The sequence below is a fragment of the Pseudomonas sp. AP3_22 TE3818 genome (assembly GCF_053628995.1).
In genome coordinates this window covers 1,402,674-1,516,880 of record NZ_JBRJHL010000001.1, presented here as the reverse complement: position 1 = coordinate 1,516,880, position 114,207 = coordinate 1,402,674, and the positions used below count along the sequence as shown (strand labels likewise).

General features: G+C 60.0%; 106 protein-coding genes, 1 tRNA gene and 4 pseudogenes (2 of these 111 running past the window's edge). 46 read left to right on the top strand and 65 right to left on the bottom strand.

Features of this window, described 5'->3' with window-relative positions; genetic code table 11:
- Positions 1-128, top strand: the 3' portion of a protein-coding gene (locus AB7M25_RS07080) for a radical SAM protein (RefSeq protein ID WP_429386221.1). Its footprint begins 1,009 nt before the window's first position; only the last 128 of its 1,137 coding nucleotides appear in the window; the start codon falls outside the window, past its left edge; it ends in the stop codon at positions 126-128.
- Positions 125-811 (top strand): dTMP kinase, encoded by a 687-nt coding sequence (locus AB7M25_RS07075; RefSeq protein WP_007997778.1) that lies wholly within the window; start codon positions 125-127, stop codon positions 809-811. Before AB7M25_RS07080 ends, AB7M25_RS07075 begins: the two co-directional genes overlap by 4 nt.
- A gap of 241 nt (positions 812-1,052) precedes the next feature.
- On the opposite strand, the gene AB7M25_RS07070 is transcribed toward AB7M25_RS07075, so the two are convergent.
- From AB7M25_RS07070 to AB7M25_RS07060, 3 genes are all read right to left on the bottom strand, one after another.
- Positions 1,053-1,541: a GNAT family N-acetyltransferase gene (locus AB7M25_RS07070; protein ID WP_217836180.1), complete on the bottom strand. Its 489-nt coding sequence runs from the start codon at positions 1,539-1,541 to the stop codon at positions 1,053-1,055.
- Positions 1,542-1,639: 98 nt separating this feature from the next.
- Positions 1,640-2,125 carry a GyrI-like domain-containing protein gene (locus AB7M25_RS07065; protein ID WP_218500670.1) on the bottom strand — a complete coding sequence of 162 codons (486 nt, stop codon included), beginning with the start codon at positions 2,123-2,125 and terminating at the stop codon, positions 1,640-1,642.
- Positions 2,126-2,191: 66 nt separating this feature from the next.
- A complete protein-coding gene (locus tag AB7M25_RS07060; protein ID WP_429386216.1) occupies positions 2,192-2,854 on the bottom strand; it encodes a LysE family translocator in 663 nt (220 codons plus the stop codon).
- A gap of 137 nt (positions 2,855-2,991) precedes the next feature.
- On the opposite strand from AB7M25_RS07060, the gene alaC reads away from it, so the two are divergent.
- Complete coding sequence (gene alaC / locus AB7M25_RS07055; protein WP_258682287.1) at positions 2,992-4,209, top strand: alanine transaminase; 1,218 nt, start codon at positions 2,992-2,994, stop codon at positions 4,207-4,209.
- A 113-nt stretch (positions 4,210-4,322) separates the two neighbouring features.
- Here the strand turns inward: alaC and AB7M25_RS07050 are convergent, their stop codons facing one another.
- Together AB7M25_RS07050 and AB7M25_RS07045 are read right to left on the bottom strand one after the other, a co-directional pair.
- The gene (locus AB7M25_RS07050; protein ID WP_007974485.1) at positions 4,323-5,675 is read right to left on the bottom strand and encodes a GntP family permease; all 1,353 of its coding nucleotides are present in this window, start codon (positions 5,673-5,675) and stop codon (positions 4,323-4,325) included.
- Between the two features lie 81 nt (positions 5,676-5,756).
- A complete protein-coding gene (locus AB7M25_RS07045; RefSeq protein WP_104449166.1) occupies positions 5,757-6,290 on the bottom strand; it encodes a gluconokinase in 534 nt (177 codons plus the stop codon).
- Positions 6,291-6,505: 215 nt separating this feature from the next.
- Here AB7M25_RS07045 and AB7M25_RS07040 point away from each other — a divergent pair, with 215 nt between their 5' ends.
- Complete coding sequence (locus AB7M25_RS07040) at positions 6,506-7,537, top strand: HTH-type transcriptional regulator GntR (RefSeq protein WP_015096546.1); 1,032 nt, start codon at positions 6,506-6,508, stop codon at positions 7,535-7,537.
- 189 nt (positions 7,538-7,726) lie between these two features.
- On the opposite strand, the gene AB7M25_RS07035 is transcribed toward AB7M25_RS07040, so the two are convergent.
- Entirely contained in the window at positions 7,727-7,975 is a 249-nt protein-coding gene (locus AB7M25_RS07035) for a DUF6124 family protein (protein ID WP_007974480.1), read from the bottom strand.
- 399 nt (positions 7,976-8,374) lie between these two features.
- On the opposite strand from AB7M25_RS07035, the gene AB7M25_RS07030 reads away from it, so the two are divergent.
- Positions 8,375-9,013, top strand: coding sequence for a glutathione S-transferase family protein (locus AB7M25_RS07030; RefSeq protein ID WP_429386213.1), 639 nt, complete (start codon positions 8,375-8,377; stop codon positions 9,011-9,013).
- A gap of 133 nt (positions 9,014-9,146) precedes the next feature.
- Here the strand turns inward: AB7M25_RS07030 and AB7M25_RS07025 are convergent, their stop codons facing one another.
- From AB7M25_RS07025 to AB7M25_RS06995, 7 genes and pseudogenes are all read right to left on the bottom strand, one after another.
- Positions 9,147-9,806: a peptidase inhibitor family I36 protein gene (locus tag AB7M25_RS07025; RefSeq protein WP_454237108.1), complete on the bottom strand. Its 660-nt coding sequence runs from the start codon at positions 9,804-9,806 to the stop codon at positions 9,147-9,149.
- 510 nt (positions 9,807-10,316) lie between these two features.
- Positions 10,317-10,724: pseudogene (locus tag AB7M25_RS07020) on the bottom strand (methyl-accepting chemotaxis protein); the annotation flags it as partial.
- A 138-nt stretch (positions 10,725-10,862) separates the two neighbouring features.
- A pseudogene (locus AB7M25_RS07015) lies at positions 10,863-11,531 on the bottom strand (PAS domain-containing protein); the annotation flags it as partial.
- A gap of 742 nt (positions 11,532-12,273) precedes the next feature.
- Positions 12,274-13,287, bottom strand: coding sequence for an ABC transporter substrate-binding protein (locus tag AB7M25_RS07010; protein WP_429386210.1), 1,014 nt, complete (start codon positions 13,285-13,287; stop codon positions 12,274-12,276).
- Positions 13,284-13,832 carry a sigma-70 family RNA polymerase sigma factor gene (locus AB7M25_RS07005; protein WP_429516550.1) on the bottom strand — a complete coding sequence of 183 codons (549 nt, stop codon included), beginning with the start codon at positions 13,830-13,832 and terminating at the stop codon, positions 13,284-13,286. Before AB7M25_RS07005 ends, AB7M25_RS07010 begins: the two co-directional genes overlap by 4 nt.
- A gap of 237 nt (positions 13,833-14,069) precedes the next feature.
- The gene (locus AB7M25_RS07000) at positions 14,070-14,861 is read right to left on the bottom strand and encodes a phosphate/phosphite/phosphonate ABC transporter substrate-binding protein (RefSeq protein WP_454238337.1); all 792 of its coding nucleotides are present in this window, start codon (positions 14,859-14,861) and stop codon (positions 14,070-14,072) included.
- Positions 14,862-15,002: 141 nt separating this feature from the next.
- Positions 15,003-15,944 carry a fatty acid desaturase gene (locus AB7M25_RS06995; protein ID WP_454237107.1) on the bottom strand — a complete coding sequence of 314 codons (942 nt, stop codon included), beginning with the start codon at positions 15,942-15,944 and terminating at the stop codon, positions 15,003-15,005.
- 328 nt (positions 15,945-16,272) lie between these two features.
- On the opposite strand from AB7M25_RS06995, the gene AB7M25_RS06990 reads away from it, so the two are divergent.
- On the top strand, positions 16,273-16,689 hold the full coding sequence (locus AB7M25_RS06990) for a GNAT family N-acetyltransferase (RefSeq protein WP_429561076.1): 417 nt from the start codon (positions 16,273-16,275) through the stop codon (positions 16,687-16,689).
- Positions 16,690-16,820: 131 nt separating this feature from the next.
- On the opposite strand, the gene def is transcribed toward AB7M25_RS06990, so the two are convergent.
- The 3 genes from def to AB7M25_RS06975 all read right to left on the bottom strand — a co-directional run bounded on the left by def (position 16,821) and on the right by AB7M25_RS06975 (position 18,687).
- Positions 16,821-17,360 carry a peptide deformylase gene (gene def / locus AB7M25_RS06985; RefSeq protein WP_015096556.1) on the bottom strand — a complete coding sequence of 180 codons (540 nt, stop codon included), beginning with the start codon at positions 17,358-17,360 and terminating at the stop codon, positions 16,821-16,823.
- 2 nt (positions 17,361-17,362) lie between these two features.
- A complete protein-coding gene (locus tag AB7M25_RS06980; protein WP_218500679.1) occupies positions 17,363-18,319 on the bottom strand; it encodes a YihY/virulence factor BrkB family protein in 957 nt (318 codons plus the stop codon).
- 176 nt (positions 18,320-18,495) lie between these two features.
- On the bottom strand, positions 18,496-18,687 hold the full coding sequence (locus tag AB7M25_RS06975; protein ID WP_419708831.1) for a CsbD family protein: 192 nt from the start codon (positions 18,685-18,687) through the stop codon (positions 18,496-18,498).
- A 202-nt stretch (positions 18,688-18,889) separates the two neighbouring features.
- Here AB7M25_RS06975 and AB7M25_RS06970 point away from each other — a divergent pair, with 202 nt between their 5' ends.
- Positions 18,890-19,267 (top strand): hypothetical protein, encoded by a 378-nt coding sequence (locus AB7M25_RS06970; RefSeq protein ID WP_008054262.1) that lies wholly within the window; start codon positions 18,890-18,892, stop codon positions 19,265-19,267.
- 208 nt (positions 19,268-19,475) lie between these two features.
- Here the strand turns inward: AB7M25_RS06970 and fadD1 are convergent, their stop codons facing one another.
- Both fadD1 and fadD2 read right to left on the bottom strand, forming a co-directional pair.
- Positions 19,476-21,176, bottom strand: a complete 1,701-nt coding sequence (gene fadD1, locus AB7M25_RS06965) for a long-chain-fatty-acid--CoA ligase FadD1 (RefSeq protein ID WP_104449177.1) — start codon at positions 21,174-21,176, stop codon at positions 19,476-19,478.
- A gap of 382 nt (positions 21,177-21,558) precedes the next feature.
- Positions 21,559-23,247, bottom strand: a complete 1,689-nt coding sequence (gene fadD2, locus AB7M25_RS06960) for a long-chain-fatty-acid--CoA ligase FadD2 (RefSeq protein WP_454237106.1) — start codon at positions 23,245-23,247, stop codon at positions 21,559-21,561.
- Between the two features lie 239 nt (positions 23,248-23,486).
- Here fadD2 and AB7M25_RS06955 point away from each other — a divergent pair, with 239 nt between their 5' ends.
- Entirely contained in the window at positions 23,487-24,431 is a 945-nt protein-coding gene (locus AB7M25_RS06955; protein WP_104449179.1) for an alpha/beta hydrolase, read from the top strand.
- Between the two features lie 42 nt (positions 24,432-24,473).
- On the top strand, positions 24,474-24,944 hold the full coding sequence (locus AB7M25_RS06950) for a MaoC family dehydratase (RefSeq protein WP_007974451.1): 471 nt from the start codon (positions 24,474-24,476) through the stop codon (positions 24,942-24,944).
- A gap of 125 nt (positions 24,945-25,069) precedes the next feature.
- On the opposite strand, the gene AB7M25_RS06945 is transcribed toward AB7M25_RS06950, so the two are convergent.
- The gene (locus AB7M25_RS06945; protein WP_429386196.1) at positions 25,070-25,537 is read right to left on the bottom strand and encodes a ferritin-like domain-containing protein; all 468 of its coding nucleotides are present in this window, start codon (positions 25,535-25,537) and stop codon (positions 25,070-25,072) included.
- 202 nt (positions 25,538-25,739) lie between these two features.
- On the opposite strand from AB7M25_RS06945, the gene AB7M25_RS06940 reads away from it, so the two are divergent.
- A complete protein-coding gene (locus AB7M25_RS06940) occupies positions 25,740-25,976 on the top strand; it encodes a DUF3820 family protein (protein ID WP_454237105.1) in 237 nt (78 codons plus the stop codon).
- A 20-nt stretch (positions 25,977-25,996) separates the two neighbouring features.
- Positions 25,997-27,178 carry an aminotransferase class V-fold PLP-dependent enzyme gene (locus AB7M25_RS06935; RefSeq protein ID WP_429561074.1) on the top strand — a complete coding sequence of 394 codons (1,182 nt, stop codon included), beginning with the start codon at positions 25,997-25,999 and terminating at the stop codon, positions 27,176-27,178.
- Positions 27,179-27,441: 263 nt separating this feature from the next.
- Here AB7M25_RS06935 and AB7M25_RS06930 read toward each other — a convergent pair whose 3' ends face one another.
- From AB7M25_RS06930 to zwf, 3 genes are read right to left on the bottom strand one after another with little or no spacing between them, the layout of a single operon-like run.
- Complete coding sequence (locus AB7M25_RS06930; RefSeq protein ID WP_007974446.1) at positions 27,442-28,107, bottom strand: bifunctional 4-hydroxy-2-oxoglutarate aldolase/2-dehydro-3-deoxy-phosphogluconate aldolase; 666 nt, start codon at positions 28,105-28,107, stop codon at positions 27,442-27,444.
- A gap of 17 nt (positions 28,108-28,124) precedes the next feature.
- Positions 28,125-28,838 carry a 6-phosphogluconolactonase gene (gene pgl / locus AB7M25_RS06925; protein WP_429386191.1) on the bottom strand — a complete coding sequence of 238 codons (714 nt, stop codon included), beginning with the start codon at positions 28,836-28,838 and terminating at the stop codon, positions 28,125-28,127.
- Positions 28,825-30,294 (bottom strand): glucose-6-phosphate dehydrogenase, encoded by a 1,470-nt coding sequence (zwf, locus tag AB7M25_RS06920; protein ID WP_104449183.1) that lies wholly within the window; start codon positions 30,292-30,294, stop codon positions 28,825-28,827. The genes pgl and zwf overlap by 14 nt, the downstream gene beginning before the upstream one ends.
- A gap of 226 nt (positions 30,295-30,520) precedes the next feature.
- Here zwf and AB7M25_RS06915 point away from each other — a divergent pair, with 226 nt between their 5' ends.
- Complete coding sequence (locus AB7M25_RS06915) at positions 30,521-31,381, top strand: MurR/RpiR family transcriptional regulator (protein ID WP_170948639.1); 861 nt, start codon at positions 30,521-30,523, stop codon at positions 31,379-31,381.
- A gap of 150 nt (positions 31,382-31,531) precedes the next feature.
- Here the strand turns inward: AB7M25_RS06915 and AB7M25_RS06910 are convergent, their stop codons facing one another.
- From AB7M25_RS06910 to edd, 11 genes are all read right to left on the bottom strand, one after another.
- Positions 31,532-32,386, bottom strand: coding sequence for a D-hexose-6-phosphate mutarotase (locus AB7M25_RS06910; protein ID WP_218478018.1), 855 nt, complete (start codon positions 32,384-32,386; stop codon positions 31,532-31,534).
- A gap of 292 nt (positions 32,387-32,678) precedes the next feature.
- Positions 32,679-34,025, bottom strand: coding sequence for a carbohydrate porin (locus AB7M25_RS06905; protein WP_429386187.1), 1,347 nt, complete (start codon positions 34,023-34,025; stop codon positions 32,679-32,681).
- 188 nt (positions 34,026-34,213) lie between these two features.
- A complete protein-coding gene (locus tag AB7M25_RS06900; protein WP_429516542.1) occupies positions 34,214-35,374 on the bottom strand; it encodes an ABC transporter ATP-binding protein in 1,161 nt (386 codons plus the stop codon).
- Between the two features lie 4 nt (positions 35,375-35,378).
- The gene (locus AB7M25_RS06895) at positions 35,379-36,224 is read right to left on the bottom strand and encodes a carbohydrate ABC transporter permease (RefSeq protein ID WP_429386183.1); all 846 of its coding nucleotides are present in this window, start codon (positions 36,222-36,224) and stop codon (positions 35,379-35,381) included.
- Complete coding sequence (locus tag AB7M25_RS06890) at positions 36,217-37,125, bottom strand: carbohydrate ABC transporter permease (RefSeq protein ID WP_007974433.1); 909 nt, start codon at positions 37,123-37,125, stop codon at positions 36,217-36,219. The genes AB7M25_RS06895 and AB7M25_RS06890 overlap by 8 nt, the downstream gene beginning before the upstream one ends.
- Before the next feature lie 184 nt (positions 37,126-37,309).
- A complete protein-coding gene (locus AB7M25_RS06885) occupies positions 37,310-38,608 on the bottom strand; it encodes an ABC transporter substrate-binding protein (protein ID WP_429386181.1) in 1,299 nt (432 codons plus the stop codon).
- Between the two features lie 117 nt (positions 38,609-38,725).
- A complete protein-coding gene (locus AB7M25_RS06880; protein ID WP_429386179.1) occupies positions 38,726-39,985 on the bottom strand; it encodes a D-mannose isomerase in 1,260 nt (419 codons plus the stop codon).
- A gap of 185 nt (positions 39,986-40,170) precedes the next feature.
- Positions 40,171-41,598, bottom strand: coding sequence for an ATP-binding protein (locus AB7M25_RS06875; RefSeq protein ID WP_429386342.1), 1,428 nt, complete (start codon positions 41,596-41,598; stop codon positions 40,171-40,173).
- A gap of 31 nt (positions 41,599-41,629) precedes the next feature.
- Positions 41,630-42,361, bottom strand: coding sequence for a response regulator (locus tag AB7M25_RS06870; RefSeq protein ID WP_429386177.1), 732 nt, complete (start codon positions 42,359-42,361; stop codon positions 41,630-41,632).
- Between the two features lie 164 nt (positions 42,362-42,525).
- A complete protein-coding gene (locus tag AB7M25_RS06865) occupies positions 42,526-43,476 on the bottom strand; it encodes a glucokinase (RefSeq protein ID WP_454237104.1) in 951 nt (316 codons plus the stop codon).
- The gene (gene edd, locus AB7M25_RS06860) at positions 43,473-45,299 is read right to left on the bottom strand and encodes a phosphogluconate dehydratase (RefSeq protein ID WP_095967940.1); all 1,827 of its coding nucleotides are present in this window, start codon (positions 45,297-45,299) and stop codon (positions 43,473-43,475) included. Before edd ends, AB7M25_RS06865 begins: the two co-directional genes overlap by 4 nt.
- Before the next feature lie 220 nt (positions 45,300-45,519).
- Between edd and gap the strand changes: the two genes are divergently transcribed.
- The 10 genes and pseudogenes from gap to AB7M25_RS06810 all read left to right on the top strand — a co-directional run bounded on the left by gap (position 45,520) and on the right by AB7M25_RS06810 (position 56,625).
- Positions 45,520-46,521: a type I glyceraldehyde-3-phosphate dehydrogenase gene (gap, locus tag AB7M25_RS06855; RefSeq protein WP_429386173.1), complete on the top strand. Its 1,002-nt coding sequence runs from the start codon at positions 45,520-45,522 to the stop codon at positions 46,519-46,521.
- A gap of 139 nt (positions 46,522-46,660) precedes the next feature.
- A complete protein-coding gene (locus tag AB7M25_RS06850) occupies positions 46,661-47,125 on the top strand; it encodes a methylglyoxal synthase (RefSeq protein WP_104449192.1) in 465 nt (154 codons plus the stop codon).
- A 77-nt stretch (positions 47,126-47,202) separates the two neighbouring features.
- The gene (locus tag AB7M25_RS06845) at positions 47,203-47,721 is read left to right on the top strand and encodes an RNA polymerase sigma factor (protein ID WP_429386171.1); all 519 of its coding nucleotides are present in this window, start codon (positions 47,203-47,205) and stop codon (positions 47,719-47,721) included.
- 122 nt (positions 47,722-47,843) lie between these two features.
- The gene (locus AB7M25_RS06840) at positions 47,844-48,809 is read left to right on the top strand and encodes a FecR family protein (RefSeq protein WP_429386169.1); all 966 of its coding nucleotides are present in this window, start codon (positions 47,844-47,846) and stop codon (positions 48,807-48,809) included.
- A 122-nt stretch (positions 48,810-48,931) separates the two neighbouring features.
- Entirely contained in the window at positions 48,932-51,496 is a 2,565-nt protein-coding gene (locus tag AB7M25_RS06835) for a TonB-dependent receptor (RefSeq protein WP_454237103.1), read from the top strand.
- 114 nt (positions 51,497-51,610) lie between these two features.
- Positions 51,611-52,219 carry a biliverdin-producing heme oxygenase gene (locus AB7M25_RS06830; RefSeq protein ID WP_454237102.1) on the top strand — a complete coding sequence of 203 codons (609 nt, stop codon included), beginning with the start codon at positions 51,611-51,613 and terminating at the stop codon, positions 52,217-52,219.
- A 158-nt stretch (positions 52,220-52,377) separates the two neighbouring features.
- Positions 52,378-52,767: a YbaN family protein gene (locus AB7M25_RS06825; protein ID WP_429386164.1), complete on the top strand. Its 390-nt coding sequence runs from the start codon at positions 52,378-52,380 to the stop codon at positions 52,765-52,767.
- Between the two features lie 201 nt (positions 52,768-52,968).
- A pseudogene (locus tag AB7M25_RS06820) lies at positions 52,969-54,249 on the top strand (PDC sensor domain-containing protein); the annotation flags it as partial.
- Between the two features lie 102 nt (positions 54,250-54,351).
- Positions 54,352-55,107 (top strand): methyl-accepting chemotaxis protein, encoded by a 756-nt coding sequence (locus tag AB7M25_RS06815; RefSeq protein ID WP_376739137.1) that lies wholly within the window; start codon positions 54,352-54,354, stop codon positions 55,105-55,107.
- Positions 55,108-55,275: 168 nt separating this feature from the next.
- The gene (locus AB7M25_RS06810; RefSeq protein ID WP_454237101.1) at positions 55,276-56,625 is read left to right on the top strand and encodes a CoA transferase; all 1,350 of its coding nucleotides are present in this window, start codon (positions 55,276-55,278) and stop codon (positions 56,623-56,625) included.
- A 112-nt stretch (positions 56,626-56,737) separates the two neighbouring features.
- Here AB7M25_RS06810 and AB7M25_RS06805 read toward each other — a convergent pair whose 3' ends face one another.
- Positions 56,738-57,601: a DNA-3-methyladenine glycosylase family protein gene (locus AB7M25_RS06805; protein ID WP_429386162.1), complete on the bottom strand. Its 864-nt coding sequence runs from the start codon at positions 57,599-57,601 to the stop codon at positions 56,738-56,740.
- A complete protein-coding gene (gene arcD, locus AB7M25_RS06800; RefSeq protein WP_429386160.1) occupies positions 57,598-59,025 on the bottom strand; it encodes an arginine-ornithine antiporter in 1,428 nt (475 codons plus the stop codon). Before arcD (AB7M25_RS06800) ends, AB7M25_RS06805 begins: the two co-directional genes overlap by 4 nt.
- Before the next feature lie 444 nt (positions 59,026-59,469).
- Between arcD (AB7M25_RS06800) and arcD (AB7M25_RS06795) the strand changes: the two genes are divergently transcribed.
- The 12 genes from arcD (AB7M25_RS06795) (at position 59,470) to AB7M25_RS06740 (ending at position 74,070) form a co-directional block, all read left to right on the top strand.
- Complete coding sequence (gene arcD / locus AB7M25_RS06795) at positions 59,470-60,897, top strand: arginine-ornithine antiporter (protein ID WP_454237100.1); 1,428 nt, start codon at positions 59,470-59,472, stop codon at positions 60,895-60,897.
- Between the two features lie 33 nt (positions 60,898-60,930).
- Positions 60,931-62,187, top strand: a complete 1,257-nt coding sequence (gene arcA, locus AB7M25_RS06790) for an arginine deiminase (protein ID WP_454237099.1) — start codon at positions 60,931-60,933, stop codon at positions 62,185-62,187.
- Positions 62,188-62,268: 81 nt separating this feature from the next.
- Positions 62,269-63,279 (top strand): ornithine carbamoyltransferase, encoded by a 1,011-nt coding sequence (locus AB7M25_RS06785; RefSeq protein WP_007974406.1) that lies wholly within the window; start codon positions 62,269-62,271, stop codon positions 63,277-63,279.
- Between the two features lie 150 nt (positions 63,280-63,429).
- Complete coding sequence (arcC, locus tag AB7M25_RS06780) at positions 63,430-64,359, top strand: carbamate kinase (RefSeq protein ID WP_104449203.1); 930 nt, start codon at positions 63,430-63,432, stop codon at positions 64,357-64,359.
- Positions 64,360-64,371: 12 nt separating this feature from the next.
- Positions 64,372-64,734, top strand: coding sequence for a DUF5064 family protein (locus AB7M25_RS06775; RefSeq protein WP_429386156.1), 363 nt, complete (start codon positions 64,372-64,374; stop codon positions 64,732-64,734).
- A 200-nt stretch (positions 64,735-64,934) separates the two neighbouring features.
- Positions 64,935-66,443, top strand: coding sequence for a sigma-54-dependent transcriptional regulator (locus AB7M25_RS06770; protein WP_454237098.1), 1,509 nt, complete (start codon positions 64,935-64,937; stop codon positions 66,441-66,443).
- 439 nt (positions 66,444-66,882) lie between these two features.
- Entirely contained in the window at positions 66,883-67,266 is a 384-nt protein-coding gene (gcvH, locus tag AB7M25_RS06765) for a glycine cleavage system protein GcvH (protein ID WP_454237097.1), read from the top strand.
- Between the two features lie 11 nt (positions 67,267-67,277).
- Entirely contained in the window at positions 67,278-70,130 is a 2,853-nt protein-coding gene (gcvP, locus tag AB7M25_RS06760; protein ID WP_454237096.1) for an aminomethyl-transferring glycine dehydrogenase, read from the top strand.
- Positions 70,131-70,334: 204 nt separating this feature from the next.
- Positions 70,335-71,711 (top strand): L-serine ammonia-lyase, encoded by a 1,377-nt coding sequence (locus AB7M25_RS06755; protein ID WP_454237095.1) that lies wholly within the window; start codon positions 70,335-70,337, stop codon positions 71,709-71,711.
- 36 nt (positions 71,712-71,747) lie between these two features.
- A complete protein-coding gene (gene gcvT, locus AB7M25_RS06750; RefSeq protein ID WP_429519747.1) occupies positions 71,748-72,872 on the top strand; it encodes a glycine cleavage system aminomethyltransferase GcvT in 1,125 nt (374 codons plus the stop codon).
- A gap of 402 nt (positions 72,873-73,274) precedes the next feature.
- On the top strand, positions 73,275-73,487 hold the full coding sequence (locus AB7M25_RS06745; RefSeq protein ID WP_007977299.1) for a cold-shock protein: 213 nt from the start codon (positions 73,275-73,277) through the stop codon (positions 73,485-73,487).
- A gap of 94 nt (positions 73,488-73,581) precedes the next feature.
- Positions 73,582-74,070 carry an RDD family protein gene (locus AB7M25_RS06740; protein ID WP_218500701.1) on the top strand — a complete coding sequence of 163 codons (489 nt, stop codon included), beginning with the start codon at positions 73,582-73,584 and terminating at the stop codon, positions 74,068-74,070.
- Between the two features lie 136 nt (positions 74,071-74,206).
- Here the strand turns inward: AB7M25_RS06740 and nadA are convergent, their stop codons facing one another.
- The 18 genes from nadA to AB7M25_RS06650 all read right to left on the bottom strand — a co-directional run bounded on the left by nadA (position 74,207) and on the right by AB7M25_RS06650 (position 88,646).
- Positions 74,207-75,265, bottom strand: coding sequence for a quinolinate synthase NadA (gene nadA / locus AB7M25_RS06735; RefSeq protein WP_007995624.1), 1,059 nt, complete (start codon positions 75,263-75,265; stop codon positions 74,207-74,209).
- A gap of 270 nt (positions 75,266-75,535) precedes the next feature.
- Positions 75,536-75,611, bottom strand: a tRNA-Lys gene (locus tag AB7M25_RS06730).
- Positions 75,612-75,674: 63 nt separating this feature from the next.
- Positions 75,675-76,367 (bottom strand): 7-cyano-7-deazaguanine synthase QueC, encoded by a 693-nt coding sequence (gene queC, locus AB7M25_RS06725; RefSeq protein WP_429389459.1) that lies wholly within the window; start codon positions 76,365-76,367, stop codon positions 75,675-75,677.
- A 1-nt stretch (position 76,368) separates the two neighbouring features.
- Positions 76,369-77,016, bottom strand: a complete 648-nt coding sequence (queE, locus tag AB7M25_RS06720) for a 7-carboxy-7-deazaguanine synthase QueE (RefSeq protein ID WP_007977310.1) — start codon at positions 77,014-77,016, stop codon at positions 76,369-76,371.
- Positions 77,017-77,183: 167 nt separating this feature from the next.
- Positions 77,184-78,023: a tol-pal system protein YbgF gene (ybgF, locus tag AB7M25_RS06715; protein ID WP_102698372.1), complete on the bottom strand. Its 840-nt coding sequence runs from the start codon at positions 78,021-78,023 to the stop codon at positions 77,184-77,186.
- A 6-nt stretch (positions 78,024-78,029) separates the two neighbouring features.
- Positions 78,030-78,527: a peptidoglycan-associated lipoprotein Pal gene (gene pal / locus AB7M25_RS06710; RefSeq protein WP_003178634.1), complete on the bottom strand. Its 498-nt coding sequence runs from the start codon at positions 78,525-78,527 to the stop codon at positions 78,030-78,032.
- Between the two features lie 52 nt (positions 78,528-78,579).
- Entirely contained in the window at positions 78,580-79,860 is a 1,281-nt protein-coding gene (gene tolB / locus AB7M25_RS06705; RefSeq protein ID WP_429389463.1) for a Tol-Pal system beta propeller repeat protein TolB, read from the bottom strand.
- A gap of 17 nt (positions 79,861-79,877) precedes the next feature.
- Positions 79,878-80,957 (bottom strand): cell envelope integrity protein TolA, encoded by a 1,080-nt coding sequence (gene tolA / locus AB7M25_RS06700; protein WP_085714504.1) that lies wholly within the window; start codon positions 80,955-80,957, stop codon positions 79,878-79,880.
- Positions 80,957-81,409 (bottom strand): protein TolR, encoded by a 453-nt coding sequence (gene tolR / locus AB7M25_RS06695; protein ID WP_162130292.1) that lies wholly within the window; start codon positions 81,407-81,409, stop codon positions 80,957-80,959. Before tolR ends, tolA begins: the two co-directional genes overlap by 1 nt.
- A 23-nt stretch (positions 81,410-81,432) precedes the next feature.
- Positions 81,433-82,128, bottom strand: a complete 696-nt coding sequence (gene tolQ, locus AB7M25_RS06690; RefSeq protein ID WP_007995636.1) for a protein TolQ — start codon at positions 82,126-82,128, stop codon at positions 81,433-81,435.
- Entirely contained in the window at positions 82,118-82,585 is a 468-nt protein-coding gene (gene ybgC / locus AB7M25_RS06685) for a tol-pal system-associated acyl-CoA thioesterase (RefSeq protein ID WP_007990726.1), read from the bottom strand. Before ybgC ends, tolQ begins: the two co-directional genes overlap by 11 nt.
- 127 nt (positions 82,586-82,712) lie before the next feature.
- On the bottom strand, positions 82,713-83,774 hold the full coding sequence (gene ruvB / locus AB7M25_RS06680) for a Holliday junction branch migration DNA helicase RuvB (protein ID WP_429389456.1): 1,062 nt from the start codon (positions 83,772-83,774) through the stop codon (positions 82,713-82,715).
- Positions 83,775-84,383, bottom strand: a complete 609-nt coding sequence (gene ruvA, locus AB7M25_RS06675; protein ID WP_007995640.1) for a Holliday junction branch migration protein RuvA — start codon at positions 84,381-84,383, stop codon at positions 83,775-83,777.
- 114 nt (positions 84,384-84,497) lie between these two features.
- A complete protein-coding gene (gene ruvC, locus AB7M25_RS06670) occupies positions 84,498-85,022 on the bottom strand; it encodes a crossover junction endodeoxyribonuclease RuvC (protein ID WP_429389454.1) in 525 nt (174 codons plus the stop codon).
- 158 nt (positions 85,023-85,180) lie between these two features.
- Entirely contained in the window at positions 85,181-85,927 is a 747-nt protein-coding gene (locus AB7M25_RS06665) for a YebC/PmpR family DNA-binding transcriptional regulator (RefSeq protein ID WP_007995641.1), read from the bottom strand.
- Positions 85,928-86,055: 128 nt separating this feature from the next.
- Entirely contained in the window at positions 86,056-87,831 is a 1,776-nt protein-coding gene (gene aspS, locus AB7M25_RS06660; protein WP_104449215.1) for an aspartate--tRNA ligase, read from the bottom strand.
- Between the two features lie 121 nt (positions 87,832-87,952).
- The gene (locus AB7M25_RS06655) at positions 87,953-88,174 is read right to left on the bottom strand and encodes an FmdB family zinc ribbon protein (protein WP_007977333.1); all 222 of its coding nucleotides are present in this window, start codon (positions 88,172-88,174) and stop codon (positions 87,953-87,955) included.
- A gap of 136 nt (positions 88,175-88,310) precedes the next feature.
- A complete protein-coding gene (locus AB7M25_RS06650; RefSeq protein WP_429389452.1) occupies positions 88,311-88,646 on the bottom strand; it encodes a ribbon-helix-helix domain-containing protein in 336 nt (111 codons plus the stop codon).
- A gap of 449 nt (positions 88,647-89,095) precedes the next feature.
- Here AB7M25_RS06650 and AB7M25_RS06645 point away from each other — a divergent pair, with 449 nt between their 5' ends.
- Positions 89,096-89,698 carry a cold-shock protein gene (locus AB7M25_RS06645; protein ID WP_095965394.1) on the top strand — a complete coding sequence of 201 codons (603 nt, stop codon included), beginning with the start codon at positions 89,096-89,098 and terminating at the stop codon, positions 89,696-89,698.
- Positions 89,699-89,776: 78 nt separating this feature from the next.
- Here AB7M25_RS06645 and AB7M25_RS06640 read toward each other — a convergent pair whose 3' ends face one another.
- Both AB7M25_RS06640 and AB7M25_RS06635 read right to left on the bottom strand, forming a co-directional pair.
- Positions 89,777-89,983 (bottom strand): SlyX family protein, encoded by a 207-nt coding sequence (locus AB7M25_RS06640; RefSeq protein ID WP_007977339.1) that lies wholly within the window; start codon positions 89,981-89,983, stop codon positions 89,777-89,779.
- Positions 89,984-89,986: 3 nt separating this feature from the next.
- Positions 89,987-90,412, bottom strand: a complete 426-nt coding sequence (locus AB7M25_RS06635) for an HIT domain-containing protein (RefSeq protein WP_454238336.1) — start codon at positions 90,410-90,412, stop codon at positions 89,987-89,989.
- 910 nt (positions 90,413-91,322) lie between these two features.
- Here AB7M25_RS06635 and AB7M25_RS06630 point away from each other — a divergent pair.
- On the top strand, positions 91,323-92,651 hold the full coding sequence (locus AB7M25_RS06630) for an OprD family porin (protein ID WP_258682385.1): 1,329 nt from the start codon (positions 91,323-91,325) through the stop codon (positions 92,649-92,651).
- 138 nt (positions 92,652-92,789) lie between these two features.
- Here AB7M25_RS06630 and AB7M25_RS06625 read toward each other — a convergent pair whose 3' ends face one another.
- Both AB7M25_RS06625 and AB7M25_RS06620 read right to left on the bottom strand, forming a co-directional pair.
- Positions 92,790-93,632 carry a mechanosensitive ion channel family protein gene (locus AB7M25_RS06625; RefSeq protein ID WP_429389449.1) on the bottom strand — a complete coding sequence of 281 codons (843 nt, stop codon included), beginning with the start codon at positions 93,630-93,632 and terminating at the stop codon, positions 92,790-92,792.
- A 138-nt stretch (positions 93,633-93,770) separates the two neighbouring features.
- Entirely contained in the window at positions 93,771-94,256 is a 486-nt protein-coding gene (locus AB7M25_RS06620; protein WP_007977344.1) for a YajQ family cyclic di-GMP-binding protein, read from the bottom strand.
- 135 nt (positions 94,257-94,391) lie between these two features.
- Between AB7M25_RS06620 and AB7M25_RS06615 the strand changes: the two genes are divergently transcribed.
- The 3 genes from AB7M25_RS06615 to AB7M25_RS06605 are packed head-to-tail and all read left to right on the top strand — an operon-like array spanning position 94,392 to position 97,975.
- The gene (locus AB7M25_RS06615; RefSeq protein ID WP_429389447.1) at positions 94,392-95,309 is read left to right on the top strand and encodes a putative 2-dehydropantoate 2-reductase; all 918 of its coding nucleotides are present in this window, start codon (positions 94,392-94,394) and stop codon (positions 95,307-95,309) included.
- 45 nt (positions 95,310-95,354) lie between these two features.
- A complete protein-coding gene (locus AB7M25_RS06610; RefSeq protein WP_454238335.1) occupies positions 95,355-97,391 on the top strand; it encodes a sensor histidine kinase in 2,037 nt (678 codons plus the stop codon).
- A 2-nt stretch (positions 97,392-97,393) separates the two neighbouring features.
- Positions 97,394-97,975, top strand: a complete 582-nt coding sequence (locus AB7M25_RS06605) for a cob(I)yrinic acid a,c-diamide adenosyltransferase (RefSeq protein WP_429518989.1) — start codon at positions 97,394-97,396, stop codon at positions 97,973-97,975.
- A gap of 128 nt (positions 97,976-98,103) precedes the next feature.
- On the opposite strand, the gene AB7M25_RS06600 is transcribed toward AB7M25_RS06605, so the two are convergent.
- From AB7M25_RS06600 to secA, 4 genes are all read right to left on the bottom strand, one after another.
- Positions 98,104-99,048: a Nudix family hydrolase gene (locus tag AB7M25_RS06600; RefSeq protein ID WP_454237094.1), complete on the bottom strand. Its 945-nt coding sequence runs from the start codon at positions 99,046-99,048 to the stop codon at positions 98,104-98,106.
- Complete coding sequence (locus AB7M25_RS06595; protein WP_429389441.1) at positions 99,045-99,677, bottom strand: glutathione S-transferase family protein; 633 nt, start codon at positions 99,675-99,677, stop codon at positions 99,045-99,047. The genes AB7M25_RS06600 and AB7M25_RS06595 overlap by 4 nt, the downstream gene beginning before the upstream one ends.
- A gap of 140 nt (positions 99,678-99,817) precedes the next feature.
- The gene (gene argJ, locus AB7M25_RS06590) at positions 99,818-101,035 is read right to left on the bottom strand and encodes a bifunctional glutamate N-acetyltransferase/amino-acid acetyltransferase ArgJ (protein WP_429389440.1); all 1,218 of its coding nucleotides are present in this window, start codon (positions 101,033-101,035) and stop codon (positions 99,818-99,820) included.
- A gap of 120 nt (positions 101,036-101,155) precedes the next feature.
- Positions 101,156-103,891, bottom strand: a complete 2,736-nt coding sequence (gene secA / locus AB7M25_RS06585) for a preprotein translocase subunit SecA (RefSeq protein WP_429389439.1) — start codon at positions 103,889-103,891, stop codon at positions 101,156-101,158.
- 307 nt (positions 103,892-104,198) lie between these two features.
- Between secA and AB7M25_RS06580 the strand changes: the two genes are divergently transcribed.
- Positions 104,199-104,654, top strand: a complete 456-nt coding sequence (locus AB7M25_RS06580; RefSeq protein ID WP_007977359.1) for a DUF721 domain-containing protein — start codon at positions 104,199-104,201, stop codon at positions 104,652-104,654.
- A 125-nt stretch (positions 104,655-104,779) separates the two neighbouring features.
- Here the strand turns inward: AB7M25_RS06580 and AB7M25_RS06575 are convergent, their stop codons facing one another.
- A complete protein-coding gene (locus tag AB7M25_RS06575) occupies positions 104,780-106,258 on the bottom strand; it encodes a helicase HerA-like domain-containing protein (protein ID WP_429518982.1) in 1,479 nt (492 codons plus the stop codon).
- Between the two features lie 188 nt (positions 106,259-106,446).
- On the opposite strand from AB7M25_RS06575, the pseudogene AB7M25_RS06570 reads away from it, so the two are divergent.
- The 5 genes and pseudogenes from AB7M25_RS06570 to AB7M25_RS06550 form a co-directional block, all read left to right on the top strand.
- Positions 106,447-107,478 (top strand): annotated as a pseudogene (locus AB7M25_RS06570) (HAMP domain-containing protein); the annotation flags it as partial.
- 93 nt (positions 107,479-107,571) lie between these two features.
- The gene (locus tag AB7M25_RS06565) at positions 107,572-108,336 is read left to right on the top strand and encodes a methyl-accepting chemotaxis protein (RefSeq protein ID WP_428608872.1); all 765 of its coding nucleotides are present in this window, start codon (positions 107,572-107,574) and stop codon (positions 108,334-108,336) included.
- A gap of 195 nt (positions 108,337-108,531) precedes the next feature.
- Positions 108,532-109,644: a glycosyltransferase family 4 protein gene (locus tag AB7M25_RS06560; RefSeq protein WP_429518980.1), complete on the top strand. Its 1,113-nt coding sequence runs from the start codon at positions 108,532-108,534 to the stop codon at positions 109,642-109,644.
- Complete coding sequence (locus tag AB7M25_RS06555) at positions 109,637-110,413, top strand: DUF2334 domain-containing protein (protein ID WP_429389434.1); 777 nt, start codon at positions 109,637-109,639, stop codon at positions 110,411-110,413. Before AB7M25_RS06560 ends, AB7M25_RS06555 begins: the two co-directional genes overlap by 8 nt.
- Positions 110,410-111,405 carry a lysylphosphatidylglycerol synthase transmembrane domain-containing protein gene (locus AB7M25_RS06550; RefSeq protein WP_454237093.1) on the top strand — a complete coding sequence of 332 codons (996 nt, stop codon included), beginning with the start codon at positions 110,410-110,412 and terminating at the stop codon, positions 111,403-111,405. Before AB7M25_RS06555 ends, AB7M25_RS06550 begins: the two co-directional genes overlap by 4 nt.
- On the opposite strand, the gene AB7M25_RS06545 is transcribed toward AB7M25_RS06550, so the two are convergent.
- Positions 111,386-111,625, bottom strand: coding sequence for a hypothetical protein (locus AB7M25_RS06545; RefSeq protein WP_429394413.1), 240 nt, complete (start codon positions 111,623-111,625; stop codon positions 111,386-111,388). The two genes, AB7M25_RS06550 and AB7M25_RS06545, sit on opposite strands and share 20 nt — an antisense overlap.
- 86 nt (positions 111,626-111,711) lie before the next feature.
- On the bottom strand, positions 111,712-112,560 hold the full coding sequence (gene purU, locus AB7M25_RS06540; RefSeq protein ID WP_007977367.1) for a formyltetrahydrofolate deformylase: 849 nt from the start codon (positions 112,558-112,560) through the stop codon (positions 111,712-111,714).
- Between the two features lie 336 nt (positions 112,561-112,896).
- Here purU and mvaT point away from each other — a divergent pair, with 336 nt between their 5' ends.
- The gene (mvaT, locus tag AB7M25_RS06535) at positions 112,897-113,274 is read left to right on the top strand and encodes a histone-like nucleoid-structuring protein MvaT (RefSeq protein WP_007933316.1); all 378 of its coding nucleotides are present in this window, start codon (positions 112,897-112,899) and stop codon (positions 113,272-113,274) included.
- 99 nt (positions 113,275-113,373) lie between these two features.
- Here mvaT and sbcB read toward each other — a convergent pair whose 3' ends face one another.
- Positions 113,374-114,207 carry the 3' portion of an exodeoxyribonuclease I gene (gene sbcB / locus AB7M25_RS06530; RefSeq protein ID WP_454237092.1) on the bottom strand. The gene runs 597 nt beyond the window's last position, so 834 of the gene's 1,431 nt are visible here — the last part of the coding sequence; its start codon lies beyond the right edge, outside the window — the gene reads right to left on this strand; its stop codon occupies positions 113,374-113,376.

Below are 114,207 nucleotides of genomic sequence, written 5' to 3'. Positions count from 1 at the left end.
TGAATTACCTGAATACACTCGGTAAAAAAATGTCAGAGATATATCGCAGAGAAGGATTTCAGCCTTTAATAGAAGGAAGTGGAAGAAACTCTCTGGACACCGAGGCTTACTTGGGAGGTTTCGCATGAAAGACACGTCTCAGCAGGCAGTATTTATCGCATTTGAAGGCACGGATGGTGCCGGAAAATCCACTGTTGCAAGGGCCACATTTGACAACATCCTTGAGTCCCATGCGGCGCTTCATTACATAGACAAAAACCGCCCACCAGTATCATCAGGTTATTCCGAGTTTCATATGTCCCGACTTCGTGAAGTTCTTTGGGATTATCCCGACCAAGCACCACTTGAACAATTAGGTGACAGACATTGGTTGGCCCTGATAACCGCATGGTTTCAGGCCACGAACTATGCGGCCGTAAGACCACTGCTTGATTCCGGCATGAGTTGCATCGCCGATGGTTGGTACTATAAGTACCTTGCTCGCTTCCTACTTAAAAATGAAGACTTGGCTGAAGAGGCATTAGCAGTATTCTCCACAATTAGAAAACCTGATTTCGTCATTTTTTTAGATGTGGACCCAGTTCTCGCAGCACAGCGAAAAGAATCATTCCGCCTGAGCGAGAGTGGAGCCTATGATGGAGGTAATGAAGACCGCATCAAGAGCTTCATTGAGTATCAAAATCGCGTCCGGTCCAGCTACGAGCGATGCGGCTTGGAAAGTTGGGTGCGAATTGATACAACCGATCTCAGTGAGGAGGCTGTACTTGATAAGGCGGTAAGCGCCGTACGGAACATACTCAACGGAGTATAGTATTCACAAATCCACCTGCCGTGCGTCGGTGCGCCTCAAAAGTGTTTAAATGACGGCCAGTTCGATACAGAGACCTACTACCACTGGCTCCGGCTCCGGACCGGGAAAGTATTTACTAACCCTGAAACTAAGGACCACCACTAGCTCCTGCTTGCGATAGCGGACTATTCAGTCGACATCCCTGTTGAAAGTTACGCCGCCATCGCGGGCAAGCCCGCTCCCACAGGGTCCAGTGTTGAGCTCAGAGCTTGAGCACCATCTCATGCCAGGCCATGCCGCCATGGTCCGACGCCGACGGCTTGACGTAGGCAAAGCCGAACCCGGCATACAACGGAATATGCCGCTCCTTGCACATCAGGTTGATGCTGACCTTGCCCATCGCACGCATACGCTCGATGAACTCGCCCATCAAAAGCTTTGCCAGGCCCTGCCCCTGATAATCCGGGTGCACCACCACCGACATGATCACCACGTGCGGCCCGGCCGGGTCGTGGCCGATCAGCTCCTTGAACGCCTCGTCCGACATTTCCACCTGAAACGCCGCGCCGGAGTTGATGAAACCGGCGACGACCCCGTCCACTTCAGCCACGATAAACCCCTCGGGCCAGGTGGCGATGCGGGTGGCGATCTTCTCGCGGGTCGCGGCTTCGTCACCTTCATAGGCAAGGGTTTCGATGGCAAAGCAGCGGTCCAGATCGGCGGGGGTGACGTTGCGGATGACGGTGTTCATGGCGGCTCGGGATCAGCATGGGAAAGGCTGGGGATGATAAATCAGCCGCCGCGGGACATCGAGAGACGAATCGGCTGATCCGCCTCTCGCGGCAGGTGTCATGCCTTGATCGGCAGCCAGAGTTCCAGCTTGCCGGTGTTGAGCTTGGGGTTGAAGTCTTCGCTGTAACGCTCGAACTCCGGGGCCGCCAATAGTTCGTGGCCGGACTGCGGCAGCCACGTGCCATGGATGTACTGGAAGGTTTGCGGCAGGGTGTCCAGCGGTCCCTTGTGTTCGAACACCGCGTACAGCTGCGGCTGAACTTCCACCCAGCGGTAGGTTTCCGGCAAGTCATCGAGCTTGCTGATCTCGACCCCGGCGATGTAATCGAAGCCGCCCTTGCCGTCGAAATTGCAGCAGACGCCGTAGGTGACTTCGCCTTTCTGGCCCGGAACTTTACCGATGTGGGGAATGAATTTATCCCAGAGTTCGGGAATGCCTTTTACTGTCTCTTGGGTAAATCGTTCGCCAAGTCCTGCGATCAGCAGAAAGTGTCCGTGTTCGAAACGGGGCTCCGTCACCTCGACGCGTGTTTGCTCATCCATGACTCGACTCCTGCGCTTAAAAGTGGGTTCGGCTGGGAGTATAGAAGCCAAACCCGATTCGCCCAGTTACAGGGCGTTCAACTGCTCGACCGCACCGGCGCCAACGAACTCGTTGTAACCCGATAGGATCACGTAAACCGCGAAATAGCAGAAGATCGCCGCCGATGCCATGTAGGAATAACGCAGCAACTTGTCGCCGAGCAATTTGCCGCCGTGGCTCGCGGCAAAGCACAGCCCGACACACCAGAGAATCCCCGCGCAAAGAAAACCGCCGAGAAACAGCGCGGAGCTGAGGACGCCGCCGCCACCGGAACGGGCGATCAGCGTGCCACCCACGGCGGCGAACCAGAGAATCGCACTGGGCGACGACATGGCCAGGAAGATCCCGCGAAAGAACTCCTTGCGATGGGAGTTGTGCCCCACCTCGGCCGATTGCGCCAGCACGGCTTCGTGGTGAATCGCCGAATAGATCATCTTCGCCGCGAAATACACCAGCAGCGCCGAGCCACCGATCCACAACACCCAGCGCACGGTTTCGTACTGCAGCAACACGGTCATGCCGGCCAGCGCCAGTACCGCGTAGATCAGGTCGCCGACGCAGGTCCCGAGGCCCAGGGCAAAGCCCTGGAAATAGCCGCGCTGCATGGCCAGGGTGATCATCGCGATGTTGGCCACGCCGATATCCAGGCACAGCGAAAGGCTCAGCAAGAAGCCGCTGGTAAATTCCATCGAACCCTATCCTTCGGAAAAATTTGTTTACTTTGAGGCTGGACAGTCTGCCACAGCTGCCCTTACATTCCGCCACAGGTCACCGCTGACCTGCGTCGCTCGGACGGTTCCGGGCGCTTACGTTATCCGAGGCAACAATGGCCGAACAAGGTTCGCCGCGCCGCTTTGCGCGCATCGATCGACTCCCCCCTTACGTTTTCAACATCACCGCCGAGCTGAAGATGGCCGCCCGTCGTCGTGGCGAAGACATCATCGACTTGAGCATGGGCAACCCCGACGGCGCCACGCCGCCGCACATCGTCGAAAAACTCGTCACGGTGGCCCAGCGCGAAGACACCCACGGCTACTCCACCTCCAAGGGCATTCCGCGCCTGCGCCGGGCGATTTCCAACTGGTACAAGGACCGCTACGAGGTCGACATCGACCCGGAAAGCGAAGCCATCGTCACCATTGGCTCCAAGGAAGGCCTGGCACACCTGATGCTGGCCACCCTGGATCAGGGCGACACCGTGCTGGTGCCCAACCCGAGTTACCCGATTCACATCTACGGTGCCGTGATTGCCGGCGCCCAGGTGCGATCGGTGCCGCTGGTGCCGGGCGTGGATTTCTTCGCGGAGCTGGAGCGAGCCATTCGCGGCTCGATCCCGAAACCGAAGATGATGATCCTCGGTTTCCCGTCCAACCCGACCGCCCAGTGCGTGGAGCTGGACTTCTTCGAGCGCGTCATCGCCCTCGCCAAGCAGTACGACGTGCTGGTGGTGCACGACCTGGCCTACGCCGACATCGTCTACGACGGCTGGAAAGCCCCGTCGATCATGCAGGTGCCGGGGGCCAAGGACATTGCGGTGGAGTTCTTCACCCTGTCCAAGAGCTACAACATGGCCGGCTGGCGCATCGGCTTCATGGTCGGTAACCCGGAACTGGTCAACGCCCTGGCGCGGATCAAGAGCTACCACGACTACGGCACCTTCACCCCGCTGCAAGTGGCGGCGATTGCTGCCCTGGAAGGCGATCAGCAATGCGTGCGCGACATCGCCGAGCAGTATCGGCAGCGTCGCAACGTACTGGTCAAGGGCCTGCATGAACTGGGCTGGATGGTGGAAAACCCGAAAGCGTCGATGTACGTCTGGGCCAAAATCCCTGAGGCTTACGCGCACCTGGGTTCGCTGGAGTTCGCCAAGAAACTGCTGGCCGAGGCCAAGGTGTGTGTCTCGCCGGGCGTCGGTTTTGGCGAGTACGGCGATGATCACGTGCGCTTTGCCCTGATCGAAAACCAGGACCGGATTCGCCAGGCCGTACGCGGGATTCGCGGGATGTTCCGGGCGGATGGGCTAGTCACCAAATCCAACGCCTGACCCAAAACCTGTAGGAGCCGGCTTGCCGGCGATGCCATCGACCCGGTTCAACGTTAAACCGAGTCGCCTGCATCGCTGGCAAGCCAGCTCCTACATTGGTTTTGCGGTGTTGCTTAGACGAACAGCGACAGCAACAGGATAAAGCCCAGGCCCACCACCGACAGGATGGTTTCCATCGCCGTCCAGGTCTTGAAGGTTTCAGCCACGGTCATGTTGAAGTACTGCTTGACCAGCCAGAAACCGGCGTCGTTGACGTGCGACAGGATCAACGAACCGGCACCGGTGGCCAGCACCAGCAGCTCACGGTTCACACCCGGAATCATCCCCACCACCGGCACCACGATGCCCGCGCCAGTGATGGTCGCCACAGTCGCCGAACCGGTGGCGATACGAATCACCGCCGCCACCAGCCAGGCCAGCAGGATCGGCGAGATCTGTGCGTTCACCGCCATGTGGCCGATCACGTCACCCACACCGCTGGTCACCAGCATCTGCTTGAAGCCACCGCCGGCACCGATGATCAGGATGATCGCGGCGGTCGGCGCGAGGCTGGCATCGAGCCATTTCATCATTTGGCTGGAACCGATGCCCTGCTTGTAGCCGAAGGTATACAGCGACAGCAGCAAAGCCAGCAGCAACGCCGAGATCGGGTGACCGATCAGGTCCATGAAGGCGCGGAAGATGTTGCCATCGGGCAGCACCACGTCGGCAAAGGTCTTGAGCAGCATCAAGAACACCGGCAGCAGCACGGTCACCAGCGTGATGCCGAAGCTCGGCAGTTCGGCCGAATCCGTTTCGCGCGCCAGTTGATCCACCAGCTCCTGGTTCGGATGACCGGGAATGTGCTTGGCAATGAACGTACCGAAGATCGGGCCGGCGATGATGGCGGTTGGCAGCGCAACGATCAGGCCGTAGAGAATGGTTTTGCCGATGTCGGCACCGAACACGCCAATGGCCAGCAGCGGACCCGGGTGCGGCGGCACCAGGCCGTGTACCGCAGACAGACCCGCCAGCAGCGGGATACCGATCTTGATGATCGACACGCCAGTGCGGCGAGCGACGATGAACACCAGCGGGATCAGCAACACGAAGCCGATTTCGAAGAACAGCGGAATACCGACCAGGAACGCCGCGAACATCATCGCCCACTGCACCTTGTCCTTGCCGAAGGCGCGGATCAACGTCTGAGCAATCTGATCCGCACCGCCCGATTCGGCCATCATCTTGCCGAGCATCGTGCCCAGCGCGAGGATGATGCCGACAAAACCAAGCACGCCACCGAAGCCGTCCTGGAACGCCTTGATGATGGTGCCGATCGGCATGCCGGAGGTCAGCCCGAGGAAGGCTGCGGCGATGATCAAGGCGAGGAAGGGGTGCAATTTGAACTTGGTGATCAGGACGATAAGCCCGATCACCGTGACCACTGCATCGAGCAGCAGGAACGTCTCGTGGGACATGCCAAACATTAGGGGTGTCTCCTGGTTGTTGTTGTTATTAAAGCGGGTTAATCAGAAGCCGCGAGGACAGCGCTGTCTTTACAAGCACAGTCATACCGCCTGCTTCAGGCCGTGCGCCTGCCACCAGACATGAGCCTGCGCAGCCAGTTGCTCGACGCTATGGGTCGAAGCATCCAGCGCCAGGGTCAACGGCTCGCCGACGGGCGATTCGAGGGTGGCGAACTGGCTGTCGATCAGGGTCGACGGCATGAAGTGGCCCGGCCGATGGGACACACGGTCGGCGGCCACTTCGGGGGTCAGCTCAAGGAACACGAAGCCCAGGCCCGGCAAGGCGCTGCGCAGACGTTCGCGATAGATGTGTTTGAGCGCCGAACAGGTCAGCACCGGGCGCTCACCCTTGGCGTCGACACGGCGCAGCTCATCGCACAGGCTGTCGAGCCAGCCGGCGCGGTCTTCATCGTTCAGGGGGATCCCCGCGCTCATCTTTTCGATATTGGCGGCAGGGTGAAAAGAGTCGCCTTCAATGGCCGTGGCGCCGCTCAGTTGGCACAGGGCCTCGCTGACGCACGTCTTGCCGCAACCGGCAACGCCCATGATGACCAGGGCGGTGATGGGATGGTTCATGTAACACCTCAGCGCGCAGACAGCGCTACCTTTGCCAGTTATGACACTAGATCAAAAGCAGAAGTTGCCGACGCCTTTCTTGTCATTTTGTGGGTTGCAGCAGGTTAGGTCCCAACACCAAAAAGCGAGGATCAGGCGAACCCTCGCTCACGCATTTGCAGCTGCATCGAGACAGCGCTACCTTAGTGCCTTGAATTTTGTTTGGCAAGCCGTCGATGAACACAACCAAGAACGATAAAAATACCCGCACCACTGGCCGCCCTACCCTGAACGAAGTTGCCCGACTGGCCGGCGTCAGCCCGATCACCGCCTCCCGCGCCCTGCGTGGCGTCAGCACCGTGGCCACCGAACTGGTGGAAAAAGTGCAGAAAGCGGCGCTGGAACTCAACTATGTCGTCAACCCTGCCGCCCGCGCCCTGGCCTCGGCCCAGAGCCATTCAGTCGTGGTGCTGGTGCCGTCGCTGTCCAACCTGCTGTTCATCGACACCCTGGAAGCCATTCACCAGGTCTTGCGCCCCAAGGGCTTCGAAGTGCTGATCGGCAACTTCCACTATTCACGTGATGAAGAAGAAAACCTGCTGCGCAACTACATGGCCTATCAGCCACGCGGCTTGCTGCTGACCGGGTTCGACCGCACCGAAAGCTCGCGACGGATGATCGAAGCCAGCAACATTCCCTGCGTGTACATGATGGAGCTGGACAGCGCCGCCGGACTCAATTGCGTGGGCTTCTCGCAACTGGCGGCCGGCGAAACGGCGGCCGAACACTTGCTGTCCCGCGGCCGCAAGCGCCTGGCCTACATCGGCGCGCAACTGGACCAGCGCACCTTGCTGCGCGGCGAAGGTTTCCGCAAAGCCCTGCAAAAAGCCGGTTTGTACGACCCGGCGCTGGAAGTGCTGACGCCCCGCCCGTCGTCGGTCGGCCTGGGCGGCGAATTGTTCCTGCAGATGATCGCCAGCCACCCGGATGTCGATGCGATCTTCTTCGGCAACGACGACCTGGCCCAGGGCGCACTGCTCGAAGCGATGCGACACGGGATCAAGATCCCCGAGCAAGTGGCGATCCTCGGCTTCAACGACCTGCCCATGTCCGAACACATGGTCCCGCGCCTGAGCAGCATCAACACCCCACGCGAAGCCATCGGCCGCCGCGCGGCCGAGCAGATGCTGACGCTGATGGCCGGCAACACCGTGGCCAGGCCGGTGCAGGACATGGGGTTTGAGTTGAAGGTGCGGGAAAGTACATAGGCACGACACAACCGCAGTGAAGTGAGATTTTGTGGCGAGGGGGCTTGCCCCCGTTCGGCTGCGGAGCAGTCGTAGTCCGGTTCACGGGGTTTAACTGTATGACCGCCGTGTCTGCTTTGGGGTCGCTTCGCAACCCAACGGGGGCAAGCCCCCTCACCACAGGGAAGGCCTCTCACCTTGGCTCAATGTTCAATCCTGCGGATCGAGGTTATCCAGCACCCGATTCACTGCCAGTTCCGCCAGCATGATGATCTGTGCGATCGCCAATGCCGTATTGCGCTGGCTGCCTTCCAGAAACGTAGCAAAGTCATTGGTCATCACACTCGCCGAGGCCAGTGACTCGCAGGCGTGCGCCAACAGCGTTTCGTTATTGATGCCGGGTGAGATGGAGAACATCGGGCTGGGATTGCGTGGGGGGTTGGGCGTGGGTTTGAACATGGCAATGCTCCTAGAGTGATGGAGCTGCCACAATTCGCTGCTAGACGAAAATAAGGTGGCAGCCGTGCGCGGGCTAGCAGACCAGGACTCTAGAACCCGGTAGACCCGAAGGTCTTCCCACGCACAGCCGCCATAACGTGAACTGGCGGGCAGATCACGATGGGTGGGCGTCATGCGTCTAAAGTATCCAGGCTGCTAGACCCGATCGCTGAATTTGCAGCGACACGGAACGATAGAGTCCGGATACCAGGCGCACAAGTCGGCGGATTCTGGCGTAGTTGTAGGCAAGGGTGCAAGAAAGCGTAACCTGCACAACTCATCTGAAGCCGCTCTCCTACAGCGCCTTCCTACATGCCACCACCTACAATTGCCTGTACGTCATTCTCGCTGGAGCAAACCATGGAACATGCACTGAAGATTCTCGGCAAAGCGTCGTCCATCAACGTCAGAAAAGTCCTGTGGACCTGCGAGGAACTGGGCATCACCTACGAACGCGAGGATTGGGGCAGCGGTTTTGCCTCTACCCACAGCCCGGAGTTCCTCCGGTTCAATCCCAACGCGCAGGTGCCGGTGATCATCGATGAAGCCGGGGTGTTATGGGAGTCCAATACCATCTGCCGCTACCTGGTGGGCAAACACCATCACCATCATACCGAGCTACTGCCTACCGAACCGGCCGCCCGCGCTCGGGTGGAGCAGTGGATGGATTGGCAAGCCACCGAGCTCAATCCGTCCTGGAGATACCCGTTCATGGCGCTGGTGCGCAAGGACCCGGAATTCCAGGACCCGCATAGCCTCGAGGTCGGCGTTCGCGGCTGGAACCAGAAGATGGCCATCCTCGAACATCAACTCGCGACCACCAAGGCCTATGTCGCCGGAGCGCGGTTTACCCTGGCCGACATCGTCATCGGCCTGTCCGTCAATCGCTGGCTGATGACCCCGATCGAGCGTCCGGATTACCCCGCCGTCGATGAGTATTTCAAGCGCCTGGCGCAACACCCCGGTTTCCTGAAGCATTGCTGCAATGGTCTGCCTTGAACTGTCGAGCCGTGCAGCAAATGTTTGCCGTCCAACGGCAAACATTGACCGCGAGCCCGGCTCATTTTTTTCAACTAAAATCGTCAAGCAATTGATTTATTTGGCATCGCTCAACACTCCTTCAACGGACTGCTTACTTAGTATCCCCGCCAAATAGTGTAGAGATACTAATACTTACTATCTTGTCGCCCTGGGACTGAAGGTGATCGATGGCATATATTTCTGTCCACGCTCCGGAAGTCTCTGTTTTTTCAGGAATACTGAATGGGCAACACTCATCACCAATACCAATTTCCTTTAGAGTGCTCGTTAATATTTGTCCCTTTCCATCACGACTGCTCACCCCGTATACAATCGAAGCGTAGGGTTTATTATTGTATTTCCACGACGATACCTGGAGGCTCATATCGTAGTCTGCAAGATTGACCGGACTTTGTTCTTGCTTACTGCGCACTGACACTTTTCTGCCAGTGTAATATGGGTGCTCCCAGACGCAAAAATAACCATAGTCGCAGGTATTATCCGGTTGAGGGGAGTCCTTGGGAAGGAAAGTCATAACGACTGCTCCATCTCCATAAACCACTTGGGTAGCACTGACCTGCCGCGCTCCTGCTTTTTTAGCGAGCTGTTGATCAATCTGTTGTTGAACCTCGTCCTTCTGTAATTCAGTCATTGAGGGATTGAGCAATGTGTATTTGCTTTGCTCTACCGACTCTTGCTTCCCATTTAGAAAGTAGACTGCACCGAGGCAGACAATCAGTGAAAAAACAATAACAACCCATTTGATTTTCATATTAAATTTCGTCCATGCGAGTGATGAGTAACCCAGTTCTTAGCCGAGGTTTTATCGGTAAACCAGCCACGCATAGTCCGACCAATACGATAATCCGTCTACTGTCAGAACTAACAGGTATCGAACTCCGAGCGGCCAGGTACTGGTTGCCAGGATATACATCCAGGCGCCATGTCCCCCTGACAGCCATGCGCTGCGGCCGTTGAATGTGCCGCACCAGGTTTCAGTTTCTATATCCCGGTATGGATCAAAGTAATGGGACATTGCTCGGCTTGGAACAAGGACAAACCAACAGCCAAAGTTGGCCCTGTTTCTTCCGGGCAACGGCGCAGGGAAATCTTGCAGATCGAATGCTTATTGACTTCGATGTGATAACGGAGCCCGATTGCCGGGCTCCGTCAAAGCTGGCTCAATGACCGAACGCCCCAACCTTCTTGGCCCTCGTGTCAGCGCGCTTTTTGCCGGCTTTTTTTGGGTCGCTCTACCGGGACCCTTTTTCATTTAGCGCGACTAGTTCAGTTGCAACGTCGAGTTGAACTGACTGATCGCATCCACCACATGCCGTGAGCCCTGCTGGATTTCCAGGATCACCTCCCCCGCCTCGTTCGCCAGTTCCACACCCAGGCCGGTTCGGCTCAGGCTCGATTGCATGCTCGACACCGCGCTCAGCGACAAATCGTGGTTCTTGCGCACCACCTCGACGATCTCCAGCGTCGCCTGGCTGGTACGCGCCGCGAGGCTGCGCACCTCATCGGCCACTACCGCAAACCCGCGCCCGTGCTCACCGGCCCGCGCCGCTTCAATCGCCGCGTTGAGTGCCAGCAGGTTGGTCTGATCGGCAATGCCGCGGATGGTCTGCACGATGGTGCCGATGATGTCGGACTGTTTGCTCACGGCATCGATACTCAGTGCCGCTTCGTTCAGGTCGCGGGAAATGTCCTGAATGATCTGCACCGTCTGCTGCACCACTTCGGAGCCCTTGCGCGCGCAGACGTCGTTTTGCACCGAGGTGCTGTGGGCCGATTCGGCGGCGGTTTGCAGGGTGGTCATCTGGTGAGTGATGTCGCTGGCAAACTTGACCACTTTGTACAAACGCCCCTTGGCGTCGAACAAGGGGTTGTAGGACGCTTCGAGGAATACCGTCTGACCTTGCTTGTTCCGGCGCTCGAAACGATGGGAGTGATATTCGCCGCGGTTGAGCGAAGCCCAGAAATTGCGGTAACCCTGGGACTCGGCTTCGGCACGGTGGCAAAACAGGCTGTGATGCTGCCCCACCACTTCGTTGAGCGAGTACTGCATGGTTTTCAGGAAGTTGTCGTTGGCGCTGATGACCTTGCCTTCGGGCGTGAACTCGATCACGGCCATGGAGCGGCCGATCGCGGCGAGTCGGCTTTCGTTTTCGTGCTCCTTGTTGACCCGGTCGGTGATGTCGGTAGCGACCTTGATCACGCTCTTGACCTGCCGGTCGGGGCCCAGCACCGGCATGTAGCTGGCTTCGAGCCAGATTTCACGGCCGCTTTTGTGCAAGCGCAAAAAGGTCCCGCTCAGCGGCTCGCCCCGCGCCAGGTCGCGCCACAGTTTGGTGTAGTCGTCGCTGCGGTAGAACTGCTCTTCACAAAAAATCCGGTGATGCTTGCCGCGCACTTCTTCGGCGCTGTAACCCATGGCACTGCAAAAATTTTCGTTGGCATCGATGACGATGCCGTCCGGGGTGAATTCAATCATCGCCATCGAACGACTGACCGCCGCCAGCTTGGCGTTGGCCTCGGTCAGCGCACAGCTGAAGCGTTCGATTTCCAGCAGGTCAGCCTTGTGATGTAGGTTGAACATTGTTGTATCACCTTCCGCGCGATTTTTTGATTGATGAAAGTTGCAGGTCTTTCACATCCACCACTACGTTCCGTGGAACAGGCACACGCATCCTCCAAAAAGAAGGACTAGTCAGGTGATAAACGATGATCAATCGGAGGGGTCCTTACAGCGACACGCTCATCAAGACATCCTTCTCTTGATAGCCCGCATGCGGGCCAGCCCTAACAGATTCGAATCCAAGTCCATTTAGCGCACGGTTCCCTGTGTTCAAGTGTCGGTGCCTTTGATTGCGCACTCTGGCGGCAAGACGACCGCCCCATCACGGTCGAAATAGCCAGTTACAGCTGATCATAGACAGCAAGCTTGGGCTTGCAAGGCCACTAGTCGGCCAGCATTGAGGACAAAAACGGTTCAGCAGCTTGTTGGGGGTTATCGTCCGTTGAGCATGCCCAGCAGCGCCTGCATCGCGGGTTCTAGAGAGGGGGGCAGCGGCCGGTGGTGAAAGCGGCGTAGGGCTTGAGAACATTCGCGAGCAAGCCCGCTCCCACATTGGGTCTGTTGTGTCCACAAATCCTGTGGTCAACAAAGATCCCCTGTGGGAGCGGGCTTGCTCGCGAAGACGGCAGTTCAGCCACCGCAGAAACTTCAGACAGTACTACAAGCTCGCACTCACCTTGCTAGCCACCTCCCCCGGCACCCAGCCCTTCCACACCTGCGGTTGATCACGCAAAAACGCTTCGGCGACTTCGCGGGGTTTCTGGCGCTTTTCACTCATCTGGCCCAGGGTCTGGTTCAACAGATCAATCGGCAGGTCGACCTTTTCGAAGAACGTCACCAGGTCTGGGTATTGCGCCTTGAACGGTGCCGACACGCCGATGGCCAGGCTCGCCGGCATCGAGCGCGTGCCTTTGGGGTTCGGGTTGTTGGCGTCGGCCAGGGTTTTCCAGGCTTCGGCGTCGAACGGCGGTTCGTCGAGCTTCACCAGTTTGAATCGCCCCAACAGCGGTGTCGGCGACCAGTAGTAGAACAGCACCGGCTTGCCACGGCGGATCGACGATGCCACTTCTGCGTCCAGCGCTGCGCCGGAACCAGTGCGGAAGTTGACGTAGCTGGCGGTCAGGTCATAAGCCTTGAGTTTCTGGCTGTTGACGATTTCCGAGGTCCAGCCGGTCGGGCTGTTGAGGAAGCGTCCGCGACTCGGGTCTTCGGGGTCGCGGAATACATCCTTGTACTTCGCCAGATCGGCAACAGACTTCAGCTCCGGGGCCAAGGGCTTGATGCCGCGCTCGGGATCGCCCTTGATCACGTACTCCGGCACCCACCAACCCTCGGTGGCGCCTTTGACCGTATCGCCGAGGCCGAAAACCTTGCCCTCGGCGGCGGCCTTGACCCAGGCAGGGCTGCGTCCGGCCCACTCTTCACCGATGACCTGAATATCGTTTTTGGCCAGCGCCGCTTCCAGGCTGACGGTGCTGCCCGGCAGCGTGTCGGTCGGGTAGCCGTAACCCTTTTCAACGATCAGGCGCAGGATTTCGGTGATGAGGCTGCCGCTTTCCCACGTGATGTCACCGAAATGGATAGGCGCCGCTTTTTCCGTGGCCGATGCCGGGTGGGATAACAGGCTCAGGGCCAGCAGCGAACTGCCGAGCAGGGTTTTGATCGATCTCATGCGGACCTCTTGTTCTGGAGTGGGCGGTTCAGGGATTGATTGGCGCTGTGCCGGTCGCACAGGGCCTGGGAACGGGTCATGTAGTCGCTGACCGAGCGCAGGGAGATGCCCAGCGCTGCGGCAATTTGCGGATAGGTCAGGCCGTCGATCCGCGACAGCAGGAAGGTCGAGCGCACTTTGCCGGGTAGCCGCTGAAGGCTGCGCTCCACACGGGTCAGGGTCTGGGACAGTTGAGCCAGTTCCTCCGGTGATTCGGCGTGGATCGGCTCGGCCTGTTGCAGTTGCTGAAGGTACTGGCGCTCCAGGTCACCTCGACGCCAACGCTGATAGAGCAGGCGCCGGGCAATGGTGGTGAGCAAGGCACGGGGTTCACGGATGGCCGTCAGGCTTGGCGCCTGGAGCAGTTGCAGGAAGGTTTCGCAGGCGATGTCTTCGACAGCGTCGGCATCGTTCAGGGACTGACGCAGGCGTGTGCAGAGCCAGTGGTAGTGAGCGCGGAACAGTCCGTCCACGTGTTTGCGGTGAAGAATATCGGCGCCGGACATAAGGGCTCCTGGGTTAGGGGTCGCTGAATGTCCGGTGGTCCGGTGAGGCGAATCCTAGCAAGGAGCCTTATTCATTAATAATACTTAAAATTTATTTTTATATTCATTTATGGAATTAAAGATTTCTTGCGCTGACCCGCCGTCATCGCGGGCAAGCCCGCTCCCACAGGTACACCGAAATCCTGTGGGAGCGGGCTTGCCCGCGAAAAATGGACCTGTCGACCCGACATTTGCGCCCTATCGCAAATCCCCATACCCCAGCGCCTCGGCTTCACGCTGATAATTGAGCACAACCTGATAGTCGCTTTCAGTGGCGGGCAGCACCTGCGGCAAACCGAGGATGTCGGCAACGTCCGGCAACTCGCGCAACGCCAGGTTCATCACCCGCAGGAGCTCTTCAGCCTGCTTATCGCTGACCGTTGCGGCAGTAATGAACGGTAACGCAGGACTCAGCGCACTGCGGGCAATCACGCGCAAGCCGACCACTTCCTCTGCGGCGTAGCGGGCCAGACAGGCATATGTCACGCTGTCGATGGCCGCCAGATCGGCAAGGTCCTCACGTAACCAGCGCAGGCTTTCGCGATGACTGCCGCTGATGCCGACCTCGGCAAAAAAACGCCCGTCACGCTGCAATGGCGCCAACCGGTGGCGCAGTAAATTCATGCCGCTGTTGGAGTCATGGCCATTGATCACGCCTCGGCTGTTGCGAAAATCCGCCAGGGTCTGACGCGGATCATCGACCCGTCCCAGGATCAGACTGCAGTGATTGCCGCCGCTGCTGTCCGGCAGCTCGTAACGCGGCCGCCCCAGCACCCGGACCTTGCCGCGCAAGGCGGTCATCAGCGGATAGCCGCAGGTTTGGGTGAGCAGCAAATGCGGCGACAACCACATATCCATCAGTGACAGGCCCTCGGCATCGCCGCGGGTTTCGCCCAGGTGCTCGAGGATTCGCGCCAGCCAGCGTTCGTTGGCCTGGTGGATGGGATCGGGGGCGGTGTACATCAGCAGTTCGGTGATGTGTTGGGTCATCATCGTATCTCCATACAACGAAGTTCCCTGTGGGAGCGGGCTTGCCCGCGATAGCGTTGGATCAGTCACCAGGTGTGCTGGATTTGAAATCGCCATCGCGGGCAAGCCCGCTCCCACAGGTGGTCAGTGGCGATTGAAAAATCAGTGAAACGGATGCCTCGGGCTGTCGATGGCCTTTACGCCATGTTCACGCCACAGCTGCCCATACCCCTGCACCAGGAATCCACCACTGCGTGCCAGCCATTGCTCGCGGCGGGCCCGGTAAGCGCGGGGCAAGTCGTACCAGGGCAACCCCGGCAACTCGTGATGCACCAGGTGGAAATTGAGGTTCAGGAACAGCCAGCGCCACGGCCACGCCGCTTCATTGAGCACGGTACGTTGCTCCGGCGCCGCGTGAGGTCGATGTTCATAGTAGGAGCGAATCATCGCAATCGACAGCGCCGGTACGCTGACCAGCAACAGGTAATGCCACACCGGCAACACGCTGTAGCGCGCGATGAACAGCAGCATCAACAAGGTCAAGGCGCCATGGCTGAGCCACATCAACCAGGCCTGGCGCTCGCCGCTTTTCAGGCGTTGCAGTTCTTCCCGGGCCAGCGTCAGCAAGGCCATTGGTGCACCGAGCAGAAAGCGCCCGAGCACGGTTTTGTTCAACCAGTGCAGGCCTTGTTCGAACAACGAACTGCCCTCCCACTGCTCGGCATTCAGGTAACGGCTTTCCGGATCGCGACCGGGGATGGTCAGGTCTTCATCGCGGTGATGCAGCAAATGGCTGTCGCGATACAAGGTGTAGGGATACCAGACGGCAAACGGTGCGTAGCCGAGGGTTTTGTTCAACAGCGGCCAGCGGGTCGGATGACCGTGCAGCAGTTCGTGCTGCACCGACAGCCACAACACCACCACGGGAATCAGCAACAACGTGCTCAACCACAGACCCAATGAATCACTGCCCAGAACAAGGGCGAACCACGCGCTGTACACGCCAATCAACAGCAACCAGGTCGGCCACTCGGTGCGGGCGGTGAGGCGTTGGCGCAGGGTTTCGATTTCTTCTCGGTGGGCTGCATCGAAATAATGAGGCATGGCATTGCTCGGATCGGGGACCAATCCTCTTCTGTGCAATGACGCCCGGATTTCTTGCAGATTATTTTCAATGTGATCGCTCCCGCATTGCGCGGGAGCGATCGGTCAGCGCAGGCTCAATGCCCGAACACATTGACCTTCTTGGCTTTCTTGTCGGCGCGCTTTTCGATAGCGGTTTTCGCCGGCTTTTTCTTGTCTGCTTTCTTTGAATCCATACCTTTGGACATGATGCGTACTCCACTCGTGGGGATGTGAGATCAGGTATACACCTATCCCGGCGCGCGTGTTCTTTTATAATCGCCGCTTTGCACACCGACAGTCCGAGACCATGCCCGACACCCACTACACCTTGCTCGACGAGCCGTTATGGCCATTGATGAACAAGTTCTATCGCGCTCACCAATCGTCGATGAAAGCCGTGCGCGACGCGCAACTCTGGGTGGCCCGGCGTGACCGGATTGTGGCCGCACTGTGTTTGCGTCCGGTGTCCGGCGGGCATTGGCTGACCGGGTTGTTTGTCGATCCGCAGTGCCGGGAACAAGGGATAGCCGCCGGGTTGATTGCGGCCGCGGTGAAGGATTGCGAACTGCCGGTGTGGTTGTTCTGCCATCCGGACTTGCGCGGGTTTTATGAGCATCGCGGCTTTACGTTCGATCCGCCGATGCCTTATGCGATGGTTGAACGGTTGAGCCGGTATGCGCGCAGCAAGCCGATGATTGCGATGGGGTTGGAGCCAGGCCGGTGACACACTAAAACCTGATGGAGATCCAATGTGGGAGCGAGCTTGCTCGCGATGGCGACGTATCAGTCGCCAACAATGTTGACTGACCTGGCCTCATCGCGAGCAAGCTCGCTCCTACAGGGTTTTGCGGCGGTTTAGTCGTCGGCGTTGGGGTCCAGGTCCGGGAACATCACTTCGGTGAAGCCGAACTTGCTGAAGTCGGTGATGCGCGACGGGTACAGGCGGCCGATCAGGTGGTCGCACTCATGCTGCACCACCCGTGCGTGGAACCCCGAAGCAACGCGCACAATGGGCTCGCCCTTGGGGTCGACGCCTTCGTAGCGAATCTGCTGGTAACGCTGCACCGCGCCACGCAGGCCGGGCACGGACAAACAACCTTCGAAGCCCTCCTCCATGATCGGGCTCAGCGGTGTGATCAAGGGGTTGATCAGGATCGTCTGCGGCACGGCCTCGGCATCCGGATAACGCTCGCTGTGCTCGAAACCGAAGATCACCAGTTGCAGGTCGACACCGATCTGCGGAGCTGCCAGGCCAACGCCCCCCACACTCTCCATGGTCTGGAACATGTCATCGATCAGTTGCCACAGCTCGGGGCTGTCGAACATCTCGGCCGGCACCGGCGGGGCAATGCGCAGCAGGCGCTCGTCGCCCATTTTCAGAATTTCACGAATCATGATCAGGTTTCATCAATGGTCGGTTTGATTGAGTGATCGCGGCCCAGGCCCGAGACGTGGTGTTTTTCCTCATGGACGGGACCATGCTCGCCAGCCACTTTTTCCCCAGGGTCCTTGCCCTCTCGCGACATGTGTTCGATCACCGCGTTCATCTCCGCGCCCAGCAGCAGCACCGCGGCGGAAATGTAGAAGTACAGCAACAGCACGATGATCGCACCGATACTGCCATACATGGCGTTGTAGTTGGCGAACTCCTTGACGTACAAACCGAAACCCAGGGAGGCAATGATCCACACCACCACCGCCAGCACCGAACCCGGCGTGATGAAGCGGAACTCCTGTTTGACGTCGGGCATGACGAAGTAGATCAACGCCACCGCGACCATCAGCAGAATCACGATCACCGGCCAGCGCAAGAGGGTCCAGAGCGTGACGATGAAGTACTCAAGGCCGACTTGCGCAGCGATCCAGCCCATCACCTGCGGCCCGAGCACCATCAGCGCGGCGGCGATCAGCAGCATGCCGGCAATGCCGACGGTGTAGATGATCGACAACGGAAAGCGTTTCCACAGTGGGCGCCCTTCAACCACGTCGTAGGCCGCGTTCATCGCGCTCATCATCAGCCGCACGCCGGCAGAGGCGGTATACAGCGCAATCACGATACCCACCGAGAGCAAACCACCCTTGGACTGCTGAAGCTGGTCGATCACCGGGTTGACCTGTTCCAGCGCCTGGGGCGGCAGCACCAGTTCCGATTGCAGGCGCAGCCAGGAGAAGAAGTCCGGCAGGTGCAGGAAGCCGATCAGGGCGATCAGGAACAGGATGAACGGAAACAGCGAAAACAGCATTTGATAGGCCAGCGCCGAGGCATAGGTCGACATCTCGTCGGCGACGAACTCGGTGACCGTGCGCATCATCACACGGTGCAGGGGCAGGCCTCTCATGTCCGGAAAAATCATTCGCGTCTCCATTCGCCGCATACGGAATTGGGTTGAAGTCGTGGCGACTCAGGGGCCGTTTTCTACATCAAATCAGCCTGTTTCGCGACTTTGAAACATTTTCCTCCCTCAAGTTCAGGCTGACATAAAAACGGCCATCTGAGGATGGCCGCTTCTTAACTTTATTAAAGGCCGGATCACGCCTTGTCGATGCCTTTTTTCAGTGCATCCTTGGCTTTACCCACCGCCTGCTGGGCTTCGCCTTTCTTTTCCTGCATCACGCCTTCGGCGCGCATTTTGTCGTTACCGGTGGCCTTGCCGACACCCTGCTTGACGTTGCCGGCGGCTTCATTGGCCATGCCTTTGACTTTATCGCTTGTGCTGCCCATGGTGATTCTCCTGTGAACAGTTCATTGGGAAGAAAAGTCGTTACACAGGGTTGACCGAGGGCTTTTGCAGGGAGTTTCATTTATTTTCACCACGACATTTCATCGTTCAGTGCAGGTTGCGCTTTATGTTTGCGGGCCAACCCCCGAGAATGCGCAACACGTTCAGGCCATGGCGCTGAAGATCCAATCCCGTAGGAATGTTATGAAACTCGATAAAAAGCAGGCCATTGCCCGCAGAAACCAGGAACTCGGCGGTGCTGTGCTTGGCGTCAACAACTGCCACTTCGCCGAATTGAACCGTAATCGCAACATCTGGTGGTTCGACCTTCCGGTGACACGCCTGGCAATCGGTCAGTACGAGTGGATCCACCTGCTGATGCACACGCCGGCCACCGACGAGCTGCTGCACCTGAAAGTGCCGACCGTGTTCCTGCGCGAGAAGCTCGAAGGGCTGGTGGTGCGCAATGAAGGCAAGCGCAAGGCGGCATTGAGCCTGGAACTGAGCGCCGACAAGGACTCCTTCCTGCAAGACATGCGCCCGGCGGGCACCAACGTCAACTTCGCGCCGTTTCGCCAATAATACGCAGAACTTTGTGGCGAGGGGGCTTGCCCCCGTTGGGCTGCGAAGCGGCCCCAAAACCTGCAACTGAGATTTGTCAGACACACCGAGTTGATCTGATTTGCGACGGCTGCGCCGCCCAACGGGGGCAAGCCCCCTCGCCACAAAAGCCCCTTCGCCAAAAGTCGGCATCAACAAAAAGCCCCGCATCTGCGGGGCTTTTTGTTGATTACGCGGTGGCTTTCTTCGCGTTGATCTTCTTCAGCTCTTCATCACGCAATTCACGACGCAGGATCTTGCCGACGTTGGTGGTCGGCAGTGCATCGCGAAACTCCACGGAGCGCGGGACCTTGTAGCCGGTGACGTTGGCGCGCATGTGCTCCATCACCTGCTCCTTGGTCAGGGTCACGCCTGGCTTGGCGACGATGAAAATCTTGATCGCTTCGCCCGACTTCTCGTCTGGCACACCGATGGCCGCGCATTGCAGCACGCCCGGCAGGGTCGCCAGCACGTCTTCGAGCTCGTTCGGGTACACGTTGAAACCGGACACCAGGATCATGTCTTTCTTGCGATCGACAATGCGCATGTAGCCGTCAGGCTGGATCAGCGCGATGTCACCGGTCTTCAACCAGCCTTCGCTGTCGAGGATCTCATCGGTGGCATCCTGGCGCTGCCAGTAACCCTTCATGACCTGCGGCCCCTTCACGCACAGCTCGCCGATTTCGCCCATCGGTTGCTCGACACCGGCATCGTTGATGACTTTGCACAGGGTCGACGGCACCGGAATGCCGATGGTGCCGATCTGGATGTTCTGGATCGGGTTGACCGTGGCCACCGGGCTGGTTTCGGTCATGCCGTAGCCTTCGCAGATGGCGCAACCGGTGACCGCCTTCCAGCGTTCGGCCGCGGCCAGTTGCAGGGCCATGCCGCCCGACAAGGTGACTTTCAGCGCGGAGAAGTCCAGCTTGCGGAAGCCTTCGTTGTTGCACAGCGCCACGAACAGTGTGTTCAAACCAACGAAGCCGCTGAACTTCCACTTCGACAGTTCCTTGACCATCGCCGGCAGGTCGCGCGGGTTACTGATCAGGATGTTGTGGTTGCCGATCAGCATCATCGCCATGCAGTGAAACGTGAACGCATAGATGTGGTACAGCGGCAGCGGTGTGATCAGGATCTCGCAACCTTCATTGAGGTTGGAACCCATCAGCGCCTTGCACTGCAGCATGTTCGCCACCAGGTTGCGGTGGGTCAGCATCGCGCCCTTGGCCACACCGGTGGTGCCGCCGGTGTATTGCAGCACCGCGACATCGCTGCTGGCCGGATTGGCTTCCGCCACTGGCTGGCCCTGGCCTTTGCTCAGCACGTCGTTGAACTTGACGGCTTTTGGCAAGTGATAGGCCGGCACCATCTTTTTCACGTACTTGATGACGCTGTTGATCAGCAGGCGCTTGAGCGGCGGCAGCAGGTCGGCGACTTCGGTGACGATCACGTGCTTGACGCCGGTTTTCGGCACCACGGTTTCAGCCAGGTGCGCCATGTTGGCGAGGCAGACCAGGGCCTTGGCACCGGAGTCGTTGAATTGGTGTTCCATCTCCCGCGCGGTGTACAGCGGGTTGGTGTTGACCACGATCAGCCCGGCGCGGATGGCGCCGAAGACGGCAACCGGGTACTGCAACACGTTGGGCAGTTGCACGGCGATTCGATCGCCAGGCTGCAAATCGGTATGCTGTTGCAGATAAGCGGCAAACGCACCGGACAATTCGTACAGTTCACCGTAGGTGAGTGTCTTGCCCAGGTTGCTGAACGCCGGCTTGTTGGCGAAGCGTTGGCAGGATTGCTTCAACACTGCCTGAATATTCGGATACTCGTCTGGATTGATGTCGGCAGCAATTCCAGCTGGGTACTTATCCTTCCAAAAGTCTTCGATCATGGAAGCCCACTCCTCAGCAACGCGAATTCAGCACCGCATTTGATGCGATTATTATTGGTGTTTGGTCATTGGTGAATCTGGCTGATAGAAGGCCGAGAAGTCACAAAGCGCGCCGAGAGTAGCAGCTTTGCCAAGGGTCGACTAGAGCCAAAAGCGGCCTCTACGGTCACATTTGTGACTCAAGACTAGCGATTGGTCATTTTAGAGCAAAAATTCTATACATCCCTGAAAGCCCCCAAAAATAGGGGCTTTCGCGCTAAAACTGTAGGAGCGAGCTTGCTCGCGAAAAACGTCCGGACGACGCGATCATACAAACAGGGCGCGTTATCGTTGACGTCCATCGCGAGCAAGCTCGCTCCTACAGGGATCGGCCATTCACCGATCAGGCGATATCACGCAACTCCCGCCGCAGGATCTTGCCCACCGGCGTCATCGGCAGCGATTCGCGCAGCACGATGTGCTTCGGTACTTTGTACGCCGTGAAGTTCTCCTTGCAGTAAGCCTTCAGCTCTTCAAGGCTGACGCCCGCTTCACGGGCCACCACGAACAGCTTCACCGCCTCCCCCGACCGTTCGTCAGGCACACCGATGACCGCACAGTTGGCGACGTTCGGGTGAGCCATCACCACGTCCTCGATTTCGTTCGGGTACACGTTGAAACCCGAGACAATGATCATGTCCTTCTTGCGGTCAACGATGCGCACGAAACCGTCCGGGTCGATCACCGCAATGTCACCGGACTTGAACCAGCCCTCGGCATCCAGCACTTCGGCCGTGGCTTCAGGTTTCTGCCAGTAGCCCTTCATGATCTGCGGGCCCTTGATGCACAACTCGCCGCGCTCACCCAAAGGTTGTTCGACGCCGTCATCGCTGATGACTTTCAGCGTGGTACCCGGCACCGGCAGGCCGACCGTGCCGATCCGGGACTGGTCGCCATAGGGGTTGGTACAAGCCACCGGCGAGGTTTCGGTCAGGCCGTAACCTTCGGTGATGCGGCAACCGGTCAGTTGTTCCCAGCGCTCGGCCGTAGCCTTGACCAGTGCGGTGCCACCGGAGTTGGTGAGCTTGAGGCTGGAGAAGTCCAGGGTCTTGAAATCCGGGTGATCCATCAGCGCGACGAACAGTGTGTTGAGCCCCAGCAGCGCCGAGAACCGCCAGTTCTTCAGTTCCTTGATAAAGCCTGCGATATCCCGTGGGTTGGTGATCAGTACGTTGTGGTTGCCCGTCACCATCATGCACATGCAGTTCGCCGTGAAGGCATAGATGTGGTACAGCGGCAGCGGCGCGATCATCACCTCCTGGCCTTCACGCAGCAGCGGCTGACCGTCGCTGGCCGACTGGCTAAGGCAGGCCCGTGCCTGCTGCATGTTCGCCACCAGGTTGCCGTGGGTCAGCATCGCGCCCTTGGCCAGGCCCGTGGTGCCACCGGTGTATTGCAGCACGGCGATGTCGTCGAGGCCGACCTTCAGCGGCTTGATGCCCAGGCCACGGCCCATGCGCAACGCGCTCTTGAAAGAAACGGCCTGGGGCAAGGAATAGTCCGGGACCATCTTCTTGACCTTGCTCACCACAGTGTTGACCAGCCAACCCTTGGCGGTGGGCATCAGGTCGCCCATCTTCGCTTCGATCAGGTACTGGATGTCAGTGTCGGGGAGCACTTCCTGGACTTTCTGGCCGAACACGTTCAGGTACACCAGCGCCCGGGCACCGGAATCCTTGAACTGGTGACGCATTTCCCGCGCGGTGTACAACGGGTTGGTGTTGACCACGATCAACCCGGCGCGCAAAGCGCCGAACACGGCAATGGGGTAATGCAGGACGTTGGGCATCTGCACGGCGATGCGGTCACCCGGCACCAGGTCGGTGTGGGCTTGCAGGTAGCCGGCGAAAGCAGCGCTCTGGCGTTCCAGTTCGGCGTAGGTCAGGGTCACGCCCATGTTGCTGAACGCAGGGCGGTCAGCAAACTTCTTGCAGGAACGCTCGAACACCTCGATCACCGACTTGTAGGCACCCAGATCGATATCCAGGGGGACGCCGGCCGGGCGTTTGTCATTCCAGAAATCAGGTTGCATTGTTCTTGTCCTCTTTACCTGAATCTATCCGGGGCCGCATTTCTGTCATTTCTCCCTGATCCCTCAAAGGCAGAAAGCGAAAAGCGGAGCTTCACGGACACTAGCAGCTATGGCGATTCAGGCAAATATGCGCAAAGCCGTCATTGATCGCGTGAATCTTCCTGCCTTGCTGTGGGCTGATCAGACGCATGCAACGGGATGCGCTATACAATGCAACGACTCAGTGCAAAGGAACCGCCATGATCCATGACACTTTCTGGCTGACCACGAGCGACCACAGCCGCCTCTTCGTCAACCAGTGGCTACCCGACGGCAGTCTCAAGGCAATGATTCTGCTGGCCCATGGCATGGCCGAACACAGCGGCCGTTATGGAGCCCTTGCGGAAAAACTCTGTGATCAGGGCTACGGCGTGTGTGCGCCGGACCTGCGTGGACATGGCAAAACTGCCGAAAACGGGACCCTGGGGCATTTCGCCGATGACGACGGCTGGTGCAAGGTCGTCAGCGACCTGGCGTGCCTAAACCAGCACATCGGCCAGCAGCACCCTGGCATACCGATCGTGCTGCTCGGTCACAGCATGGGCAGTTACATAGCCCAGGCCTATCTGCTGCACCACAGTGCCAGCCTGCACGGGGCCATCCTCAGCGGCTCGAACTTCCAGCCCGTGGCGCTTTATCGCGCGGCACGGCAAATCGCCCGTTTCGAACGGCTGCGCCAGGGCGGCAAAGGACGCAGCGCATTGATCGAATGGCTGTCGTTCGGTTCGTTCAACAACAAATTCAAACCGGCACGCACGCCGTTCGACTGGCTCAGCCGTGATCCGGCGCAGGTCGACCTGTACGTCAACGACCCGCTCTGCGGTTTCCGCTGCACCAATCAACTGTGGATCGATTTGCTCGGTGGCTTGCAGCAAATCAGCAAAGCGTCCAATCTCGCCCAGATTGACCCGGGCCTGCCGCTGCTGGTGATTGGCGGTGAATGTGATCCGGTGAGCGAAGGCAAACGTCTGAAGGATCTGGCTGACGCGTTGCGGGCGGCCGGCAGCCGGCACCTGCAACTGACCGTTTACCCGCAGGCACGGCACGAACTGTTCAACGAGAGCAACCGCGATGAAATCGTCGCCGATGTGCTGAACTGGATCGCTCAGGTCTTGAGCACGCCTCGGCCACACCGATCCGAATAGTTATTTTGTGAATTTTTTAATTCGTCACAGGAATTGAGACAGATGACCCAGGTTACCAACACCCCTTACGAAGCCCTCGAAGTGGGCCAGACCGCCAGCTTCAGCAAGACGGTCGAAGAGCGTGACATCCAGTTGTTCGCCGCGATGTCGGGTGACCACAACCCGGTGCACCTGGATGCCGAATACGCCGCCAGCACCATGTTCAAGGAGCGCATCGCCCACGGCATGTTCAGCGGTGCCTTGATCAGCGCGGCGGTCGCCTGCGAATTGCCTGGGCCGGGCACCATCTACATCGGCCAGCAAATGAGCTTTCAGAAACCGGTGAAGATCGGCGACACCCTGACCGTGCGCCTGGAGATTCTGGAAAAGCTGCCGAAGTTTCGCGTACGCATTGCCACTCGCGTGTTCAATCAGCGCGATGAACTGGTGGTGGATGGCGAAGCGGAAATCCTCGCGCCCCGCAAGCAACAGAGCGTGACGTTGACGGAGCTGCCGGCGATCAGCATTGGCTGATTGACCAGTTAAAAAACAATGTGGGAGCGAGCTTGCTCGCGATAGCGCCAGATCAGTCAACATCAATGTTGAAGGTCAGGCCCTCATCGCGAGCAAGCTCGTTCCCACAGTGGTTTCGGCCAGGCTTACGAACGCGCACGCGCCTGGTTACGCAGGGCCTTGACCTGATCGTGATTGCGTTGCACGCCATGGTACTGGCGCTCAACCAGGTCACGAATGCCCACCAGGTTGTGCTTGTTGATTTTCTCCATGGCGTCCCGATAAGCCTTCAACGCATGGTCTTCACCACGCTCGGCTTCATTGAGCACGGCCTCCTCGCCTTTGCCGGTGAACATCGACTTCACGTCGACCCAGCGACGGTGCAGGTCACCGCTGACACTGGTGGAGGTTTCCGGATCGCCACCCATTGAACGCACCGCGGACTGCAACTCCGCAGCGGCCGTAGCACAATCGGCCGAGCGCTTGATAAACAGGGTTTTGAGTTCAGGGTGCTTGATGTCTTCAGCGCAAGTCTTGAACCCGGCCTGACCGTCCTTGCTGGTTTCAATCAGGTCATTGAGTACAGAAATCGCTTCTTTATTCATGTCAGTCATTTTTCAATTCCTTCGGTTGATGAAAGATGCAATGAGTACTGCACCCTGCATGCCAGCTCGGAATCGTTTAACTATTCGTTATTTTTCAAACAGTTATCCATTAACACAAAATCTGTATCCGTTTTATTTGCATGATCTGTCATTTGGCCTGCATGCAGAATGCCTGTATTTTCCAGACTGACTGAATCAAGACGACCGATCGATGAATCCTGAAAAGCTCGAACTGCTGATCACCCGTGAAATGCCCTTCGGCAAATACCAGGGTCGAATCATTGCCGACCTGCCCGGCCCTTACCTGAACTGGTTCGCCCGGGAGGGTTTCCCTCACGGCGAATTGGGTGGCTTGCTGGCCCTGATGCAGGAAATCGATCACAACGGTTTGTCGGACTTGCTCGAACCGCTGCGCGCCAAACACGGCAAACCGGCCCCGCGTCACTGAATCACCTACCGAGCACCCTCATGCCTGACAACACCCGCCGTGCCCGCGATGAAGCCTTCTGGCAAACCTTTGCCGACCGCTACGATGTCGAACCCGGTCCGCTCAACCTGGAGAACGGTTACTTCGGTCGCATGTCGCGCACGGTCGTCGAGGAGTACCAACGCAACATCGAGCTGATCAATCGCAGCAATTCGCTGTACGTGCGCCAGCGCTTCGAACAGGGCGACAGCCTGAAGATCCGCGCGCAACTGGCCAGGTTGACCGGCGTCCCCGGCGACAGCATCGCCCTGACCCGCAACGCGTCGGAAGGTTTGCAGTCGCTGATCCGCAACTACAACCGGCTGCAGCCCGGCGATCAGGTCCTGTTTTGCGATCTGGAGTACGACACGGTCAAGGGCGCCATGCGCTGGCTGGCGCGTAATCGCGGCGTTGAAGTGATCGAAATCGAGCACGCACACCCGGCCACCTTCGACAGCCTGCTGAACACCTACCGCGAAACCTTCGCCCGGCACCCACGGCTGAAGTTGATGGCCCTGACCCACGTCACCCATCGCACGGGCCTGGTGATGCCGGTGCAGGCGATTGCGGCCGCTGCAAAGGAACAGGGGATTGACGTCATCCTCGACGGTGCCCATGCCCTCGGCCAACTCGAGTTTGACCTGACCGAACTGGGCATCGCCTTCGCCGGCTACAACCTGCACAAGTGGATCGGTGCACCGCTGACGCTCGGCTATATCTACATCGCCCCCGAACGCTTGGCCGACATAGACCCGGACATGGGCGAGATGCACTTCCCGCCCACCGACATCCGCGCCCGAACCTCGTACAGCACCCCCAACATCCCGGCGCTGCTGACCCTGCCGCTGGTGCTCGAAGAACATTGGGCGATGGGAGGAGCCGCGGCCAAGGGCGCGCGGCTCAATTACCTGCGCAACCTGTGGGTGCGCGAAGTTCGCGAACTTCCGGGCATCGAGGTGTTGACCCCGGATGATCCACGGCTGTATTGCGGTATCACCTCGATGCGCTTTACCCAACAGGCCGATCAACAGGTGATGGTCGAAAGGCTGCTCAACGACTACAACCTGTTCACCGTGGTGCGCAGTGGCGCGGCTTGCGGGCCGTGCATCCGCGTGACACCGGGATTGACCAGCACTGCCGACCATATGCAGCAGTTGATCATCGCGCTGAAAGCACTGCGCTGAACACTCACCATTGTGGGAGCGAGCTTGCTCGCGAGGGTCGTGAACGATAACGGGTGAAACCTGATGCCCAGTGTCGCCCTCGGGTTTTTCGCGAGCAGGCTCGCTCCTACAAGGGTTGGCGCCGAACCTGTGGGAGCGGGCTTGCTCGCTCCCACAGGGGGTATGAGCCGATCCAGGCCATTTTTTCAGGCAAAAAAAAACGGCGCACCGACCAAGCGCACCGTAAAGCCGTAGAACACACAACGAAGTGTAGGGTGAAGCGATCAGTCCAGCAGCGCCAGGGCCTCGGCGGTGCATTCCTGAATGCGGGCCCAGTCGCCGTTCTTGATCCACTCCGGATCAAGCATCCAGCTACCGCCCACGCACATGACGTTTTTCAGCGCCATGTAGCTCTTGATGTTGGCAGGTCCCACGCCGCCGGTCGGGCAGAATTTCACTTCGCCGAACGGGCCGCCCAACGCCTTGATGGCCGCAACGCCGCCGCTGACTTCGGCCGGGAACAGCTTGAAGCGGCGGTAACCCAGGCCGTAGCCTTCCATGATGCCCGAGGCATTGCTGATGCCTGGCAACAGTGGAATCGGGCTGGCGACGCTGGCTTCCAGCAAGTCGCGGGTGATGCCCGGCGTGACGATGAACTGCGAACCCGCCGCTTCCGCCGCCGCCAGCATGTGGCGATCCAGCACGGTGCCGGCACCGGTCACCAGCTCCGGACGCTGCTCGCGCAGAATCTGGATGGCCTTGAGACCGAATTGCGAACGCAGGGTCACTTCCAGGGCTGTCAGGCCACCGGCCGCGAGCGCGTCGGCCAGCGGCAGGACGTCCTGCTCGCGGGCGATGGTGATCACCGGCAGAATCCGCGCTTTTGCGCAGAGGCTGTCGATCAGGGCAACTTTGTCCGCCATGGAAACGGTCGGGGATGGGTTTGTCATAGCGGCTGTTCCTTGGCTCATGGGCACCAGAAAATCTCTAACGTGGGTTGCAGAAATGCGCGCACCGGCATTGCGGCGACATCGTCGCCGGCCAGTGCGGTACTCAGGGTGGTCAGCTTGGACTGACCGGAAATCGATAGAACCTTGTGCTTGGCCGAGGCCAGCAGCGCGCGGCTCATGGTCAGGCGCTGATGCGGCACGGTCGGCGCCAGCATCGGCCAGCAACGACGGACGCCATCGGCCTGCAATGCCTCGGCAAGATTCGGGCTGTTGGGGAACAGCGACGCGGTGTGGCCGTCATCGCCCATGCCGAGGATCAGCACGTCGATCACCGGCAGTTCGGACAGCAAGCGGTCGGCCTGCTCCGCCGCCTGTTCAAGGTTGGCGCTGGCGCTGTACAGGCTCAGGAACTGCGCCTTGGCCGCAGGACCTTGCAACAGATAACGCTTGATCAGGCCCGCGTTGCTGTCGGCGTGCTCCACCGGCACCCAGCGCTCGTCGGCCAGGCTGACCACCACGTTCGACCAATCCAGCGACTGCTTGGCCAGGTGCTGGAAAAACGCCACCGGACTGCGGCCACCGGAGACCACCAGGGTCGCCGTGCCCTGGGTGTCGATCGCGTCGCTGAGTTTTTTCGCCACGCTCAGTGCCAGGCTTTCAGCCAGCAGCACCGGGCTCTTGAACCCATGGGCGCTGACGCCCTGCGGCAGTTTCAAATCAGATATCGCCATACCACGACCTCCCGTCCCGCGTGATCAGAGCAATGGAGCTCATCGGCCCCCAGGACCCGGCCGCGTACGGCTTGGGCGCATCACCGGATTTTTTCCACCCGGCGATCAACTGGTCACACCACTTCCACGCGGCTTCGATTTCATCTTTACGGACAAACAGGTTCTGATTGCCGCGCATCACTTCCAGCAACAACCGTTCGTAGGCATCGGGAATCCGTGCGCTGCTCCAGGTGTCGGAAAAATTCAGCTGCAACGGACCGCTGCGCAGCTGCATGCCTTTGTCCAGGCCTTGGTCTTTGGTCATCACACGCAAGGAAATGCCTTCGTCCGGTTGCAGGCGGATAATCAGCTTGTTGCTGATTTGCAGGCGCTGCTCGGGAGCGAAGATGTAGTGCGACGGTTCCTTGAAGTGGATGACGATCTGCGACAGCTTCTGCGGCATGCGCTTGCCGGTACGCAGGTAAAACGGCACGCCGGCCCAGCGCCAGTTGCGGATGTCGGCACGCAGGGCGACAAAGGTTTCGGTATCGCTCTGGGTATTGGAATTGGGTTCTTCCAGGTACCCCGGCACCGCTTTGCCTTCGCTGTAGCCGGCGATGTACTGGCCGCGCACCACCTGGGTGGTCAGGCCTTCCGGGCTGATCGGCGCCAGGGCCTTGAGCACCTTGACCTTCTCGTCACGGATGCTGTCGGCGGACAGGTCGGCCGGCGGGTCCATGGCGATCAGACAGAGCAGTTGCAGCAGGTGGTTCTGGATCATGTCGCGCAGCTGGCCGGCCTTGTCGAAGTAACCCCAGCGGCCTTCGATCCCGACCTTCTCGGCCACGGTGATTTCCACGTGGGAGATGTAATTCTGGTTCCACTGGGTTTCGAACAGGCTGTTGGCGAAACGCAGGGCGATCAGGTTCTGGACGGTCTCTTTGCCCAGGTAGTGGTCGATGCGGTAGGTGCGGTTCTCCGGGAAGAACTGCGCCACGGCGTCGTTGACCTTGCGCGAGGATTCCAGGTCCGAACCGATGGGCTTTTCCAGCACCACACGGGTGTTCTGCGCCAGGCCGACCTTGGCCAGGTTCTCGCAGATCGCGCCGTAGACGGCGGCCGGCGTGGCGAAGTAGGCAATGACCCGTTGCGTGGTACCGGCCACCTCGGCCAGGGCCACATAATCTTCGGACTTGAGGAAGTCGACGTGCAGGTAGCTCAGGCGCGCCAGAAAGCGCTCGAGCACGGCTTCATCCAGCTCTTTGGCACCGACATAGCGGCGCAGCTCGGAGGCGATGAACGTCAGGTGTTCCTGCTCGCTGCCCGGCTCACGGGCCAGCGCGATGATTCGCGTGTCCTCGTGCAACAGGCCGGCGCCGTCGAGTTGATAAAGGGCAGGAAACAGCTTGCGCAAGGCCAGATCGCCAAGGGCGCCGAACAAGGCAAAGGTGCACGGTTCAACCGTAATCGAGAGCATGATGTTTGTTCTTTTATCAAGTTAAGCTACAAATACCTTTTTTCAAGGCATCACTCAAGGGAAAATGTAGTAATAACCACAACATTTTCGCAAAATACAGATTCCGAGTGGTGGTCGGTCTGAGCCATCAGTAGGATAGGCCACCGTCATGGGCCCCACCAAAGGCCCTTTTTGCATTAGCCGCGCGCTTGTTGGCGCAGGTGTAAAGGATACTTATATGGACCGCGTGCGAAATTTACTGGAGCAGATCCAGAATCGCCTTGAAGAGCTGAACAAGGCCGAACGCAAAGTCGCCGAGGTGATCCTGCTCAACCCGCAGCAGGCCACCCGCTTCAGCATCGCCGCCCTCGCCCAGGCCGCCTCGGTCAGCGAACCGACGGTCAACCGTTTCTGCCGTTCGTTCGGCGTCAGCGGCTACCCCGAACTCAAGCTGCAACTGGCCCAGAGCCTGGCCAGTGGCGCCGCGTACGTCAGCCGCGCGGTGGAGGCCGATGACAATCCGGAGGCCTATACCCAGAAGATCTTCGGCAGCGCCATCGCCTCGCTGGACAGCGCCTGCCAGGCACTGGACCCGAACCTGATCAGCCGCGCCGTCGACCTGCTGATCCAGGCCCGGCAGATCCACTTCTTCGGCCTCGGCGCCTCGGCCCCGGTGGCACTGGATGCGCAGCACAAGTTCTTCCGCTTCAACCTCGCCGTCACGGCCCACGCGGATGTGTTGATGCAGCGCATGATTGCCTCGGTGGCCCATACCGGCGAACTGTTCGTGATCATTTCCTACACCGGTCGCACCCGCGAACTGGTGGAAGTGGCGCGTATCGCCCGGGAAAACGGCGCCTCGGTGCTGGGCCTGACCGCCGAGAACTCGCCGCTGGCCAAGGCCAGCACCCTGAGCCTGAACATTCCGCTGCCGGAAGACACCGACATCTACATGCCGATGACGTCGCGGATCATCCAGCTGACGGTGCTGGACGTACTCGCCACTGGCATGACCTTGCGCCGGGGCGTGGATTTCCAGCCGCATTTGCGCAAGATCAAAGAGAGCCTGAATGCGAGCCGGTATCCGGTTGGGGATGAGTTCAACTGATCCGAAATCTCGGCTGACCGGTCCGGCCTCATCGCTGGCAAGCCAGCTCCTACAGGTTCAGCGGCGGTCGCAGGTTTTGTGTTCGACGCGGACACTGTAGGAGCTGGCTTGCCAGCGATGGGGCCAACCAAGGCACCGCAATATCCAGAACTAACCCCCCACCCGCGCCTGCAAACTCAAATGCGCCCGCTCCCCAGGCTTCAGGCACAGGCTGTCGGTGCCGCCACTCGCTGCTTCTACACAGACGAATTCGGATATCTCATTCCAGGTCACGCCGAGCAACGGCCGCGAACCGGGATGCCACACCACCGTGTCGGCCGTTTCGCCAGTGTCGATGCACAACGCCCGCTGCCAGGCGTGGTCGTTGAGCTGCAATTCGCCATCATGCTGGAACACCCGCTGACAACCGCCATCCACGCGCAACTCGCCTTCCTGCTGACAAACCTGTCGGCTCAACTGGTCATAACCCTGCGCGCCTTCGAGCCCAGACAGCGCTATCTCACTGACATCGCCAATACGCCAGTAAGCATGCAAAGCCTGGCTCATCTGGCACGGCATGTCGTCCTGATGCTCGGTGCTCAGGCGCAAGTCCATGCGCTCCCCCAGGTGGGCGTGCAGGTCCACCTGCCAGTCGCACAACTTCAGCTGCCAGTGCAAGCGCACGCCTTCGTCGTCACTGTTGCTGTCGAGCAGCTTCCAGTCGAGCAGCCGTGCCCAGCCATGGGATGGCCAGGCGTTTTCGCTCGGATGCCGGCCATACCAGGGCCAACACACCGGCACACCACCGCGAATGGCGCCGACCTGCGGCCACTTTGCCGCGCACCACAGCCAGGGCTTTTGCCCCTTGGGCTGGAAGTGCAGCAACTGCGCGCCCTGCCGACTGAACACCGCTTGACACAGCGGATGATCGATCACCAGCACGTCGCGCATCTGATAGCGCTCCCACGCGAACACCGGACGTTCGCGCAAGGATTTGAAGAAGCGTTGTAGCGGATGCTCAAGCATTTACTACGGTCCTGAAAATCATGGGTGTACTCATACTGTCGTACCCAGTGAATCACTGTGGCGAGGGGGCTTGCCCCCGTTGGGCTGCGAAGCGGCCCCAAAACCAGCCAACTCGTTCTTTCAGATAATCTGCGGCAACAGTATTGGGAGCGCTTCGCACTCCAACGGGGGCAAGCCCCCTCGCCACAGTTGCGCTCTACACAACATTTCTTGTCAGCCCTCGCAAAAAAAAGCGGACAGCCATGGCTGTCCGCAAATATGCGCACATGGAGAGAAGCTTATCGCAGACGCGTTAGAACACCGACTGAATTTTCAGGCCGGCCACCAGCGCGTTATCGACTTCATCCACACCACCCGGGTGAGTGACGTATTGCAGGTTGGGACGTACGGTCAGCCAGTTGGTCACGTGGAAGCCGTAGTTGATCTCGTAGTTGTATTCGGTTTCACGAATGGGCGAGAACAGCGGATTGTCGTATTCCGAAACACCGTTGGCCGCGTTGGTCAGCTCGGCGTTTTTCTTCACGTCATCGTTGACATGGATACGCGCGAAACCGATGCCCACGTCATCCTTGGGACGTGCGTCGAACGGGCCCTTGTACACGAACATCAGCGACTGGTAGTTGTCGATGAAGTTGGTGTCCTTGTCGTGGAAGGTGGCGTTGGCCGCGATGTTCAGGCCACGGGAAGCATCGCCGTTGTGGCTGGTGAGTTGCTGCTGCGCGACGAACCAGTAGCCGTGCTTGCTATCGTGGACGCGATAAGGGTTGCCGGTGGTCGCGGCATCCTGGCCGTTGTCGTCCTTGAGAACGTCGTCGGCATCGGAGGTGCTTTTGTAGTAGCCGACGCGGTATTCGCCCGGCAGGCTGTTGACCTTCGGCGACCAGACCAGCTCGACCGGCAGGACGGTGCCATTGGTGCCACTGCCGCTGAGCTTGAAGCCGTTACCGTGCTCCAGTTGCGACGTGTTCTGGTTGTACGCGCCGATCTGGGCGTAGAGCTCGTCATTGATGTGGTACTTCACACGGATCGCCGCCTGGCTGACCGGCCAGTTGTACCAGATGTTGGTGGCCCAGTTACCGACCTGGGATCCGCAGAACGCCAGGTTCTGGAATTCGCACGGGAAGGTGTTGAAGTCTTCACCTTCACCGAAGTAACCGGCCTTGACGTCCAGTTTGTTGTCGAAGAACTGGTGCTGAATCCACAACTGGGTCAGACGCACCATGTGGCCACGACCGTAGACTTCCTGGGAGGAACTCAAGGTGCCGGCACGCGGGTCGCCGATACGGTCGTTGGAGATGTTCTCGCCGTTACGGTTGGTGAGCTGGATCTTGGCCTGGGTGTTGTCCCAGCCGAACAGTTTTTCCAGGTCCAGCGCCGCGCCCAGGCCGAACTGGTCGGCGTAGCGCGCGGTCTTGTCATCGTTGAAGCCGCCATGCAGGTTGCCGCCGACTTCACCGACGTAGTCCATCTTGATGTCGATGCCTTGCTCGATCAGCTTGGTACGCTCGCCACCCCAATCGCCCGTCATCCACTTGGAGTCGGAGCTGAACGCTTCAGCGGCCATCGCATTGCCGGCCAGAACCAGTGCTGCCGCTGCTGAAACCTGGCAGATCAACCGGGCCTTGTTCTTCATCTTCATCCCTACATCCTCGTTTTATTGTTATTAACTTTTCTTCTTTAACGCGGTTACAACGGTTGCGACGGATGTCTCCACCCGGCGCATATCCCCCTGTAGGAGCCGGCTTGCCGGCGATTGCAATCCAACTGTCGACATCACTGTTGACTGTCAGTCCGCTATCGCCGGCAAGCCGGCTCCTACATTGATCTTTAGCGGCCTTTGAATTGGGCGACGTTCGCCGCGCGGGTTTCACCTTGAACCTGACCGGCCACCCCCAGGCGCTCACCCGTTTTTGCATCGAACAGCAGCACTTTCGCCGGATCGAATTGCAGGGTCAGGGTCTCGCCCACCGCAGGCGCCACATCCGGCGCCAGGCGGCAGCAGACCTTGGTGTCATTGAGGTTGACGAAGACCAGGGTGTCCGGCCCGGTCGGTTCGGTGACCTGGACTTCGGCACGAATGGTCGGCAAACCGTTCGCTTCACCGTTGGCCAGGATGATCTGTTCAGGGCGCATGCCGAGGATCACTTCGCGGTCTTCCAGACCGGCGTCCTGCATGCCCAGCGGCAGCTCGCAACGGGCCTGGCCGCTGTCGAGCAGTGCCAGCAGGCGACCGTCCTTGCGCTGCAGGCGCAGCGGGATGAAGTTCATCGGCGGCGAACCGATGAAGCTCGCCACGAAGAGGTTGGCCGGGTTGTTGTAGATGTCCTTCGGCGTACCGAACTGCTGGATGATCCCGTCCTTCATCACCGCCACTTTGTCGCCCAGGGTCATGGCTTCGATCTGGTCGTGGGTCACGTAGACCGTGGTGGTTTTCAGGCGCTGGTGCATCAGTTTCATTTCGGTGCGCATCTCGACCCGCAGCTTGGCGTCGAGGTTGGACAGCGGCTCGTCGAACAGATAAATCTTCGGCCGCCGCGCCAGGGCACGGCCCATCGCCACACGCTGCTGCTGACCACCGGAGAGCTGGCCGGGCTTGCGGCTGAGCAGGTGTTCGATTTGCAACAGCTTGGAAACCCGAGCGACTTCTTCGTCGATTTCCGCGGTCGGCATTTTGCGGATCTTCAGGCCGAAGGCGATGTTGTCGCGCACGCTCATGGTCGGGTACAGCGCGTAGGACTGGAACACCATGGCGATGTCACGATCTTTCGGGCTCATGCCGCTGATGTCGGCGTCATCCACCAGGATCGCGCCGCCGCTGATGGTTTCCAGGCCGGCGATGCAGTTCATCAGCGTGGACTTACCGCAGCCCGACGGGCCGACCAGGATCAGGAACTCACCGTTATCGATTTTCAGTTCGATGTTTTTCAGGGTGTCCGGCAAGCCGGGGCCGTAGGTCTTGTTGACGTTGCGTAATTCGAGAGTTGCCATCTTTCTACCCCTTGACCGCGCCGGACGTCAGCCCACGCAGGAAATACTTGCCAGCGAATATGTAGACCAGCAGTGTCGGCAGCCCGGCGATCATCGCGGCGGCCATATCAACGTTGTATTCCTTGGCCCCGGTGCTGGTGTTGACCAGGTTGTTCAGGGCCACGGTAATTGGCTGGGCATCGCCGCTGGCGAAGACCACGCCGAACAGGAAGTCGTTCCAGATCTGGGTGAACTGCCAGATCAGGCAGACCATCACGATCGGGATCGACATCGGCAGCAGGATTTTCAGGAAGATCGTGAAGAAGCCCGCGCCATCGAGCCTTGCGGCCTTGACCAGCGCATCCGGAATGCTCACGTAGTAGTTGCGGAAGAACAGCGTGGTGAACGCCAGGCCGTAGACCACGTGCACCAGCACCAGGCCGGTGGTGGTGTTGGCGAGGCCGAATTTGCCGAGGGTGAACGAGGCCGGCAGCAGCACGGTCTGGAACGGCAGGAAGCAGCCGAACAGCAACAGGCCGAAGAACAACTGCGAACCACGGAAGCGCCACATCGACAGCACGTAGCCGTTCATCGCGCCGATGAAGGTCGAGATCAATACCGCCGGCACGGTGATTTTCACCGAGTTCCAGAAGTAGCCACCGACCACGTCCCAGGCCTTGATCCAGCCGATGCCGTCGATCACGGTCGGCCAACTCAGCAAGTTGCCGGTGCGGATGTCTTCCGGGGATTTGAAGCTGGTCAGCAGCATCACCACCAGCGGGATCAGGTACACCGCCGCTGCCAACAGCAAGGTGGCGTAGATCGCGATGCGGCTGAAACTGATAGCCGGTTTTCCGAGTTGATTAGTCATGGCGTTTGCCTCGCAGCTCGGAGTACAGGTACGGCACGAGGATGGTCAGCACGGCGCCGAGCATCAGCATGGCGCTGGCCGAACCGATGCCCATCTGGCCACGGCTGAAGGTGAAGGAATACATGAACATCGCCGGCAGGTCGGAGGAGTAACCCGGACCGCCCGCGGTCATCGCCGCGACCAGGTCGAAGCTCTTGATCGCGATGTGCGCCAGGATCATGAAGGCACTGAAAAACACCGGACGCAGGCTTGGCAGGACGATCTTCAGGTAGATGGTCGGCAGGCTCGCACCATCGACTTGCGCGGCACGGATGATCGATTGATCGACACCGCGCAGGCCGGCCAGGAACATCGCCATGACAAACCCGGAGGCTTGCCACACGGCGGCGATCACCAGGCAGTAGACGACGCGATCCTGATCTACCAGCCAGTCGAGACGAAAGCCTTCCCAGCCCCAGTCACGCAGCATCTTGTCCAGCCCCAGGCCAGGGTTGAGCAGCCATTTCCAGGCGGTACCGGTGACGATCATCGACAGCGCCATCGGGTACAGGTAGACGGTGCGGATGAAGCCTTCCTTGCGAATGCGCTGGTCCAGCAGCACGGCGAGGAACACGCCCAGCACCAGGCTGATGCCGATGAACATGCCGCCGAACACCGCGAGGTTCTTGCTCGCGACCCACCAGCGGTCGTTGTCCATCAGGCGCATGTATTGCTGCAGGCCGACCCACTTGTAGCTCGGCATGAAGCTGGAGTTGGTGAAGGACAGAATGAACGTCCAGATGATGTAACCGTAGAAGCCAACCAACACGATCAGCATGCTCGGCGCGAGTACCAATTTGGGTAGCCAGCGTTGCAGCGCATCGAACGGTGAGGCTTTGCTGAAAACCGCCACAGAGCTCATCGGGATAATCCAGGTTTAGAGAAATGAAGCGACACAAGGACCCCTGGCTGGAGCAGGACCCTGTGGGAGCTGGCTTGCCAGCGATGAGATCAACCGGGTTCATAGTCAAACCGAGTCGCCTGCATCGCGGGCAAGCCCGCTCCCACACAATTCCATTCCAGTCAGGAAGGGGTTGTGTCAGGGATTACTGGGCGGCTTTGACAGCCGAAGCCAGTTGGGCGCTGGCCTTGGCCGGGTCAGCGTCCTTGTCGTTCATGAAGTTGGTGACCACGTCGAAGATCGCGCCCTGCACGGCCAGGGAGGTGGCCATGTTGTGCGCCATGCTCGGTTGCAGGCCGCCGGTCTGGTCGTCCGCGATGAAGTCCTTCGCCGACTTCTGCGCGCACTCGTCGAAGCCGAGCTTGTCCATTTCGCCCAGCATGTCGTTACGCACCGGGATCGACCCCTTGTTCATGCTGAAGACTTTCTGGAAGTCGGTGCCCAACGCCACTTTGGCCAGGTCTTGCTGAGCGGCGATGTCGCCCTTGCGATCAGCCTTGAGTTTGAACACCGCCAGGGAGTCGATGTTGTAGGTGAAGGCTTTTTCAGTGCCCGGGAACGCTACGCACAGGTAGTCCTTGCCCGCGACTTTCCTGGCCGCGGTCCACTCGCTTTTCGCCCAGTCGCCCATCATCTGCATGCCGGCCTTGCCGTTGATGACGTCGGCGGCGGCGATGTTCCAGTCACGACCGGCGCGGTTCGGGTCCATGTAGCCGGTGATCTTTTTCAGCTCGGCAAACGACTTGGTCATTTCCGGGCCGGACAGGGTTTTCTGGTCCAGGTCGACCAGGGCTTTCTTGTAACCGTCGGCGCCCATGACCGAGAGCACCACGTCTTCAAACACGGTGCTGTCCTGCCAAGGCTGACCGCCGTGGGCGAGCGCGATGAAGCCGGCGGCCTTGAGTTTGTCGCCGGCGGCATAGAATTCTTCGAGGGTGGTCGGGGCTTTTTCGATCCCGGCTTTCTTGAACACCTCCGGGTTGATCCACAGCCAGTTGACGCGGTGGATGTTCACCGGCACGGCGACGTAATCGCCTTCGTACTTCACGGTGTCGGAGACTTTCTTCGACAGCAGGCCATCCCAGTTTTCCGCCTTGGAAACGTCTTTCAACGCGTCGGTGCTGAGCAGGCCGGTGCTGCCCCATTCCTGGATGTCGGGACCCTTGATCTGCGCAACGCCTGGCGGGTTTCCGGCTACGGCGCGACTCTTGAGTACGGTCATGGCCGTGGAACCGCCGCCACCGGCGACTGCGCCGTCCTTCCAGGTGAAGCCGTCTTTTTCGACTTGAGCCTTCAGGACATCGACCGCTGCTTTTTCACCACCGGAGGTCCACCAGTGAACGACTTCAACGGAACCTTTGGACTCGGCGGCCAGGACACTGAGGGGGAGCGCAGACAGGGAAGCGAGAGAAATGACAGTAGCGAGGCGAGAAATCGCATTCATCTAGGAGCACCTTTCTTGTTGTTATGCATGCAAGTCTGTTGCTTGCGCTGCATAGGATTCTAAACAGGGGATATCCCTTCGCAGGTAACGAAGGGATGCGCGAATGTCACCGCATGGTTACATAGAACCGCTCTGGGACAACTGCGCCAGCGCCGTGGCCATGCTCGGCGCCAGCGCCAGGCGCGGAATCAGCACGGCTTGCCAGGCATGGTAAAGGTCAGGCTTGCCGGGCCAGATATCAGCACTCGGACGGTTCAGCGGATCGAGTTCGTGATACCAGCTGCCATCACAGCGGTCGATGAAATGACTGTCACAGAATTCCCAGAATAGTCGGTACCAGCGTTCGTATTGCTCATCACCGGTGCGCTTGAGTAGCGCGCTTGCAGTGGCGCTGGCCTCGCAATGGGTCCAGTGCAGGCGATGGCGGACCACCGCTTTGTTGTCCCAGTCCAGGGTGTAGACAATCCCCGGCGCGCCATCGATGTTCCAGCCGTGACGACAGTTGTGCTCGAAGAGTTTTTGCGCGTCGGTGACCAGCCAGCCCGGGGTGAGCATCCCCGCGCTCACCCGCGAAGCTTCGAGGTGCAGCAACAGCCGCGCCCACTCGAAACCGTGGCCCGGGGTGGTGCCGTAGGGGCGAAAACCGTCCGCCGGATTGTCACGGTTGTAGTCCCGCAACGGCTGCCAGTCGCGGTCGAAATGCTCGATTACCAGGTAATCGTTGGCAGCGGCGTGACCATGGATCACGCGCTCAACGATGCGCTGTGCGCGGCACAACCAGCGGTTGTCTTCAGTGACATCGGCCAGGGCGAGGAAGGCTTCGGTGGCGTGCATGTTGCTGTTCGCCCCCCGGTACGCCTCCTCTTCACTCCAGTCGCGATTGAAGGATTCGCGCATCGCGCCTTCGTCTTCACTCCAGAACCAGGTGTCGATGATGTCGAGGGCATCATCGAGCAAGGCTTGCGCACCGGGACGCTGTGCGACCACCGCCGAACTGGCGGCCAGCGCGACGAAGGCATGCAGGTAGGCATTCTTGCCGGTGTTGCCGTCGCGATGTTCGGCAGTGGCGAACCAGCCGCCGTGAACCGCATCGCGCAGTGGCCCGCGCAGTGCCGCGACGCCGTGATCGACCAGCTCGGCAAAGCCTGGCAAACCCTGAATGTGGGCCATGGCGAAGCTGTGGGTCATGCGTGCGGTGTTCATGGTCTGGGCTTGCGCCTCGGCCGGGAGGCGGCCCCTTTCATCGAGGTTGCCGAAGCCTTCAGGGAGCTTGGAAGCCTTGGCAAAACTCAACAGGCGCAGGCCTTCGGCGGCGAGCCATTGCTGATGGGCAGGTGCGTTCAGCCAACTGCTGAAGGCTGGTTGGAGGGTGTCCATGGCGTACCTTTTTTGTTGTTATGACTGAGGGGCAGCATAAACAACGGAAGGCGGCGGGCTTGTAACGAAGGGGGTGGGTTATGTCACCAGACGGTGACAATGACATCTGTAGGCGCTGGCTTGCCAGCGATGATATTCCTGAATACGCCATCGCCGGCAAGCCGGCTCCCACAGGGACGGGTGCGTCAATCGATTGAACGCGGCAACTGCAGGGTCACCCGCAATCCACCCTCACGCAGGTTCTGCAAGCTGACCTCACCGCCATGGCTATGGGCAATGTTGCGGGCAATCCCCAGCCCCAGCCCATACCCCTGCTGCTGCCCGGCCAGACGGAAATGCGGTTCGAACACCTGCTCCAGCCGCTGCTCCGGCACGCCGGGCCCTTCATCATCGACATGCAGGATGAACGCGCGGTCATCGTCATCGATGTGCAGGTGCGCGTTCTGCCCGTACTTCAACGCATTGTCGATCAGGTTGCCGATGCAGCGCTTGAGCGCCAGCGGTTTGCCCGGATACGCCGCCAGCGCCCGACCCTGCTGGGTCACGCGACCATTGCCATTGGGGGCCAAGTACGGTTCCACCAGGCAGTCGAGCACATGGTTGAGGTCCACCGGCTCGATGTTCTCGTGGATGTCGGTGTCCTTCACGCATTGCAGCGCGCCCTTGACCAGCAATTCGAGCTCGTCCAGATCGCGCCCGAACTTGGCTTGCAGCGTTTCGTCTTCGAGCAATTCAACGCGCAGGCGCAAACGGGTGATCGGCGTGCGCAGGTCGTGGGAAATCGCACTGAACAACTGGCTGCGCTCGGTCAGGTAACGGCTGATGCGCTCACGCATGGTGTTGAAGGCGCGCCCGACCTCGACCACTTCGCTGCCACCGCCCTCGGCCACCGGTTCCACGTCGGCACCCAGCGACAGATCGCGCGCGGCCCGCGCCAGGCGCTTGAGCGGACGACTCTGCCAGTGCACCAGCAGGCCGATGAACAACAGCAAAAAACCACTGGTCAGGACGATGAACCACACCTGCTGCGCCGGCAGCCCCTGCTCTTCAAGACTGGTGTAAGGCTCGGGCAGCAGCGAGGCGATGTACAGCCATTCGCCCGGCGCCATCTGGATCTGCGTGACCAGCACCGGCGGGTTCACCGGTTCCAGGGTCAACGCGTAGTGCGCCCAGGAGCGTGGCAACTCATCGAGTTTCAGGCCGCCATTGAAGATGCGCAGGTCTTCCGGGCTGACGAAGGTCACCGAGATGTCCGTGTCCTGGCCGAGGGACTGGCGCAGCACCTCGTCCACCGCCTTGAGCACCGCCTCTTTGCGCGGGGTGATGGGCAGCACTTCCATGCCCAGGGGTTTGTCGTTGAGCGTGACCACGAACCGGGTGCCGCCCATGCTGCGCAACTGATCGAGCACCAGGGGCCGAAACGCCACCGGTAACGAACGGAAATAACTGACACTGGCCGTCATCGAATGGGCCAGGCTGCGGGCGCTGGTGACCAGGCCCTCGAGCTGCGTGGCGCGCAGTTGCGACACCCAGATCACGCTCGACAGCGCCTGGGCGAACAACACGGCCAGCAAGGTCAACAGCAACATCCGCCCGAGCAGCGAACGCGGCATCGGCACCCTGGCGGCGAGCTTGCGCAACATCTCAGTGGCCATTGCCGGCAACCACATTGGCCGCCAGTTGGTAGCCGCTGCCACGCACGGTGCGGATCAACCGTGGCGGTTTTTCCGTGTCGCGCAGACGCTGGCGCAACCGGCTGACCGCCATGTCGACGATGCGATCCAGGGGCATCAGTTCACGGCCACGGGTCGCGTTGCCGATGGTGTCGCGGTCGAGGATTTCCTGCGGATGGTCGAGGAACAGTTTCAGCAGTGCGAAGTCGGCGCCCGAGAGAATCACCTCTTCGCCATCGAGGTGAAACAACCGATGGCTGACCATGTCCAGGCGCCAGTCATCGAAGGCCAACACCTCACCGCCGTTACGCTCCTGACCGAACTGCGCGCGGCGCAGCAACGCCTTGATCCGCGCCTGCAATTCCCGTGGGCTGAACGGCTTGCCGAGGTAATCGTCGGCGCCCAGTTCCAGGCCGATGACACGGTCGGCTTCGTCGGAACTGGCGGTGAGCATGATGATCGGCACCTGCGCCTGGCGCGGATGCTGGCGAATCCATCGACACAGGCTGAAGCCGTCTTCGTCGGGCAGCATCACGTCAAGGATCACCAGGTCGGCCGGCGCCTCGTTCAACGCCTGGCGAAAACCGGCGCCATCGGCAGTGGCACGCACCTGGAACCCGGCGCGAGTCAGGTAGGTGTCCAGCAACTCGCGTATCTCTTGATCGTCATCGACCAACAAAATCGACTTGTTGACTGAGCTCACGGGGCGGCGTCCTTGTTGTTTGAATTGGGCGGATTATGCCTGATGAACCTTGGATATTTGTTTCCTGTTCGGCCCCCATCGCTGGCAAGCCAGCTCCCACAAAGATCTATGTCGCACACAAAACCTGTGGGAGCTGGCTTGCCAGCGATGGAGCCGACTCGGTCTCAAGCCTGTTCGAGGGCCACGCCCGCCCCAACAAGCCCCGAATACGGCGCCGTCACCAGCCACACCGGAATTCCCTTGAAGTAATCGCTCATGCAACCCTTGTCGGCGAAGCAGCGGGCGAAACCGCTTTCGAGGAAGAAATCGGCAAACCGTGGAATCACTCCGCCAACGATGTACACGCCACCGCGTCCACCGGTGGTCAGCACGTTGTTGCCCGCCACGCGACCAAGCCAGCAGCAGAACTGCTCAAGCACTTCCACGGCAATCGGGTCGCCCGCCAGCCCGGCGGCGGTGATGGCTTCCGGCGTGTCGAGCACCGGCGTGTGCCCGTCCACCGCACAGATCGCCCGGTAGACACGGGGCAAGCCGCCGCCGCTCAACGCGGTTTCAGCGCTGACGTGGCCGATCTCATTGAAGATGTGCTGCCAGAGTTGGGTTTCACGCGGGCTGCTCAAAGGCAGGTCGACGTGACCGCCCTCCCCTGGCAACGCAGCAAACCGGCCCTCGCCCAGATCGAGCAAGGTGCCGACGCCCAGGCCTGTGCCCGGGCCAATCACCACGGCCGGGCGCAACGGCTCCGGCGTGCCTTCGCAGACCACGCGGAATTCGCCGGGCTGCAAACGGGTCATGCCCAGGGCCATGGCCGAGAAATCGTTGACCAGCAACAGTTGATCCACCTGCAAGGTCTGGCAGAAACCCTTGCGGCTCAGACGCCAGTGATTGTTGGTGAACTTGAACTCATCGCCACTGACAGGACCGGCCACCGACAGGCATACCGAACCGATCGAACCCGCCGCCAGCCCCAGACCGTTGAGGTAGAGGCTGATCGCCTCTTCCGGGCTGGGGAAGTCCGCCGTTGCCAGCACCTGGACCGATTCCAGTTGCTGGTTTTTCCACAACGCGAAACGTGCGTTGGTCCCACCGATGTCACCGACCAAAGCCAGTTTCAATTAAGCGTCTCCAGGGCAGAAGTAAAGGCGCTGGCGCCCTGCTCCGCCGAGCTGAAGGCCATGCGCATGAAACCAAACAGTTCGCGACCGGTGCCGATGTTGTTGCCCAACAGGCCCTTGGCCGGCGTGCGCGCTGCGAATTCTTCGGCGTCCACCTTAAGCTCCAGGGTGCCTTTGACGCCATCGACGCGGATGATATCGCCCTCTTGCACCCGCGCCAAAGCGCCGCCGACATAAGCTTCGGGGCTGACGTGAATGGCCGCCGGGATTTTCCCCGACGCCCCGGACATGCGTCCGTCAGTCACCAGCGCCACCTTGAAGCCGCGGTCCTGCAACACGCCGAGGAACGGCGTCATCTTGTGCAGTTCGGGCATGCCGTTTGAGCGCGGGCCCTGGAAGCGCATTACCGCGACAAAATCCTTCTCCAGCAAACCGGCCTTGAACGCATCGGCCAGGTCCTGCTGATCCTGGAACACCATGGCCGGCGCTTCGACGATCTGGTTTTCCACCGCGACGGCGGAGACTTTCATTACCCCGCGACCGAGGTTGCCTTCCATCACCCGCAGGCCACCTTCGGCCGAGAATGCACGGGCGACCGGACGCAGGATGGTTTCGTCGAGGCTGTCGGTCACGCCTTCGCGCCAGACCAGCTCGCCGTTGTCGAGGAACGGCTCCTGGGTATAGCGGCTCAGGCCGTGGCCCATCACGGTGTTGACGTTTTCGTGCAGCAGCCCGGCTTCCAGCAGTTCGCGGATCAGGAACGACATGCCGCCCGCAGCCTGGAAGTGGTTGATGTCGGCTTTACCGTTCGGGTAGACGTGGCTCAGGGTCGGCACGACTTCGGAGAGGTCGGCCATGTCCTGCCAGGTCAGTTGAATGCCCGCCGCCATGGCGATGGCCGGCATGTGCAGGGTGTGGTTGGTCGAGCCGCCGGTGGCGTGCAACGCGACAATCGAGTTGACCAGCGAACGCTCGTCGACGATTTCGCCGATCGGCATGAAGTCGCCGTTCTGCTTGGTCAGGCGCGTGACCTGGTGCGCGGCTTCGCGGGTCAGGGCGTCACGCAGCGGCGTGTTCGGGTTGACGAAGGACGCGCCCGGCAGGTGCAGGCCCATGACTTCCATCAGCAGCTGGTTGGTGTTGGCGGTGCCGTAGAAGGTGCAGGTGCCAGGGCTGTGGTAGGACTTCATCTCCGATTCCAGCAGCTCCTCGCGGGTCGCCTTGCCTTCGGCGTATTTCTGGCGCACGTCGGCTTTCTGCTTGTTGGAAATGCCCGAGACCATCGGCCCGCCCGGCACGAAGATCATCGGCAGATGGCCGAAGCGCAGCGCGCCCATCATCAGGCCCGGCACGATCTTGTCGCAGATGCCGAGCAGCAGCGCGCCGTCGAACATGTTGTGGGACAGCGCCACGGCGGTGGACAGCGCGATCACTTCGCGGCTCGGCAGGCTCAGCTCCATGCCCGGCTCGCCCTGGGTCACGCCATCGCACATGGCCGGTGTGCCACCGGCGAACTGGCCGACGGAGCCGATTTCGCGCAGGGCCTTTTTGATCAGTTCCGGAAAGACTTCGTACGGCTGGTGCGCCGAGAGCATGTCGTTATATGACGAAACAATCGCAATGTTCGCGGCGTTCATCATCCGCAGGCTGTGTTTGTCGTCGCTGCCGCAACCGGCCACGCCATGGGCGAAGTTAGCGCATTGCAACTTGCCGCGCATCGGCCCGTCGCTGGCCGCACCGCGAATCAATGCAAGGTAAGCCTCACGCGTGGCGCGACTGCGGGCGATAAGCCGTTCGGTGACCTCAAGGACGCGGGGATGCATGTGTAGAACTCCAGGCTAACGGATGTGGCGACCTGATTGTCTATGCTGATCAAAGGCCGGTGTCGATGGGATGACAGACGGTTTTCTTGATCGGTTGGACCAGTTGATTCAGGTCACTCGTTGTAGATTGAACAAAATATTGCCATCAAAAAGGCTTGTTTTCTATTTTTTTGCGAATAATCTTGTAATTCCAACAACAAAACGACGGTAGCGCCGCAATATGACTCTTCGAATCGCAATCAATGGTTTTGGCCGCATCGGCCGTAATGTCCTGCGCGCACTCTATACCCAGGGCTACCGTCAGGATCTGCAGATCGTCGCCATCAACGACCTGGGCGACAGCGCGATCAATGCTCATCTGCTCAAGTACGACACCGTTCACGGCACGTTCGATGCCGATGTCCAGCATGACCAGGAGAGCCTGACGGTAAATGGGGACCGTATTTCGGTCAGCGCCATTCGCAACCCGGCCGATCTGCCCTGGGCTGCGGAAAAGATTGATGTGGTGTTCGAATGCACCGGCCTGTTCACCGACCGGGCCAAAGCCGCCGCGCATATTACGGCCGGCGCGCGCAAAGTGATCATCTCGGCCCCGGCCAAAGGCGCCGACGCCACCGTCGTTTACGGGGTGAACCACGACATTCTGCGCCAGTCGCACCAGATCATTTCCAACGCGTCGTGCACCACCAACTGCTTGGCCCCGGTAGCCCAGGTGCTGCACCGCGAGCTGGGCATCGAAAGCGGTTTGATGACCACCATTCATGCCTACACCAACGACCAGCACTTGACCGACGTCTATCACGTCGATCCGTACCGCGCCCGTTCGGCCACCCAGAACATGATCCCGAGCAAGACCGGTGCTGCTGAAGCGGTAGGCCTGGTGCTGCCGGAACTGGCGGGCAAATTGACCGGCATGTCGGTGCGCGTACCGGTGATCAATGTGTCGCTGGTGGACCTGACCGTGCAACTCAAGCGTGAAGCGTCGGCCGATGAGGTCAATGCGCTGATGAAAGCGGCCAGCCAGCACTCGAAGATCCTTGGGTACAACACCCTGCCGCTGGTCTCCAGCGACTTCAACCACAACCCCCTGTCGTCGATCTTCGATGCCAACCACACCAAGTCCAGCGGCAAGCTGCTCAAGGTCCTGGCCTGGTACGACAACGAGTGGGGCTTCTCCAACCGCATGCTCGATAACTGCCTGGCGCTGTGTAACGCTGAATAAGCCTGCCCCCATGAGACCGCCATCGCCGGCAAGCCGGCTCCTACAAGAACCGCACAATCCGTAGGAGCTGGCTTGCCAGCGATGCGCCCTCGAAACCGCTGCCGCCGGCAAGCCTGGTGCCCAGCTTATGGAACAACCGATGATCGGCATCAGCTTTACGCAAAAGACCCTGGCGGCGCGCAAGCGTATCGCCCTGGTTGCCCATGACCACTGCAAGGTGTTCTTGCTCGACTGGGCCGAACGGCAAAAAGACAAGCTGGCCCAGCATGATCTGGTCGCTACCGGCACCACCGGGTTGTTGTTGCAACAACGCCTCGACCTGCCCGTGGAGAGCATGATCAGTGGTCCGTTGGGTGGCGACCAGCAGCTCGGTGCGCAAATCGCCGAGCAACGGGTCGACATGCTGGTGTTCTTCTGGGACCCGTTCGAGCCACAACCCCACGACCCGGATATCAAGGCATTGCTGCGGGTCGCGGCCGTGTGGAACATCCCGGTGGCGTGCAACGAATGCAGCGCCGACTACCTGCTCAGCAGCCCGTTGATGGATCAGGCGCATCCCCATCGGATTCCCGATTACGCGAGCTATTTGCAGGGTCGCGCGTAAAGCTTCACAAATCAGTACTTGACCACCTGAGTAGATGATAAGCATTATCATTCGCTCGAAATGGATCAGGTTCTCCCGTGAGTCAGTCGCGCTTCAACCACGTTTTCCTCGCCCAGCGCACCTCCCTGCTGCGCACGCTGGAACGGATGGTCAACAATCACAGCACCGCTGAAGACCTCCTGCAGGAAACCTACCTGCGGGTGACCCGTGCATTGAGCGAACGGGCCATCGATCATCTTGAGCCCTTTGTCTTCCAGACGGCGCGCAACCTGGCGCTGGACCATTTGCGCGCACGGCGCATCCATTCGCGCACCATGGTCGACGACGTACCGCAGGAGATGGTGCACAGCGTCGCCGCCCCCACCAGCAGCGCCGAAGACGCCGCACACGCCGAACAATTGCTGGAGCGCCTGAACGTGAGCCTCAGTGAACTCAGCGCCCGCCAACAGCGGATTTTCATCCTCAGCCGCCTGCACGGGCATAGCTACCAGGAGATCGCCGACGAACTGAACGTATCCCTCAGTACCGTGCAGAAAGAACTCAAATTGATCATGTCGATCTGCATCGGTGTCGCCGATCGCATGAGCGCCAACTGAGCATCAGGACCTCCCGCTTACCTGGGCCGACTGCGCTGATCATCGGGCTTTGCTACCCTTGGCCCACTTTTAACGCTTCACTAAAAAAAACAGCCGTGCACAGACACTGCCGAGGAAACACCGTGACGGACAACCACCGCTCCCCTGAGCCTTCACCGGCGCAGGATCCCGCAAGTGCGATGGACCAGGCCCTGGACTGGCTGATCGTGCTCGGCAGTCCCGATGAGGAGCAGACCCGCCAATTCCAGGCGTGGCTTGACGCCGATCCGTTGAATGCCCAGGCGTTCGCCAAGGCCCAGGCGATCTGGGACGGCCCGCAAGTGGCGCAATGCGCGCAAAGCCTGGCTGCCCGTCCCGCGACAGTCACGGTCCTCGCCCGCCTGCGTCCGCACTGGAAACCGCTGGCCACCGCCGCCGTGCTGCTGCTCGGTCTGTTCAATTTCAGCAATTTGCCGATGCGCCTGCAGGCCGATCACCTGACCGTGGTCGGCGAGCGCCAGCGCCTGCAACTGGAGGACGGCTCCAAAGTCCTGCTCAATACCAATTCGGCGTTCTCAAGCACCATCAACGACCAGCAACGCGTTGCCCGCCTGTATCAGGGTGAAGCGTTTTTCGAAGTGCAGGCCAATCGCAATCAGCCACTGGAAATCGACGCCGGCCCGGTCACGGCCAGCGTTCGCGATACCGCGTTTGCCGTGCGTTACCTCGACGGCGTGGCACAGGTGCGGGTGCAGCGCGGGGATGTCGACTTGCGCGCCACCCGTGACGATGCGCGGGTGCGCTTGTCCGCCGGGGAAAGCATCCGCATCGGCCCCAACGGCTTCGACCGCCCGGCCAAGCTGGATGCCGCCACCGACCTGGCGTGGGTCCAGGGGCGACTGGTGTTTGAAAACTGCCCGTTGAACCAGGTGCTGGCGGAACTTCGCCGCTACTACCCGGGCTGGATCATCAACAACAACGAACAGTTGGCCGATGTCGCCGTGACCGGCAACTACCGCCTCGATCAGCCACTGGATGTGGTTCGCTCCCTGGCCCACATCACCTCGGCACGGCTCCAGGAACTCCCGGCGCTGGTCATCTTGAACTGAATGAGAATTATTTTTACTCGATAGCCAAACCCTGTACGTCTCGTTATAGCCAATGCAATTGATTCGCATCTATCCATGCCAATCAGCACCTATAAAGATTCGTGCGACACGGAGCGCTATCGATGTCCTCTCGCCTCACCCGCCCAGCCACTTCACCTTCCCGCATGCTGTCGCTGCTGACCGCTGCCATCCTGATGGCCGGTGCCGCACCGCTCATGGCCGCCATCGCCACCGAGCCATCGACTCGCAAAATGGGCGACTACGCGTTCGCCATTCCCCAACAGTCTCTGGTATCGGCACTCAATGCCTTTACCGCCGTGACCGGCTGGCAGGTCGGCGTGTCGTCGGAGCTGGCGCAAGGTGTGGCGTCACCGGGCGTCCGTGGTTCGCTGTCGCCGGAGAAAGCCCTGGATCGCTTGTTGGTGGGGACCAACCTGAGTTATCGCAAACTGGGCAATAGCAACATCGTGCTGGAAAAGCGCAGCGCTAGCAGTGCCCTCAATCTGGATCAGGTCACCATCAGCGCCACCCGTAACGAGCAGGATGTGAACAGCGTACCGAGCACGGTCTCTGTCTACACGCGCGAAGATCTGGACCGCAACAACGTGAACACCATCAAGGAACTGGTGCGCTACGAACCCGGTGTTTCGGTAGGCGGTGCAGGCCAGCGCGCCGGCATCACCGGCTACAACATTCGCGGCATCGATGGCGACCGCGTGCTGACCCAGGTCGACGGGGTGCAGGTGCCCGACGGTTTCTTCAACGGCCCGTATGCCCAGACCAACCGCAACTATGTCGACCCGGAAATCGTCAAGCGCGTGGAAATCCTCCGGGGCCCGGCGTCGGTGCTGTATGGCAGCAACGCCATTGGCGGTGCCGTCAGCTACTACACGCTGGACCCGGACGACATCATCAAACCGGGCAAGGATGTCGGTGCCCGCCTGAAAACCGGCTACAGCTCCGCCGACGAAAGCTGGCTGACGTCCGGCACCGTCGCCGGCCGCAGCGGCGAGTTCGATGGCCTGTTGCACTTCAGTCAACGCAACGGTCATGAAACAGAGTCCTATGGCGAAACCGGCGGCACTGGCCTGAACCGTACTGAAGCCAACCCCCAGGACGCTCGCACCACCAGCGTGCTGGCAAAACTGGGCTGGGATTACGCCGACGACGCGCGCCTGGGCCTGACCTACGAGCACTACAAGGACGACCGCGACACCAATCAATTGAGCGCGGTGGGCGGCCCGTTCAATGCCGGACGCGGTTTCGGCTTCTACAAGTCCCGCACCGGCAACGACACGATCACCCGCGAACGCTTTGGCCTGGAACACAGCTTCGGCCTGGACAGTGCACTGGCTGACAACATCAAGTGGACGCTGAACTACCAGATCGCCAAGACCGACCAGACCACCGAAGAAATCTACGCGCCGTCGCGGACCGTGCTGCGTAACCGCGATACCACTTACAAGGATCGCCAATGGGTATTCGATGCCCAGGTCGACAAGTCGTTTGCCATTGCCGACACCGAACACCTCGTCACCTATGGCACCACCATCAAGCAGGACAAAATCACCGGCCTGCGTACCGGTACCGGCACCTGCCTGACCGTGGCCGGCGCCTGCCGGGTCATCGGCGCCCCTAGCGCCCCCGATACGCTGACTCCGGCCAGTGACTTCCCGGACCCGACCATCAACAGCTACGCCCTGTTCGCCCAGGATCAGATCAACTGGGGCAACTGGACCTTCCTGCCCGGTGCACGCTACGACTACATCCAGCTCAAGCCGCACATCACCGAAGAGTTCCTGGCCACTGCCGACCAGAGCGGCAACGGCACGGTGAGCGACGAGACCAAGACCTGGCATCGCCTGTCGCCGAAGTTCGGCACCACCTACAGCTTCAACGATAACTACACCTGGTACGGCCAATACGCCGAAGGCTTCCGCACCCCGACCGCCAAGGCGTTGTACGGACGTTTCGAAAACCTCGCCGGCGGCTATCGGGTCGCGCCTAATCCGGACCTCGAACCGGAAAAGAGCAAAAGCTACGAGACCGGTTTGCGCGGCAACTTCGAGCAGGGTTCGTTTGACGTAGCCGTGTTCTACAACAAATACCGCGACTTCATCGACGAGAACGCCATCACGCCCGGCTACACCGAGACCACGTTCCAGAGCAACAACATCAAGCACGCCACCATCAAGGGTGCCGAGGTCAAGGGACGCCTGAACCTCGACGCCTTCGGCGCGCCGCAAGGCCTGTACACCCAGGGCTCGGTGGCCTATGCCTACGGTCGCAACGACGACAGCGGCGAGCCGCTCAACAGCGTCAACCCGCTGACCGGTGTGTTCGGCCTCGGTTACGAGCAGGACACCTACGGCGGTTTGCTCAACTGGACACTGGTGAAGAAGAAGGACCGCGTCGACAGCAGCACCTTCAAGACCCCGGACGGCACCAGCACCCAGTTCAAGACCCCGGGCTTCGGCATTCTGGACCTGAGCGCGTTCTACAAGGTGACCGACGACGTGACCGTCAGCGGCGGCGTCTACAACCTGACCGACAAGAAGTACTGGCTGTGGGATGACGTGCGCGGTTACGACAGTGTCGGCGAAGCCTCGGTGACCCAACCGGCCAACCTCGATCGCCTGACCCAGCCGGGTCGCAACTTCGCGGTCAACCTGATCTGGGATATCTGATCCGCTCATCTCGCCGAGCGGTTTCAACAAGCCGCCCGGCGAGGATTTTTTACTGTCAGGCGCCCTCCTGTTCGTCTCGTTACCAAGCGCCTCTTAATTCTTCAAGGAATTGCCATGACTACCCCGGCCACCGAACAACGCCCCAACCTGCGTTCGCAGCGTTTGAACCAGATCACCCACGAGCCGCACAGCAAGCTCGATGCCCTGGTGAAGGCCCACTCCCCGTTTGAAACCCAGGCCAGTTTCGCCCGTTTCGTGGTGGCGCAGTACCTGTTCCAGTCGGAACTGGTGTCGCTGTACAACGACGCCGAACTGACCGCCATCGTGCCGGACCTGCCGGCCCGCTGCCGCGCCGATGCGGCCAAGGCCGACCTGGCGGACCTGGACACCGACGTACCGGCACCTGTCGCCGGTGCCCTGAAGAACCCGAGCAAGGCCGAGGCCCTGGGCTGGATCTTCGTCTCCGAAGGCTCGAAGCTCGGTGCAGCGTTCCTGATCAAGCATGCCATGGGCCTTGGCCTGAGCGAAACCTTCGGCGCCCGTCACCTCGGCGAACCGGCCGGCGGCCGCGCGGAAGGCTGGAAGCGCTTCGTCAGAACCCTGGACGGCCTTGAGTTCAGCGCCCAGGAAGAAGCCGACGTGGAAAAAGGCGCCCTCGACGCGTTCAACCGCTTCACGGTGTTGCTGGAGCAGGCTTATTCGACAACTGCCGAACCGGCCTGAGACATCTAACCCCTGTGGGAGCGGGCTTGCCCGCGATGGCGGCTTCGCATCCAATAGAGATGCTGAATTGTAAATTGCTATCGCGGGCAAGCCCGCTCCCACAGGGTCCGAGCAAGTCCGCTAGATCCCGATCAAGCCTCAACACCTGCCTTGAGCCCATGCCCACCTCTTCCAGACTCTCCCGCCTCCTCTTCGGCCTGCTGGCCTATGTCAGCCTGGGCATCGGCCTGATCGCGATCGTCATTCCCGGTCTGCCAACCACCGAGTTCATTCTGCTGGCCGCCTGGGCCGCGACCCGCAGTTCGCCGCGCCTGAGTGCCTGGCTGGAAAACCACCGGCTGTTCGGTCCCATCCTCCATAACTGGCGCAACGGCAAGGTCATCGTGCGCCGGGCAAAAATCAGCGCCACTGTCAGCATGCTGTTATGTGCCGGTCTGATGCTGGTGATGCTCGATCACGGCTGGCCGATCTATCTGGCGATTGCCGGGATGGGACTGGGCAACCTGTGGATCTGGTCTCGGCCGGAATCGTTGCCGCAACCTTCCTGAAATCACCCCGCGTTTTTTCCTCTTTTTATCCCCATTTTCGGCACATTTTTCTGCGCAAACGTTCAACCCCTACCGTTCGTCGGCAGCCCATTCATGTAACCTGGCCTTCACGCCGATGTGCATTGATCGGCGCTAAATGGATTTAGCGAGTGAGCCGCAACGGCTCACAGCCAACACTTCATCCATTCGCGAGTTCGCCCTATGTTCGACTCACTGTCCATCCGCCTGAAAATCGTCCTGCTCTCCGGTCTGTGCCTGCTGGGGGTAGTCGCCCTGATAGTGGGCATGAACATCTACCAGACCAACCAGAACGATGATCTGGTCAGCGATTCCAGCACTAGAATGCTCACCGCCAGTGTGCAGGACCTGCTGCTGGCCAAGGCCGCCGAACAAGCGGTGCGGGTGCAGAAGACGTTCGGTGAAACCCTGACGGTGGTGACCGCCCTGGCGGATCAGATCAAGGACATGCGCAACCTGGCCGCCAAGCGTTCGCTCGAGCCCGGCGCCTTGCGTGAAGAGTTGAACCAGAGCCTGAAAACCGCCTTCGAACGCAACGGCAAGGTGCTGGGCATCTGGCTGGCATTCGAACCCAACGGCCTGGACGGCAAGGACAGCGAGTTCGTCAACGACGCCGCCCGTCAATCCAACGAGGCCGGTCGTTTCGCTACGTACTGGAGCCGCGCCGGGGGTGATGCCCTCAACACGATCATGGTCGAAGAGGACATGACCAAGACCACCCTGAACCTCAGCGGCACGCCGTACAACGTCTGGTACACCTGCCCTCGGGACAGCAAGCGCACCTGCCTGCTCGACCCCTACGCCGATACTGTCGGCGGCAAGGAAGTGTTGATGACCACCATTTCCGTACCGCTGCTGGTGGACGGCAAGTCCATTGGCGTGGTCGGTATCGACATCGCCCTCGACGCCCTTCAAGCGGCGGCGGTCGACTCTCAGCGCGACCTGTTCAACAGTGCCGGGCACATGCTCATCGTTTCCGGCACTGGGGTGCTGGCCGCCTACAGTGTCGAGGCCGGTAAAGTCGGCAAGAGCATCGGCGACACCCTGGGTGCCGACGGCAAGGACATCCTGCAACTGCTTGGCAGCGGTGCACCGAAGATTCTCCAGCAAGGCGACCTGATCCGTGCGGTGTACCCGGTCAGCCCGATTGCCGATGCCAAGGCCTGGGCCGTGGTGATCGACTTGCCCAAACAAGTGCTGCTGGCCGACTCGGTGAAGCTGCAAGCGGTACTCGACGATGCCCAGCAAAGCGGCACGATCAAGGCCTTGTCGGTGGCAGTGGTTGCCGGTGTGGTCGGCCTGCTGCTGATGTGGCTTACCGCGTCCGGCGTGACCCGACCGATCAACAGCGTGGCGCAAATGCTCAAGGCGATCGCCAGTGGCGACGGTGACCTGACCCAGCGCCTGCACTACAGCAAGCAGGACGAACTGGGCGAACTGGTGAGCTGGTTCAACCGCTTCCTCGACAAGCTGCAACCGACCATCGCGCAGATCAAGCAAAGCATCACCGATGCCCGTGGCACGGCCGACCAGTCTTCGGAAATCGCCCGCCAGACCAGTGAAGGCATGCAAGTGCAGTTCCGCGAAATCGACCAGGTCGCTACCGCGTCCAACGAAATGAGCGCCACGGCCCACGATGTCGCCAACAGCGCCTCGAACGCGGCCAACGCCGCCAAGGGTGCCGACCAGTCGGCCCGCGACGGCATGTCAATCATCGAACGCAGTACCCGCGACATCAATCAACTGGCCGACGAAGTCAGCAAGGCCGTGACCGAAGTCGAAGCCTTGGCGGTGAACAGCGAACAGATCGGCTCGGTACTGGAAGTGATCCGCAGCATCGCCGAGCAAACCAACCTGCTAGCACTCAACGCGGCGATTGAAGCGGCCCGTGCCGGCGAAAGCGGTCGCGGCTTTGCGGTGGTCGCCGATGAAGTGCGCAACCTGGCCAAACGCACCCAGGATTCGGTGGAGGAAATTCGCCTGGTGATCGAACGCATCCAGTCCGGCACCCGCGGTGTGGTCGCCACCATGCACTCGAGCCAGACCCAGGCCCACAGCAACGCCGGGCAGATCCAGCAGGCGGTCCAGGCCCTGAGTAAAATCAGCGACGCGGTCACCGTGATCAGCGACATGAACCTGCAAATCGCCAGCGCCGCCGAGCAGCAAAGCGCCGTCGCCGAAGAGGTCAACCGCAATGTCTCGGCGATCCGCACCGTCACCGAAACCCTGACCGGCCAGGCCACCGAGTCGGCGCAGATCAGCAGCCAGCTCAACACCCTGACCACCCACCAGATGAAATTGATGGATCAGTTCCGCGTATAACCCCGCCGCACCTTGTAGGAGCTGGCTTGCCAGCGATAGCGATCTTTCATTCGACAGGGTCGTTGAATGCCAGTCCGCCATCGCTGGCAAGCCAGCTCCTACAAAGGAATTCATCTGGACTGCAGTTTTTTTGGTCTATGCTCGGCCTCTCGCTCCGGAGGGCCTTCAATGACTGATCTGCTCACGTCCATTCAAGCCGCGCTCGGCTTGCCCAACACCCCGATCTCGTTCACCGCCACGGGCGCCCTGCCCTCGGCATTTGCCGTCACCGAGCTGGCTTGCGCGAGCATCGCCGCCGCCGGCCAGGCCGCCAGCGAACTGCTGCACCAACAGACCGGACGCCTGCCCGACCTTGAAGTTGACCGACGCCTGGCGTCCTTCTGGTTCGCGACCTCGATTCGCCCGATAGGCTGGAGCGTTCCGCCGCTGTGGGACCCGGTGGCCGGTGACTACGCCACCCGCGACGGCTGGATTCGCCTGCACACCAACGCGCCCCATCACCGCGCCGCTGCCGAACGCGTGCTCGGTGCCTGTACCGACCGCCCGGCGATGGCCGGCAAAGTGGCGCAATGGGCGAAAAGCGAGCTGGAACAGGCGGTGGTCGATGCCGGTGGCTGTGCCGCCGAAATGCGCACCTGGGACCAATGGCAGGCCCATCCTCAAGGCCAGGCAGTGAATGCCGAACCCTTGGTTCTGTTCGCCAACCACCCAAGCCAGAGCCACAAACCGTGGACAGGTTCAGTGGCTCGACCACTGGCCGGCATCAAGGTGCTGGACTTGACCCGGGTACTGGCCGGTCCCATCGCCAGCCGCTTTCTGGCAGGCCTGGGCGCCGATGTCCTGCGCATCGATCCGCCGACCTGGAACGAGCCGGGGGTGGTGCCGGAAGTCACGTTGGGAAAACGTTGCGCGCGTCTTGATCTGAGCGACAAGTCCGACCGCGGCGTATTCGAATCCCTGCTCAAGGACGCCGACATTCTGCTCCACGGCTATCGTGCCGATGCGCTGGAGCGACTTGGCTTGGGCACGAATCAGCGTCGGCAACTGAACCCCGGCCTGATTGATGTTTGCCTCAACGCCTATGGCTGGAGTGGCCCCTGGCAAAATCGTCGGGGCTTCGACAGCCTGGTACAGATGAGCAGTGGCATTGCCGAAGCGGGCATGCGCTGGAAGTCGGCGGACAAGCCGACGCCATTGCCAGTGCAGGCACTCGATCACGCCACCGGGTATTTGATGGCGGCCAGTGCGATCAGGTTGTTGGCCGGACGCCTGAGCAGCGGGATGGGCGGCTCGGCGCGATTGTCGTTGGCGCGCACCGCGAAGTTGTTGATCGAGCATGGGCCCGGCCCGGACGAGTCGTTGCGTGGCGAAGATCAACAGGATCTGGGGACGCTGGTGGAGCAAACGTCCTGGGGGCCGGCGCATCGGTTGCAGGTGCCGCTGAAGATCACCGCGACGCCGTTGCAATGGGCGCTGCCGGCAACGGAACTGGGTTCACATCCCGCGCAGTGGTGGTGACCGTCAGATCGCCTTCGCGAGCAAGCCCGCTCCCACATTTTATTGCGATCACCTGTGGGAGCGGGCTTGCCCGCGAAGGCGTCAGGATTATCGATACAAATTCCGGATCAACTCAGTCCACCCGACTCAACGAAGTCCACAGCACCTGCGCCGCATACCCTCGATAAGGCCGCCACCCTTCAGCCCGCGCCAACAGCTGCTTCGCCGTCACCGGCCCCCCCTCCAGTGCCGCCAACGCATTGACCAGCCCCACATCGCCATTGGGAAATCCATCCATCTCCCGCAACTGTCGCAACGCAATGTACTGCGCCGTCCAGTCACCAATCCCGTGCAACGCCAGCAACCGCGCTACGCCCCCCTCCCGGCCGGGCTCGAACAATCGCGGGTCATCGAGCAATGCCCGAGCCACACCCGACAAGGTCCGCCCGCGGCTTTTCGGCATGCCCAGCGCAGCCAGGTCTGCCCCCGCCAACACGTCAGCCGTGGGGAATACATGGCTCAAGCCCGGCAACGGATTACCCAGCGGAGCGCCATATTGCGCTACCAGTTTCCCCGCCAGGCGGATCGCCGCCGCCACCGTAATCTGCTGCCCCAGCACCGCGCGGATCGCCAGTTCCAGCCCGTCCCACGCCCCCGGCACACGCAATCCGGGACGCTCGGCAATCAACCGCGCCATCAGCGGATCAAGCGTTAAATGCCGATGGATCGGGGCGAGGTCGGCATCTAGATCGAACATCCGCCGCACGCTTGCGACGATGTCGGGCACGGCGCTCGGGTCGGGAAAGTCCAGCGTCAGCTCAAGGGCGTCAGACGTGGCAGGCCGGATAGAAAAACTGCCATGCATCCCCTTCAGATCGATGCTGCGCCAGTAGGCGCCGTCAGCAACCGTTTCCAGTCCTGCAATCGCCCGAGCCGACAAAAATCCCAGCATGGCCGGCCAGTCATAAGGCGGCTGATACGCCAGCAACAGCTTCACAGACTCAGCAACCCGCTATACAGCCCATAGGCCGCCAGCCCGGCGCCGCCGATGACCGCGGTGAAAATGCCTTTCTCGAGCGTCGTGAACAATGGCATGCCCTGTTCATGGCGGGCCTTGGCAAACAGGATCACACCCGGCGCATACAGCAACGCCGACAGCAGTAAATACTTCAGGCCACCGGCGTACAGCAACCACACCGCGTAACTCAAGGCGATGACGCCAACCAGCAAATCCTTGCTGCGCTCGGCGGTTGCCTGCTGGTACGTTTCCCCGCGCACGCACAACAACACCGCATAGGCCGCCGACCACAGGTACGGCACCAGAATCATCGATGACGCCAGGTAAATCAGACTGGTGTAGGTGCCGGCGGAAAACAGCGTGATCAGCAGGAACAACTGGATCATCGAGTTGGTCAGCCACATTGCATTGACCGGCACACGGTTGGCATTTTCCCTGGTCAGGAATGCCGGCATGGTCTTGTCTTTCGCCGTGGCGAACAGAATTTCGGCGCACAACAGCGCCCAGGACAGCAACGCCCCCAACAGCGAGATCGCCAGGCCGACGCTGATCAGCAATGCGCCCCAGGGGCCGACGATATGCTCAAGCACCGCCGCCAACGAGGGGTTCTGCAGTTTCGCCAGTTCCGGCTGGGTCATGATCCCCAGCGACAGCACGTTCACCAGCACCAACAGTGCCAATACCCCAATGAACCCGATCACCGTCGCCCGGCCCACGTCGGAACGTTTCTCCGCCCGGGCGGAATAGACACTGGCCCCCTCGATACCGATGAACACGAACACGGTGACCAGCATCATGTGCCGAACCTGATTCATCACACTGCCGAATTCCGGGTTGTTACGCCCCCAGATATCGAGGGTAAAGATGTCCGCCTGGAACGCAACGGCGGCAATCACGATGAACATGATCAACGGCACGATCTTGGCCACGGTGGTCACCTGGTTGATGAACGTCGCCTCCTTGATCCCGCGCATCACCACAAAATGCACGGTCCAGAGCAGCAGCGAAGCGCAGGCGATGGCGATCGGCGTGTTGCCTTCGCCAAAGACCGGAACAAAATAACCAAGGGTGCTGAACAGCAGCACGAAATAGCCGACGTTGCCCAGCCAGGCACTGATCCAGTACCCCCAGGCGGACGAGAAGCCCATGTAGTCGCCGAACCCGGCCTTGGCATAGGCATACACCCCGGACTCCAGCTCCGGCTTGCGATTGGCCAGGGTCTGGAACACGAACGCCAGGGTCAGCATGCCGACGGCGGTGATCGCCCAACCGATCAGGATCGCCCCGGCATCGGCCCTGGCCGCCATGTTTTGCGGCAGGGAAAAGATCCCGCCGCCGATCATCGAACCCACCACCAGGGCGATCAATGCGCTCAGGCGAAGCTTGTTCGGTGATTGCGACATCGTTGCATCTCCATTTTTCCGGGGGGCGACCACTGCCGCGAGATCGTCACATATCGGGCGTCAACTAAACCGTTGAAGCGTAATAACGTTTATTGGATAACGCCAATATATGTCTTTTTACTTGCACAAAACGGCTATTAAAGGCGCCGATATAATCATTTGTTGTATACGCTTTTCCAATACATCCATTTCGTACAAAAAACCCGTGAAGAAGATTGGCGAATTCTGAAAAACCAACTAGCGTCATAATTCGAAACAAAACACAAAAGTACTGAAATAATTCACTAAAAAGGCTCTAGATCAAGCATTACAAGCAGCCGCCTTGCAAGTGATAGCACTCCGCCATGAGACTGGGAACGCTCTCATTTAGTGATCCAAGTCAGCTGATTGGATAGCCAACGGAATTAGTCTGTTGCCTCTCTTCTCCTGCATTGGAGTCATGCAATGTCTGAAGCTCCCGGAAAACTCAAACTCGGCGCACTGGTTGCATTAGTCGTCGGTTCGATGATTGGTGGCGGGATCTTTTCCTTGCCGCAAAACATGGCCGCCAGTGCCGATGTCGGTGCCATTCTGATCGGTTGGGCAATCACCGCCGTCGGTATGCTCACCCTGGCATTCGTGTTCCAGACCCTGGCCAATCGCAAACCCGACCTGGACGGCGGGGTCTACGCCTACGCCAAGGCCGGTTTCGGCGACTACATGGGCTTCTCGTCCGCCTGGGGATACTGGATCAGTGCCTGGCTGGGCAACGTCGGTTACTTCGTCCTGTTGTTCAGCACACTCGGCTACTTCTTTCCGATATTCGGGGAGGGGAATACCCCTGCCGCCGTGATCGGTGCCTCGGTGCTGCTCTGGGCCGTGCATTTCCTCGTACTGCGAGGCATCAAGGAAGCGGCGTTCATCAACCTGGTGACCACCGTCGCCAAGATCGTGCCGCTGGTGCTGTTCATGTTGATCGCGTTGTTCGCCTTCAAACTGGACATCTTCACCGCCGACATCTGGGGGCTCAAGAACCCGGACCTGGGCAGCGTGATGGACCAGGTGCGCAAGATGATGCTGGTCACCGTGTGGGTGTTCATCGGCATCGAAGGCGCGAGCATCTTTTCGGCCCGCGCGGAAAAACGCAGCGACGTGGGTAAAGCCACCGTGATCGGCTTTGTCACCGTACTGTTGTTTTTGGTCCTGGTGAACGTGCTGTCGCTGGGGATCATGACTCAGCCGGAACTGGCCAAACTGCAGAACCCGTCGATGGCGGCGGTGCTGGAGCATGTGGTCGGGCACTGGGGTGCAGTGCTGATCAGCGTCGGCCTGATCATCTCGCTGCTGGGGGCGTTGCTGTCGTGGGTGCTGCTGTGTGCGGAGATCATGTTCGCCGCGGCCAAGGACCACACCATGCCGGCGTTTTTGCGCCGCGAAAACGCCAACCATGTACCGGTCAATGCCCTGTGGCTGACCAACGCCATGGTGCAGATCTTCCTGATCATCACCTTGTTCTCGGCCAGTACCTACCTGTCGCTGATCTACCTCGCCACCTCGATGATCCTGGTGCCTTACCTGTGGTCGGCGGCCTACGCACTGCTGTTGGCCGTGCGGGGCGAAACCTACGAGGGCGCGCCCGGCGGTCGGCAGAAAGATCTCATCATCGGCGCCGTGGCCCTGGTCTATGCGGTCTGGCTGCTCTATGCCGGCGGCACCAAATACCTGCTGCTGTCCGCCCTGCTCTACGCCCCCGGCGTGATCCTGTTCGCCAAGGCCAAGCTGGAAATCAACAAACCGGTTTTCACCAACGTCGAGAAGCTGATTTTCGCTGCGGTGGTCGTCGGCGCCGTGGTGGCGGCCTACGGCCTCTACGACGGCTTCCTGACCCTGTAATGCAATTGTTTTGTCATCTGGAGGATCACTGTAATGACCACGGAAAAAGTTAAGTACGGCGTCCATTCCGAAGCCGGCAAACTGCGCAAAGTCATGGTTTGCTCCCCAGGACTTGCCCATCAGCGGCTGACCCCGAACAACTGCGACGAACTGCTGTTCGATGACGTGCTGTGGGTGGCCCAGGCCAAGCGCGACCACTTCGACTTCGTCACCAAGATGCGCGAACGTAACGTCGATGTGCTGGAAATGCACAACCTGCTGACCGACATCGTCGCCATTCCCGAAGCCCTGGACTGGATTCTGGAACGCAAGATCACCGCCAACTCGGTGGGCCTGGGCCTGATCAACGAAACCGCCTCGTGGCTGCGCAGCCTGGAACCACGTCACATCGCCGAGTTCCTGATCGGCGGCGTATCGGGCGACGACTTACCGACCAGTTTCGGCGGCAAGGCCATCGAGATGTTCCGCGACTTCCTCGGCCACTCCAGCTTCATCCTGCCGCCGCTGCCCAACACCCAGTTCACCCGCGATACCACCTGCTGGATCTACGGTGGCGTCACCCTCAACCCGATGTACTGGCCGGCGCGCCGTCAGGAGACCCTGCTGACCACCGCCATCTACAAATTCCACCCCGAGTTCACCAACGCCGACTTCCAGATCTGGTACGGCGACCCGGACAAGGACCACGGCAACGCCACCCTTGAGGGCGGTGATGTGATGCCGATCGGCAACGGCGTGGTGTTGATCGGCATGGGCGAACGCTCCTCGCGCCAGGCCATTGCCCAACTGGCGGTGAACCTGTTCAAGAACAAGGCCGTCGAGAAAGTGATAGTCGCCGGCCTGCCGAAATCCCGCGCGGCGATGCACCTGGACACCGTGTTCAGCTTCTGCGATCGCGACCTCGTCACGATCTTCCCGGAAGTGGTGAACCAGATTGTCGCCTTCACCCTGCACCCTGATGAAAGCAAGGCAGGCGGCATCGACATCCGTCGCGAAGACACCAACTTCCTCGACACCGTCGCCCAGGCTCTCAACCTCAAAGCGTTGCGCGTGGTGGAGACCGGCGGCAACAGCTTCGCCGCCGAACGCGAGCAATGGGACGACGGCAACAACGTGGTGGCCGTGGAGCCGGGCGTGGTCATCGGCTACGACCGCAATACCTACACCAATACCCTGCTGCGCAAGGCCGGGGTGGAGGTCATCACCATCAGCGCCGGCGAACTCGGCCGGGGACGGGGCGGCGGCCACTGCATGACCTGCCCGATCATCCGCGACCCGATCGACTACTAACCTATTACCTTGGCCCGCGCTGCCCTCTACCCCAGGGCATGCACGGACCAAGAGGATAACCGACACCTTAGGAGATCCAAAATGGCGTTCAATATCCATAACCGCAATCTGCTGAGCCTGGAACACCACACCCCTCGCGAATTGCGCTACCTGCTCGACCTGTCCCGCGACCTCAAGCGTGCCAAGTACACCGGCACCGAACAGCAGCATCTCAAGGGCAACAACATCGCGCTGATCTTCGAAAAAACCTCGACCCGCACCCGTTGCGCGTTCGAAGTTGCAGCCTACGACCAGGGCGCCAACGTCACCTACATCGACCCGAACTCCTCGCAGATCGGCCACAAGGAAAGCATGAAGGACACCGCCCGCGTGCTCGGGCGCATGTACGACGCCATCGAGTACCGTGGCTTCAAGCAGGAAATCGTCGAGGAGCTGGCCAAGTTCGCCGGCGTACCGGTGTTCAACGGCCTGACCGACGAGTATCACCCGACACAAATGATTGCCGACGTGCTGACCATGCGTGAACACGCCGACAAACCGATCCACGAAATCAGCTACGCCTACCTCGGCGACGCGCGCAACAACATGGGTAACTCGCTGTTGCTGATCGGCGCCAAGCTCGGCATGGACGTGCGCATCTGCGCGCCAAAAGCCCTGTGGCCGGCGGACGACCTGGTCGCCCGCTGCAAACAGTACGGCGAAGAAAGCGGCGCGCGCATCACCCTCACCGAAGACCCGAAAGCGGCGGTCAAGGGCGTCGACTTCATCCACACCGATGTCTGGGTGTCGATGGGCGAACCGGTTGAAGCCTGGGCCGAACGCATCCAGCAACTGCTGCCGTACCAGGTCAACGCCGAACTGATGAAAGCCACCGGCAACCCGCGCACCAAGTTCATGCACTGCCTGCCGGCGTTCCACAACTGTGATACCAAAGTCGGCAAGCAGATTGCCGAGCAGTACCCGCACCTGAGCAACGGCATCGAAGTGACCGATGACGTGTTCGAGTCGCCGGCCTGCATCGCCTTCGAGCAAGCGGAAAACCGCATGCATACCATCAAGGCGATTCTGGTGTCGACGCTGGCTGACCTGTAACGGCCGACCGGCTCCTTGTGGGAGCTGGCTTGCCAGCGATGGCCGCACCTCGGTGTTTCAGATAGACCGCGGTGATCCCATCGCTGGCAAGCCAGCTCCCACAGGAGACGGAGTTCGCCCGTTTACTTCTCTTTTAGAAGGACTGACACCATGCGTATCGTCGTTGCTCTGGGCGGTAATGCCCTGCTCCGCCGCGGCGAACCGATGACCGCTGACAACCAGCGCGCCAACATCCGGATCGCCACCGAACAGATCGCCAAGATCCATCCCGGCAACCAACTGGTCATTGCCCACGGCAATGGCCCCCAGGTCGGCCTGCTGTCATTGCAGGCGGCGGCCTACACCTCGGTTTCGCCCTACCCGCTGGACGTACTCGGCGCCGAGACCGAAGGCATGATCGGCTACATCATCGAACAGGAACTGGGCAACCTGCTGGACTTCGAAGTGCCCTTCGCGACCCTGCTGACCCAGGTCGAAGTCGATGCCAATGACCCGGCCTTCAAGAACCCGACCAAGCCCATCGGCCCGGTCTACAGCAAGGCCGAGGCGGAACAACTCGCCGCCGAAAAAGGCTGGGCTATTGCTCCGGACGGCGACAAGTACCGCCGCGTGGTCGCCAGCCCGAAACCCAAGCGCATCTTCGAAATCCGTCCGATCAAATGGCTGCTGGAAAAAAGCAGCATCGTGATCTGCGCCGGTGGCGGCGGCATTCCGACCATGTATACCTCGCCCGGAAAACTCGAGGGCGTCGAAGCGGTCATCGACAAGGATCTGTGCTCGGCGCTGCTGGCCGAACAGCTTGAAGCCGATCTGCTGGTGATTGCCACCGACGTCAACGCCGCTTTCATCGACTTTGGCAAACCCACGCAGAAAGCCATCGCCCAGGCGCACCCCGACGAAATGGAAAAACTCGGCTTCGCCGCCGGCTCCATGGGACCGAAGGTGCAGGCAGCCTGCGAATTCGCGCGCCATACTGGAAAAGTGGCGGTGATCGGCTCGCTCGCGGACATCGAAGCGATCGTCCAGGGCAAGGCCGGTACGCGCATCAGCACGGCGACCGCCGGCATTACTTACTTGTAGAGAGAGGCGTTTATGGCAATGTTTGATCCAGGTCGCTTGCACATCGAGCGCCATGCGCTGAACAAAGATGATGTGAGCTACAACATCCACCTCGACTATGAAGTCAGCAAGAACCCCAAAGGGGAAAAAGGCATTCAGTTCACCATGCATGGCAGCATTCAGGGCAAGGACCTGAAGGAGCCCTTCTTCCTGCCCAAGGAGGAAGCCTACAACTTCGCCAGCAATGTGACGAAAATCGCCGAGAAATATGGCATTCCCAAAGAAAAAATCGCCATTGGTTCGTCACACGAACATTACGACCTGATGTTCGAAGACATCCGCAAGCAACTGAATATGAAATCCGGCGACCCGATAGATCTCGAGAAATTCGAGTAGCCCCGCATTCCTGTAGGAGCGGGCTTGCCCGCGATAGCGGTATATCTGTCACATCAATGCCAGATCTACCGCCGTCATCGCGGGCAAGCCCGCTCCCACAGGGGATTGTCGTCGTCAGGAAATCCCGCGCAGGATTTCACCATTAGCCCGCCCCAAGGCATACTTGCCACCCTCCGCACTGCAGACCCCGAAACCGCCCCATGCGTATCCACGTCAGCTTCATCGACCGCGTCGGTATCACCCAGGAAGTCCTGGCCCTGCTTGGCGGGCGCAATCTGAACCTGGATGCGGTGGAAATGGTCCCGCCCAATGTGTACATAGACGCCCCGACCCTGAGCCCGCAAGTCCTCGAGGAACTGCGCGATGCCCTGTTCAGCGTGCGTGGCGTGCAGGCGGTGACGGTGGTCGACATCCTGCCCGGCCAGCGTCGGCACTTGCAGCTCGACGCGTTGCTGGCCGCCATGACCGATCCGGTGCTGGCACTGGACAGCGACGGCAAGGTGCTGCTGGCCAACCCGGCGTTGATCGCCCTGTACGGCCGCGAACCGGGGGGTGAAAGCGTGGCCGACCTGTTTGCCGACGCGGCCTTGCTCGACGCCCTGCTCGAGCAAGGCTTTCGCCTGCCGCTGCGGGAAATCATCGTCAATGGCCAGACCTTCCTGCTCGACGCCACACCGATCACCGACGCCGGTGCCCTGCTGACCCTGTACCAGCCGAACCGCATCGGCGAACGTCTTTCCGCACTGCACCATGACCATGCCGAAGGTTTCGATGCACTGCTCGGCGAGTCCCCGGTCATCCGCACCCTCAAGGCGCGCGCCCAGCGGGTGGCGGCCCTCGATGCGCCGCTGCTGATCCAGGGGGAAACCGGCACCGGCAAGGAACTGGTGGCCCGTGCCTGCCACGCCATCAGCGCCCGGCACAGCTCACCCTTTCTGGCGTTGAACTGTGCGGCATTGCCAGAGAACCTCGCCGAAAGTGAACTGTTCGGCTACGCCCCCGGCGCTTTCACCGGCGCGCAACGCGGCGGCAAGCCAGGGCTGATGGAGCTGGCCAACCAGGGCACGGTGTTTCTCGATGAAATCGGCGAGATGTCACCGTATTTGCAAGCCAAGCTGCTGCGTTTCCTCAACGACGGCAGTTTTCGCCGGGTCGGCGGTGACCGCGAGGTCAAGGTCAACGTGCGGATCCTCAGCGCAACCCACCGCGATCTGGAAAAAATGGTCAGCGAAGGCCTGTTCCGCGAAGACCTGTTTTATCGCCTCAACGTCCTGAATGTTGAAGTGCCGCCGTTGCGCGAGCGCGGACAGGACATTCTGCTGCTGGCCCGCTACTTCATGCAGCAGGCCTGTGCGCAGATCCAGCGCCCGATCTGTCGCCTGGCACCGGGCACTTACCCGGCGCTGCTGGGCAACCGCTGGCCGGGCAACGTACGACAATTGCAGAACGTGATCTTCCGCGCCGCGGCGATTTGCGAAAGCAGCCTGGTGGACATTGGCGACCTCGACATCGCCGGCACTTCGGTAGCCCGCCAGGGCGACCATGACGTCGACAGCCTGGAACAGGCCATGGACGAATTCGAAAAGACCCTGCTGGAAAAACTCTACGTCAGCTATCCCTCGACCCGGCAACTGGCGACCCGCCTGCAAACCTCCCACACCGCGATTGCCCATCGGTTGCGCAAGTACGGGATTCCCGGCAAGGCTTGAGCCCCAGTGTCTAATCCACCGCAGATCCCTGTGGGAGCGGGCTTGCTCGCGAAGGCGGTACATCAGTCAATACATCGTCGCCTGACACTACGCTTTCGCGAGCAAGCCCGCTCCCACAGGTTCTCCGTCACCCGGAAAATTGCGCCAAAAACGACCTCCATCTGTACTGAAAGCGCTACAGCGGCACGATATCGCTACACCCCTCTCCGATCACGCCTGTGCAAGGCTTTGATCCACCTCGGCTTTTATCATTGACACATGCCGTATCGATTTCGCTACAGCGAATAAATTTCAGCCTTTGTCGAAACCTCATAAAACATTGATAAATAACAAAAAAACAACGTTGGCCGCGTTCTTGCTATGTAGTTCTCCATAACCAGGGCATCGCCCAAGCATTCAATCGCGTCCACCAGACGAGTCTGGCCCCTTAGGAGTTTCCATGAGCGAGTTGCGTTTTACTGAAGATCACGAATGGCTGCGCACCGAAGCTGACGGCAGCGTCACGGTCGGCATCACCGCTTTCGCACAGAACGCCCTGGGCGACGTGGTTTTCGTTCAATTGCCTGAGCTGCAGTCCTACGACAAAGGCGCCGAAGCCGCCACCGTGGAATCGGTAAAAGCCGCCAGCGGCGTGTACATGCCGCTGGACGGCGAAGTGCTGGAAGTGAACCCGGCGCTGGACAGCAGCCCTGAACTGGTCAACGAAGATCCGCTGGGCGAAGGCTGGTTCTTCCGTTTCAAACCTGCCGATGCCTCCGCTGTCGGCCAACTGCTGAACCAGGACGCTTACGACCGCCTGATCAAAGCCCAAGCCGAAGCCTGAGGAGCACTGACATGACCCGGATCAATTTGACCACCGCCAATGAATTCATCGCCCGTCACATCGGCCCGCGCGCCGGTGACGAGCAAGCCATGCTCAACAGCCTCGGCTTCGACTCCCTGGAAGCCCTGAGCGCCAGCGTGATTCCCGACAGCATCAAGGGCACCAGCGTCCTCGGCCTGGAAGACGGCCTGAGCGAAGCCGATGCCCTGGCCTTGATCAAGTCCATCGCGAGCAAAAACCAGCTGTTCAAGACCTTCATCGGCCAGGGTTACTACGGCACCCACACGCCGTCGCCGATCCTGCGCAACCTGCTGGAAAATCCGGCCTGGTACACCGCCTACACCCCGTACCAGCCAGAAATCTCCCAGGGCCGCCTCGAAGCGCTGCTGAACTTCCAGACCCTGATCAGCGACCTCACCGGCCTGCCGATCGCCAACGCCTCGCTGCTCGACGAAGCCACCGCCGCTGCCGAAGCCATGACCTTCTGCAAACGCCTGAGCAAGAACAAAGGCAGCCATCAATTCTTCGCCTCCGTGCATTGCCACCCGCAAACCCTCGACGTGCTGCGCACCCGTGCCGAGCCTCTGGGCATCGACGTGGTGGTGGGCGACGAACGTGAACTGACCGACGTGACGCCGTTCTTCGGCGCCCTGCTGCAATACCCGGCAAGCAACGGCGACGTGTTCGATTACCGCGAGCTGACCGAACGCTTCCACGCCGCCAACGCTCTCGTCGCCGTGGCGGCCGACCTGCTGGCCCTGACCGTGCTGACCGCACCGGGCGAATTCGGTGCCGACGTGGCCATCGGCAGCGCACAGCGCTTCGGCGTGCCGCTGGGCTTCGGTGGTCCGCACGCCGCTTATTTCTCCACCAGGGACGCCTTCAAGCGTGACATGCCGGGCCGCCTGGTCGGTGTTTCCGTAGACCGTTTCGGCAACCCGGCCCTGCGCCTGGCCATGCAGACCCGCGAGCAACACATCCGTCGCGAGAAAGCCACGTCGAACATCTGCACCGCGCAAGTGCTGCTGGCCAACATCGCCAGCATGTACGCCGTGTACCACGGTCCGAAAGGCCTGACGCAGATCGCCAATCGCGTGCACCACCTGACTGCGATCCTGGCCAAAGGCTTGAGCGCATTGGGTCTGAACGTCGAGCAAGCGAACTTCTTCGACACCCTGACCGTGAAGACCGGCGCCCAAACCGCCGCCCTGCACGACAAGGCGCACGCCCAGCGCATCAACCTGCGCGTGGTCGATGGCGACCGCCTGGGCCTGTCCCTGGACGAAACCACCACTCAGGCCGACGTTGAAACCCTGTGGAGCCTGCTGTCCGACGGCAAGGCCCTGCCGGACTTCGCCGCCCTCGCCGCCTCGGTGCAGAGCGCCATCCCGGCCGCGCTGGTACGTCAGTCGCCGATTCTCAGCCACCCGGTGTTCAACCGCTATCACTCGGAAACCGAGCTGATGCGCTACCTGCGCAAACTGGCGGACAAGGACCTGGCGCTGGACCGCACCATGATCCCGCTGGGTTCGTGTACCATGAAGCTCAACGCCGCCAGCGAAATGATCCCGGTGACCTGGGCCGAATTCGGTGCCCTGCACCCGTTCGCCCCGGCCGAGCAAAGCGCCGGTTATCAGCAATTGACCGACGAACTGGAAGCCATGCTGTGCGCTGCGACCGGCTACGACTCGGTTTCGCTGCAACCGAACGCCGGTTCCCAGGGTGAATACGCAGGTCTCTTGGCGATCCGTGCCTACCACCAGAGCCGTGGCGAAGACCGCCGCGACATCTGCCTGATCCCGTCGTCGGCCCACGGCACCAACCCGGCCACCGCTCAGATGGCCGGTATGCGTGTGGTCGTGACCGCGTGCGATGCCCGCGGCAACGTCGACATCGAAGACCTGCGCGCCAAGGCCATCGAGCACCGCGAACACCTCGCCGCGCTGATGATCACCTACCCGTCGACCCACGGCGTGTTCGAAGAAGGCATCCGCGAAATCTGCGGCATCGTTCATGACAACGGCGGCCAGGTGTACATCGACGGCGCCAACATGAACGCCATGGTCGGCCTTTGCGCGCCGGGCAAGTTCGGCGGCGACGTGTCGCACCTGAACCTGCACAAGACCTTCTGCATCCCGCACGGCGGTGGCGGCCCGGGCGTCGGCCCGATCGGTGTGAAATCGCACCTGGCGCCGTTCCTGCCGGGCCACGCGCAGATGGAGCGCAAGGAAGGCGCCGTTTGCGCGGCACCGTTCGGCAGCGCGAGCATTCTGCCGATCACCTGGATGTACATTCGCATGATGGGTGGCGCGGGCCTCAAGCGCGCTTCGCAGCTGGCGATTCTCAATGCCAACTACATCTCCCGTCGTCTCGAAGAGCACTATCCAGTGCTGTACACCGGCAGCAACGGCCTGGTGGCGCACGAATGCATCCTCGACCTGCGTCCATTGAAAGACAGCAGCGGCATCAGCGTCGATGACGTGGCCAAGCGCCTGATCGACTTCGGTTTCCACGCGCCGACCATGTCGTTCCCGGTGGCCGGCACGCTGATGATCGAGCCGACCGAAAGCGAATCCAAGGAAGAACTGGACCGCTTCTGCGACGCCATGATCCGCATCCGCGAAGAAATCCGCGCGGTGGAAAACGGCACCCTGGACAAGGACGACAACCCGCTGAAAAACGCTCCACACACCGCCAAGGAACTGGTGGGCGAGTGGTCGCACCCGTACAGCCGCGAACAAGCGGTTTACCCGGTTGCGTCGCTGATCGAAGGCAAGTACTGGCCGCCGGTCGGTCGCGTCGACAACGTGTTCGGCGACCGCAACCTGGTCTGCGCCTGCCCGTCGATCGAAAGCTACGCTTAAACCAATGAGGGGGCGGGGTCTACTCGCCCCTCTCAAGAACACCACAAATCTCTGTGGGAGCTGGCTTGCCAGCAATGAGGGTGGATCAGTCTCCATCTCTGTTGCCTGACACACCGCCATCGCTGGCAAGCCAGCTCCTACAGGATCAGGTCTTCCCACAAGATTTTTCCGCCTATTCCTATAACAAGAAACCGGAGAACCACCATGTCGTTAAGCGTGTTCGACCTGTTCAAGATTGGCATCGGCCCCTCCAGCTCCCACACCGTCGGCCCGATGCGCGCCGCTGCGCGCTTCGTCGAAGGCCTGCGCCGTGAAGGGCTGCTGACGGCCACCACCTGCGTCAAGGTCGAGCTGTACGGCTCGCTCGGCGCCACCGGCAAAGGCCACGGCAGTGACAAGGCTGTGCTGCTGGGCCTGGAAGGCGAACACCCGGACACCGTGGATACCGAAACCGTCGCTGCGCGCCTGCAAGAGATTCGCAGCAACGCACGCTTGAACCTGCTCGGCGAACACAGCATCGCGTTCAACGAGAAAGAACACCTGGCGATGATTCGCAAACCGTTGCCCTACCACCCCAACGGCATGATTTTTCGCGCCTTCGATGCGGCGGGTTTGCAGATCCGCAGCCGCGAGTACTACTCGGTCGGCGGCGGTTTCGTGGTCGATGAGGACGCTGCCGGCGCCGACCGCATCGTCGAAGACGCCACACCCCTGACCTTCCCTTTCAAAAGCGCCAAGGACCTGCTCGCTCATTGCGCCAAATACGGCCTGTCGATCAGCCAGGTGATGTTGACGAACGAAAGCGCCTGGCGCCCGGAAGCGGAAACCCGCGCCGGCCTGCTGAAGATCTGGCAGGTCATGCAGGACTGCGTCGCCGCCGGTTGCCGTAATGAAGGCATCCTGCCCGGTGGCTTGAAGGTCAAACGACGGGCGGCAGCGCTGCATCGGCAATTGTGCAGCAACCCTGAATCGTCCTTGCGCGATCCGCTGTCGGTGCTGGACTGGGTCAACCTGTACGCCCTGGCCGTCAATGAAGAAAACGCCAACGGCGGACGCGTGGTCACGGCGCCCACCAATGGTGCGGCCGGGATCATTCCGGCGGTGCTGCATTACTACATGCGCTTTATCCCCGGCGCCAATGACGACGGGGTGGTGCGCTTTCTGCTCACTGCCGCCGCCATCGGCATTCTGTACAAGGAAAACGCCTCGATTTCCGGCGCCGAAGTCGGCTGTCAGGGTGAAGTCGGCGTCGCCTGCTCGATGGCCGCCGGAGCCTTGTGCGAAGTGCTCGGCGGCACCGTGCAACAAGTGGAGAACGCCGCGGAAATCGGCATGGAACACAACCTCGGGCTGACCTGCGACCCGATTGGCGGGCTGGTGCAGGTGCCTTGCATCGAGCGCAACGCCATGGGTTCGGTCAAGGCCATCAATGCCGTGCGCATGGCCATGCGCGGCGACGGGCAACACTTCGTCTCCCTCGACAAGGTCATCCGCACCATGCGCCAGACCGGCGCCGACATGAAAAGCAAATACAAGGAAACCGCCCGTGGCGGTTTGGCGGTCAACATTATCGAGTGCTGATGCGCGCTCATCTGCACCCTTCTTCAGGAGCTGAATATGTCCACCGAACAACTGTTGAAAACCCCGTTGCACGCACTGCACATCGAACTCGGCGCGCGCATGGTGCCGTTCGCCGGCTATGACATGCCGGTTCAATACCCGCTGGGCGTGATGAAAGAACACCAGCACACCCGCGACCAGGCCGGGCTGTTCGATGTCTCGCACATGGGCCAGATCCGCCTGACCGGCGCCGATGCCGCCAAGGCCCTGGAAACCCTGGTGCCGGTGGACATCATCGACCTGCCGGTGGGCATGCAGCGTTACGCGATGTTCACCAATGCGACAGGCGGCATCCTCGATGACCTGATGGTCGCCAACCTGGGCAACGACGAACTGTTCCTGGTGGTCAACGCCGCTTGCAAGGATCAGGACCTGGCCCACCTGCGCAAGCACATCGGTGAGCAGTGCACGATCGAGCCGTTGTTCGAAGAACGTGCCCTGCTTGCCCTGCAAGGCCCGGCTGCAGTGACCGTGCTGGCACGCCTGGCCCCGGAAGTTGCGAAGATGACCTTCATGCAGTTCGCCCGCGTGAAGCTGCTGGGCGTGGACTGTTTTGTCAGCCGCTCAGGCTACACCGGCGAAGACGGTTTCGAAATTTCCGTCCCCGCCGCCAACGCCGAAGCACTGGCTCGGGCCCTGCTGGCCGAACCGGAAGTGGCCGCCATCGGCCTCGGCGCCCGCGACTCCCTGCGCCTTGAGGCGGGCTTGTGCCTGTACGGGCATGACATGAACACCGAGACTACCCCGATCGAAGCGAGCCTGCTGTGGGCGATCTCCAAGCCACGTCGCGCCGATGGCGCACGGGCCGGCGGCTTCCCTGGCGCCGAAACCGTGTTCGCCCAGCAACAGGCAGGTGTCAGCCGCAAACGCGTCGGCCTGTTACCGCAGGAACGCACGCCGGTGCGCGAGGGTGCCGAGATCGTCAACGAAGCCGGCGACATCATCGGTAGCGTCTGCAGCGGCGGTTTCGGACCGACTCTGGGCGGGCCACTGGCCATGGGTTATGTCGACAGCGCCTATATCGCACTGGACACACCCGTCTGGGCGATTGTGCGTGGGAAAAAGGTGCCTTTGCTTGTAAGCAAAATGCCATTTGTTCCACAACGCTACTATCGCGGCTGATTGAATGTTCCTATAAGTAACGCGATTGCGTTAACTGTGCACTAATGTGTAACGCAACCGCCATAAAATAGTGCATTGTTTGGCTCTAAGCTTCGATTATGAACTTTGCTTATAACGATCGAAAACATTTGAACAGCGCTAGCGTATAAGGCCCCACTAGTGGACTGACTTTGCCATCAACCTAAGGAAATACGGGGCCTTCACAGGGCTTGTTTTTTCTCCCGTAGTTGGCGTAGAGTTTGTTCACTGTGTTTGCATGGGTCGCTTGGAATCGTGACCTGGGCAGTAGCCTACAAGTTAGCTACATCCCGTTCGACGTCTTCTTACTCTCCTGCAACCAGCCCCAGTACTCTTTCATGAGAAAGAGACTGTCATTAATTTTTGCGTCAAAGGAAATAAGAAATGTCCCAACGTCAGAGCGGTACCGTCAAGTGGTTTAACGACGAGAAAGGTTTTGGTTTTATCACTCCTGAAAGCGGTCCGGATCTGTTCGTGCATTTCCGCGCCATCCAGGGCAACGGCTTCAAGAGCCTGAAAGAAGGCCAGAAAGTGACTTTCATCGCCGTGCAGGGCCAGAAAGGCATGCAGGCTGACGAAGTACAAGCAGAAGCCTAATCTTCTGTAACGAAAAAGCCCCTGATGCTGACATCAGGGGCTTTTTTGTGCGCGTAAATCCGTAAAATGGCTTCTTTTTCGCCGAGTGCCTGCCATGTCGAAACACCTGCTTACTCCCCAGGGCGACTTTCCTGCCGCTGGCCTGGGTCGTCGTCTGGCAGCCATGTTCTATGATTTCCTCCTGTGCACCGCCCTGCTGATCGTCACCAGCGGCATCTACAAGATGATCCAGATGGCGATCATCGGCGAAGAAAGGATGCGCACCCTGACCGAAGCCGGCGCGCTGGACGGCGACCCCCTGCTCTCCACAGTCCTGCTGTTCGTACTGTTCGGCTTCTTCGCGAAATTCTGGACCTGGTCGGGTCAGACCCTGGGCATGCAGGTCTGGTGCATTCGTGTCCAGAACGCCGACGGCTCGTCCATCAGCCTGTGGCAGGCGCTGTTGCGCTTTGTGGTGTCGATTGCGTCCTTGCTGTGTGTTGGCCTTGGGTTCTTCTGGTCGCTGTTCGACAAACAGCAACGCAGTTGGCATGACATGTATTCCAACACGCAACTGGTGCGGATTCCGAAGAAGACCAAATAATCGGGGTCGGCAAAAATCACTGTGGGAGCGGGCTTGCTCGCGAAAGCGGTGTGTCAGCCGATATCAATGTTGCCTGACACTACGCCTTCGCGAGCAAGCCCGCTCCCACAGTTTATTGCGACCTGCCTGATAAACTTCAGGCGTTCCCGGCCAGTTTCATCCGCGCCGCCTGGGTAAAGTCCAGCATCCGCTTGAGCGGTCGAATCGCCTGCGGGATCAGCGCCGGATCGACAAAGATCTCGTTCGCGCCTTCTTTCAACGCCTTGAGCGTACGCTCAAGGGTGTTCATGGCCATCCACGGGCAATGTGCACAACTGCGGCACGCCGCGCCGTTACCCGCCGTCGGAGCTTCGATAAAGACCTTGTCCGGGCACAGCTGCTGCATCTTGTAGAAGATGCCGCGGTCAGTGGCAACGATCAGCGTCTTGTTCGGCAGGCTCTGTGCCGCCGCGATCAACTGGCTGGTGGAGCCCACGGCGTCGGCCAGTTCAATCACCGACGTCGGCGACTCCGGGTGCACCAGGATCGCCGCATCCGGGTACAGCGCCTTCATGTCTTCAAGCTGCTTGGACTTGAACTCTTCGTGAACGATGCAGGCACCGTCCCACAGCAGCATGTCGGCACCGGTCTGACGCTGGATGTAGGTACCCAGGTGCTTGTCCGGCCCCCAGATGATGGTCTCGCCGTTGTCCATCAGGCTTTCGACGATTTCCAGCGCACAGCTTGAAGTCACCACCCAATCCGCGCGGGCTTTTACCGCTGCGGAAGTGTTGGCGTACACCACGACCGTGCGCTCCGGGTGCTGATCGCAGAACGCGGAGAACTCGTCCACCGGGCACCCCAGGTCGAGCGAACAGGTCGCTTCGAGGGTCGGCATCAGCACGCGTTTTTCCGGATTGAGGATCTTGGCAGTCTCCCCCATGAACTTCACGCCGGCGACGACCACGGTCTTGGCCGGATGGGCGTTGCCGAAGCGGGCCATCTCCAGCGAGTCGGAGACACAGCCCCCCGTCTCTTCGGCCAGCGCCTGAATGACAGGGTCACAATAGAAGTGGGCCACCAGCACCGCGTCCTGAGCCTTGAGCTCGGCAGCGATGGCGGCACGGTAGTAAGCCTCTTCATCGGCGGTCAGCGGTTTGGGCTGCTTGGCGTCGAGGTGGGCTTGAACCAGAAGGCGTTCGGATATTTGCGTCATGTTCGCAAGACCTGCAAGCGCATTCGCGCGAAAGTCGAGTATACACCCGGCTCCGGACCCTTCAGGGTACCGCCGGGAAAGTGAGTATTCATCAGGCACGGACAGCGTTGAAGCTGCGCAAGGCTACAGAATATCCGACAGATGCAAAAGATGATTCTGACCTGCGCCTTGCGCAGCAGCCCGGAGCGAGGCGGACTTGAATCGCAGGCAAAAAAAAATCCGGAAATCCTCACTTGCGTGGGCCTTCCAGACTTTTAAAACTGCTAAAAATGGTGGGTCGTGTGGGATTCGAACCTACGACCAATTGGTTAAAAGCCAACTGCTCTACCAACTGAGCTAACGACCCGCTGTGTGGTGGCGCGTATAATACTGATTTTTAAGGACTATTCAACACCTATTTTGAAAAAAATCAAAAATAAGGTGTTGGATCGCTGATTCCGGCCGCCGCAAAGCCTTCTGCGCGCAGTCGGCAGCTGTCGCATTTGCCGCACGCACGGCCATCATCGTCGGCCTGATAGCAGGAAACGGTCAGCCCGTAGTTCACGCCAAGCTTCACGCCCGCCTGGACGATCTGCGCCTTGCTGAGGTTTTGCAGCGGTGCCTGGATGCGGAAGCCATTGCCTTCCACGCCGGCTTTGGTTGCCAGGTTGGCCATGCGCTCGAACGACTCGATGAACTCGGGACGGCAGTCCGGGTAGCCGGAGTAATCCACCGCATTGACGCCAATGAAGATGTCCCGCGCACCGAGCACTTCAGCCCAGCCCAGGGCCAGGGACAGGAACACCGTGTTACGCGCAGGCACATAAGTGACAGGAATGCCCTCACCCAGCTCTTCCGGTATATCGATGCTGCGGTCGGTCAGCGCCGAGCCGCCCATGCCGTTCAGGTTCAGGCCGATCACCTTGTGCTCGACCACCCCCAGATCCCGCGCCACGCGCTCGGCGGCGTGCAGTTCGGCGTGAGAGCGCTGACCGTAGTCGAAGCTCATGGTGTAGCAGCTGTAGCCTTCGGCGCGCGCCATGGCGACCACGGTCGCCGAGTCGAGGCCACCGGACAGCAGGATGACCGCACGTTTTTCAGCAGTGTTGAGTTCTTCAGTCATTTCAGCGCCCCGGCTCGTCATTCCATAGATATTTATGCAGCTGCAATTGCAAACGCACTGGCAGGTTGTCCGCCACCACCCAGTCCGCCAGGTCCCGGGCATTGAGATCATGGTGGCTTGGCGAGAACAGGACTTCGCCGGCGCGCTGGTCCAGACCGTACTGGATCAGTTTGGAAACGGACCAGTCATAGTCCTCCCGCGAACAGATGACAAATTTCACCTGATCGTTGGGCGTGAGCAGCTCGATGTTTTCGTAGCGATTGCGGTGCGCTTCCTTCGAACCCGGGGTTTTCAGGTCGACAACGCGACTGACCCGGGAATCTACCGGCGAGATATCGATAGAGCCACTGGTTTCCAGTGACACTTCGTAACCGGCGTCGCACAAGCGCTTGAGCAAGGGAATGGCGTTGGGTTGCGCCAGGGGCTCGCCGCCCGTGACACAGACATAACGCGGGCGGAAACCGGCGACCTGCTCGAGGATGTCGTCGAGGGTACGAATGGTTCCGCCGGTGAACGCGTAGGCGCTGTCGCAGTATTGGCAACGCAACGGGCAACCGGTCAGGCGCACAAAAACAGTGGGCAGGCCGGCAGTCCGAGTTTCACCCTGCAACGAGTAGAAAACTTCGGTGATTCTCAATGTGTCTTGCATAGTCGCCACGGGCGTAACAGCTAAACAGGCTGTCCGCCTCCGTCAGGCACTTCAAGGAACCCCGGCAATGCGCAGATCCCAAAAAGCGTGTTTCAGAAAAAAGGGGGAGAATTCTAACGAAAAAACCCGCGACAAGCGCGGGTTTCTTTGAAACGGCTCAAGCCGCCTTACATTTTCTGCAGATCACGCTGCGCCAGCTGAGCAGCGGAAGTGCCCGGATACTGGGACACGACCTGCTGCAGAATGCCTTTGACCCGGTCGGTATGACCGAGACGGCGCTCTACATCAGCGAGCTTGTACAGCGAATCAGGCACCTTGGCGTGCTTGGGATACAGCTGCGAAACCTTGGCAAACGCCTGACCTGCACCTTGCAGATCGCCTTTGGCCAGGTTCACTTCGCCCAGCCAGTACTGGGCGTTGCCCGCGTACTGACTGTTCGGGTATTTGCGCAGGAATGCGGCGAAAGCCTGGCTGGCCTTGTCGAAATCCTTGGCCTTGATCAGGTCGAAGGCAGCATCGTAATAGAGCTTTTCCTTCGCCGGATCTGCCGGTTCGCTACCCGCGGCAGGTGCTTGAGCGGCGGCTGCGCCAGCTGCTGCACCTGCGGCCGCACCGGGGGCGTTCGTTTCGCCACCGGTGGAAGAATTTTCAGGAGTCGCGGCTGGTGCAACGCCGGTTCCTATGCGCCGATCAAGATCCTGGTATCGCTCCAGGTTTTCCTGCTTCATGCGCGCTACATCATTTTGCAGTTCTTCGATCACACCCTGTTGGCGCGAGATCTGCTCCTGCATTTGTTGCAGTTGGTTGAACAGCTGACCCTGTGCCGAGACAGGGGTCGAAACCCCTCCCCCGGCATAGGCGCCGTTCGTACCGTAACCTGCAGGCGGATAACTGCTCCCGCTATTGTTATAGCCGGAGTCATTATCGACCACAGGAACCGCAGCCCACGCCGCAAGCGGCGCGAGGCTGAGAGCCAGAACAGTTACAGCACGACGGCACGTTCGCATGACGAATTACTTACGCAGTTCGACGCGACGGTTTTGAGCCCAGGACTGCTCGTCGTTGCCGGTAGCAACTGGACGCTCTTCGCCGTAGGAAACCAGTTCCAGCTGAGCTGGGGAAACACCTTGCAGTACCAGGTAGCGCTGAACGGCTTTCGCACGACGCTCGCCCAGTGCCATGTTGTACTCACGAGTACCACGTTCGTCGGTGTTGCCTTCCAGAACAACGCGAGCGCCGTTTGCTTTCAGGTCTTTGGCGTGAACGTCCAGAGCGCGCATGGCTTCTGGCTTCAGGTCCGAGCTGTCGTATTCGAAGTAGAAAGTGGTGATAGCGCGCAGTGCAGCTTCTTCGCTCAGGGAGCCGTCAACTGCACCAGTGTTTGCGCCGTAACCAGCGTTTGGATCTACCGCGCCTTCACCGGCATTGTCGCCGCCTTTGGACGAGCAACCTACAGCTACAGCCATGGCCAGTGCCAGCGCAGCAAATTTACCAAACTTCAGCATTTCCATCGTGAAACTCCTAATGAACCCCAGTGTGTTAAGTAAAACGTATAGCGCCGCGTCAGTTCAGGTAAGGGGACCAGGAAGGTTCTCTGACTTCGCCTTGTGCGGTAGGAAGCGGGAGCCTTACGCGTCCATTGATGGACACGAGCATCAAGACTCCCCGGCCCTGCTGGCGGGTGGCGTAGATTACCATGGTGCCGTTGGGCGCGACAGTAGGCGACTCGTCCAGAGTGCTATCAGTGAGGATTTTTACACTACCGCGCTGCAAATCCTGGGCCGCCACCTTGAAATTGGTGAAGCCATCCTGACGGTGAATCATGACAAGCGTCTTTTCATCAGCCGACAATTTAGGGTTGGCGTTGTAGTTGCCGACGAAAGTCACCCGTTCGGCACCGCCGCCACCGGCGCTGGTCTTGTAGATCTGCGGTTTGCCGCCACGGTCGGAAGTGAAGTAGATGGTCGAGCCATCCTTGCCCCAGAACGGTTCGGTGTTGATACCAGGACCGTTGGTGACGCGGCTGATCTGACGCGAGCCCAGGTTCATCACATAGATGTCCGGGTTGCCGTCCTTGGACAGCACGAACGCCAGGCGATTGCCATCCGGCGACCAGGCAGGTGCACCGTTCAGGCCTTCGAAGTTGGTGATCTGCTCACGGCGACCGGTGTCGATATTCTGCATGAAGATACGCGGACGCTTCTGCTCGAACGAGACATAAGCGATGCGCTTGCCATCCGGTGCGAAACGCGGCGACAGGATCGGCTCACGCGATTGCAGCAGGGTCACGGCGCGGGCACCGTCGTAGTCCGAACGCTGCAGGGTGTAGCGAGTGTTGTTCTCGGAGAAACGCTCGGCCGTTACGTACAGCAGGCGAGTCGAGAAGGCACCCTTGATACCCGTGAGTTTTTCGAACGACTGGTCAGAGATGTAGTGCGCCATGTCGCGCAACTGATCGACACCGCCCGACACGCTGCCGGTCAGCACTTGCTGCTCGGTGGCTACGTTGAACAGTGCATATTGCACCTGCAGGCGACCGCCCGCCGGAACAATGCTGCCGACCATGACGTACTGGGCACCCAGTGCCTTGAAGTCACGGAAGATGATTTCGCCGGCCTGGCTCGGCTGGCTGATCATGTTCTGCTTTGGAATCGGCGAGTAGTAACCCGAGTTGCGCAGGTCGTTACCGATGATTTCCGCCATGTCGTCCGGCAGCACGCTACCGCCCTGGAAGCCGAACGGTACAACGGCGATCGGGGTCGCCCGATCGCTGCCGCTGGTAACCAGAATGTTTTTCTCATCTGCCATCGCCATCCCTGCCATGCAGCAGATAGCGATCAGCATTCCTCGAAGAAGGTTTCTCACAAGGCTAGATCCTCAGGTGTGAATGTCATCTTGAATGAACGATACGGAGCGAAATCACTCGGCTTCATTCCCTGCATTTCTGTCAAACGTCCAATATTCTTCACTGCTGCAACGGCCGAAGCGTCAAACGGACCGTCGCCACTGGACCTGGACACGCTGACCGAAGTCACCGTACCGTCCGGCAACATGCCGATTTGCAACACGACCGTCATGCCTTTGCGTGCCGAAGGTGGACGAGCCCAGCCTTCCGCTGCACGCGCACGAATCAGGTCATCGAAACTGCCGGCGACTTCGTCACCCTGCTCATCGGCCAAGGCCTGCTGACGCTGCGGCGTGTCGGAAAGCAAATCTGCCAGGGCCTGAGCCTTTTTGTCTTCGGCGGATTTACGCGCCGCGTCCTGCGATTTCTTCTTCGCAGCATCGGCAGCAGCTTTCTTCTTCGCTTCCTCGGCGACTTTCTTCTTCGCCTCTTCAGCCTCGGCTTTCTTCTTGGCGTCTTCCGCGGCTTTCTTCTTCGCGTCTTCGACGATCTTCTTCTTGGCTTCTTCAGCGGCCGCTTTCTTGGCCTCTTCTTCAGCCGCCTTCTTGGCTTCTTCTTCAGCTTTCTTCTTGGCTATATCAGCCAATTGTTTCTCTTCTGCCTTCTTGGCTTCCGCGGCTTTCTTCGCGTCGTCGGCTTTCTTGGCTTCATCAGCCTTTTTCGCCTCGTCCGCTTTCTTCGCCTCGTCGGCCTTCTTGGCTTCCTCGGCCTTTTGAGCCGCCTCTTCTTTCTTTTGTTCCGCAGCCTTCACCGCTTCCTGCTCGACCTTTTTCTGCTCCATCTGCTCGACTTCGGTCTGACGCGCAGCAGATTTCTGCGCCTCACCGGCAATCTTCTGATTGGTCTGGGTGGTCGCCCGACTTTTCGATTTCAGTTGGTACAAGGTCGCCTGGACAATCGGCTTGGCCGGCGGCAGCTCCGGGGTAAAGGCAAAACTGACGAACAACATGCCGAACACCAGCACGTGCAAGCCAATCGCCCAGACACTAGGCCAGAAGTAGCTTTCCGAGGCGGACGGCTCTCGCTGTTGCTGCATCAGGGCGCCTCGGTAATCAAGCCAACATTCCCGACCCCGGCTTTCTGCAACCCGCCCATGGCCCCCATGACGGAACCGTAATCGACGGATTTGTCGCCACGAATGAAGACCTGGGTGTGCTTGCCGTTTTCATTGCCGACGCGAATGATCTTGGTCACGGCGTCAGTCATCTGCGGCAACGTCATGGCCCGGTCCTGCTGCTTGTCCGTGTCGACTTCGCTGCCGAGGTTCCAGTAGTAGGTCTTGTCGGATTTGATGGAAATGGTCAGGACCTGGGTGTTGTTGTCCTGCGGCAAGGCTTCGCTGGAAACCTTGGGCAGATCAACTTTCACGCCCTGATTGAGCATCGGCGCGGTCACCATGAAGATGACCAGCAGCACCAACATCACGTCGATGTAGGGCACCACGTTCATCTCGGCGACCGGCTTGCGCTTTTTGCGAGCTCGAGCGATTAAAGCCATTGGGAATTACCTGCTTATTCTTCGCTGGTGTGCACTTTGCGGTGCAGGATCGCCTGGAACTCGTCGGCGAAGGTGTAGTAGCGGCCCAGCAGGGTTTCGCTGCGAGCAGCAAAACGGTTGTAAGCGATAACGGCTGGAATGGCCGCGAACAGGCCGATGGCCGTGGCGATCAGTGCTTCGGCGATACCCGGGGCTACAGTGGCCAAGGTCGCTTGCTGGGCGGTGGCCAGGCCACGGAAGGAGTTCATGATCCCCCAGACGGTACCGAACAGACCGATGTAGGGGCTGACGGAACCAACAGTGGCGAGGAAGGGCAGGCTCTGCTCGAGCTTTTCTTCTTCGCGGGAAATCGCAACGCGCATGGCACGGGCCACGCCTTCCATGACCGCTTCCGGGTCAACGCCTGGCTGCTGGCGCAGGCGGGAGAACTCCTTGAAACCGGCACGGAAGATTTGCTCGACACCCGAATCGGGGTCCGGGTTGCTGCCCGCCTGGCGGTACAGCTTGGACAGGTCGATACCCGACCAGAAGCGCTCTTCAAAGCTCTCCAGGGCACGTCGACCGGCGCGCAGCAAGTTGCTGCGCTGAAAGATCATGATCCACGAGGTCACCGATGCGGCTACCAGGGTCAGCATTACCAGTTGCACCACGATACTGGCATTGCTGACCAGGCTCCACATGGAGGAATGGTCGACGACGTTAGCTTCCACGCTTTATCTCCTGCTTTGAGTGTGTACCCGCGCCGCTCACGTCGGCAAAGGCCGCTCGTAGAGCTTCGGGAATGGCCCGGGGTTTCAAACTTTCAGTGCGCACACAGGCCACCAGAAACTGCCCTTCGCAGAGCAGCACATTATCCGTTGCCCGCCTGACCTGCTGCTTGAAGCGCAGGCTGGCACGGTTCAATTCGATTACTTCAGCGCTTACCAGCAGTTCGTCGTCCAGTCGCGCCGGCGCGTGGTAGCGCGCTTCGCTGGAATGCACGACGAACAACAGGTCCTCCCCTGCCAGTTGCGATTGGGCAAAGCCCAGGTCTCGCAGCCGCTCGGTTCGAGCCCGTTCCATAAACTTGAGGTAATTGACGTAATACACGATGCCGCCCGCATCGGTGTCCTCGTAATAAACGCGACAACGATGTGCGAATGGCTCAAGCCCGTTTTGCGCGCGCATACTCTAGTGCTTACTCCTCAGGTTGCCAATCCGGCCAGGCAACTGTTTTTCATTGATCTGCGGCTTTCTTGCGAAAGTACGGTGCTGGGACCCTACATTGCCTGAAAAAATCAGCACGCAATGTTAATTAATCGTCACTGGCACCGAGACACTCGTCTGCCACGGGCATTTCGCCCAATCGTGACGGAATGTTTAAACCGAAATGCAGATAGGCATGCCGCGTCACCACTCGCCCCCTTGGCGTGCGCATGATGTAACCCTGCTGGATCAGGTAAGGCTCAAGCACGTCTTCAATGGTGTGACGCTCTTCGCTGATGGCGGCGGCGAGACTGTCGACCCCGACCGGCCCGCCATCGAACTTCTCGATCATGGTCAGCAACAGACGCCGGTCCTGGTGATCGAAGCCGCGTTCGTCGACGTCCAGCAGGTTCAGCGCCAGGTCGGCAATCGGCTTGGTGATATGCCCCTTGGCGCGAACTTCGGCAAAATCACGCACCCGGCGCAACAGTCGGTTGGCAATCCGGGGCGTGCCACGGGCACGGCGGGCGATCTCAAACGCGCCTTCCGGGTCAAGCGGCAAACCGAGGATGCTCGCCGAACGACTGACGATGGTCGCAAGGTCGGCGTTGTTATAGAACTCAAGACGCTGAACGATGCCGAAACGGTCACGCAACGGGTTCGTCAGCATCCCGGCCCGGGTCGTTGCGCCAACCAGAGTGAACGGCGGCAGATCCAGCTTGATCGACCGCGCGGCCGGACCTTCACCGATCATGATGTCGAGCTGGAAGTCCTCCATGGCCGGGTACAGCACTTCTTCAACGATGGGCGACAGGCGATGAATTTCGTCGATGAACAGCACATCGTGAGGCTCAAGGTTGGTCAACAGCGCTGCGAGATCACCCGGACGCTCCAGCACCGGCCCCGAAGTGCTCTTGATCGACACCCCCATTTCCTGGGCGATGATGTTGGCGAGGGTGGTCTTGCCCAAGCCCGGCGGCCCGAAGATCAGCGTGTGATCCAGGGACTCGTTACGACCGCGAGCCGCCTGAATGAACAACTCCATCTGCTCGCGAACGGTTGGCTGGCCAATGTATTCCGCCAGGCTGACCGGGCGAATGGCACGGTCCTGGACTTCTTCGCGCTCACGCGGACTGTGCGTGGCAGCGATCAGACGATCAGCTTCAATCACTTAGATCATTCCCTTCAAGGCGCGACGGATCATGTCTTCACTGCTCAAACCTTTCTCCTTGATCGCAGACACAGCCTTGCTCGCTTCCTGCGGCTTGTAGCCAAGGGAGATCAAGGCGCTGACGGCGTCATTTTCAGCAGTGTTCACCGGAGCCGGTCCATCCGGCTGGTTCGGCACCAGGGCGAACATGGCCGGTACGGTTTCCCAGGCCTTGAAGCGATCCTTGAGTTCCACCAGCAAACGCTCGGCGGTTTTCTTGCCCACACCTGGCACCTTGGTCAGCGCCGAAGTGTCCTGGGACTGTACGCAACGAACCAGTTCGTCGACTTCCAGGCTCGACATCAAGGCCAGCGCCAATTTCGGCCCGACACCATTGAGGCGGATCAACTCGCGGAAAAAATCGCGCTCACGTTTGCCGACAAAACCATAGAGTAACTGTGCGTCTTCACGCACGACCAAATGAGTGTGCAACGTCAGCGGCTCACCGACCGACGGCAAGCGATAAAGGGTCGTCATCGGCACTTCGAGTTCATAACCCAGGCCGTTTACATCCAGAATCAAGTGTGGAGGCTGCTTCTCAGCCAGGGTGCCGCGCAAACGTCCAATCACGTTACAAATCCTTGAGCGTTGGCCAGCTCTGGGCCAGCGACTGATAGAGCAAGGGAGTAGCGCCGACAACCCAGGCGAAACGCCCTCACCCCATGAAAATGATTGCTGATGCTATCAGAGACGCAGGCGCCCGCCACGACTGCGTGCCGCCCCGAGACCATGGGGCAGCAGACTGGAGCGGGTATGAGCATGGCAAATGGCAATGGCCAGGGCGTCCGAAGCATCGATCTGCGGCTTGCTGGTCAGCTTGAGCATGTGCATGACCATCATCTGCACCTGTTCCTTGTTGGCCGCACCGGTGCCGACCACCGCCTGCTTGACCTGGGTTGCGCTGTATTCGGCAATTTCCAGGTTTTCCTCGGCACCTGCCACGATCGCAGCGCCACGGGCCTGCCCCAGTTTCAGGGCGGAATCGGCGTTACGGGCCATGAACACCTTTTCGATCCCCATGGTCACCGGATGGTAGGTCTGAATGATTTCCCGCACCCCGCGATAGACAATCTGCAGTCGCTCAGGCAGCTCGCCAGCACCGGTGCGGATACAACCGGAGGCGACGTACTCGCAGCCACGACCGGTATCACGAACCACACCGTAACCGGTGATGCGCGAACCGGGGTCGATACCAAGAATTAAAGTCATAACGCCTGCGGGATAAGAAAGAACACGATCTTCAGCTCAGCGAATAATAAATGTGGGAGCGGGCTTGCTCGCGAATGCGGACTATCAGACAACATCGTTGCTGAATATTAAACCGCTTTCGCGAGCAAGCCCGCTCCCACATGGATCGGGGCCACCCTTTAACCGAGCTGCGCGGCCACCGACTCCGGAATCTCCGCGTTGGAGTAGACGTTTTGCACGTCATCCAGGTCTTCGAGCATGTCGATCAGCTTGAGGACCTTCTCGGCGCCTTCCAGATCGAGCTCGGCGCTGGTGGTCGGCAGCATGACGATTTCCGCGTCGTCCCCCTTGAAACCCGCCGCCTCCAGTGCGTTACGCACGGAATAGAATCCGGCAAACGAGGTGAACACATCGATCGAACCGTCTTCGTTGGTCACCACGTCATCGGCGTCGGCTTCCATGGCCGCTTCCATCAGCGCGTCTTCATCAACGCCGGCAGCGAAGGAGATCTGTCCCTTGCGTTCGAACAGATAGGCCACCGAACCGTCAGTCCCGAGGTTGCCGCCGCACTTGCTGAACGCGTGACGAACAGCGGCTGCGGTGCGATTACGGTTGTCGGTCATGCATTCGACCATCACCGCCACGCCACCCGGGCCGTAACCTTCGTAGGTCAGCTCGACCACGTCGTCGGTATCGGCAGCGCCGGTACCGCGGGCGACAGCACGATCGATGATGTCACGGCTCATGTTCGCCCCGAGAGCCTTGTCCAGGGCCAGGCGCAGGCGCGGATTGGAGCCTGGATCACCACCACCCTGACGGGCAGCGACGGTCAGCTCACGAATCCACTTGGTGAAGATCTTGCCCCTCTTGGCATCCTGACGTTCTTTGCGGTGCTTGATGTTCGCCCACTTGGAATGACCTGCCATAACTCGCTCCGAATTCTCTTTGAAACATTGCCCGCTGCGCTGTATTGCGCCGGCCGGCAAACAAAAATCTTGAACAGCTCTGCCTATGAAGAAAGGGCGCATCCGCAGATGCGCCCTCCGGGTCAGCCTTACTCGGCCTTGGGCGTTTCACGCAGACGAATGTGCAACTCGCGCAATGCCTTGGCATCCACCTGGCCCGGCGCCTGGGTCATGACATCGGCCGCGCTCTGGGTTTTCGGGAAGGCAATCACTTCACGGATCGACTGCGCGCCAGTCATCAGCATCACCAGACGGTCCAGACCAAAGGCCAGGCCACCGTGCGGCGGAGCGCCGTATTTCAGGGCGTCGAGCAGGAAGCCGAATTTCTCTTCCTGCTCCACTTCGTTGATGCCCAGCAGACGGAACACCGACTGTTGCATCTCTTTGCGGTGGATACGGATCGAACCGCCACCCAGTTCGGTGCCGTTCAACACCATGTCGTAGGCACGGGACAGAGCGCCAGCCGGGTTGGCTTCCAGCTCTTGCGGAGTGCACTTCGGCGCGGTGAACGGGTGGTGCAAGGCAGTGAAGCTGCCATCGTCGTTTTCTTCGAACATCGGGAAGTCGACGACCCACATTGGCGCCCACTTGCAGGTCAGCAGGTCCAGGTCGTGGCCGAGCTTGATCCGCAGCGCACCCAGAGCTTCGCTGACGATCTTCGCCTTGTCGGCGCCGAAGAACACGATATCGCCGTCGACCGCACCCACGCGATCGAGGATCACGTTGAGGTTGGCTTCAGGAATGTTCTTCACGATCGGCGACTGCAGGCCTTCGACGCCTTTGGCGCGCTCGTTGACCTTGATGTACGCCAGGCCCTTGGCACCGTAGATGCCGACAAACTTGGTGTAGTCGTCGATCTGCTTGCGCGGCATGCTCGCGCCGCCAGGCACGCGCAGGGCGGCGATGCGGCATTTCGGGTCGTTGGCCGGGCCGCTGAACACCTTGAAGTCGACTTCCTTGAGCTGGTCGGCCACGTCAACCAGTTCCAGCGGGTTACGCAGGTCTGGCTTATCGGAACCGTAGCGGCGCATGGCCTCTTCGAAGGTCATGTGCGGGAACTCGCCGAATTCCAGGCCCAGCACTTCCTTGAACAGGTTGCGGATCATTTGCTCGGTCAGGCCCATGATCTCTTTTTCATCGAGGAAGCTGGTCTCGATGTCGATCTGGGTGAATTCCGGCTGGCGGTCGGCCCGCAGGTCTTCGTCGCGGAAGCACTTGGCGATCTGGTAGTAACGGTCGAAGCCGGCCACCATCAGCAGTTGCTTGAACAGCTGCGGCGATTGCGGCAAGGCGAAGAACGAACCGGCATGAGTACGGCTCGGTACCAGGTAGTCGCGCGCGCCTTCCGGGGTAGCACGGGTCAGGATCGGCGTTTCCACGTCGAGGAAGCCGTTCTCGTCCAGGAAGCGACGGATGCTGGTGGTCATGCGCGAACGCAGACGCAGCTTCTCGGCCATTTCCGGGCGACGCAGGTCGAGGAAGCGATAGCGCAGACGGGTTTCTTCACCGACGTCGGAGAATTCGTTCAGCGGGAACGGCGGGGTTTCCGATTCGTTCAGCACTTCCAGCTCGTAGCCGAGGACTTCGATCATGCCCGATGCCATGTTGGCGTTGGTCGCACCGGCCGGACGCAGGCGAACCTTGCCGGTGATCTTCACGACGTACTCGCTGCGCACGCGATCGGCCGCGGCGAAGGTTTCAGCGCGGTCCGGATCGAACACGACCTGGGCCAGACCATCACGATCACGGATATCGAGGAAAATCACCCCACCGTGGTCACGGCGACGGTGAACCCATCCGCAAAGGGTAATTTCCTGGCCGTCCAGGCTTTCGTTCAGTTGGCCGCAATAATGGCTGCGCATCATGGTCGTGGTTTCACTTCTCGTAATTCGAAATTCGGTTGGAGATCCTACAGCAGCCCCGCCTTTGAAAAGTCGCCGGGTGATGCAAGAGCTCGCGTGTGTCGTTCAATTCAGGTTCAGGACCTTAGTCAGCTTTGTCGCCGCCGGCCAGGTTCTTCTTGGAACCGGTCTTGAAATCGGTTTCGTACCAACCCGTGCCGCTGAGGCGAAAGCCCGGCATGGACAGCATTTTCTTAAGCTCTGGCGCCTGACAGGCAGGGCAGTCGACCAGCGGTGCATCGCTGATCTTTTGAATGGCTTCCAACTGATGACCACAGGAAGCACATTGATAATCGTACATCGGCATGGAGGTTGTCTCGGCGATCAGATTGCTACCGCACACGCAGGGTTTCGCGGCAAAGAGCGGGATTATATCCATTAAATGCGGCCTGTGCAGCCGTAAGACTGCACAGGCCGACACTCTGCCGTTTTCACCGCCCAGACTAGGCGGCGACGATACAACCCCCTTCCTTGAGGCTGTGTACGACACAGACGACCCGCACCAATCCACTGAAATTCCTTACTCCGCCATGACGCAGGTGAACTTCGCGATCCACATGAGATAACAGGCTGCTGACCGAACAACCGTTGGCCCGGGCCATTCCTCCCAAAATATCCCAATAAACCTGCTCAAGCCGCAAACAGGTAGCAAAGCCATTCAATCGTACTGAGCGGGACAAGGGCTGGGCCAATCCCATATCGAATTCGCGAACAAACGGATCAACCCTTACATCCCTGCGCGAACCGTATCGCCCCTCTTCTTGCCTTTCATAAACCATAACGCTGACACTCCTTTGCCATCCTGGTTTCTTAAAGCGCAACTGTGTGTCGACTTATAAAAACGCAGGTGCAAAGGTATTTTCCAGCCGACTTTATGACCCTCGACGTAGGATAAGCCAACAACTTTTGGCAGACCCTGGAGATCGTCCTACGCCGGACGTTTTCCCACGCAGCGAAACGAAGCCTCCCTCAGAAACACCCTATGGAATGACGTAGGAAAGAAGAGCGGCAACCTGCGGCAAATCACCGCCAAAGAGCCGCCGGACGCCCTGATTTGAGTAGCCTGCGGCTTTGCTGTTAAATAGACGGCGTGTCGCCAGTGCCTATTTTTCCGGGCATGGCGCATAGGCTGATACCGGGCACGTGTCCACCGCCTCTTTATTGTCTTGAAGCGAACCGTGCGCCATCAGCTCTTCCTTGTGAGCTGTCTTAACGTGAGTTAATCAAAATGTTGAAAATCGTCCATCTGTTGATAGGCGCAGCGGCCTTGCTGCTGTCCTTCATCCCTAGCCTGCACCCCGAAGCCTTGCCTTACCTGCAACAACCTGACGCGCTGTACCTGGCCTTTTTCGGCCTGCTCAATCTCACGCTTGCACCTGTCATCCCCTACTGGAACAAAGGTCCGCGCCACCAACTGCAAAACCTGGTCAGCGTCCTGCTGGCTCTGGCGGTAGTCCTGCAGACTCTGACGCTGATCGCGCCGATGCCCGTCATCGCCGGTCAACCTGCCGTTCTGTTCAGCCTGGTCGCAGCCCTGATCGCTGTTGCCCTGCACCTGGGCATCAGTTTCTACAAATCGTCACCGGTCGCTGCCTCGCCAAGCTACGACATGAGCAACCGCGATACCGGCACCGTCAAGTGGTTCAACACGTCCAAAGGCTTCGGCTTCATTTCCCGCGACTCCGGCGACGATATCTTCGTCCACTTCCGGGCCATTCGCGGTGAAGGCCACCGCGTCCTGGTAGAAGGCCAGCGCGTGGAGTTCTCTGTCATGAATCGTGACAAGGGCCTGCAAGCCGAAGATGTGATCGCCGCACTGCCACGCCGCTGATTCAAGGCTGAAAAAAACCGCGTACAGCCTGGCTGTACGCGGTTTTTTCATGCCTGCACGTTGCTTGCTGCACATTGATTAGTAGTGCGGCGGCGGCGCTTCCTCTTCGAACGATTCGAACTGGCCGACCATTTCCTCCTGCCGTTTGAGCAACGCAGCCATTTGCAGTTGAAGACGCTCGACCACCCGCTGCTGGGCGACCAGTACATCATTCAATGCCTGGATGGTGTCATCCTGAAAGGCCAGGCGGCTTTCAAGATCGGTAACGCGTTCTTCCAGGCTCATGGTTCAGCCCTCCAGAAACGTAAAGTCATCGGTCAATATCAGGCGCAAACGCTCGCGAATCGCGGCAATCTGCTCCGAACTGTAGGGTTTTGCCGGATGCCTGCCCCACACCGGCGCCGGCCACGCGGCATCTTCGCGCTTGCGCACAATCACGTGCATGTGCAACTGGCTGACGACATTGCCCAGCGCCGCAACATTCAATTTGTCCGCATCGAACGAGTCCTTGAGCATTTGCGAAAGCGCCGTCGTCTCCTGCCAAAGCTGTCGCTGATCTGCGACATCCAACTGAAATATCTCGCTGATAGCCTCACGACGAGGTACCAGGATGAACCAGGGATAGTTCGAGTCGTTGGACAACAGCAACCGGCAGAGCGGAAAGTCCCCGATCGGTAACGTGTCTTGTTGAAGTCGTGGATCTAGAGCGAACACTGCGCGTACTCCCGCCGGGTCATCATTTTTCAGCTTAGCGCCCATCCAGAGGAGCGGCGCACCAAGCGACCGGACGGCAGCATACCTGTGAACGGCGCACGCTTCACGGCGAACCTTGCACAGACGCCACGAGTGCCAGCGAAAAGCTGACAGCCCGCCCCCGAATGAGACACTTTTCGACGCCGCGCACCACCACAGAACCGACCAGCCGAAAAAAGCGCCGAAATGACTGATAAACAACGAAGAGTTCGCCCCAGGCACTCGATCAACAGAAATGAATTCAGCACAAGGTTAAAATTTTTTTGCACCAAAACCGCACAGTGGGTCTACGCTGGATGCTTCGACATCCGCCATTTACTCACTGGCGGGGTGAACCGGTAACATTTTTGGTTGTCAGGCAGTCGACCAGAAGGGTGCAACATGATGCGAGGCAAAGCGTCAAGCCCAAACCAAAGGCGCTTGAACCCCCCGGTTTTATGAGGTTTTTACAGCGCCAGAGCGTCAATTTGAAAAAACCGCCAAAAAACGTGATTTTGTGCACGCTTGTTGCATACATACCCAACATCACTTGAGTGACACCCGCTGGAAGTGGGGGGCATTCAGGCAAAAAAGACAGTGGCAAGGTAGCCCGATGGAGATTCAAACGTTTCACCAGGACTCTTTTTACCGACACCCAGGCTCAGAAAACAGCATTAAAGTTGTCAGCCCGGTTGCGTCGGAGCTCGAAATTTGCGACATCTACTTCGCTGTTTGCGACATGGTCGTAAAGAAGGCGAAAGGTTAGGTACGCAAGTATCGCCAACATTGTCGGCGTGATATAAGTTTGCGCCGACACAAAAAGAAAGAGCCGCCCAGATAATAAAACAGGTGGGACGGCAGTACTCTTCTAAAACCAAAGGAGCAAATCACGATGCGCGTGATGAAGTGGAGCATGATCGCACTGGCAGTTGCAGCAGCAGCCAGTACCCAATTGGCTACGGCCGCCCCTTTCGTAAGTGACCAGGCTGAAGCCAAAGGTTTTGTTGAAGACAGCTCCTTGAACTTGCTGGTTCGCAACTACTACTTCAACCGTGACCGCAAAGATGGCGCAACCGACCAGAAAGACTGGACCCAAGGTATCTGGGGCAATTTCAGCTCCGGTTACACCCAAGGCACAATCGGTGTTGGCGTTGACGCTTTCGGTTACCTGGCAATCAAACTGGACGGCGGTGATGGCACCGGCGGCACCGGCAACATGAGCCGCGACGCCGATGGCGAAGTTAACGACAGCCAGGGCAAAGCCGGCGGCGCCGTTAAATTCCGCGTATCGAAAACCGAGCTGAAAGTCGGCGACATGCAGCCAAGCACTGCTCCAGTGTTCGCTGTTGGCGGTTCCCGTATCCTTCCTCAAACTGCCAGCGGTATCCAACTGCAAAGCAGCGAAGTCAAAGACCTTGACCTCGAAGCCGGTCACTTCTACTCGGCGACCAGCCAGGACCGTAACGCTCGTGACGGCGACCTGTTTGCAACCTACGCTGGCGTAGCAGCTGACTCCATCGACTACTTCGGTGGCAAATACGGCATCACCGACAACCTGTCGGCATCGCTGTACGGCGCCAAGCTGGAAGACATCTGGAACCAGTACTACGCCAACCTGAACTACACCATCCCGCTGGGCGGCGACGAGTCGCTGAACCTGGACGGTAACATCTACAACACCAAAGACACTGGTGATGCCAAAGCGGGCGAGATCAGCAACACCGCTTACTCCCTGGCAGCCGCTTTCTCGTTCATGAAAGCACACACCATCACCCTCGCCTTCCAGAAGGTTAACGGTGACACTCCGTTCGACTACATCGGCGTGGGCAAGAACAACCGCGGCGGCGACTCGATCTTCCTCGCCAACTCCATCCAGTACTCTGACTTCAACGCCCCAGGCGAGAAGTCTGCCCAGGTTCGTTATGACCTGAAAATGGCTGAGTACGGCGTTCCAGGTCTGAGCTTCATGACCCGTTACGTTAAAGGCTGGGACATCGACGGCACCAAAACTCCAGTTGGCAGCCCTTACGCTGGCCTGTACGGCGAAGACGGCAAGCACAACGAGACCAACTTCGAAGCCAAGTACGTTGTTCAGACTGGCCCGGCAAAAGACCTCTCCTTCCGTATTCGTCAAGCATGGCACTTCGCTAACGCTGACGAAGGTGAAGGCGACGTGAAAGAGTTCCGTTTCATCGTCGACTACCCGCTGTCGGTTTTGTAATCGCATCCAGTTAGTTTGCGGTAACAAAACAAAAGGCCCATCTTCGGATGGGCCTTTTTGTTGTCCGTGCAAATTGTTCAATTATTGAACAATTGCCCTACATGCCTGACCGAATAGTCAGGCATGTATGAAGGTCAATTACTGCACTGCGGACTCCTGAACCACGCGAATAACCCGCTGTGGAAATGGAATATCGATGCCGGCCTCTCTCAGACGATCACGGGACAGTTCGTTGAACATGAACATCACATCCCAATAATCCGCTGTCTTCACCCAGACACGCAGGGAAACAGTGATAGAACTGTCACCCAATGTCGAAATGACTGCCTGGGGTGCCGGGTCAGTCAATACACGCGGATCCCTGGCCAACTCCAGCAACACTTCCCGGGCTTTCTGCAAGTCCGCTTCATAATCGACGCCTACATCAAACACCACTTTGCGGGTCGGCTGGCGATTGGTGTTGGTGATAATGCCGTTCGACAGATTTCCGTTGGGCACGATGATGGTCTTGTTGTCACCGGTGCGCAGTACGGTATGGAAAATCTGGATGCTGTCGACGGTACCGGCAACCCCCTGAGCCTCGATCCAGTCGCCGATACGAAACGGACGGAACAGCAAAATCAACACGCCACCGGCGAAGTTCGCCAGGCTGCCCTGCAAAGCCAAGCCAATGGCCAGACCCGCCGCACCAATCGCTGCCACAAACGAAGTGGTTTCCACACCGATCATCGAGGCCACGCTGACGACCAGCAGGATCTTGAGGATGATGTTCGCCAGGCTGCTGATAAAGCCCTGCAGCGCCAGGTCGGCATTGCGCAACGCAATCAGACCGCCGAGCTTTTTCGTGACTTTGTTGATCAGCCACCAGCCGATGGCCAGGGTGATGACCGCCAGCAGTACGCGACTGCCGTATTCCATGATCATCGGGATCCAGGTTTGGGATACCTTGACCAGGTTGTCTACCTCAGCGCTTAAATCCATCTACTTTCTCCTGTTTTCCGGCTATGCGGCATGCGTAAAAAAAAGCGGCAGAAAGATCGAACCGCGACGGGTTCAATCGTTTCTGCCGTTGCCTGGGCCTCCGACGTCACAAACGCCAGGAGGTTCCCGCTTTCAAGGTCAGTCGCGGAAGTTGTTGAACTGCAGCGGCATACCGAACTCCTTGGCCCGCAGCACAGCAATGGCTTCTTGCAGGTCATCACGCTTCTTGCCGGTGATACGAACCTGCTCGCCCTGAATGGCTGCCTGGACCTTGAGCTTGGCATCTTTGACGTGAGCGACGATTTTCTTCGCCAGTTCCTTGTCGATGCCTTCCTTGAGGACAGCTTCCTGCTTCATCAGCTTGCCCGACGCGAAGGCATCCTTGACTTCGAGGCACTGCACGTCGATTTTGCGCTTGACCAGAGCCAGCTTGAGGATCTCAATCATCGCTTCGAGCTGGAAATCCGCTTCTGCGGTCAGATTGACGGTCAGGTCTTTTTCCTTGAACTCGAAGCTGCCTTTGCCTTTCAGGTCATAACGACGATCGAGTTCCTTGACGGCGTTCTCGACCGCGTTGGTGACTTCGTGTTTGTCCAGTTCGGATACCACGTCGAACGACGGCATGTAATCTCTCCAAATTTAAAGGCGCACCGATGGAGCGCGCCTGGCTTGCGGTTAAAATCCGCGCTGATTATAACGGGTCTTTCCCATCATTCACTGTGAGCTGCCGATGCACGCCTTAAACAGAGCAAAAAGCTGATGTCCACCACTTGGCATGTACTCGGCGCCGGCAGCCTCGGCACTTTATGGGCGACACGCCTGGCACGGGCTGGCGTGCCGGTCCGGCTGATCCTGCGGGACACCGCGAGACTGCAGGCCTATGAGGCTGCAGGCGGATTGACACTGGTGGAACACGGCCAGGCGCAACACTACCCCGTGCCCGCCGAAACAGCGGACAGCAGCCAGCCGATCAACCGTCTGCTGGTGGCCTGCAAGGCCTACGACACCGAAAGCGCGGTGGCCCGACTGGCGTCACGCCTGGCCCCGGGTGCCGAACTGATCCTGCTGCAAAATGGCCTGGGCAGTCAGGACGCGGTGGCCGCACAGGTTCCCCAGGCACGCTGCATCTATGCCTCGAGCACCGAAGGCGCCTTCCGCGATGGCGATTGGCGCGTGGTGTTTGCAGGACATGGCTTCACCTGGCTGGGGGATGCGAGCCATCCGGTCGCGCCGATCTGGCTCGATGACTTGAGCGCTGCCGGCATCCCTCACGAGTGGAGCACCGATATTCTGACCAGGCTGTGGCGCAAGCTGGCCCTCAACTGCGCGATCAACCCGCTGACGGTGCTGCACGATTGCCGCAACGGCGGTTTGCAGCAACATCAGTGCGAAGTGGCCACTCTGTGCGCTGAACTGGTGGAGTTGCTTGAGCGTTGCGGTCAACCGGCGGCGGCCGAAAACCTGCAGCAGGAAGTCGAACGGGTGATTCACGCCACCGCGGCCAATTACTCGTCGATGCATCAGGACGTCACGAGCCAGCGCCGCACGGAAATCAGCTACCTGCTGGGCTACGCCTGCAAAGTGGCCGGACGACATCAACTGAACCTGCCTCACCTCAATCAACTTCAGGCAAGGTTGATCGCTCGCCTGCAAAGCCTTGGATTGCCCAGCGACTGAGCAGCGGCTACGCTGGCCACTTGTTCCTTGTCTGCGATGAATCCGATGCCATTGCGCCAGCGCCTTGAAAACCTGCCCGTCGGCCAGAAACTGCTGGCCGCCCTGCTGGTACTGATGGTCACCGTCCTGCTGGTTGCCAACCTGACCTTTATCAGCGCCGCGTACTACATCTCCCAGGAAAGCATGGCGCCCCAGGCCCTGCAGACCATCGGCCGGCTGGTATCCAACCCGAGCCTGGCCTCCGAAGCCCTGGCGTCACCGCAAAGCGCCGAGCGCCTGCTGAATGAACTCAACAGCTATTCGCCGTTGCGCGCGGCAGCCCTGTATGACGGACAGGGTGAGCGATTGGCGCAATTGCAGCATGGCGACAATCTGGAGCTGCCGAAGCGTTTCCGGCATATCGAAGACTGGCAGGCCACGGAGTTTCGTACCAACCAAGTCATCCCCCTGCCCCGCCCCGGCTCAGCACCAGGGCACCTGCTGTTGGTGGCCACGAGTGAACTGCCAGTGGCGTTCTACACCGGGACCCTGACAGCCAGCCTGGGTATTCTGATCTTCAGCGTGCTGCTGTGGCTGATCATTGCCCGCCAGATCAAGCGCCTGATCACCCGGCCGATCCACCAGCTCGAAGAGTTGTCGCGGCAGGTCACCCGTGAAGAAAACTACGCTCTGCGCGCTTCACGCGGAAACCACGATGAAATCGGCAGCCTCGCCGAGGCGTTCAACACCATGCTCTCGCGGATCGAGGCCAGGGAGCAGCAACTCAAGCGGGCTCGGGACGACTCCCAGGCCGCTTACGACCAGGCCCAGGGTCTGGCGGAAGAAACCCGTCATACCAACCGCAAACTGGAACTCGAAGTCCAGGTGCGCAGCAAGATCGAGAAAAAACTCACCGGCTTCCAGAACTACCTCAACAGCATCATCGACTCCATGCCGTCGGCGCTGATCGCCCTCGACGAACAGCTCTACGTGACTCAATGGAACCAGGAAGCCAGCGCCCTGTCCGGCACACGCCTCGATGAAGCCCTGAACCAGCCCATCTTCCTCGCCTTCGAACCGCTCAAGCCGTTCTTGCCGCAACTCAAGGAAACGGTCGAACAGCATACGGTGGCCAAAATCGAACGTGTCACCTGGCTCAAGGACGACGAGCCCCGCCACTACGCCCTGACCTTCTATCCGTTGATGGGCGGTGCCGGGCGTGGCGTAGTGATCCGGATCGACGACATCACCCAGCGCCTGTCCTTGGAAGAAATGATGGTGCAGTCGGAAAAAATGTTGTCGGTAGGCGGTCTTGCCGCCGGCATGGCCCACGAGATCAACAACCCGCTGGGGGCGATCCTGCACAACGTGCAAAACATTCGCCGACGCCTGTCCCCCGACCTGCCGAAGAACCTTGAGGTCGCCGAACAGGCCGGCATCGAACTGGCGACGGTCAATCAGTATCTGAAAATCCGCGAAGTGCCACAGTTGCTCGACGGTATCCAGCAGGCCGGTGCCCGGGCCGCCAAAATCGTCACCCACATGCTCAGTTTCAGCCGTCGCAGCACCCGCCAGATGGCCCCGTGCGATCTGCCCGCCCTGATTGATCAGGCGGTGGAAATCGCCGGCAACGATTTCGACCTGGCGATCGGCTTCGACTTCAAGGGCCAGGCCATCATTCGTCAGTTCGACCCGGCGCTGGGACCGGTCCCCGGCACCGCCAACGAATTGGAGCAAGTACTGCTCAATCTGCTGAAAAACGCTGCGCAAGCCATTCACCAGCGCGAGGACGACAGCGAGCCGGGACGGATCATTCTGCGCACCCGGCTGAACCCGCCGTGGGCGGAAATCCAGGTCGAGGACAACGGCATCGGCATGAGTGAAAGCGTGCGCAAACGGACCTTCGAACCCTTCTTCACCACCAAGGAAATCGGCCAGGGCACCGGGCTTGGGCTGTCGGTGTCGTACTTCATCATCACCAATAACCACAAGGGGCAGATGGAAGTGCAATCGACCCTGGGCCAAGGCACTTGCTTCACCTTGCGCCTGCCCCTGGCGAGCGCGACACCTGTCGCGCAAGAACTCAATCTGCTATCGAGGTAACCATGGGCTTTCGTTTGTCGAAGATTTACACCCGCACTGGCGACAAAGGCGAGACCGGGCTGGGCGATGGCCGTCGCGTCCCCAAGGATCACCCGCGGATCGAGGCCATTGGCGAAGTCGATACGCTCAACAGTCAGGTGGGCGTGTTGCTGGCCGGGTTGGCGGCACAAACGGATACTTTTGCAGGCTTGCAGGAAGTGATCGAGGTTTTGGCGCCTTGCCAGCATCGCTTGTTCGATCTGGGGGGTGAGCTGGCAATGCCGGTGTATCAGGCGTTGAATGCGGCGGAAATCGAGCGCCTGGAAGCGGCGATCGATGTGTGGAATGAAGAATTGGGGCCGCTGGAAAACTTCATCTTGCCCGGCGGTTCAGCGTTGATTGCCCAGGCCCATGTTTGCCGAAGCCTGGCGCGCAGTGCCGAGCGGCGGTGTCAGCAATTGAATGCGATTGAGCCATTGGCCGGGGTTGGCCTGGCATACATCAATCGGCTGTCGGATTTGTTGTTTGTGGTGGCGCGGCTGATTGCCAAGCGTCAGGGTGTGGCCGAGATTCTATGGCAGCCGGCGGCGAAGCCTGAAAAATAGTCGGCGGCTGTCAGGCCGCCTTCGCGGGCAAGCCCGCTCCCACATTTTGATCGAGTTCCTTCAGGAAGAACTCGACCACCTGTGGGAGCGGGCTTGCTCGCGAAAGGGCCAGCAGGAGCGCTACAAAATCAGGCCTCAGGCCAGAATGCCCGAATCCCCGCCACACCCTGCGCACCCGCCGCCCAGGCTTTCTCGACCTCGGCCGGGCCAACGCCACCCAACAGGAACACCGGCTTGCTGAAGCCCTCGATCAAGCTCGACGCCTGCTCCCACCCCAACGGCTCGGCACCCGGGTGAGTCAGGGTGGGTTGAACCGGCGACAGGGTCACGAAATCCACCCCCATCTGTTCGGCCAGCGCCAGCTCTTCAGCGTTATGGCACGAGGCCGCCAGCCAGCGCGAAGCTGGTAGCGGTCGGCCAGCCGCTGCGTATTTGCGCAACTGCGCCGAGGTAATGTGCCAACCCGCGGACGGGAAGTCGCCCAACCATTCGAACGGCCCCTTGAGCATCAATTGTGCCTTGCCGGCACACAGGCCCACCGCATCGACAGCCAGGTCGCGATACTTGGGATCGTAACCGTTCGGTGCGCGCAACTGGATCAGCTTGATGCCACCGGCAATGGCCTTCTGGATGCCACGCAGTAACGCCGGGGTTTCCAGATCTTCCGGGGTAATCAGGTACTGCGATGACAATCGGGCCGCCGCGACGATCGGCTGATTGGCCGCCGGGAACTCGTAACCCGACAAATCCCGGGGCGACACCCAGGCCAGCGGTTGGCCTTCGGCGCCGTGGGGCTCGCCGCTAAACGCCGAGACTTCCCAGACATCCAGCAACACCTGCTTGTCCGGGTAATCGTGCCGGACCTTGATCAGCGGGCGCGCCGCGTCGACCACGATGCCCAGCTCTTCATGGAGCTCGCGGGCCAGTGCGGTTTCGACCGACTCGTCGGCCTCGACCTTGCCCCCGGGAAACTCCCACAGGCCGCCCTGGTGCTGTGAATCGGCACGGCGGGCGATCAGGATCTGGCCACAGCCATCGCGGATGACGGCGGCGGCGACATGGACTCGCTTCACTTTTCCAACTCCTCCAGTCCGGCCTTCTGCCAGGCCTTGAACGCCGGCCATTGGTAGAGGGTTTCAACATAGGCTTCGTCAGCCGCGGACAGCTTCACCCGATAGGTGCGCAGGCGCACGGCGATAGGTGCAAAGAACGCATCGGCCAACGTGAGGCGGCCAAACAGGTACGGACCGCTCTCGGTCGCGGCAGCACGACACTCGGCCCACAGCGCCGACATGCGCTCGATGTCCGCCTGGACATCGAGCGGGACCGGCGACAGCGCTGCGTCATGGCTCAGGTCGAACGGCATGTTGCCGCGCATGGCGAAAAAGCCACTGTGCATCTGCGCGCACGCGGAACGCGCCTGGGCACGGGCGCTAATGTCTTTCGGCCAGAGGTTGGCGGACGGGAACTGTTCCGCCAGGTATTCGGCAATCGCCAGGGAGTCGGCGATGGTGCCGTGTTCGGTCTTCAGTAGCGGGACCTTGGCGGTCGGCGAATGCTTGAGTAGACGCTCGCGGGTGTCCGGCTGGTTCAGTTTGATCAATTCTTCGGTGTAAGAGGCGCCAGCCAGATCGAGGGCCAGAGCGCCGCGCAGGGACCAGGAGGAATGCAGTTTGTCGCCGATGATCAGGTGCAGGCTCATGTTCGGGGTGCCTTCTCGTCAGGGTAACAAGCCAGAATATCTAGCGTCTGGTCGTCAGCCTTCGCGAGCAAGCCCGCTCCCACAGGGTTCAATGGTGACACTGTGGGAGCGGGCTTGCTCGCGAATGGAGCGACTCGGTCTTACGTACGGTACTCGGCGTTGATCTTCACGTACTCGTGGGACAGGTCGGTGGTCCAGATGGTTTCGCTGCAATCGCCACGACCCAGCTCGATACGAATGGTGATTTCTTCCTGCTGCATCACTGCCGCGCCCTGGGCTTCGGTGTAGGTCGCGGCGCGCGCGCCACGGCTGGCAATGCACACGTCACCGAGGAACACGTCGATCTTGCTCACGTCCAGGTCCGGCACACCGGCACGGCCAACGGCGGCCAGGATACGGCCCCAGTTCGGGTCGGAAGCAAACAACGCCGTCTTGATCAGCGGCGAGTGAGCCACGGTGTAGCCGACATCCAGGCACTCCTGGTGATTGCCGCCGCCGTTGACTTCAACGGTCACGAACTTGGTCGCGCCTTCACCGTCGCGAACGATGGCCTGGGCCACGTCCATGCACACCTCGAACACCGCCTGCTTCAACTTGGCGAACAGCTCGCCCTCGGCGCGGGTGATTTCCGGCAGCGCAGCCTGACCGGTGGCGATCAGCATGCAGCAGTCGTTGGTCGACGTATCGCCATCGATGGTGATGCGGTTGAACGACTTGTTGGCCCCATCGAGCATCAGGTTTTGCAACACATCGCGGGAGACTTTGGCGTCGGTCGCGATGTAACCGAGCATGGTCGCCATGTTCGGGCGAATCATGCCGGCGCCTTTGCTGATGCCGGTCACGGTGACGGTCACGCCGTCGTGCTGGAACTGACGGCTGGCACCTTTGGGCAGGGTGTCGGTGGTCATGATGCCGGTGGCGGCAGCTTCCCAGTTGTGGATCGACAGGTCGTCAAGGGCCGCTTGCAGCGCGCCTTCGATTTTCTCCACAGGCAACGGTTCGCCGATCACACCGGTGGAGTACGGCAGCACCTGGCTGGCATCGACACCGGTCAGCTCGGCCAGTTTGGCGCAAGTGCGCTCGGCGGCGGCCAGGCCTGGCTCGCCGGTACCGGCGTTGGCATTGCCGGTATTGGTCAGCAGGTAACGCACAGGGCCTTGTACGCGTTGCTTGGCCAGGATCACCGGGGCGGCGCAAAAGGCGTTCAGGGTGAACACGCCGGCTACCGTGGAGCCTTCAACACAGCGCATGACCACAACATCCTTGCGCCCCGGGCGCTTGATGCCAGCCGAGGCGATACCGAGTTCAAAACCGGCAACCGGGTGCAACGTTGGCAAAGGACCAAGACCAACAGCCATGAATGCGCTCCTTTATAAATGATGTCAGCACCGTTTCAGGAAGACGGTGGTTCGAATGGTAAAACGCCGCGACGGCAGAAGCCGGTCGCGGCGCGGGTATTTCAGCGATTGAAACGGGTTTTACTGGATCTGCCCGTGGCAATGCTTGAACTTCTTGCCCGAACCGCAGTAGCACAGCTCATTGCGACCCAGCTTATGCTCGCTGCGAACCGGAGCAGCGGCGAGCGCCACATCGACCTCTTCGCCCAGCACTTCCGGTTGCTCCAGGCCTGGAGCTTCTTCATGCAGGAACTGCATGCGAGCGGCCAATGCCTCGGCTTCCTGGCGCAGGCGCTGCTCTTCCTCGATAGGATCTTCGCGGCGAACCTGAACGTGGGACAGCACGCGGATCGAGTCGCGCTTGATCGAGTCCAGCAACTCGGAGAACAGGGTGAACGACTCGCGCTTGTATTCCTGTTTCGGGTTCTTCTGGGCATAACCACGCAAGTGGATACCGTGACGCAGGTGGTCCATGGTCGACAGGTGGTCTTTCCACAGGTCGTCCAGAACGCGCAGAACGATTTGCTTCTCGAAGGTGCGCAGCGCTTCGGCGCCCGCCTGGTCTTCTTTCTCGTTGTACGCCGCGACGAGCTCGTTCATGAGCTTCTCGCGCAGGGTTTCTTCGTACAGGTGATCGTCTTCGTCGAGCCATTGCTGGATCGGCAGTGTCACACCGAAGTCGCTCTGCAACGCAGCTTCCAGACCGGCCACGTCCCACTGCTCAGGCAGCGATTGCGGAGGAATGTGTGCGCTGACGGTGGCGTCGAGCACGTCCTGACGGAAGTCAGCGATGGTCTCGCCGATGTTGTCGGCGGCCAGCAACGTGTTACGCATGTGATAGATCACTTTACGCTGTTCGTTGTTGACGTCGTCGAACTCGAGCAGCTGCTTGCGGATGTCGAAGTTGCGGCCTTCAACCTTGCGCTGGGCCTTTTCAATGGCGTTGGTCACCATGCGGTGCTCGATCGCCTCGCCAGGCTGCATGCCCAGGGCCTTCATGAAGTTCTTCACCCGGTCGGAGGCGAAGATGCGCATCAGGCTGTCTTCCAGCGACAGGTAGAAACGACTGGAACCGGCGTCGCCCTGACGACCGGCACGACCACGCAGCTGGTTGTCGATACGGCGCGATTCGTGGCGCTCGGACGCAATCACCTGCAAACCGCCCGATTCGAGCACTTGCTGGTGACGCTTCTGCCAGTCGGCCTTGATCTGGGCAATCTGCTCAGGGGTCGGGTTTTCCAGCGAGGCCACTTCCACTTCCCAGTTACCGCCCAACAGGATGTCGGTACCACGACCGGCCATGTTGGTGGCGATGGTCAGTGCGCCCGGGCGACCGGCCTGGGCAATGATCTCGGCTTCCTTTTCGTGGAACTTGGCGTTCAGAACCTTGTGTTCGATGCCTTCCTTCACGAGCAGGTTGGACATGTGCTCGGAGGTTTCGATGGTGGCGGTACCCACCAGCACCGGACGACCTGCGGCCATGCTTTCCTTGATGTCGGCCACGATTGCCGCGTATTTCTCATCGGCGGTCAGGAACACCAGGTCGTTGTAGTCTTTACGCGCCAGCGGCTTGTTCGGCGGAATCACCATGACCTGCAGGCCATAGATCTGGTGGAACTCGAACGCTTCGGTGTCGGCCGTACCGGTCATGCCGGACAGTTTGTTGTACAGACGGAAGTAGTTCTGGAAGGTGGTCGACGCCAGCGTCTGGCTTTCGGCCTGGATGTTCAGGTTTTCCTTGGCTTCGATGGCCTGGTGCAGGCCTTCGGACAAACGGCGACCCGGCATGGTACGGCCGGTGTGTTCGTCGACCAAAACGACCTGACCGTCCTGCACGATGTATTCGACGTTGCGATGGAACAGCTTGTGCGCACGCAGGCCGGCGTAGACGTGAGTCAGCAGGCTCAGGTTGTGCGCCGAGTACAGGCTTTCGCCTTCAGCCAGCAGGCCGATGCGGGTCAGCGTTTCTTCGACGTACTGGTGACCGGCTTCGTTGAGTTCGACCTGACGGGTCTTCTCGTCGACGGTGTAGTGACCGGCCTGGGTCACTTCGCCTTCGACTTCTTCAACGTGCAGCTTGAGCTGCGGGATCAGCTTGTTGACCTCGATGTACAGCTTGGAGCTGTCCTCGGCCTGACCGGAGATGATCAGCGGCGTACGGGCTTCGTCGATGAGGATGGAGTCGACTTCGTCGATCACGGCAAAATTGAGTTCGCGCTGGAATTTTTCTTCCATGCTGAACGCCATGTTGTCGCGCAGGTAATCGAACCCGAATTCGTTGTTGGTGCCGTAGGTGATGTCGGCGGCGTAGGCAGCACGCTTCTCTTCCGGCGGCTGGAACGGCGTGACAACGCCGACCGTCAGGCCGAGGAATTCATACAGCGGGCGCATCCAGTTGGCGTCACGGCGGGCCAGGTAGTCGTTCACCGTCACAACGTGCACGCCGTTGCCGGACAGCGCGTTGAGGTAAACGCCCAGTGTTGCCACCAGGGTCTTGCCTTCACCGGTACGCATTTCCGCGATCATGCCTTCATGCAAGGTCATGCCGCCGATCAGCTGGACATCGAAGTGGCGCATGCCCATGACACGCTTGCCGGCTTCGCGGGCGACCGCAAAGGCTTCGGGCAGGAGCTTGTCGAGGGATTCCCCTTTGGCGATGCGGGCCTTGAACTCGCTGGTCTTGGCACGCAATTGATCGTCCGAAAGGGCCACCATTTGCTCTTCGAAGGCATTGACGAGTTGCACCGTCTTGAGCATGCGTTTGACTTCACGCTCGTTCTTGCTTCCAAAAAGTTTCTTTAACAAAGGCGCAAACATATCGGCAGGATCTTCCACACTAAAGGGATGGAGGGCGGCCCCGTGAGTCGCCCGTGCAGCCCTCATGGCCGCATGCGAACGAGCATTCTACCCGGAAACGGTGGTGAGGAAAGTGGCGATATTCCACGATGCTGGCACAGCGCTTTGACGGGGCTCACTTAAAATAGGGGCGTTTTGCTCAACTTCAAGCCGTTCAAGGCAGAAGTTAGTTGTTGATTTAATGGGTAAAGCGCCCACAAAAGCAATGGGCGGGTGCATCCGGCGCTTTCTGCTACCATGGCGCCTCTGTTACTTCAGGTGTCTGATCATGGCATTTCGCCCACTTACGGCCAAAGTACCCGCCGTTCTATTACGCGAAGCCAAGCCGCTGAAAGCCATTCTCGGCCACGCTCAACGCCTGGGCCATTTGCAACGTTTGCTCGAAAGCCAATTGCAACCCGCCGCGCGCGAGCATTGCCACGTGGCGTCCTGGCGCGAAGGCAGTTTGTTGCTGATTGTCACCGACGGTCATTGGGCAACCCGCCTGCGCTACCAGCAGAAGCGCCTGCAGCGGCAACTGCAACTGTTCGACGAGTTTGCCAACCTGACGCGAATCCTGTTCAAGGTGCAGCCACCTACCGTCCAGCGCGGCGCGGTCGGGCATACCATGGATCTGTCGGACGATGCGGCCGCGACCATCCAGGCCACGGCCGACGGGATCAGCGACCCGAATCTGCGGGCAGCGCTGGAGCGACTGGCGGCGCACGCCAAGACCAGAACCTGACACAGAAACCATGTGGGAGCGGGCTTGCTCGCGAATGGGTTTACCAATCGACATTTTCGTTGAATGACACACCGCATTCGCGAGCAAGCCCGCTCCCACATTGACTATGCCCACTTAAGATGGATTCAACGGCGTTTGCTGCCGCCCAGCAATGAGCCCATCAAGCCGCGCACCAACTGTCGGCCAAGCTGGTTCGCCGCCTGTTGCATCGCCGATTTAAGCGCCTTGCCTGCTGCCGTACCGAGGAATTCCCCGGCCTGCTCGGTGAAACTCGGTTCCTGTTTGCCCTGCTCCGCCTCGGGCTCTGGCGCCAGGCCCTTGCGCCCCATCAGCACTTCATAGGCTGATTCGCGGTCAATCGGCTTGTCATAACGCCCCTGCAACGGCGAACCGGCCATCAGCGCCGTACGCTCGGCACCGGTCAAAGGCCCGATCCGCGATTGCGGCGGCGCGACCAGCACCCGCTGCACCATTTCCGGGGTGCCTTTTTCCTGCAGCGTGCCGACCAGTGCTTCGCCGATCCCGAGTTCGGTCAACACCGACAACGTATCGAACGCCGGATTCGGCCGGAAACCTTCGGCCACGGCGCGCAGGGACTTTTGCTCCTTGGCGGTAAACGCACGCAGACCGTGCTGGATGCGCAAGCCCAACTGAGCCAGCACATCATCCGGCAGGTCACCTGGCGACTGGGTGACGAAATACACACCCACGCCTTTTGAACGAATCAACCTCACGACTTGTTCCAGGCGATCACGCAATGCCTGGGGCGTGCCGTTGAACAACAAGTGGGCCTCGTCGAAGAACAGCGCCAGCAAGGGTTTGTCGGCATCGCCACGCTCCGGCAGTTGCTCGAACAGTTCGGCCAGCAGCCACAGCAGGAACGTCGCATAGACTTTCGGCGCTTCATGCACCAGACGGCTGGCATCCAGCAAATGGATGCGCCCGCGGCCATCGGCCGTGGGTTGGAGAATGTCTTCGAGTTGCAGCGCCGGTTCGCCGAACAAGGCTTCGGCGCCCTGTTGCTCCAGGGTCGCCAGACGTCGCAGCAGCGCCTGGCTGGAGCCGGTGGTCATCAGAGCCGCATCGTCGCCCAGCAACTCGGGGTTGTCCCGCAGATGATTGAGGAGCGCCTTCAGATCCTTGAGATCGAGCAACAACAGGCCTTCGCGGTCCGCGACCTTGAACGCCGCGTACAGCGCCGACTGCTGACTGTCGGTCAGTTCCAGCAGGCTGCCCAACAGCAGCGGCCCCATTTCACTCAAGGTTGTGCGTAAAGGATGACCGGACTGACCCTGTACGTCCCACAACGTCACCGGATAAGCCTGAGGCTTGTGGTTGAGCCACGGCATACCGGCAATCCGCTCGGCGACCTTGCCCTGGGGGTTGCCCGCGGCGCCAAGGCCGCACAGGTCACCCTTGATGTCGGCGGCGAACACCGCCACGCCGGCATCGCTGAAAGCTTCGGCCATTCGTTGCAACGTCACGGTTTTTCCGGTGCCGGTCGCGCCCGCGATCAAACCGTGGCGATTGGCCAGGCGCATGGCCTGGGCAATCGGCTGCCCCTTGAGGTCGGCGCCGATAACGAGTTGCAGTGAGTCAGGCATTTGGTCACCCATGATTAATCTTTGGTCCTACACGGCCGATAGAGATAACGACAAAGCAGTCAGACACGATCTGGTAGGAAATTTCCCTAAGGAGAGTCGGAAAATTCAATTGCTTTCAACCTTGCCCGTCGTGCGTCCCTTTATAAAAGCACGCACTGGACATTAAGACCTTAGCGGAACCCCAAGCCATGAACAAAAATCTGCGTTTCAGCCATAAAATCCTGCTTGCCGCCGCCCTCATTGTTATTGCCGCCTTCGCCTCGTTCACGCTGTACAACGACTATTTGCAGCGCAATGCCATCCGCGAGGACCTCAACAACTATCTCAACGAGATGGGTGACGTCACCGCCAACAACATCCAGACCTGGCTGGCCGGGCGTATTTTGCTGATCGAGAACCTCTCGCAAAACATCGCCATCAACCCCGAACAAGCCAATGTCGCCAGCCTGCTTGAGCAGAAAACCCTGACGTCGACCTTCATGGCGTCCTACCTGGGTGATGCCACCGGGCACTTCACCATTCGTCCGGACGCGAAAATGCCGGACGGTTTCGATCCGCGTGTTCGCCCCTGGTACAAAGGCGCCGAAAACAGCGGCACGCCGACCCTGACCGAACCCTACATCGATGCGGCAACCGGTCAACTGATCATCTCGATGGCCACGGCTTCGAAAAAAGCCGGACAGAGTGTCGGTGTGGTGGGTGGCGACCTGAGCCTGCAAACCCTGATCGCGACCCTCAGCGCCCGCGACTTTGATGGCATGGGCTACGCGTTTCTGGTCAGCGCCGACGGCAAGATCCTGGTTCACCCGGACAAAGCGCTGGTGATGAAGTCACTGAGCGAGGCGTATCCGAAAGATACCCCGCGCATCGGCAACGGCTTCAGCGAAGTGGACGTCGACGGCAAGACCCGCATCGTCAGCTTTACCCCGATCAAGGGCTTGCCTTCGGTCAACTGGTACATCGGTCTGTCAGTCGACAAGGAAAAAGCCTACTCGATGCTCAGCGAGTTCCGCACCTCGGCTGTGGTTGCAACCATCATTGCCGTGGCCATCATCATCGCCCTGCTCGGCATGTTGATTCGCATCCTGATCCAGCCGTTGCACGTCATGACCCGCGCCATGGCCGACATCGCCGACGGCGAAGGTGATCTGACCAAACGCCTGACCATCCAGAACAATGACGAATTCGGCACCCTCGGCACCGCGTTCAACCGTTTCGTCGAGCGCATTCACGGCTCGATCCGCGAAGTGTCCTCGGCCACCGGGCAAGTCAACGAAGTGGCGTTGCGCGTGGTCGCGGCCTCCAACTCGTCGATGTTCAACTCCGACCAGCAAGCCTCGCGCACCAGCAGTGTCGCGGCCGCCATTAACCAGCTCGGCGCCGCCGCCCAGGAAATCGCCCGCAATGCGGCGCAGGCTTCGAGCCAGGCCAGCGATGCCCGCAGCCTGGCCGAAGACGGCCAGCAAGTGGTGGACCGCAGCATCGTGGCGATGAATCAACTGTCGAGCATGCTCAGCGCCTCGAGCACCAACATCGAATCGCTGAACAGCAAAACCGTGAACATCGGGCAGATTCTCGAAGTGATCACCAGCATTTCCCAGCAAACCAACTTGCTGGCACTCAATGCCGCGATCGAAGCCGCCCGTGCCGGTGAAGCCGGTCGCGGTTTTGCCGTGGTGGCGGACGAGGTGCGCAACCTGGCACACCGCACGCAGGAATCGGCGCAACAGGTGCAAACCATGATCGAGGAGCTGCAAGTCGGCGCCCGGGAATCGGTGAGCACCATGAGCGACAGTCAGCGCCACAGCCAGGACAGTGTGGAAATCGCCAACCTCGCGGGCGAACGTCTGAACAGCGTGACCTTGCGTATCGGGGAAATCGACGGCATGAACCAGTCGGTGGCCACCGCGACCGAAGAACAGACCGCCGTGGTGGAGTCGATCAACGTCGACATCACCGAGATCAACACGCTGAACCAGGAAGGCGTGGAAAACCTGCAATCCACATTGCGCGCGTGCTCGGACCTTGAGCAGCAGGCGGCGCGGTTGAAGCAGTTGGTGGGCAGTTTCCGGATCTAACGCCTGATCTGGCCTCATCGCCGGCAAGCCGGCTCCTACAGGTATTTTGACGCCTGTGGGAGCGGGCTTGCCCGCGAAGGCGACCTGTCAAACGATACATCCCCCCGCTGACATCCCACCCGCACAACCCCAACCGAACATCTATCCTTCATAAAGGTCAACCAAGGGAATACCGGGACCGGAGGATCGTTCATCGTGCATATCGCTGACATCACCATGTTCTACGCCCCTGCCAGCGGTGGCGTGCGCACTTATCTGGATGCAAAGCACCGTCGCCTGGGCATCAAGCCGGGCATTCGCCACAGTTTGCTGATCCCCGGATCGTCCTTGAGCGAGCAGGATGGCGTCTTCACCGTTCCGGCCCCTGCCCTGCCCTTCGGCAAAGGCTATCGCTTCCCGCTGCGTCTGGCACCCTGGCGCAATGTCCTGCAGGTTTTGCAACCTGACCTGATCGAGGTCGGCGATCCCTACCTCACTGCATGGGCAGCGCTGGATGCACGGCGGCAACTCGATGTACCGGTCATAGGCTTCTACCACTCGGACCTGCCGCTGCTGGTCAGCAACCGCATGGGCAACTGGGTGACCAACAACGTCGAGGCCTATGTCAGCAAACTCTACGGCAACTTCGACCGGGTCCTGGCGCCCAGCCGGGTCATGGCCGACAAACTCACCGGGCTTGGGGTCAGGAATGTGTTCGTGCAACCGCTGGGCGTCGACCTGCAAACTTTCAATCCCGATGCCAGGGACCCCGAGCTGCGGGCCGAGTTGGGCCTGGACGACAACACCCGGCTGCTGATCTTCGCCGGGCGCGGTTCCAAGGAAAAAAACCTGCCAGTGCTGCTCGACTGCATGAAACGCCTGGGCCGACGCTATCACCTTCTGCTGGTTGGCTCATCGATGCCGACGGCCGTGCCGTCCAATGTGACGGTGATCGACGAGTTCTGCCCGGCGCCGCAGGTGGCCCGCCTGATGGCCAGCGCCGACGCATTGCTGCACGCCGGCGATCAGGAAACCTTCGGTCTGGTGATACTCGAAGCCATGGCCAGCGGTATTCCGGTGGTGGCCGTGGCGGCCGGGGCTTTCGAGGAAATCGTCACCGAGGACTGCGGCCGGCTCTGCGCGCCGAACAATCCAGCCGCGATGGCCACCGCTGTTCGAGAACTGTTCGACTCGGGCAGCGTAGCGCTGGGCCGTCAAGCGCGGTTACATGTCGAACGACATTACGCCTGGGACACGGTGGTCACCAGTTTGCTGTGCCACTACCACGCCGTGCTCGGCAGCCAGTGCTCGCTGACAGCCAATGGTTGAGTCCATGAACAGGCCCGCTTTACTGTTGGTACTGCACGATGTGGCACCACCCACCTGGGCCGATTACCAACCGTTCGTCAAAGCCGTCGACGCCTTGGGGGGCGTGCCGATCACCTGGCTGGTGGTTCCGGATTACCACAAACACAACAATCTGGACGCCCATCCGTCGTTTTGCCGCCAGCTCAGTGCCAGGGTCGCCCGGGGCGACGAACTGGCACTGCATGGCTATTTCCATAGCGACGAAGGACCGATGACCCTCAATCCCCGCGACTGGTTCATGCGTCGGGTCTACACCCACGAAGGCGAGTTTTATCGTTTGTCACAAGAAGACGCCCTCGCGCGCCTGCATTCGGGCATCGAGATGTTCCACCGGCATGACTGGCCGCTGGAAGGGTTCGTCGCCCCGGCCTGGCTGATGAGCCAGGGCACTCGCCAGGCATTGCGCCAATTGCCGTTGAGTTACACCAGCGACTCGCAGCATTTATACCGTTTACCGGATTTCACCGCGATCGAGGCGCCGGGGCTGGTCTGGAGTGCGCGCAGTGCCTGGCGCCGGGGTGTATCGAAGCTCGTCAGCGACCGCCGTGAACAACGCTGGCAGCACGCCCCGGTGATTCGCCTGGGCTTGCACCCGGTGGACATGCGCCATGAGTTCTCGCACCGATACTGGCTGCAAACCCTTGAGCGCCTGCTCGATAATGGACGCGTTCCGATGACCAAGTCCCAGTGGCTGGCACTGCAAAACAACCGAATGGGCTGTGCCGCATGAGTCGCGCCCTGCTATTGCTCGTCGGCCTGCTCGCAGCGGTGCTGATTCCACTGCTGTTGGGCGGCAGCGAAATCGGCTCCCGGCTGAGCGCTTTTCCGCTGCCGTGGCTGTTGATCATGTTCGGCATGATCCTGCTGTGCTGGGGCGTGAACACCCTGCGTTTGCGCCTGTTGCTGGGGGATCAATGCCACAAGGTGGGCCGACTCAGGAGCCTGGGCGTGGTGATGGCCGCCGAATTTGCCTACTGCGCCACGCCCGGTGGCAGCGGCGGGCCGCTGACGATCATGGCGTTGCTGGCGCGTCACGGCGTGCGCCCGGCCAGGGGCAGTGCCGTGTTTGCCATGGACCAACTGAGCGACTTGCTGTTTTTCCTCTGCGCCCTGAGCGGGATTCTTGTTTACGCCCTGTTCCAGCACCTCAGCCAGCGCATGGAATGGATGCTGATGGTCAGCGCTGTCTCGCTGTTCGGTGGCTTGATCACCTGCGCCATGGTCGCTCGCTATCACCGCTCGTTGATTCGCCTGAGCGGTCGATGGCTCGCCCGAGCCAATGTCAAGGCGGCCACGCGAATGCGCTGGGCGCGCAAGCTCCTGCAGTTTCTGGCGGCGTTTACCGACACGCTGAAATTGCCCGTGCAGACCTTGATCAAGGTATTCGTCCTGACCTGTGTGCATTGGCTCCTGCGCTACAGCGTGCTCTATCTGGCATTGCGCGGGCTCGGCGCGGATTTGCAGTGGGCCTGGAGTTTTCTGATCCAGATGCTGGCCCTCAGCGCCGGGCAATTCAGCCTTCTGCCGGGCGGAGCCGGGGCGGCGGAGCTGACGTCGGCGGCGCTATTGGCACCCATGGTCGGGAAATCCACGGCAGCCGCGGCGATTCTGATTTGGCGGGCGGTGACGTACTACTTCTACTTGCTGGTCGGTGGGCCGGTGTTTTTGCTGATGCTGGGGCGGCCGCTGCTCAAGAAACTGATCAAGAATGTCTATCCGTAGGAGCTGGCTTGCCAGCGATAGGGCCCTGGAAATCACTGCAAGCCTGGGGCTCTATCGCCGGCAAGCCGGCTCCTACGTTCAATTCCTCCCACAATTGGGCGGCATCAGGAAACTCCGTCCCCGTTTCAGGCCCCATGTCATCCGGGTCGTAGCGGCTCAGGCAACCCTCGCCCAGCGTGGCGGGAGCCTTGGATGTGGCTTTGTCCAGTGGATCGGCCATGGTCATGTCCTCGGTGCAGAAACGGCGAAGGGCCTGGAGCGATTGAACGCCCAGGCCCTTCGGATTTCAACCGTGTCGTGCGTCTGTCAGAAGACGACGGTTTTGTTGCCGTGCACCAGTACCCGGTCTTCCAGGTGATAACGCAGGCCGCGGGCCAGCACCATCTTCTCGACATCACGGCCGAAACGCACCATGTCTTCAATGCTGTCGCTGTGGCTGACACGCACCACGTCCTGCTCGATGATCGGGCCGGCATCCAGCTCTTCGGTCACATAGTGGCAAGTCGCGCCGATCAGCTTCACACCACGCAGGGAGGCCTGGTGATACGGCTTGGCACCGACGAACGACGGCAGGAAGCTGTGGTGAATGTTGATCACCTTGTGCGCATATTCGCTGCACAACTCGGGCGGCAGGATTTGCATGTAACGGGCCAGCACCACCACTTCGGCATCGTGCTGTTTGACCAGGCGCGACACCTCGGCGAAAGCCGGCTGCTTGTCCTGCGGATTGACCGGGACGTGGTAGTACGGAATGCCGTGCCACTCCACCATGCTGCGCAAGTCATCATGGTTGGAAATCACGCAGGAGATTTCGCAGTCCAGTTCATCGCTGTGCCAACGATGCAGCAAGTCGGCCAGACAGTGCGACTCGCGGCTGGCCATCAGCACGACACGCTTCTTTTGTTCGGTATCGGTGATACGCCAGTCCATCGAGAACTCTTCGGCGATCGGGGCAAAGGCTTCGCGCAACGCTTCGATACCAAATGGCAGGGAGTCGGCACGGATTTCGTGACGCATGAAGAACCAGCCACTGAGATTGTCCGAGTGATGGCTCGCTTCAGTGATCCAACCGTTGTGTGATGCCAGAAAGTTACTGACTTTGGCAACGATGCCAACACGGTCCGGGCAAGAAATCACCAGACGAAAAGTGCGCATGAGGGGGAAACTCCAGAACTTCGCAAAGGCCGCCATTCTAGCGATTGCGCAGCAAAACTGCAGTATTGTTGACGTTTCGCCTTGCCGGAAGGTCGGTGCGGCTGGACGGACAACACCCGTGCCGGTTCGTCCGGATGCTCTAGCGGTGCCGGACATTTGTTAAATTATGTATATCTGACGGGCCTGGATCACACTAATAACGGCATTACCAATGTGCGCCCAAGACACGGCAACTAAATTAAATAAAGTTGGCTTAAATGTTTACTTGATGAAACACCGTGACTATTATTGCCGCACTGTCACCTGCCATCCAGCGTACAACATAAGGTAGTTCCCATGTCCTTGATCAACGAATATCGCGCCACCGAAGAAGCTATCAAAGAGCTGCAAGCCCGTTTGAAGAACCTGTCCCAAGACGACAAACTGCAAACCGAGCTGGAATTCGAAGGCAAACTGCGCACCTTGATGGGTGAATACTCCAAGTCCCTGCGTGACATCATCGCGCTGTTGGATCCAGAGTCGAAAACCAAGGCACCACGCGGCGGTGCAGTGAAAACTACCGGCACCAAGCGTGCTCGCAAAGTTAAACAATACAAAAACCCGCACAACGGCGAAGTCATCGAAACCAAAGGTGGCAACCACAAGACTCTGAAAGAGTGGAAAGCCAAGTGGGGCGGCGACGTGGTAGAAGGCTGGGCTACCCTGCTGGGCTAAGCCTCAGAGCTTGTCGCAGATGGATCCGTGACAAAAAATAACGCCAGCAAATGCTGGCGTTATTTTTTGCGGGGTATTTAAGCCCTGGCATGTTCGATTTCAAAGACACAAACGCTGGCGCAGTCCCTGGACATAATCATGCCACTCACTGAGCACCCCCTGCTGAAACGGCGTAGCACTAACACTCAACTGGGCCGCGGCTTCTACAAAACTTTCAAGGGTATTTGGCGCCCCCCACTCGGGTTCTGACAAACGTTTCTGACAGAATATTCGCCAGCGCTCTTGCTCCTCGGCATTCAACGTATCGGGAAAGTTGCGTGCGCGATATCGAAACAATAATTCAGGCAAGCGTTCGTCATCGAAAGGCCACTGCTCTTGTGCCAACTGCATCGGGTCAACGGTTCTGACTTGCTCGCACAAACGCCGGTCCCGATCACCAATGAATCCATCATATAACTGCTGCTCCGGATCCTGGCTCGGGGAAAAATCTTCGCGGGCATAAATCGCCAGGATCTTATCCTGCCAAACTTTCCGCGCGTCATTTAGCTGCAGCACTCGCTGCTGATACAGCGCCATGTCCAGCCCCAGGCGCTGCTGATCCTCCTGGCGAAGTACCGACAACGGGGCCACCACCGGGCACTTGTTGATGTGAATCAGCTTCAACGGCACCGGCAACACCCCCTCGGCCAGTTCGTCGTGGCGGGTATACAAGCGCTGACGCAAACTTTCGGCATCCAGATCGAGCAGGCCCTGGGGGTCGAGGTGCAGGTCACAGACAATCAGGGCGTTCTTGTTGCGCGGGTGCCAGGCCAGCGGCAACACCACCCCCACATAGCTGCGCGCCGCCGAAAAGCGCCCGGAAACATGCACCAGCGGTTGCAGCAGGCGTATCTGGTCCATGACTTTTTGCTTGCTGCGCAGTTGAAACAGCCA

What these genes read in the sequence shown, in the direction of transcription:
- AB7M25_RS06945 (WP_429386196.1), bottom strand. Translation starts at nt 25,537, where the DNA reads ATGACTGACATGAATAAAGAAGCGATTTCTGTACTCAATGACCTGATT.
- AB7M25_RS06930 (WP_007974446.1), bottom strand. Translation starts at nt 28,107, where the DNA reads ATGACAAACCCATCCCCGACCGTTTCCATGGCGGACAAAGTTGCCCTG.
- AB7M25_RS06595 (WP_429389441.1), bottom strand. Translation starts at nt 99,677, where the DNA reads ATGAGCCTGCACCTGATCATCGGCGACAAACTGCATTCCTCCTGGTCC.
- AB7M25_RS06835 (WP_454237103.1), top strand. Translation starts at nt 48,932, where the DNA reads ATGTCCTCTCGCCTCACCCGCCCAGCCACTTCACCTTCCCGCATGCTG.
- AB7M25_RS06605 (WP_429518989.1), top strand. Translation starts at nt 97,394, where the DNA reads ATGGGCTTTCGTTTGTCGAAGATTTACACCCGCACTGGCGACAAAGGC.
- AB7M25_RS06955 (WP_104449179.1), top strand. Translation starts at nt 23,487, where the DNA reads ATGATCCATGACACTTTCTGGCTGACCACGAGCGACCACAGCCGCCTC.
- AB7M25_RS06755 (WP_454237095.1), top strand. Translation starts at nt 70,335, where the DNA reads ATGTCGTTAAGCGTGTTCGACCTGTTCAAGATTGGCATCGGCCCCTCC.
- AB7M25_RS07050 (WP_007974485.1), bottom strand. Translation starts at nt 5,675, where the DNA reads ATGTTTGGCATGTCCCACGAGACGTTCCTGCTGCTCGATGCAGTGGTC.
- AB7M25_RS06545 (WP_429394413.1), bottom strand. Translation starts at nt 111,625, where the DNA reads ATGGCCGATCCACTGGACAAAGCCACATCCAAGGCTCCCGCCACGCTG.
- gcvT (WP_429519747.1), top strand. Translation starts at nt 71,748, where the DNA reads ATGTCCACCGAACAACTGTTGAAAACCCCGTTGCACGCACTGCACATC.
- gcvP (WP_454237096.1), top strand. Translation starts at nt 67,278, where the DNA reads ATGACCCGGATCAATTTGACCACCGCCAATGAATTCATCGCCCGTCAC.
- AB7M25_RS06970 (WP_008054262.1), top strand. Translation starts at nt 18,890, where the DNA reads ATGAAACTCGATAAAAAGCAGGCCATTGCCCGCAGAAACCAGGAACTC.
- AB7M25_RS06950 (WP_007974451.1), top strand. Translation starts at nt 24,474, where the DNA reads ATGACCCAGGTTACCAACACCCCTTACGAAGCCCTCGAAGTGGGCCAG.
- AB7M25_RS07010 (WP_429386210.1), bottom strand. Translation starts at nt 13,287, where the DNA reads ATGAGATCGATCAAAACCCTGCTCGGCAGTTCGCTGCTGGCCCTGAGC.
- queC (WP_429389459.1), bottom strand. Translation starts at nt 76,367, where the DNA reads ATGACTGAAGAACTCAACACTGCTGAAAAACGTGCGGTCATCCTGCTG.
- gcvH (WP_454237097.1), top strand. Translation starts at nt 66,883, where the DNA reads ATGAGCGAGTTGCGTTTTACTGAAGATCACGAATGGCTGCGCACCGAA.
- AB7M25_RS07000 (WP_454238337.1), bottom strand. Translation starts at nt 14,861, where the DNA reads ATGACCCAACACATCACCGAACTGCTGATGTACACCGCCCCCGATCCC.
- edd (WP_095967940.1), bottom strand. Translation starts at nt 45,299, where the DNA reads ATGCATCCCCGCGTCCTTGAGGTCACCGAACGGCTTATCGCCCGCAGT.
- aspS (WP_104449215.1), bottom strand. Translation starts at nt 87,831, where the DNA reads ATGATGCGCAGCCATTATTGCGGCCAACTGAACGAAAGCCTGGACGGC.
- AB7M25_RS06825 (WP_429386164.1), top strand. Translation starts at nt 52,378, where the DNA reads ATGCCCACCTCTTCCAGACTCTCCCGCCTCCTCTTCGGCCTGCTGGCC.
- AB7M25_RS07035 (WP_007974480.1), bottom strand. Translation starts at nt 7,975, where the DNA reads ATGTTCAAACCCACGCCCAACCCCCCACGCAATCCCAGCCCGATGTTC.
- AB7M25_RS06940 (WP_454237105.1), top strand. Translation starts at nt 25,740, where the DNA reads ATGAATCCTGAAAAGCTCGAACTGCTGATCACCCGTGAAATGCCCTTC.
- AB7M25_RS06810 (WP_454237101.1), top strand. Translation starts at nt 55,276, where the DNA reads ATGACTGATCTGCTCACGTCCATTCAAGCCGCGCTCGGCTTGCCCAAC.
- AB7M25_RS06850 (WP_104449192.1), top strand. Translation starts at nt 46,661, where the DNA reads ATGATCGGCATCAGCTTTACGCAAAAGACCCTGGCGGCGCGCAAGCGT.
- arcC (WP_104449203.1), top strand. Translation starts at nt 63,430, where the DNA reads ATGCGTATCGTCGTTGCTCTGGGCGGTAATGCCCTGCTCCGCCGCGGC.
- AB7M25_RS06880 (WP_429386179.1), bottom strand. Translation starts at nt 39,985, where the DNA reads ATGGACACCCTCCAACCAGCCTTCAGCAGTTGGCTGAACGCACCTGCC.
- AB7M25_RS06990 (WP_429561076.1), top strand. Translation starts at nt 16,273, where the DNA reads ATGCCCGACACCCACTACACCTTGCTCGACGAGCCGTTATGGCCATTG.
- purU (WP_007977367.1), bottom strand. Translation starts at nt 112,560, where the DNA reads ATGCGCACTTTTCGTCTGGTGATTTCTTGCCCGGACCGTGTTGGCATC.
- ybgC (WP_007990726.1), bottom strand. Translation starts at nt 82,585, where the DNA reads ATGCGCGCGCAAAACGGGCTTGAGCCATTCGCACATCGTTGTCGCGTT.
- tolB (WP_429389463.1), bottom strand. Translation starts at nt 79,860, where the DNA reads ATGCTGATCGCTATCTGCTGCATGGCAGGGATGGCGATGGCAGATGAG.
- AB7M25_RS06900 (WP_429516542.1), bottom strand. Translation starts at nt 35,374, where the DNA reads ATGGCAACTCTCGAATTACGCAACGTCAACAAGACCTACGGCCCCGGC.
- arcA (WP_454237099.1), top strand. Translation starts at nt 60,931, where the DNA reads ATGACCACGGAAAAAGTTAAGTACGGCGTCCATTCCGAAGCCGGCAAA.
- AB7M25_RS06875 (WP_429386342.1), bottom strand. Translation starts at nt 41,598, where the DNA reads ATGCCGCGTTCGCTGCTCGGGCGGATGTTGCTGTTGACCTTGCTGGCC.
- argJ (WP_429389440.1), bottom strand. Translation starts at nt 101,035, where the DNA reads ATGGCTGTTGGTCTTGGTCCTTTGCCAACGTTGCACCCGGTTGCCGGT.
- pgl (WP_429386191.1), bottom strand. Translation starts at nt 28,838, where the DNA reads ATGGCGATATCTGATTTGAAACTGCCGCAGGGCGTCAGCGCCCATGGG.
- AB7M25_RS06620 (WP_007977344.1), bottom strand. Translation starts at nt 94,256, where the DNA reads ATGCCGTCGTTCGACGTGGTATCCGAACTGGACAAACACGAAGTCACC.
- AB7M25_RS06770 (WP_454237098.1), top strand. Translation starts at nt 64,935, where the DNA reads ATGCGTATCCACGTCAGCTTCATCGACCGCGTCGGTATCACCCAGGAA.
- AB7M25_RS06610 (WP_454238335.1), top strand. Translation starts at nt 95,355, where the DNA reads ATGCCATTGCGCCAGCGCCTTGAAAACCTGCCCGTCGGCCAGAAACTG.
- AB7M25_RS06905 (WP_429386187.1), bottom strand. Translation starts at nt 34,025, where the DNA reads ATGAAGATGAAGAACAAGGCCCGGTTGATCTGCCAGGTTTCAGCAGCG.
- ruvC (WP_429389454.1), bottom strand. Translation starts at nt 85,022, where the DNA reads ATGACTTTAATTCTTGGTATCGACCCCGGTTCGCGCATCACCGGTTAC.
- ybgF (WP_102698372.1), bottom strand. Translation starts at nt 78,023, where the DNA reads ATGCGAACGTGCCGTCGTGCTGTAACTGTTCTGGCTCTCAGCCTCGCG.
- def (WP_015096556.1), bottom strand. Translation starts at nt 17,360, where the DNA reads ATGATTCGTGAAATTCTGAAAATGGGCGACGAGCGCCTGCTGCGCATT.
- AB7M25_RS06630 (WP_258682385.1), top strand. Translation starts at nt 91,323, where the DNA reads ATGCGCGTGATGAAGTGGAGCATGATCGCACTGGCAGTTGCAGCAGCA.
- pal (WP_003178634.1), bottom strand. Translation starts at nt 78,527, where the DNA reads ATGGAAATGCTGAAGTTTGGTAAATTTGCTGCGCTGGCACTGGCCATG.
- tolA (WP_085714504.1), bottom strand. Translation starts at nt 80,957, where the DNA reads ATGCAGCAACAGCGAGAGCCGTCCGCCTCGGAAAGCTACTTCTGGCCT.
- nadA (WP_007995624.1), bottom strand. Translation starts at nt 75,265, where the DNA reads ATGACGCAAATATCCGAACGCCTTCTGGTTCAAGCCCACCTCGACGCC.
- secA (WP_429389439.1), bottom strand. Translation starts at nt 103,891, where the DNA reads ATGTTTGCGCCTTTGTTAAAGAAACTTTTTGGAAGCAAGAACGAGCGT.
- AB7M25_RS07045 (WP_104449166.1), bottom strand. Translation starts at nt 6,290, where the DNA reads ATGAACCATCCCATCACCGCCCTGGTCATCATGGGCGTTGCCGGTTGC.
- AB7M25_RS07030 (WP_429386213.1), top strand. Translation starts at nt 8,375, where the DNA reads ATGGAACATGCACTGAAGATTCTCGGCAAAGCGTCGTCCATCAACGTC.
- AB7M25_RS06665 (WP_007995641.1), bottom strand. Translation starts at nt 85,927, where the DNA reads ATGGCAGGTCATTCCAAGTGGGCGAACATCAAGCACCGCAAAGAACGT.
- AB7M25_RS06785 (WP_007974406.1), top strand. Translation starts at nt 62,269, where the DNA reads ATGGCGTTCAATATCCATAACCGCAATCTGCTGAGCCTGGAACACCAC.
- AB7M25_RS07040 (WP_015096546.1), top strand. Translation starts at nt 6,506, where the DNA reads ATGAACACAACCAAGAACGATAAAAATACCCGCACCACTGGCCGCCCT.
- AB7M25_RS06830 (WP_454237102.1), top strand. Translation starts at nt 51,611, where the DNA reads ATGACTACCCCGGCCACCGAACAACGCCCCAACCTGCGTTCGCAGCGT.
- AB7M25_RS07025 (WP_454237108.1), bottom strand. Translation starts at nt 9,806, where the DNA reads ATGAAAATCAAATGGGTTGTTATTGTTTTTTCACTGATTGTCTGCCTC.
- AB7M25_RS07060 (WP_429386216.1), bottom strand. Translation starts at nt 2,854, where the DNA reads ATGGAATTTACCAGCGGCTTCTTGCTGAGCCTTTCGCTGTGCCTGGAT.
- AB7M25_RS06745 (WP_007977299.1), top strand. Translation starts at nt 73,275, where the DNA reads ATGTCCCAACGTCAGAGCGGTACCGTCAAGTGGTTTAACGACGAGAAA.
- AB7M25_RS06975 (WP_419708831.1), bottom strand. Translation starts at nt 18,687, where the DNA reads ATGGGCAGCACAAGCGATAAAGTCAAAGGCATGGCCAATGAAGCCGCC.
- AB7M25_RS06895 (WP_429386183.1), bottom strand. Translation starts at nt 36,224, where the DNA reads ATGACTAATCAACTCGGAAAACCGGCTATCAGTTTCAGCCGCATCGCG.
- AB7M25_RS06580 (WP_007977359.1), top strand. Translation starts at nt 104,199, where the DNA reads ATGGCATTTCGCCCACTTACGGCCAAAGTACCCGCCGTTCTATTACGC.
- gap (WP_429386173.1), top strand. Translation starts at nt 45,520, where the DNA reads ATGACTCTTCGAATCGCAATCAATGGTTTTGGCCGCATCGGCCGTAAT.
- AB7M25_RS06555 (WP_429389434.1), top strand. Translation starts at nt 109,637, where the DNA reads ATGGTTGAGTCCATGAACAGGCCCGCTTTACTGTTGGTACTGCACGAT.
- mvaT (WP_007933316.1), top strand. Translation starts at nt 112,897, where the DNA reads ATGTCCTTGATCAACGAATATCGCGCCACCGAAGAAGCTATCAAAGAG.
- AB7M25_RS06740 (WP_218500701.1), top strand. Translation starts at nt 73,582, where the DNA reads ATGTCGAAACACCTGCTTACTCCCCAGGGCGACTTTCCTGCCGCTGGC.
- AB7M25_RS06650 (WP_429389452.1), bottom strand. Translation starts at nt 88,646, where the DNA reads ATGGTTTATGAAAGGCAAGAAGAGGGGCGATACGGTTCGCGCAGGGAT.
- AB7M25_RS06980 (WP_218500679.1), bottom strand. Translation starts at nt 18,319, where the DNA reads ATGATTTTTCCGGACATGAGAGGCCTGCCCCTGCACCGTGTGATGATG.
- AB7M25_RS06615 (WP_429389447.1), top strand. Translation starts at nt 94,392, where the DNA reads ATGTCCACCACTTGGCATGTACTCGGCGCCGGCAGCCTCGGCACTTTA.
- AB7M25_RS06625 (WP_429389449.1), bottom strand. Translation starts at nt 93,632, where the DNA reads ATGGATTTAAGCGCTGAGGTAGACAACCTGGTCAAGGTATCCCAAACC.
- AB7M25_RS06890 (WP_007974433.1), bottom strand. Translation starts at nt 37,125, where the DNA reads ATGAGCTCTGTGGCGGTTTTCAGCAAAGCCTCACCGTTCGATGCGCTG.
- AB7M25_RS06815 (WP_376739137.1), top strand. Translation starts at nt 54,352, where the DNA reads ATGCAAGTGCAGTTCCGCGAAATCGACCAGGTCGCTACCGCGTCCAAC.
- AB7M25_RS06910 (WP_218478018.1), bottom strand. Translation starts at nt 32,386, where the DNA reads ATGCTTGAGCATCCGCTACAACGCTTCTTCAAATCCTTGCGCGAACGT.
- fadD2 (WP_454237106.1), bottom strand. Translation starts at nt 23,247, where the DNA reads ATGCAACCTGATTTCTGGAATGACAAACGCCCGGCCGGCGTCCCCCTG.
- AB7M25_RS07070 (WP_217836180.1), bottom strand. Translation starts at nt 1,541, where the DNA reads ATGAACACCGTCATCCGCAACGTCACCCCCGCCGATCTGGACCGCTGC.
- queE (WP_007977310.1), bottom strand. Translation starts at nt 77,016, where the DNA reads ATGCAAGACACATTGAGAATCACCGAAGTTTTCTACTCGTTGCAGGGT.
- AB7M25_RS06645 (WP_095965394.1), top strand. Translation starts at nt 89,096, where the DNA reads ATGTTGAAAATCGTCCATCTGTTGATAGGCGCAGCGGCCTTGCTGCTG.
- AB7M25_RS06885 (WP_429386181.1), bottom strand. Translation starts at nt 38,608, where the DNA reads ATGAATGCGATTTCTCGCCTCGCTACTGTCATTTCTCTCGCTTCCCTG.
- AB7M25_RS06655 (WP_007977333.1), bottom strand. Translation starts at nt 88,174, where the DNA reads ATGCCGATGTACGATTATCAATGTGCTTCCTGTGGTCATCAGTTGGAA.
- zwf (WP_104449183.1), bottom strand. Translation starts at nt 30,294, where the DNA reads ATGCTCTCGATTACGGTTGAACCGTGCACCTTTGCCTTGTTCGGCGCC.
- AB7M25_RS06640 (WP_007977339.1), bottom strand. Translation starts at nt 89,983, where the DNA reads ATGAGCCTGGAAGAACGCGTTACCGATCTTGAAAGCCGCCTGGCCTTT.
- AB7M25_RS07075 (WP_007997778.1), top strand. Translation starts at nt 125, where the DNA reads ATGAAAGACACGTCTCAGCAGGCAGTATTTATCGCATTTGAAGGCACG.
- AB7M25_RS06575 (WP_429518982.1), bottom strand. Translation starts at nt 106,258, where the DNA reads ATGCCTGACTCACTGCAACTCGTTATCGGCGCCGACCTCAAGGGGCAG.
- AB7M25_RS07005 (WP_429516550.1), bottom strand. Translation starts at nt 13,832, where the DNA reads ATGTCCGGCGCCGATATTCTTCACCGCAAACACGTGGACGGACTGTTC.
- AB7M25_RS06935 (WP_429561074.1), top strand. Translation starts at nt 25,997, where the DNA reads ATGCCTGACAACACCCGCCGTGCCCGCGATGAAGCCTTCTGGCAAACC.
- arcD (WP_454237100.1), top strand. Translation starts at nt 59,470, where the DNA reads ATGTCTGAAGCTCCCGGAAAACTCAAACTCGGCGCACTGGTTGCATTA.
- AB7M25_RS06995 (WP_454237107.1), bottom strand. Translation starts at nt 15,944, where the DNA reads ATGCCTCATTATTTCGATGCAGCCCACCGAGAAGAAATCGAAACCCTG.
- fadD1 (WP_104449177.1), bottom strand. Translation starts at nt 21,176, where the DNA reads ATGATCGAAGACTTTTGGAAGGATAAGTACCCAGCTGGAATTGCTGCC.
- AB7M25_RS07065 (WP_218500670.1), bottom strand. Translation starts at nt 2,125, where the DNA reads ATGGATGAGCAAACACGCGTCGAGGTGACGGAGCCCCGTTTCGAACAC.
- alaC (WP_258682287.1), top strand. Translation starts at nt 2,992, where the DNA reads ATGGCCGAACAAGGTTCGCCGCGCCGCTTTGCGCGCATCGATCGACTC.
- AB7M25_RS06550 (WP_454237093.1), top strand. Translation starts at nt 110,410, where the DNA reads ATGAGTCGCGCCCTGCTATTGCTCGTCGGCCTGCTCGCAGCGGTGCTG.
- AB7M25_RS06565 (WP_428608872.1), top strand. Translation starts at nt 107,572, where the DNA reads ATGTTCAACTCCGACCAGCAAGCCTCGCGCACCAGCAGTGTCGCGGCC.
- arcD (WP_429386160.1), bottom strand. Translation starts at nt 59,025, where the DNA reads ATGTCGCAATCACCGAACAAGCTTCGCCTGAGCGCATTGATCGCCCTG.
- AB7M25_RS06775 (WP_429386156.1), top strand. Translation starts at nt 64,372, where the DNA reads ATGGCAATGTTTGATCCAGGTCGCTTGCACATCGAGCGCCATGCGCTG.